Origin of the sequence: Robertmurraya massiliosenegalensis JC6 (assembly GCF_000311725.1) — a bacterium.
In the GTDB taxonomy this organism is placed as follows: Bacteria; Bacillota; Bacilli; order Bacillales; family Cytobacillaceae; genus Robertmurraya; species Robertmurraya massiliosenegalensis.
This window is the reverse complement of sequence record NZ_HE978519.1, coordinates 28,848-110,456: the sequence shown is the minus strand read 5'-3', so window position 1 is coordinate 110,456 and position 81,609 is coordinate 28,848. Positions and strand designations below refer to the sequence as shown.

The following is an 81,609-nucleotide window of genomic DNA, read 5'->3' as shown; positions in this document are numbered from 1 at the left end:
GAGTTAATCCCTTCTTTGTCCTTTTTCTCCCCAAGAATAGGAATCATACCAGGGCAAAGAACGGATATTCTCTTTAACGTCTAAATAACACCTTTCACAGTAGTATTTTATAGACGTTTTTCCTCTCTCAAATAGTGGTGTCATAGTTTCTAGGGAATACCACTTACCACAATACATACACAATTCACGTTCGTTTTTCTTCATATTCTTCAGTTCTTTAAAAATTTCTACTTTAAATATCTCAATATAACCATTTACCCATTATCAGTTTCTTAACTTGGATTTTTATTAGCATTTTTTACGAGTTTGAAAAAAAGTCTCAAAAAATTATATTTACGGATCTTTTGACTCATCAAAACTCTTTGATATGTGAGGGGCTACAATATTAGTTCTTCTTACAACGTAAATAGGAGAGTGGTCAAGATGATTAATGAGAAAATTGGTAAAAATGAGAGTGTTTACGTATTGGTATTGAGGATCAATCCTCTAAAATACCGAGCTGCTGAAGGTATGAGCTTACAACACTTCATTAATTTTTGCAAAAAGAATGACGAGGTGCTGTTCCCCACTAATCTAAATATTAGTGAAAAGACCGTTGAAGAACTACTCGCAAAAGGCAGAGTCTTAGTTTTTTTCTTAGAGAATGAAAAAGTACACTGGTTTGCTGAATTAACGGATTTTCGCAAAGGAGAGGATATTGGTGTAGACTTTATCAATGCCTTAACACCTTCTAGCTATTGTAATGAAAAAAGGAACTATCTGGAGTTAACTAACTTTGATTACAGTGAGAAAGGAATAGCATTTGATGATTATGCTATGCTTTTTACTCAATTTAAGAATTCTAAGAAAGTATATCCATCAGCAGTTGCACAAAACAGACATTTTCCAAGCAAGTTTTATTTAGTAAAGAAATAAACGAACGTTTAAAATCCCCATTTTTTTAAGATGGGGATTTACCTTCATTTTTTATGACCAACAACTCATTAATATCACAGTTTAAGTATAGACAAACTTTTTCGATCACATCGACTGGTAATCGGTCCATCTTATTAGCAGCAAACCTTCGTAAACTCTCACGCTGGATCTCTGTAAGTTCAGACAGCTCCCTTAATGACAAGGGTTTATCCAGCCCATGCTGTTTTTGATGTTCAATCAATAGCTCATTCAATCGAACATATATCATCGGTGTAACACTCCTTAAATAAATAAATTATCAAATGAACTCTTCTCTTACCTTAAGCACATCAATATAGTTCTTCAACATTACCTCCAGGTTCTTCGGAATATTATTTTTCACATTGCCACTTCCAGATAAGTCTTTAATCGCAGATTTTTTTATTTCTTCATTCTCAAAAAACATCTTCAAGTGTTGAGTTTCAATCCATTCAACCAATTCATCATCATTACTAAAATACATAGCCTTAGCAAAAGAACCACCTTGAAAACATTCATGAAGAAAATGTGGCATATAATCATAATATGGGGGTAAACCACGTTTAGAATTTATTGAGCTATTGTGGGGCAAAATCATTACATTTTCTCTTTTCATCCCTCGACAAAATAATTCTGACAGTTTTTCAACTATGGCTTCATTAACTGGGAGAAATTTTTCTATATCGTGCTTAATAAACTCATTTAAAAAAGCCAATTTATCATTCATATTACCTATTTTGTTTAAAATTGAATATCCATTAAGTCTTACTAATGAAAATCTTAATGGTAACCACAAAGAAAAGATTGTGTCTGCTTTTAAATCGCCATCGGTTAATTGACAATCTAAATCATTTTCTTTTCTAAAATTATCATGTAGTTTTTCATTTCCTTTGTACCGAATTTTAGGATTATTACTTTCGTAATATATCCACTGATCTATTTTTTCCTCAATAGGTTTCAATATCCCATTGCGTGTCATTTTCCCCTCAACCTTTCTGCCCCTTAAATAGTCTTAAACGAATCTATTTATCAATTCGCTATATTTGTCTTATGTTGATCATCTACATATCTATTATTTGATTTGCAAATTATAGCAAGATGAATGCATCATAAAGATTAATGAGTACATCAGCTTACTCATTAATCTTTATTTTTCCTAGAGAACAACGGTAAAAAAAATATTATTGCAGAGATCAGTATCATAATTGTTAACGACTTTATTAAAAATGTAACGTCTTGCGAAACTTTATCTTTAAAAGAAGAAGGCGAACCGTCATGTGAATTGCTCCAAAAATCCAAGTTAAAAGGCCTACTTATTGCTTCTAAAGTTTTGGAAATGGAGAAACCATTCGCAAAAGATGCATCATAAGCGAAATAAGCGAATATTACAACTAAACCAATGGCTGCTAATGTTAATCCTATTAATAGTGCAGGAGTAGTATGATGTTTTATCTTTATAACTTTTCTAAATACAAAAAAATAAAAAACGGAAATTAATATGGCAAAATAAAAAATGAATTGAACTGTACTCCACATAATTTTTCCTCCTAATAATTTCTTTAATTATCATTACGATTATGCAGTATATAAGTTTCGTAAAAGGTTAATAGGCTACTTAGCTTATTAGTTTTCTTTTGGTTCTAAGAGTGTTCCTGAATAACTTCCGTCTTCGTCTAAATTAATCAATAAATTATCAGAAAATCGGCATTAACGGATTTTATATTTATCAAAAATGAGATCCATTTGATGCATAACTAACCAAGAAATATCTTTCATAGATTCAGCATGACCAACTTTTGATATAGTTGCTACTTCAATGTTTGTAAATTCCAAACATTTATCATCAACTTTGTTAATTAACTTTGATGTTCTTTTTTTCAAACGTGCAAACTCTTTCTTTTCCTCTTTATCCATTTCTTCACTCCTAATAATCGAATTTCATTTATCAGCCCATCACGAGCTGAAAACATTGTTGTATCAAACCTAGAAGAGATAGGAGACTTCGTTCGTATCCAACCTTTCGGCCAGTGTAATGGATAACCTTCAATCATATTTATCATCCTCTCTTTACATTCTATTTCGTAAGGAAAGAAAGCCTTATGTTAATGCAATTTATTATATAAAGTATAACATGACACATTTTGTAAGTCAAAATTACATAGGTAACTAGATATAGGTTACAATAAAACATAAACCACTACATATAGTTGACACATTATATGTGTCGTGTTATAATAATATAAAGGATAGAAAACCTTTAAAAAAAGGTTGTTTGTATGTTTCTGTCCGTTTAAACTTTATGGTAAAGAAAGGCAGGTGTTAACCATGAACAATAAAGAAATGAACGATTTTGCTACTGGATGGGTTGCGGGGGAGATTATTGAAAAAGCAACTAAAGATGACAAGAATAATGGTGCTGGTTGTGGTGCTGTCTTATTCTATGGATTTGTTGGATTTATTTTATTCTCCATTTATGCAATTTCTGGAGTTGAATTTTCAAAGATTTGGGGATTTCTAAAAGTTGTAACATTCCCTATTACTTGGGACTATCAATATATGGATTTCAAACTATTCGGACCTAATAACTACGCATCAACTTTTGGTTCTCTTGCATGGCTACTAGGGTTTGTAGTTTTATTGAAAATATTGGATAAAGTTATACTACATGAGTTGGAAGGCAACATCCTTAAAAAGAGAATCGGGCAATTTCAACCAGTAAAGACAACAATCGTTTTACTGTCATTTCTTTATGATAAAGTTCTTGGTTACATTATAGCTTTCTTTATGGGCGTGCTTGTGTTTAAGATTATGTGGCATGGGTTCTTGTCCATTTTCACTTTCATTTTCTCTATTTAAACTAATCTTTTATAATTTTAAACGTTGATTTATAACACTCTCTTTTATAAGGGGGTGTTTTTTTATTCTTTAAATTATTGGCACTCTGTAAGACTTGATATTTGCTAATCTGATGTTAAGTAACATATCAATTTTTCGAAAGGGGGGAAGTGATTGCAGCCAAATTCCTACCTACTTCTTAGAGAGCACCTTATTAAAATCGGTATTGATCCGATTATTGTGGAGCAACTAGATGATTTAGATTCAAACATACAAGAAGATATTACAATGTTGTTCGCAGAAGTAGCGAACGATGACTTACTCTTTATCTTATCTTTAAAACTATCTTTAAATGGGGAAGATTTAGCATTTGTAGAGAATTATCTTAACAGGAAAAAGAAAAATAACATGCTCACTCAATAGAAGTGGAGGGGTGAAGTATAAGATTACTTGTCTCAAATTCATCTTTAACAATTCTAATCATCAGCGTATACTTATTCGCATTTGAATCAGCGATTATTTATCATCCTTATATTTCAATAGGGATTTCTATTATCTATTTGCTAATAGGTGCGTATTTATTAGGAAAATATCTACATGGGAACAAAGGAATAATCGGTATTGCACTAATCACAAATGCAGTATTTATCGGCTTGGGTCAATATTTAGAGTTTTATATATCACTCATATCATTTGTCACGAACATAATGGGGGTAATTCTATCCTTTATTGTAATGGTCATTTTCTATTACTGGAAAGAAGGTCAAAAACACTATGAAGTTCGTATCAAAAATGAAAAAGTAGAAGAGGAACTCCCGAAAGTAAGCATAGAGGAGAAGATAAAACTTCTAATCACCTTATTAAAAAAAGCTAGAAAGTACCATAAAGAAAAAGGTTATTCCAAAAAACTAGCCTTTCAATTTGCATTTGTAGAAATCCAAGAAGAAAAAAGTAAAGTTGAGGAGAAAAATGCACTCGATTTTGTACTAGGTAAGGAGGTTATATTGCAACGTAATGAATATGACCAAAACCCACAAAAATAGTCAAAAAAAAGATATATCAAACATAATTCATTGGGGAGGGGACGATCCGTTTACCCATACTCTTGTAGTAGGGCCGACACGATGCGGGAAAACCTCTCAAATTCTAAAGCCATTAATCTATCAAATTCTAAAAGCCAAAAGAAGGGGAATTCCAGTAGGTTTGAGCGTCATTGAGCCTAAAGGTGATGTTGCTCGAATGGTGAAAGAAATGGCTGAAGAAATGGGATTGTCAGACCAATTAGTTTACATTGACCCACTTTATCCAAATGAAACAAATCGTATTAACGTGATGAAAGGCGATACATCTGATGTAGCTGAAGCAACCGTAGCAGTTTTAAAATCATTGTTTGGTAAACAAGAGGCATTCTTTGCTACCGTCCAGGAGCTTTCAAGCAGAAAAGTAACGTTACTCTTAAAAGAGTTATATGGGGACAGTATGGACATTATGGATGTCCTGGCTAACCTTCGAGATGTAACCATCTTACAAACGAATGTTGAAAAGTTAAGAGCTGCAAAAGGAACAAATGACCTTGTACAATTTTTTGATAATGAATTACTTGGAAAAGGAAAAATGTCTGAAAAATATAGACAGTTTATAGTCGGATTAAGAGCTCAACTCGAAAATATAACTTCAAACGAACGTTTAAGAGCAATCGTGACTGGCAAATCAGATATAGACTTGGACGAGCATTTTGAAAAAGGTGGAATTCTTGCAGCAAATACATCATTGGCCAAACTCGGAAAGAGCGGCGATGCATTTGGAATGTTTCTCACAATGCATTTACAACTAGCTTCATTTAGACGGGGTGGCACTGAAAGAACAAGAGTTCCACATTATTTAATTATTGATGAATACTCACGCTATATTAACCCTGATGTAGAAAGATTTTTATCCGTTGCAGCAGAATATCGTGTAGCTCTCATAGCAGCGATCCAGTCATTAGGACAACTTGAGTTAGAAAGTGGAACTCTTTCTGCAAAAGCAATGAAAAGATCAATCCTAACAAGCACAAGAAATAAAATCGTCTTTGGTGGTTTGGAATACGAAGATGCAGAAGAAGTGTCCAAAATCATGGGGAAAAATCTGATTCGTCAACGAGAAAGAATGTTTAGCGGAGGAATACTGGAGAATATTTTACCTAAACATTATAGGGATTCCGAAGAAGAAAAACAGCGATTTTATTCTACTTTTTTAATGGATGGTTTACCACGTTTTCATTACATCCATAAATTGCTCGACAATGGAACTCCTAGAGAACCAGGCATTGCAGTAGGCGAATTTGTCCCTAGAAATTGGAAAGAAGAATTAGAGAAAGAAGAATTAGCGTTAAACAGCTATAAAAAACCTCCTATTTTTGACTGGAAAGGGAGAGCTGAGTACGCAGTAAAGCAAAAGCGACTAGAAGAATCGGAAATTAGAAGAAAACATGCACAAGAGGTTTTCTCTATCAATCCGTTTGAAGATGCTGGAGAAGCAGAAGCACACAATAAACCTAGTGTATCTATCCACACTCCAACTATCGAAAATCAGAATCCAGTCGATAATATCTCAACAGATAAATCAAATAAGAAAGAATCATCAGAGCAACCAAAAGAAGAAAAAGAAGTAAAAATAGATAGCGCACCAGTTTCACCTATCGTGTTCGATATTTCTAAAAAGAAGAAAGATGTAAAAAATAAACCAAAAGAACAAGCAGAACCACCACAAAAACAAGTACAGAAAGGTATCAATCCCCATACCGATAGTCATACTGCGGGAATAGATGATACTTTTTGGTAATAAAAAAAATTAGAGAATGACTAGGAGGAAATGAAATTATGGCAGAACAAGCATTAAGTGTATTAGTAGAAGGATATGATCCGAAAAAAGCTGTTGAAGCAACTCGTAACAATTCTTTGGACACATCCGAAGATTGGCAAGAGATTTATGCAGCACGTCAGAATGGCACCATTTTGCAAGGTGAATTAATCGGTATTGAGTCACCAGAGTCAGATAAAACATACGGAATCGTTCAAGTAGGATTTGTAAATGGTTACTTACCGATGCAAGAAGCTGGAGAAGAAATTAAAAACATCAATCAATTCAGAAGCTTAATAGGCTCAAAAGTTGTATTTAAGGTAACCAATTTACTTAGAGAAGAAGAACAGTTTGTAGCTTCTCGTAAAGAAGCATTAAAACAGATGCAAGAGACTACTTGGAAAAGACTTAAAAAGGGCCAAGATGTTATTGCTGTTGTACGTGATGTTCGAATGAAAACAGTTAAACTCGAAATTGGTGGAGTCACTGTTAAAATGGGTGCTGAAGAATATGATCATAAATTCTTTAACGATCTTCGTGACGAACTAAAAGCAGGAGATCACATGCACGTAAAAATCCTATCTGTGGATGTAGAGAAAAAAGAAGTAAAAGTAAGTGCAAAGGCTTTAAAAGAAAATATGTGGGACGATATCGCAAAGCATTTACGAGTAAAAGGGGAATATTCTGGTATCATTACAGGAATCGCCGAATTTGGTGTGTTCATTAACATTCGTGGAAATGTCGATGCTTTAGCTCCTCATTTGAAGTTCGATAAGTTCAAAAAAGGGGATAAAGTATTAATTCGACTCTTAGAAATTCAACCGAAAACTCAGCATATTCGAGCAAAGATTATTAGAAAATTAGGATAAGAACCTAATGGATGCCCAACTAAGTCCTTTTTCATTAAGACATGAATGGACTATAAAATGGCAAGAAAATGACAGAGTACACGAAAATGCGATGAACTGGAACGGTAAAGTAGAAGATGAATTATTGCCTACTCTTGCAAATGTAGGAGTAATTAGTTCTCTACAACTAAAAAATTTGTTTTTAAATGGTGACAATCGAAAAATTTCAAAGCTATGCTCAACGGGTAAATTAATAAGACATAATCTCATAAGAAACAAGCAGGAAATTCCTATTTTCACACTCGGACCTACTTCAGTCGAAATGATGAAAGATAGGATGCCAATAACAGAATGGAGAGATTTTACCATCTCCGATATTCTTCAGAGATTAATCTTTTTTCAACTAATAACAAAATTCAAAAGAGATGGCCAAAGAGTTTCTATTATTCCTTCAGTAAAACCATTTGTTGCTGCTTTCATAAGGAATAACAAAAAATTTCATGTATTGATCGAAAGAGGAAACGTGCAAGAAATCCTTCACACCCTAAAATTTTATTCTCCTAGAGAACGATTCATTTTTATTAAAGAAAATGCCAACCATGGGCAAGAACTAAATGAATTCCTAGTAAATTGCAAGGTTAGGATGACTACCGATAGCGATTTGGATAAGCCATTTGATGAAATGTTCTATGTTTATAATGGTGGAGAATGGTTACTCGAAAAGAATACAGAAGATAGAATCACAACTATTGAAACATCTAATGCAGTACGTTAAAAAATCCCCCTTTTTATAAGGGGGGTACAATATAATAAAGTCCATTATAAGTTATTATATAAATGGTAAATAGGATATTCTTTGTAAGTTGTTTGAATAGAAATATCGAGTTTACCAAAAAAGAATTCTGCCTCTTTTTTGCTTCCTAACAACACATTTGTACAAAATTGAACCTCCATATCTGCCGAATTGGAAGATTTCATATTAATTAATTCCTCTATTTCTAATTCATCTAGAGTACCATTCAGCCTAAGTTGCACTTGTAATTGATTAATTCTTAAAATCCTATAAGAGTCTTTTTCTAAACCCTTTTTATATTTTCCATAAATATATTCAGCTAATTTTAATAGTTCAATATTTTGATTTTCATCAAAAGCTTCAATACATAATAAACAAAAATAATTTATAGGGCCAAATAATTGTTCATTTATAAAATCATCAAGCTTTAAAAAACTAGATTTTATAATATCTATATTTAAGTTTTGGCTTGATGTAAGGACATCTTTTGATAGCTGGATATAAGGACTACATGGATAAACTTCTTCATTGATTTCAACTCTAGTTTCTTTTTTTAATAAATTCTCTGAAAACCCATTAATTATATGTTGTTCTGACTTGGAATTATAAAATAAGACTAAATAAATCCCACACAAAGTATATGAAATAAATCCAACATTCGGTTGTTCCTTAACGTTAATCCTCCTTAAATCGTTTCTCAAAACTACATCTGTAAATATCTCAATTTCTCTAAGTGTTTTGTTGTTATCATTCTCTACTTTAAATTCAATATTATTTGATAAATTTAACAATGTGAACGCACTTTGTAATTCACAAAATAAATCATATAAATCTTTAATTCTTCCTATCCACTTTTTATCAGTAGGCTTAGCTCCTTCTATAAAAATACTTTCTTTAACAAATGATACTTTTTGACCATCTAGAATTGATTTTAAGATTGGCAAAACTCTAAGTTGAGTACTAATAGATTTAAAACGATAGAATTTAAAATTAAATTTCTTGTTACCCAGAAATTCCAACTCTAAAGAGTCTTCAAGTAGCATAGTTACTTTTTCTTTGTTTCTTTTGACCTCAATGTTTACTTCATTTTTTTCCCCATCTACTATGACTGTTTCCCTATTTTGACTGAATTCAGCTGTAATCCTAACAACGCCTATTGGAACAGACAATTCCAATTCATTATATTTTCCATAGAATATAAAATCATGTTCAAAAATATCACTAGTTTCTTCTTTCGTTGGGTCGAATGTTAGACTCGTAATGTGAAATGAAGTAAAGTCTTCTTTATTATGTAGATTACTTTCTATTAAAATTGGCGCCTGTTTTTTCGACTCTTTCAGAAAACCTAAGCAGATCCTATACAAGTTAGTTTCTGATAAAGGGCGAAATATCAACTTTCTTTTACCTTGCTTTCCATATTCAATAATAAGTAATCTCAATTCTGTCGGGAGTAAATGCTTATAAAATATTTTAGTGTCCATGTTTTGATCTACTTCAACCACAAAATATATAGCTCCATTGCTATCATAAAAATTCCTTAAATCGTCCAACTTCACCGGATAATCTCGATTACCTTTTGTAAAATTATCAACATATTTTCCTTTGATTTGTACGGGCACTCTCCCCAATAGAGAGCTTGTTTTTTCCGATATATCGCTCATCACGGATATATCACCATCAAAGGAAATACCTTTATCACCTACTTGAATATTTGGAATCAGACTATAGTTATTCGCTTCAGTATTTATAGAAGTAACTGCAGCCCTTTCAATTTGACCATTAGATAATGGGATCATTTAAACCACTCCTAGAAAAAGTATGAACGTTCTTTTATTTATAAATCTATTTTATACTTCTCTATTAAATTTTTCCTAAATTTTCTTTTTTCTTCTTTTTGATATGCTAATATATACATATAGCTTTATTAAAATTTTTAACCCTTATACTTTCCCTTGTTCTTAACAAGAGCTGAATGAAACTGGGTAGAAGGATTTTTGCGAAAGCACCTTCATAAAAAACTGTCTTTGACAGTTAGCCTTTATACTCCTCCATTTATTGTGCTGGGAGAAACTAGGTAATTCTAGCGGAAATGCTAGAGCAAAAGACTTTATTCCTGATTTTAAGGGATAGAGAACAATTATATAGTTTTAACGCACAAGACGTATACACTCTAATTATTTTATATGATATGAGATGCTGTAGGTCTTATTTTTATGCGTTGCAAAAAATTAAGCGGGTTTCGGTCTTTTTGACTGAAACCTGCTTTTTTTATTTAAAAAATCTTTTTACAAGGAGAGGGTTTCAATGGAAAAAGCGATTCAATTTACTGAGGAGCAAAAGAGTTTAATTTGGAGAACAAAAGTACAGCCAAAAAAAGGTACAGCCGATGACGCACTAATGTTCATGGAAGTTTGTGAGCAGTATGGATTGAATCCGTTACTTAACGATATTGTTTTCAATCGTTATGAAACGAAGTCAGGTCCAGTAGTGAACTTTATAGTGACTCGTGATGCTTATTTGAAAGTAGCAATGCGTGATCAAAATTACGTAAAAGTCATTGGGAACGTTGTTAAAGAAGGGGATCATTTTCAGATGAACACTGTCGATGGTTCTATTGAACACCGTTTCGGTACTAAAAGAGGGAATATTCTTGGAGCGTGGGCAATTGCCGAACACAAAACAAGAGGTCGATTACCAGTGTTTGTTGACTTTGAAGAAAATTGGAAAGCGAATGCTGCCAGTCAAAACGGAAGAAATGCTGTGTGGGATGATAGACCGTCAGCTATGATTTTAAAAGTAGCTGAAGTTACTGCCCTTCGTAGACAATTTCCATTAGGCGGGGTTGTTGCAGCCGAAGAAATCGGATTAAACGATTTGCCAATTGTTGAAATGGACGAACCATCTACTCAACCTCAAAAAGAGCCTGTGAAAGAGGAAAATAAAACTCCAAAGAAAAACACTCAAAAATCCTCTAGTGAGACACAAGAAAAGAAGGTAAAAACGGAACAACCGAAAAAACAAGAAGAAGAAAAAGAAGTAAAAGAAAAAACTCAATCGAAACCAGTCGATAATAATCCTGTTAAAAAGGAAGAAAAGTCTGAAGCTACTAAGCAAGTAGAACCTGAAAATGAGGAAACTACAGAAACTGAATTAGTAACAGACGAACCTACTACGGAGCAGGAGCCAAACGACTATACTGCATTAAGTGTACTTGATATTAAAATGGCTAAATCGCCAGCTTCTGGACAAATAGTTGCAAAAGTAGCTGTTGAAGCAGAAGATGGATCTCGTTTCATAATACTTACGAATCAAGAAGAAGTCATTTTGAAACTAGATGAAGTCGAAACGAGTATCGAGAACCCACAAACCTATCTATTAAAGTATATAACTGAAAATGGATACAACTATCTATTAGATGTTGGTGGGAAAGCAGTATGATTAGAGCTACTTTTAGTATAGGGACAACATTTTATTTTGTTGTTCCTTCTGATTCTTCTTGTCATGGAAGTGTAGTTGTTGCCATTGAAAAAAATGGATCGGTTTATACAATTAAACATGCTTGTAAACAAAATGAGGACTCTGCAGATAAGCACTGTGAACATACAGTAGCAGCAAATTATCTCATTCAGGAATGGAATACTCATCAAGACTACTCCATTCAATATAAGCGTGAACACATTGTGCTTAAACCCGAAATGATCCAGGTCTAAAAATATCATAGGTAGGTGATTAAAGTGTTACCTTCCATCATTGATGTAGCTAGAGAAAATCAATTAACTTTCAATGAACGCTCGTTGAACAAAAAGGAAGTCATGTGTAAGTGTCCTTTTTGCTTAGCTGATGCTAACAATCCAAAGAAATTTTATCTAAGCCTAAATCCCGATAAAAATGTCTTTAAATGTTGGTATTGCAAAGAATATGGTGGTGTTCTTCAATTTGAAAGTTTAGTAACTGGTAATTCTTATGAAGAAGTGAGACTGAAGTATTTCGGTGATATCAAGAAAAAGTATCACCCCGCAGAACTTCTAAGTCCAAAGCAATTAAAGGCAATAAATTGGGATGAAATCAAACGTAAACATAACGATGAATATAAACGTTCTTTAGAAAATGTTTTCGCTGATTGGAAGGCTCATGTCCATTCTCAACGTATTCTAGCCTTTGCCAAATTGCTTATCGGTATTGAATCAAAGAAATATCAGTTAATTTGCGAGAATATCAAAAAACAAGCTTTAGATTCCCAAGTTCCAAACTTACTAGAAGATGTATTGGAAATGTATTCATCTTCAGAGTGGAAAAGTTGGGCATTGGAAGCGCGTGAGATTGCTGTTTCAGCGTTATTGATTGCAAGAAAAGAAAACAATGAATTAGCCAATGCTCTAGTTTATGTGGTCTTTGCTTTCAGTCAATATAATCAAAAAAATAAGAATGATAATAGAAGGGTTGGATGATTTTAATGATGAATCGTGTAGTTCTCGTTGGACGATTAACGAAAGATCCTGAGTTGAGATATACACCAAACGGTGTGCCTGTTGCTACATTTACTCTTGCTGTAAACAGAAATTTTTCTAATCAGCAGGGGGAACGAGAAGCAGATTTCATTAACTGTGTCATTTGGCGTCGTCCTGCAGAGAATGTAGCCAATTTCTTGAAAAAAGGAAGCCTTGCGGGTGTTGATGGTCGTATACAAACACGCAATTACGAAGGACAAGATGGTAAACGTGTCTTTGTTACCGAAGTAATTTGTGATAGTGTTCAATTTCTAGAACCTAAAAACGCTAATAATAATGGAAATAGTACTAGCAACAGAAATGGAAATCAAGGCTCTTTCCGAATAGATGAAGATCCTTTTGCTGGTGGAGGAAATATTGATATCAGTGATGACGAACTACCGTTCTGACAACCATTATAGTATGTGAATCAAAAATATAAGCAGGCTAAATAAACGAAAAGAGTATTTTAAATTCAACTGAATTGTAAAATGCTCTTTTTTTATTTCTAAAAATTCTCCTCTAAAAGAAAGGAGGAAATAAATGGCTCAGATGGTATATTCCTTCTCTCGTCTAACTCTTTATGAAGAATGTCCATATCGTTTTTATTTACGGTATATTGCGGAGGAGTTTGAACCTACGACTTTACCATTAGCATTCGGAAAGGCTATTCATAAAGCCATTGAGTTAATTCTTACTGGCTCTAATTTAGATGAAGCCTTATTAATAGCTGATATGGAAAGTGAATTAGTTCTAGATCATGCTGAATTAAGAGCGTTGGTTGAGAAAGCTCCTATTCAAAAAGGTGAAGGATTGAAAGAAGGAGTGGAAGTAGAAAAATACTTCAAACTACCTCTTTCTGATGACCCAAACGCACCATTTATACAGGGTTATATTGATTTGGTCAGAGAAATATTTGGTACGGTTGAATTTCTTGATTGGAAGTCCAATCGTGTTAAATATAAACCTGCTGATACAAAACAATTATCTCTATATGCCTGGGCATTATCAGAACTATTCAAAACAGAGAATATTGTCGGGGATCTCTTCTTTTTACGCTACTTCAAAAGAGCGAGAGAAAGACAGACCTTTACGATTTCAGATATGGAAAATGCAAGAGCATGGGCTGAAAAAACAGCAACAGAAATCGAGGATAAATTGGAGTTAATGGATAAAGGGGAACCAATTGAAACACTCTTCCCTTTTAAACCAAATCCTCATTGTAAACACTGTTCTTTTGCAGCGAACTGCTTACTAAAAAATGAAAATTATATCATTGGAGGGATTATTTAATGACCAACGCAACTGAAAATAAAAAGATATCACTTTCTAATCCAAAAGATATGACTTTAGAGGATGCTCAAGCTCTAGCTGAAAAGATTGCTTATCTTGATGCTGGACTTAAAAAAATGAAAGAGCATTTAAAACTATATGTTGAATTGAATGGAGCTGTTGAAGCTGGGGATGTTGTTTGGGACAAATTTCCTTCCCAATCGTACAAATGGGCAACCGAAGCAAAACGTTCATTTGCTGAAATGATTGCAATAGAAGGAAAGAATCCTTGGGAGTATCTTAGTTTTACAGCAAGCGACCAAAAAAAATTGGGTTGGGGTGAAAATGTTATTTCTCAATATGCAGAGGTGAGAATTAATCACTCATTTAAAAGTAAAAAGAAAGATTAATTCATTCTAAACAAACGAAGGGAGGAAGCTCTAGCAACATCAAGGGCTTTGCCCAATGTTACGTTAGAGTGACTAAAAATATGGAGAAGATCAAATCTAGCAACAACAACCTTTCTTATTTAGGACGTAAACTACAAGGTTATTTCAATGCAAAGAAGAGTGAGTTTTTGCAAGCTTTAAAACAGCGTGGAACATTCATGGAATGTTGCGATACTTGCGGTTTTATCTATGCATTAACAATTTCTGCTTTCAGTGAACAAATAACTTTAACCATTGGCTTAAAGAATGGGGAAATTACCATTCATGAAATGGTACGTCAAAATGTTCAAAGTAAAGCAAGCTAAATAGGAGGGTTAACATATGTTGATGCGATTACTACCTAAAAAGAAAGCAAAGGTTTTTACAAATTTACTATTTGACATTCCCGTTCATCATCACTACTACATGAAATATAACAAATTGCGTGTAGGCTCTTGTATACCGCATAAGGACATCGAGGAAATATACGGTAGAACAAACATGTTAAATACAAATTTGCTTTATGGGAGAACAGGACAATTTCTATTTGTTGCTAGAGGCGAAGAAATGATCAATCACATTCTCAAGCATGGGAGTGTACCAGTCTATCGTCACCCTGCGATATTAATTCAATTTCCTTTGAACTCTGATAATCTATTAAAAAAACGTGTTCAGTATTTTAGAAAACACGATGAAAAGTTAATTAGTTTCTAAAAAAATAAAATCTATTTTCCCCTCAAAATCGAGGTGGCACATTCTGACTGCCACTTCGGTAGTCGAGTGTGGAAAGGAGATATATAAATGAGCGTTCAATTATCTATAAATAGTGAGCAAAAGTCATTTTTAGAGATTGCTAGAGAAAAGATTTCATACTACGGCGAGCAACAAACAGGAATTGCAGAAGCATTAGCGTTAATCATCGGGAAATCAGCCGATTCAAAATCCTGTCATAAAATTTCTTCTTTATCAGTAAGAGAAATATTGAACCTTACGGAAGTAGAAATTGTAAATATGGGATTTTCTAAATCAATGGCAGAACGATTATTCGCTAGTATTCTATTTGCTAAAAAACTAAATGGAATGAGCCTTCCAGATGATACAGTCATTAGATCCCCTGAGGATGCTGCCAATGCCTTAATGTATACAAAGTTTTTCGAACAAGAAGTTTTTATTGTCGTAGCTCTTGATACTAAAAATAAGGTAATCGGCAAAAGTGAAGTATTTAAAGGAAGTTTAAATGCAAGCATCGTTCACCCGCGCGAGGTGTATCGCTTTGCTATACAAAAAGGAGCTGCCTCAATTTTGGTTTGTCATAACCATCCTAGTGGGTCTCCGTCTCCGAGTAGAGAAGATATTGATGTCTCAAAAAGATTAGCCGAAGTCGGAAAATACGTAGGCATCGAATTGTTGGATAGTCTTATTATTGGTGATAATCAATTCGTCTCTCTCAAAGAAAAGGGGTATTTATAATGAATACTCCTTGTAGAAAGTTTTATCAGTCTATGCTGTCCAAAGGAGGGAAAAATGCGTATATTGCATTACTTGTTTTGGCAGCCATTGAAAGAAATGAAAAAGAATTACTGAAGAAAGCGAACCTATCTTTTATTCAGTCAAATTTGCAGGATACTAATCAACAAAATCAAGCGAGTTAGTCTAAGACTACTCGCTTGATTTTTTAGGAGGGTTTTGAATGGATTGGGAATCAATTATTGCAGAAGTAAACGAACTCATAAAAAAGATCGACTTTCCATTTTAATGCAAAAAAAATCATTCGTGGGAGTGGGATGGATGCTTGTGAAGATTAAAGGAACATTTATCGAAACAACGGATTCTGAGTTACACCAATATATTGTTTCAGCAACTCATGAAGTAGCAGGAAACTGTATATATGGAATATATGAAGCTCACAAAGATTCCATTGTTTTAGTTGATTTCGAGAGATTCACTAATATCATTTGGATGTATCAAAAAAATGGTGTTGCTCTATTAATGGATCTACCTAAAAAAGAAAATCGAGGGTTTCGTTGTGATTTTTACAATTTCATAGGTCACAAGAGTACTATTTCATGGCCTGGCAAAGAGGAAGGAGCTTTACCGTTTTAAAAATAGGGAGGGATTACATTGGCTTGTCCAGTAGAAAATATACCTTGTTCTTGCTGTTCTGAAAAAGCTTCAAAACATGCTAGAATGGTGGAAAATAGTTTAAATAAGTATGAAACATACTTTGAATCTTTCCAAGATGCTTTTGAAGAAGGGGATGCAGAGGTTTTTATGACCAACCATGAAAGTAAGAGAGAGGTGTATCGAGCTTTTTCTCGTACTAATGTTTTAAACGCAATACAAAATGGTTGGGCAATAGAGTGCTACTTTAAAGGGAATGGAATCATTCAGTTTACAATTCTGTATCATTTACAAGTAGCACCTAAAACATATAGACCGATGCATGTATGCTGTTCATTAGATAGCAAAACAAATAAGCTTTATATCATAACAGTATACGATCCACGTTCTCATGATTGGAAATGGTCAAAAAATCTTGATAAAAGGGTCTGTTTTTGTGATAAGGAGGATTATTCTCATGAATAAAAGAGAGATTGATTTTAAAACAACAGAGACATTACAGTCTGCTGAAATTAAAGCTGCCTTGTATGCTGGAGGAAATCTATCAAAATTGGTTCGTAATGCAGTCGCAACCTATACAGAAGGGTTCCCTTATGAAACGGTTAATAGGGTGCTTGAATTGAACGTAATGGGATACAAAATTTCAGTTCAGAATGTACCTCATTTCCTCATACAAGAGACAGTAAACGAAAATATAGTTCTTTCATCAACACTAGAAAGAATTATAGAACAAAGGATCAAAACAGCAATAGCTGAATCTGAGTTTATACCAAAGGAAATCAGTACAGATTTTGAAGATTTCCTTGTGCCAGATTTTAAGCTTTAACTAAATGCTGTATCAAAAAGCTTTTCTTCGATTAAAAGAAGAAAGGCTTTTTTATTTAAAAATAAATGAACGTTTAAATAACTAAAACTAAGGGAGAGAAGAAATTATGAAAATTTCAGTTCAAAAAGAAACTATGGTAACTGCAATCAATCAAGTGTCTAAGGCAGTTTCAGCAAGGACGACTTTACCAATTCTAACTGGAATCAAATTGACTTCAACTGACAAAGGCATTGAATTGACTGGTAGTGATGGGGACATTTCTATCACTACATTCATTCCTTGTGAAATGAACGGAGATACATTAGTCGAAGTAGAGAAGGATGGTTCGATTGTTCTTCAAGGTAAATTCTTTAGTGACATTATTAAAAAGTTGCCAAAGGACGATCTGCAGATCAATGTGGATAATTTGGTTTCAACCATCAAAAGCGGAAAGTCTAAATTTACCCTTAATGGATTAGACTCTGAGGAATATCCTCGCTTACCTGTCATTGATGATGAAAACACGATTACACTATCTGCTAGAAAGTTAAAAGAACTCATCCATCAGACCGTTTTTGCGGTATCTACAAGCGAATCTCGCCCTGTTCTTACTGGTGTTCAATGGAAAGTAGATTCAGACGTATTGATCGCTACAGCAACCGATAGTCACCGATTATCAAGAAGAGAAGTAGCCATAAAAGGACTAAATGAACCTGTGAGTGTCGTTGTTCCAGGTAAATCTCTTGTTGAGTTAAATAAGGTTCTAGAGGACACTGACGAAGAGGTAGACATTATCCTAGAAGAAACTCAAATTATTTTCCGTTATAGATATTTAACATTCTACACTCGTTTGCTGGAAGGGAATTACCCTGATACATCTAGACTTATTCCTACCCAATCTAAGACAGTATTGATCTTAAATAAAGCGGAATATTCAGAATCTCTAAGTAGAGCTAGCGTTCTACTAGCCAGTTCAAAAAACAAAGTAGTTAAAATGACAATAAATAAGGATAACATGTTTATTGATTTAACTGCTAAAGCACCCGAAATAGGGGAAGTGAAGGATGAATTGCTTGCAATATCACTAGAAGGAGACGATCTCGAACTCTCATATAGTGCTAAGTATATGTTAGATGCACTAAAAACAATGGGGAATGAAATTGAGATTGAATTCAATGGTGCTATGCGGCCATTCGTTATACGCGAAAAAGGGAAATCAGATTTATTGCAAATCGTTTTACCTGTGAGAACTTACTAAAAAGGGGAGAGATACTTTGAAAAATATACTTAATAAGGATAATTTAGAAGCGATTCGACTTTATGCGATTGATAGAATATACGGTATTTCATTTGAGGATAGATACAACAAAGAGGTTAGTATCGTCAAAAATGAAAATACAATAAATCTATTAATTAATCAAAAACAGGAGCTAAATACATGGGGGCAAGGTGATATAAAAGTGTGTTTTAATTCTGCAACGAACCTCGTTTCATTTGAAGTAAAAGAAATTGACGGTGAGAATTGGGGGAAAAGTTGGTATGAATCTTATGGGAAAACTATAACTATCTCAGAACTTTTATCAATCACTGAATCTATAGCCCAAAAGTTGCTTCTATACAACCTTAAAAAAGAAAATGAAAAATTAAAAAAAGAAAACGAAAACCTTAAAAAAGATAACTCTTCTTTAAAGGCAAAAAATCAAGAACTAATAAATCAAATTTCTGAAATTGTATCAAGTTATAGCAACCATATAGAAATAGTCAAAAAAATAACAAAAAAACGCTATTTTATACCGTTATTATCTAAACTCAAGAGTTACTTATATCGTAATCAACGTAACCTTGCCAAACGGCCCTAAAACAATAAAAAATACTAATGGTATGCAAGTTCATCATATAGCTTTATTAACAGTAAAGCTGATTTGTTGCAACTTATTTTACCTGTAAGAACTCACCAAAAAGTTGGAAGCCCTCAGGAGACTTTTTCAGTCATGATGGGCTTCTTTTCAAAAAATAAAGCTAAAGGGAGAGATAATTAAAATGGGAAACAACGCAGGATATAACCTTGTTGGACAAACCTTTGAAAAACTAACGGTTTTAAAGGATACAGGTAAAAGAGATCCTAAAAAAGGGAAAATCTGGTTGTGTTTATGTGAGTGTAGCAATAAAACAGAAGCCTCAACTATACACCTACGATCTGGCAATAAAAAAAGCTGTGGTTGCTTGATTAAGGAGAGAAACAAACAAAAAAAGCTGTCAAAAAGTCCAGAAAGAAAAAAAGAGATTCTCTCATCCCCAAAAATACAGATACCTAAAGAACTTGAAAATATTCCATCCGCAATAGTAGAAAATGGATTATTCCAAGTCTTTAAGAATGGTAGGATATTCAGGATAAATAAAAAAGGAAAAATTGAATGCAAATTTAATAAAATTAATGGATATAAAACAGTTAGCACAACCATTAATGGACAACAACGATACTTTTATGTTCACAAATTATTAGCGAAAGCATTTATTCCTAACCCTGAAAATAAACGTCTGGTTATTTTTAAAGATAGTAATAAAAACAATCTTTCCTTGAAAAATTTACAATGGGCAACGTCTTCAGAAGCATTGAGTCTTTTGTATAAAAAAAATTTGACAGGGCTAGAGGCAAAAGGTGTCAATTGCTTAGAATGCGGTCAAAAAACAATTGCCACTGATCAAATTTGTCCCTCTTGTAAAAAAGAAAAAAAACAAGAAAAAAATCGCCAAAAAACAATCGAAAACAGACAACGTACTGTATCACTTTTAGATGATTATTTACACTTATTGACATCTAAACAAAGAAAGATTGTTAAGTTAAGAAAAACAGGAAAAAGCTTAGGAGAAATAGCTAGTATTCTTAAAGTTTCAAGACAAGCTGTTGATTCTTCTATTAAAAATAGTAAGAGAAAAGTTGAGAAATTAACTAATAAAATAGATTCTACTAAACAATCTATGGATATTAGAACAATTCGTAAAAAACATGGATTAACTCAAAATGATATGGCTGATTTGTTAGGAATAACCATATCTACTTATAGTAGAAAAGAAAAAGAGATTAGTCGTTTCACAATAGAGGAAGGAATAAAGATTGCTTCTCTGTTTGGTGAAACTATAGAAGATTTATTCTCAAAGAAACGTTAAAGGGAAAGATGAAACGACAGAAAGGGTGTTTGATGGTATGAAAGAAAATGTAGTTGTATTTAGTGAGGATGAAAAGGCAGTCTTATTAAAAGCGTTGAAAGATATTCATTTTGCAAACGGACAATTACATGAATGGGTTAAGAAAGAATCTTTAACAGAAGAAATGGCTAAGACTCTCCCTTCGTTAATTGAAAATTATTTTAGTGAAGCAGCAAAAGTATTAAATTATAAATCTCATTTACTAGAAGAAAAAGAAGAACGTTATGTGGAAATCAGGAGAGCAAATCAAAGGATTCGTGAGCTAGAGGAAAAGCTAGGTTCTAGTAGAACGATTGATGGATTAGGTGAGCAACTCGAATTTCTTAGAGATAAAGTAAGCAAGTGGTGGAATACAGAGGGCTTCAATCATGTCAGTGAAGAGAGATTTACTCCTTACGGTAACTTAAGATTGGAATTTTGTTTTATGTTAGATCATTACGGAATGTACAGCAAAACTCCTGTTTCTGATAAAAGAAATCGTGAAGAACATATTCAGCATTTAAGAGATATGGGTTTTGATTTTGCTGATTTCGAAAAGTCTCGTAGCGAAAAACTAGATTTGATTGACAATCAAAACAACCGTACTTTATTAACTAAAATGTTAAAGAATCGATTCCCTTCTTTAGAGATCCATAAGTGGGATAACAGGAGTAGCCATTCTAATCGAGATATTTTTGTTATCTGGCATGTAGATGCAATCATACGCGATTTGGCGGATATTTAATGCACACCACGAACATATTGCGAACAAAGGAGTGATTAAGGTGGAAATCAAAAAAACTAAAGGGAAAATTGAATGTTGTGAATGTGCAAGTGAAAAAGAAGGGTATAAAATTTCCTATTTTTACGGAACGACTTTTGTTTGTAATGAGTGTATTGTGAAGTTATCTAATTCTCTTACTGAAATAGTTAGCAAAATTAGTTTTGAAAAGGATTTGTCGAAAGTTGAATAATGTCGCAATACGATGAAAATGGACATTAATTTTGGAGAGCAGGATAAACAATAGATTTCAACAAATAAAGTATGTAATATAGGAGCTGACTATCTTGTGAGCTCCTATATTTACGTAGTTGAAATGTTTATTAAAAAGGAGGTTAATAGAATGAATACTAATTTAGAACAAAACCAATCAGAGTTAGAATCAGAAGACATTTTAAATATACCAAAATACTCGATAGGGAAATGGATAGGTTGTTATGCTTTATCTCTTACATTAGTCCTGGTAATCATATTTGGACTAACAGAGGGAATTGTTAGAAGTGTTAAAGCTTTAACTAGCATTGAAAATATTTCTGCCATGAAAATCATTACATTCGTTTCAGTGATTTACTTCATTTTTAGGATTACTAAAAACTTGGGGGATCATTGGAGATCTAATGAAAATGTTGAAATCGGAACTTCTGTAACAGGCTTTCCTAATATTTTCTACGATGCAAAATTTCAAAAAGGACCTTTAAGATTACAAAGAGAATATCAAAGACTTTATTCTGAATATAGAAAAGTAAGATTAAATCTTGAATATTCTCGTAATCTTGTTAAAGATCTAAGCGAACATATCAATAATTATGTAACAAAATTAAGAGTATTGCTACGTCATAACGATAATGCAAATAGGCTGATACGTTCATATAATTACTTAAATAAAGAACAGCCCGAGCAACTTTATAAAAAGATGTTAAAAGAAATATTATCTGAGTGCGTTACAATTCTTGAAAAAGACCAAGCTGATAAATCAATCTCTCTTTTTAAAGTTAATGGAGATAAACTAGAAATTGCAGAATCGATTAGAATTAATGCTGAATCTGTAACCAAACGATTTTTCGAAATAAATCAAGGGTTCGCCGGACATATATGGAGTATTAGTGAAGCAGAAATTGTAAATAATGTAGATGTAGAAAATGATGAACGCTTCAACGATTTTCATATTCCAACTACTCCTATTGGCTCTATTCTAGGATTTCCTTTAAAAGTAGATGACCAAATAGTAGGGGTCTTGTGTTTACAATCCGAAGCCGAAGAAGGATTTAGTAATTCAGACCTAAGAACTGTGGAATTCTATGCGAGATTATGTACGATGGTTATTATGTATGATACAATAAATTTAGAAATAGACGCTAATAAAGGGGGCGATCCAAATGGCTATAAAAACAAACGTAAAAGTTAAAAAGACAGGATATGAGGATATCGATAATCTCTTAATTCAAACACATACTCTTTTAGCAGAAGGAGAACGTTTGAACAAAGATATTGATAATACTTTAAAGTATAAACCTGTCAGCCCATTTGCCTCTAGAAAAGCTCGCACTATAGCTAGATTTCGTGCATACTCAAAATAAGATATTAAAAAAGGAGTAACTTTTAGTTACTCCTTTTTTTGATGCCTATTTCTTTTTGTTCAGTTCTTCTAGTTCCTTTTTTAAACGATCGTTTTCACTTAACAATCGTTTTCTTTCTTCGAATAACTGCATATGTTCCCTTGATAATTGACTATTATCCTCACGTAATTTATCAATTCTTTCATATAAGGTACGATTCTCATCTCGATATTCTGACAAGGAATCATTTAGTTCCTTGCGTACTTTGCTCTCTGTGTCCACTATTGCAGTTTTAACCTCCACATCATGCTTGGCAATCAAGTTACTCATTTCAGACTGATGCTTGTCCTTATAGTATTCAAGGCGTTCTTTTAATTTGTCCACGTTATCCTTGTGTCCAGTTACTTCTCTTTCCAATTTTTCCTTTTCTTCCTTGATCGGTTCAAATTGCTTTATATCATTGAGTAAATCAACAATTTGCTTGTTAAGATTATTCTTTTCCTCTTCAAAAGAAGATTTAAGGCTAGAAATATTATTCTCTAAGTCAGTAATTTTTATTTCTTTATCAAAGATCCTTTGGTCCTTTTCTTTAATAATGCTCTCTTTATCAGCAATCTTGTCCCTTAAATCATTTTGTAATTCTGTTAATTCATTTTCCTTAACATGGAGTTCATCACTTAAAGATTGAATAGTATTTTTAGCATTTTTTAGACTACCTTGTAAATTCTTAATATCATCTAAAATTGTATCTTTTTCCCGTAACCAATTATCCTTCTCTACAGTTATGTGTTTCATCTGATTCATAAAGATGAACATAATGCTGTCAGTAGCTTCTCTTAATCGCCTTACATCTGAATCAAAGTTTCTACGCATTTCATTTGATAATCCAGATGAATGTTCAAGTATTTTATTCTTCTGCACATCAGCAGCAATCACATTAAAAAACTCTTTAGGAGATAAATTCATTTCTTTCATGGTGTCTTTAAAGAAGGAAATAACCTTCTTAGACATTCTATAAGAGATCGGTTCCGTTGAATCATCATCACTAAAAATGATTCTATTCATTTCCTCTCGCATTTCCTCATCAGACAAGTGATTTTCTTCCTTGCTATCACTACTTTTTTTCCTTTTAGAACATCATCCTTTTCCTCATTATTCACGACAAAACACACCCTTTTCAATTTTTCATCTTCTCATATATCACCATTATACCCTTTAAAGTCCAAAGTGTATACACATATTTTAATATGTATACGTCTTAATGCATTGTGTATACTATATGTATTTATTAAATACTTAATTATATACTTGAATATCTTGTTTATCGGTGGTAGAATATGGATATAACTTAATTATAAATGGTCATTTAAAAGTACACTCAAAAGAATTTTCAAATAACAGGAGGGAACAAGGATGAAAAGAAATCTAGTTATTGATACTGAAGTTTTTTTTGCTTATAATGTAGATATAGCTTTATTTAAATTTCCTAGTCCTTGTACTTTCCTTTATCCTTTTGGATATATGCTGAATGAAGTTGGACAGAAGGGTTGCGAAAGCTCCTTCGTAAAAAACCATTCTTTGGATGGTGCGTCTTTCATTTTCCCTTGTTTTAAACATGCTGGAAGAAAGACAACTCTAGCCCAAAAGCTAGAAGAAAAGACTGTGCAAGTTTTTAGTGTACAGAAGAAATTAATAGGATTTGGCAATGCAATCGTCAAGGCGTACAATTATGTAGGTCTTTTTTGCGTTGTCCCAAAAGAGCAGATTTGTTCATTTTCATGAACTCATAATCTGTTCTTTTTTTGTGTAAAAAAAAACAAAAAGGGAGAGTGTTCTAAAAAATGACAATGGATTTAGCAAATGTTGCAGCAGTCGAAAACGGTTCTAAGGAGCAAATTATTGGTCATCTTTGTTGGTACTCTATCGGTGAAGATCATTATGATCGAAATGAATTAAGGAAAAAACTTCTACAAAATGGATTTACTGAAGAGGATCTACCTAATGAAATTCGTACAAGTGATGCTTTCCGTAGAGCTACAAAAGATATTGAGACCAAGAGAGTCGAGACGAACCAAGAGGGAGTTTACAAAAATTACATTGTTCGGAATGTTTGTGCGAACGAGCAGTTTATTCAACGAAACATTGTTGAAGAAACTGTGGATTCAAAAGGACAAAAATTATCTTATAAAGAGAATGAAGTCATTTTACTCTTTAATAAGAATAACGAACAAATATCAATGGGTATTGTGAATCCAGGCACTATGGCAGAAGAACTCGGTGAAGAAGCCTGTAAGTTATTCGAAATTTATAAGACTTGTCATAATGGACAAGCAGTTCGATACATGGCTAATGACATTTTAAAAACAATGTCACCTACTCCTGTTCGGCCAAGCGGTGGTGTTTACTTTATTCCTGCTAAGCATGAGAACAAATTGCGTAGATTGGTAAACCTTCTAAACTCTTTATCAAAAGGGGAAGCGTTTTTGATTCCGTTAATTAAAACGGATGAAAACCAAGATATGTTACAACGCAAGGTGCTTGAACACTTGGATAGCACCCTAAAAAGTTGTCAAGAACTTGCTAAACAAGAAAAAGTTCCTGCTGCACAATTCAAGATGTTAGCCAATGATGCTAAACGAGTATTAAAAGATATGGCTGATTATCGTGAAATAGTAGGAGAGGCACTATCTAAAATGGAAAGCTATCAGACATTGATTCAAGGAGCTATTCAATCCTTACTGGATAAAGCTTCAGAACAACCAGATAGAAGAAAAAAGGAATTCAAATAATCTAAAAAAAGAGAGGGATTTCAAATGAATAATTCAATCCAAAAATTAAACGAATGGGTTAAATATTTGTCTTGTAGATATGTAGAGCGTGAGGAAATAATTAAGGCAATCTTTCTAAGCATTATAGCAAAACAACACTGTTTGCTAGTTGGTCCTCCTGGTACTGGTAAGTCGGCTTTAACAATGGATGTAGCCAAGTCTATTAAGGGCATTGATTACTTCCAATGGTTGTTAGGTCGCTTTACAACTCCAGAAGAACTATTCGGTCCCGTATCCCTTTCTGAATTAGAGAAAGGAGTATACAAACGGAATACAGACCACAAAATGCCTATGGCTCACCTCTCGTTCTTAGATGAAATCTTCAAAGCTAACTCGGCTATTCTAAACGCATTACTAACACTCATAAATGAACGTTTATTTTATAACAATGGTGTTCCAATTAACACACCATTGATTAGCGTTATAGGTGCTAGTAACGAATATCCAGAAGAAGGGGAAGGGCTTGAAGCATTATTTGACCGTTTCTTACTTCGATTTGAAGTAGAATATATCGGGGAAGATAACAACTTTGTAGCTATGTTACAAGGTACTCAAGCAAAAGAACCTTCTGAGAAATTAACTTTAGATGATATTGATGATTTGCAAATGTTTGCAGATATGACGAACGTTCCTCCTGTTGTATTTGATACCCTCACAAAAATTCGTCAAGAATTAAAAGATGAAGGTATTCGACCATCAGACAGACGTTTCAGACAATCTTTATCTATTCTAAAAGCAAATGCTTTATTAGCGGGTAGAAGTGACGTTGAGGTAGAAGATATATTAATTCTAAAAGATGGTCTATGGGAAACTGTTGATCAAATGGATAAAGTACATGAAGTTGTAATAAAGCACGCTCAAGATATTGTGAAAACAATGTTAATAGCTATCGAAAATGAAGCAAAAGAAATCTATGAAGAAGTCAAAAAAGACCAATCATCAGATACTGCTTTAGAGGGTACGAAAAAAATGAAATCATTGCTTATGGAGTTAACAAAGCTATCCAATGAAAACCCTAAGAAAGAAAAAGAGATTCAAGCTGTTCGTAAGAAAGTTGAAACCTCTCAAAAACAAATAGCCGATGCACTATTAGGCTTTTAGGGAGGAACTATTATGAAAGCTCAACGTGAATCTGTTATAAACACTGATAGTTTTGATCGTAGACGTTTTGGGCAAATTCTTGATATGTCTCCACGCTTACAAGAAATCAAACATAAAGGGCAAGAGGTATTACCTACCTTTGGCCCTTTAATGAATGATGTGTGGGCATCTCTTTATAAAATGAAACCTTCTCTTCTCGAAGAGGATGAATATGATAAAGAGTTTCAGACTAATCATAATTTCATGAGTAAAGTCATGGCTGATGAATCATTTACTACTGCTAGGAGTGCAACTCGTTTAGATGATTTGACTTCTGCTCTCGGTACTGTTCGGTTCTCCGAAAAGGTATACGATTGGGTAGAGAAACAAAGACAGGAAAATGAGGAACTCCAAAAAGCATTAGAAGAAGCTATGAAAGCTCAGAAAGAATTGAATAAAGCCCAACAACAACAACAGCAGGCTCAAGAGGATATACAAGATTCTCTTAAAAATGGCGATGACAATCAGCAAAAACAAGCTCAAAAAAAGCAAGAGAAAGCGAATATGAAGGCTGAAAAGGCTCAGCAAAGTTTAGAACAAGCTATGCAGCAAGTTCAACAACAAATGCAAAATTCGCTAAATGAAAATGGACAGCAACTTAGCAAAGCTATTAAAGAAGCTACCAGTGAAACGAATAAAGCAAAAGATGACTTAGTAAATCTTTTGGCAGGTGGAGCTGGTAATGGTGAAGGAGAATTGCAAAAAATTCCTTTACGCAATCAAATTAGCCTTGCTGAAATGCTTTCTAAAAACAGAAAACTTCGTGAAATTGCAGAATGGGCAGGAAGATTTAAAGCTATTGCTCGTAAAAAGCAAAAATCAAAGCATGTTGAAACGATTGACCGTAGTGGAGTGACACTTGGTATTGATGTAGAAAGGCTATTACCTTCCGAATTGGCAGCTTATAAGAATCCAGTAACTAAATTGGACTTTTTAAGACGATATGCGGAACATCAAACCATGATGTATGCCCCCGAAGGAAAAGAAACGTTAGGAAAAGGACCAATTATTCTATGTCTGGACCAATCTAGTTCCATGAGAGGTTTGGATGAACAGAGTAAAGGTTTTACCTTAGCACTCATGATGATTGCTAAGAAACAACGACGTGACTTTGCACTTATTGCTTTTTCTTCTGCTACGAAACAAGAAAATCTCTACTTTGAAAAAGGAAAAATACTTCCTGCTGACTTAGTTAATTTAAGTAAAATGTTTATGGGTGGTGGAACTAATTTTCTTCCTCCTTTAAAACAGGCAGTAAGTATTATCGAAAGAAAAAAAAGGTTTAATAAGTCTGATATTGTCTTTGTAACTGATGGTGATCCTTCCGATAGTTATGGTCTTGAACCATATTGTGGTGAGGATGGTGCATTTACAAAGAGAAAAAGAGAGAAAGGTTTTAATGTCGTAACAGTTCTTATTGGTAATGATGTATCAGAACGTTACGTGAAACCTTTTTCAGACAAAATTGTAAGGGCTGGCGACTTCAATAATGAGAATGTTGCAGATACAGTCTTTACAATCTAAAAAATTGAAGGGAGGAAGTCCTCATTTAAAAAGGGGGACTATCCTCCTTTTTTTTATTTGGGCAAGATATATGGATTTGTTTGACTTCATTGAAACTAAACCAAAAAGCGAAACAGACATTCTAGACCATTTTCAAATTCTTAAGCAAACATTCAAAAATAAAAGGAACATTTGGGGAATTCGTAAGTCTGATTTACCAAATGAGGTAATTCCTTATCTTCTTGATTTTGAGGAAAGAAAATGGATTAAATTCTATTCTGGTGATCGATCGGGTGTGAGTTTAAAACATGACTTACGTGATTGGCACACGCCAGATGAAGCGATTGAATCAATTGTCGAAGAAGCTGAAGAAGCATATCTAAATGGGAATTACCAAAAGGCACTAGGCTGTAGATGGCATCCCCATTTTGAATTTGCAACTAGAGATTTACAATTCCAGTTTTGGGAATTAAACAAAAAAGCTTTTGATAGCTTTGCTCAAAGACTGGTTCAAGAACAAAAAGCTCTTGATTACTTTATGAATAATGAAGAGGTAAGAGGTTCAAAGATTTCCCGATTTTCAGAGAAACTTGAAAAAGCTGTTATTAAAGTAGCTTCAGAAGAAATTAGTTTGATTAAAGACTATAACGAAATGAAGAGTTACTTTGAAAAACACGCTTTTTTCTGTGGATTACCCACACATAGCTATCGCCCAGAAATCAAAGTGATTATACCTACCCGATTGGTATTGGCGGCCTTATGTGAAGCTACGGAACTAAAAGATATTAGTCTGATTCTCACTTATACAGGGGGAACTTGGACTAATTTAAACGGAAATTACACGATTGTTTATCCACCAGGATGGGATTTCTTTAGAGTATTTGAAGAAACCAGTACGCCTGAAGCTATGTCAGTCATAGCGTCTGAAATAGAGAGACTGAATAGATTAAATAATCATAAATCGCAATTAGCGATCTAAAAAAGGAGAAGGGAGGGGATTACTCATGTGTACACTTGCGATTATCGGCGGTTCACAGGAATCCTCTATTAAAAAATATGCCAAGAAACAAGACATTGAAATTTTATTCCATAACGGAAAAATGAGTCAAAGGACATCAAAGTACAGAAGTCTAATAAATAGGGCTGACGTTGTGACTGTAATGGTTGATGCTCTTAATCATAACAGTATGAATACTGCTAGAAGTTTAGCAAAGGAGTTAAACAAGCCTATTGTCTATACAAAGGGTAGAGGAATCTCAATGGCTATCTATATGGCTCTAAATGAATATCACAAAATTAAAAATAAATGAACATTTATTTTTATAAAGGAGAGTTATAAGTGAAAATTTTAATCCAAAAACAACAAGAAATTGATATAGATGTAAAAGATTTGGTAGAACTATCCGTAAAAGATTTCGGGGTATTAGTTGGAACTGTCGAAGCAATTACAACTGATTATATATCGCTTAGAAATCTTGTTGTTACGGAACCAGTCGATGACTCTACATTAATTTTCCAGGGTTCTGTACTTTTCTATATCGAGGAAATTATAGCTATTTCCATCATCGGTGGAACTTGCAATGTCAAACCTCTGAAAATAGCAAACTAAAAAGGAGATGGTTTTATATGGCAAGAATCGAAAGTGAAGCAAAAGGCGGTTTTTATCCTACTTCGACAGAGGAAATGGACTTAATATTAAAACGATTATCCTGTAAAAAAGGAGAATCAATTACACTATTAGATCCTTGTTGCGGAAAAGGTTTAGCACTTAAACAATGGAAAGAAGATATGACAGCTAAAGGGGCTAATCCAACAAGTTACGGAATTGAGATTGAAAAATCTCGTGGAGCTCATGCTGAAAGTATTAATGACCATGTAGCAAAGTGTGGATATGAAGAAACTCGTATGTCTCATGATGCCTTTAGTGCTATGTACCTCAACCCTCCTTTTATGCACATGAATGGGGAACGGATGGAACTAACTTTCTTAAGAGATTTGACTAGCGACTATCTTCAATCGGGAGGAGTTTTGATTTTTAACCTTCCTCAGTACATTTTAAAAGATGTTGCTAAAATCCTTGCTAGTAGGTTTGTAGATATAAAAGTCTACCGATTTACTGACGCTAACTATGATTCATATAAACAAGTTATTGTTTATGGAGTTAGGCGTAGAAAGGGTTTAAGGAGTGAAAAAGAAAGACAATACCAAGTGGCAATAGAAAAAGAGTTATATAATTTCTCTTTTCTTGGGAAAGAAGCACTACCTTCCTTAGATATTGCTGATTGGGATATGAATTTCTATACCATTCCAAAGAACGAAAAACCTGTGGCATTGTTTCAATCAATGAAAGTAGAGGAAGATGATATATTACTTTCTCTACAATCTGCTAATAAGTTTTACGAAAAAGTAGCGGATAAAATCAAAGACTTGAATATTACCACTGGAAAGCAGATAAACCCTGCGATGCCTTTAAAAATCACACACATTGCAACTGCAATAGCTTCAGGAACATTGCCCGAAAATATGGGAGATCACTTACTTGTAGGTGTTTCTAAACGTGTTCAAGAGCAAAAAGTGCAGATTAATCCAAAAAGCGGAAAAGAAGAAGAAGTAACGACTTTTAAACCTAAGTCAATTGTGCGTGTCTTCTCGGAAAAAGGAATTTTCAATCTAAAATAAATTGGGATAAGGAGTGAGTAATTCATATGAACCTTGTTGAAGAAGCTCTAAATAAAATCTCTCAATTAGAAGGTCATACCATCAAAAACGGTGAACAGTTCGACTGCTTACCCATAGTAGATAGTTTATTGGATAAGCGATTGATAACATGGGACACTTATCATTTATTTATAAGTGAAGAAAGGAGCTATGGCTCTATTCCAGGCGTTATAAAGGATGGGGTATTTAGTTTCCCTTTCAAACATGATCAAGATGTTTATATTCCAGAAAACGATATGTATAATGTCCTCTGCAATTTGATAAATTTCATTCTAAAAAAATGATTTGCATAGTCAATACATTCTAAAAACAAGAGAGGGGTATAAAAATGAAACAAACTAATTTCCTATTAGTAATAATAAATGTAGTTTCAGTAATTTCACTGGTAACATTGGCATTAATCTATATCACTCAGCCTGTTAATGCTTTAACGGTCAATCTAGTCGTTAAAAAAATGGCAGGAGCACTATTTATTTTCTTTCTGTTTGGTGCTGTGATAATAAATTTTGCAATCACATTGTGGGATCGCTACCGAAACTAGGTTAATAGATTAGCAATAGAAGTAGAAAATATATCCATAAACTAAACGAATAAATAAAGGAGGGAAGCCCTCTCGCATTAAGCTATATCTGATGCAGAGGGTAATCCCTCTACCATCTATATAGTTTAATGTTTTTTAATGGGCGTTTATAGATGGCAAAAAAGATTCGTGTAACAGAAGATGGTAAGCAATTTGAAGCATTCTTAAAAGTAGCGATGACAACTACAAACGATAAGAACGAAAAAACGCTTATTGGGGTTGCTCTCGCAGGTTCTCTAACATCTTGTCGTGCGGTTCATGCAGCCTTATATCAGCCTTACGTTGAAATCTTTGATGATAGAACTGGAAAGGTGGAGAAGATTCGTTCTAGCCAATCTTTCAGGCGTATCGAAGAAGTAAACGGAAAGGTTTGTCATATGTTTGCAATGCCTAGAATGGCAGTTGGTGAGGACTATCAAGATGCCGTATTGCAAAATTCTAAAACAGATAACCAAGCCATGCCAGAAAGAGTAATTATGACGTGGGAACAAGATATATACGAAGTCGCAGGGCATTTCTTAGCTGAAACCTTTGGACTTCCAAGAAATAAAGAGTGGACTAAACATTATTTATCCATTCTTCCTTTAGATAAATTACAAAAAGTTGATGTTGAAACGACTAATATTGCGGGTGAGTTGCAAAACATAAAAGCATTCGTTATCAAGTCTATGAAAGAGGAAGAAATGCTTGCATATGTTCAAGATGGGATTCAGATGGGGTATCTTCCAACAAAACAAAAAGGAATGGCTATTAATGCTACCTTTAAGGAGAATTGGTCTACTGAAGATTATCTTCGTGCTAATGCTAACTTGCTATTCGCAAAAATCGACACATTCATGAAACCTAAATATGATGGTTCTCATTACTCCAAATATATTGCAGAAACAAATCGTATATGTGTTCCTGCACAAGCTCGTTCAGTAATGGGGTTACTTGGGGTTTTAAAAGAGAAAATTGGAGCGTTTCTCGTTGCTGGTATGGGTACTGGGAAAACTCAAATGAGTTTGACAACTGCTTATATAAAAGCTCGACAACGCGAAGAAAGTGGAGCGAAAGATGGTTTCCGCGCTCTTATTGTTGCACCTTCTAACGTTCTACCTAAGTGGGCAACAAGTGAGATTCCAACAGCATTAGGCACAACTTGTATAGTCGATTCTTCTCAACTATCTAAAATTGATGATTTTCAACAATCGAGAAATCGTAAGGAATATAAGTTATGGACTGAATATAAGAAAGCAAAGAACATCATAACTGTTCTAAACAGTAGTGAGGATGCTCTTGCTTATATCCAACTTATAAAATTAGGTTGGAGAATCCCAAAAGGGAAGATGCACTTCATTTTAGTTTCAACGGACCGAATGAAATTACATTCGTTCGGTTTTGTATTAGGAGCAAAATGGAATCCATACCACTTCCATTGGGTAAGTCCAGAGACTGGTAAACCTTTGCAATCACCAAGAGAAAAAATAGAGGATCGCAAAGCAGGTATTTTAGCTGGATGGAGTGATGTAGTTGAAAAACCTTCTAATCCTCCTACAATGGCCGAAATACAAGAAGCTCGCAAAAAAGGCATGTTAGATACACATGGATTACCTATTGGCTATGTGAAAAAGTGGAAACCGGAAGTTCGTTCTTTCCAAGACAATTATGAAAATGAAAAAAGCAACCGTAACCTTGCTAGACCTGCTTTAAAGAAGTTTGGCGAAAGTAAATACGGAAATCGTTGGATGATAGCTCAATTGTTCCAACGTATGTTGCCAAAGCACTTTCATATGGGCATATTTGATGAAATTCACCAAATGAAGGCTCAAGGTTCTGGAAGGGGAATGGCGTTCCACAAAATCCTAAAAGCTTGTCGCAAGAGTTTATTTCTCACAGGTACATTAACTAATGGAGCTTCAAGTTCAATTCAAGCTGTTTTATGGAGAGTATTTCCAAAGGAGTTACTTGATTTAGGGTTTACTCATAAAACAACTGTTGAAACATGGGCTCAACGCTATGGTGTCCTTGAGAAGGTGAAAAAAATCAATGATGATAACTTACGTGTTGGTGTTACAACCAATCAAAAGAAAAACGATGTCATCATTAAAGAAAAGCCTGGTATTTCGCCTGATTTGGTCGCTAACCACTTACTTGATAAATCGGTATTCATGGATGTATCTGAACTTCAAGTGCCCATGATTACACTTGAAGAAAAACCGATTGTTGTAACGTTAGATGATGATCATTTTGATGAATATAGAAAGTTTCATACTTCGATGTATAATGCTTGTCAAGCATTACAAAAGGACTTAGGGACAGCAGCATGGAGTAAATTTACTCCTTCTGTCCTAAATTATGCAGACCAACCGACTTTAGGTATGTCCGTAGAATTTAAGGATAAAGATGGAGCTACTTTGAAACACATTACTGCACCTGCCTTTCCTCCAAGCTATGAAACTGCTAAAGAGCGTAAACTCATTGAATTAGTCTTACAACGAATAGCTCAAAATCGTCGAGTGATCATTTATACAAACTTTACCCAAGAATATAGAACCAACCAAAGACTGCAGAAAGTCTTAAAAAACAACGGTGTAGATTCAGTTATTCTTGATGGAAAAGTAAGTGTAGATGCGAGATTTGAATGGTTAGAACAACAGGAGCAAAAAGGGACTCGTGTCATTATCACAAACCAAAGACTTGTTGAGGTTGGTTTAGATTTGTTGGCGTTTCCGACAATTATTTTCTGGCAAATGAATGACGATATTAACACCGTTAGACAAGCGGCCAAGCGTAGTCACAGACTTGGACAGCACAAACATTGTGAAGTGCTTTTCCTAGTTAATGATAAGACTCAGCAAATGGCTCAATTCCAACGATTAATGTCTCGTCGTGTAAGTGCCTTATTAGTTGAAGGAGCGATTGAACGTTCTGATGCCCTTGCGAAGTATGCAGATGTTTCAGCAGGTGCTCTTACAAATGATTTAAGTAAAATGCTTGAATCTAGTGAGATTGCCAACGCTTGGGAACAAGCAGCACAAAAGGACATTGATAGTAATCTTCAAATGGTTACTGAAGAAGAGTTCCAACAAAAGATAACTGAGGCTTTTACTAATCTCACTCAAGAAACAAAAAATCTCTGCGGTTATGTAGAACCAGTCAAAGATACCCTTAACGATGAACTGGAAGCACTTTTTAATAGTGTGGACGACTTTGAACTTGATAGTGTCTTTGCAAACTTCGATAAGATTACTGATGAAGATCTCGCAGCACTCGAAGCTTTTGAATCTACTCAACCAAAAGAGCAAAAAGATGAAGTACCAAAAGTTGAAATGAAGGACATTCCTTCTAAGAAGAGTAAACGCTCATCTAAAGATGATGCTTACGAAGGACTATCTTTATTCGACTTTGCGGTGTAATCGAAAATAAAGGAGGGATTGCCCTAGTAGCAAAATAGGGGGCAGCCCTCTTTTTGCTGTTTAAGGGGAGTTTATGAAAAAAGCTAAACTCATCAATAAACCCAAAAATAAGTATCCGAACCTTTCAAATGGGGAGTCTTTCTTAGTTAGTCAAACAAGATTAGATAAAGGTACTCACGTTTATTTCTATAACCTAGATGGTACTTTCAAAGGCTGTTTACCTGTTGACTGGTTTGAGATTGAGAAAATAGTTATTAACGACAATTCAAAAAATAACGAAAGTGTAGAGCAAGAATTCAAACAGCTCACATTATTCTAGGAGGGTTTCAAATGGAAAAGAAATATGTGATTGAAATAGCTATTCAAGGTAAGCAAATTACTGAAATGAAAGGAGCTTACCTGTTTTCCTTAGATAAAGATGATTTTAATAAAATGGTTCAACTTTGTGACTTGATATCTTCTTTAATGTTTGAAGCTGACTACTGTGTGAATGACTTAATGGGTCTTGATTCAAATGAAATAACCTTAAAGGTATATTCAGAGGATGAAGTTTTATTTGAATCGAATGAAGCCTTTATGGACTACAAGAACAAATATAGAATTGAATCACGCATTAGGAGTGACTTTTCTTTAGTTACTTATGTGAATGACATTAGATATTATGGTCAAATTTACGAAGGTATGCTTGATGATATTTCCGAAAACAGGAGGGAATATCAATGAATATTAATATTAAAACTATGAATAGTCGAGAATTTGGAGTAATCGAAAATGACTCAGAGTTTATATTAATTATTAACGGTGTATTTTTTGGACCATTTGAAACTAATAAACACAATATCCAAATATTAATTGATTTATTATCTGGAAACAAAGTGGATCATAAGCATAAATTCAAACGCTTTAAAGAGAATCCACGTGATAGATTGTATAACTAAATAAGAGATAGGAGGGAAGCCCTCAAAATGACTAACATTTTGGGGGATATTCCTCCAAATGTAGTCATAGGGGCGACAGTATGACTGCGGAAACAAGCATTAGACAAGGATTCACAATACTTGGTTTTTCAAAGAAAGGTTTTTCTTGTTGTTCACATTGGCACATTTGCAATTATGGAAAAAATGGTTGTGCTATTCTTGAAAATGACCAAGAAGCTGCAGATTATTGTCATTGCTATCAAAGAAATAATCAAAAGAAAAAAGAGAAAAGGGCTGAAATAAACGATCTATTCACTGTTATCGATGATAACGATTTAGATTTAATTTTACAGTCATTTGAAACTCATGAAGAAACAGAAAAAAACATAGATAAAAATGCAGAGATAAAAGAGCGTTCCAGACAAATAAATGAAGATCATATAAAAACTCTATCTTCTATGTCTGATTTAGACATTCTTCTATACACTGCAAAAGATTGGGTACGCATGAGCGGTAACAAAAATATTATACATGCTGCCTTAAACAATGGAGATGCAGGCCGAGCCTTTCGTGCATTTAGGAAAATGATAAATGAGTCTGGTACAGGTGGAGGTATGATTGACTATCTTAAGGTTAATAACATCATTCAAATTAAAACTAGAGATGGTCGATTTTTAACACCAACCGAACAAAAACTATGGGAACTTTATCATGATGCATGGAAAGAGGAAAACCAAATCAGTTTATTTAGTTTTCTATAAAAGGGGAGAGGTTCCTGTGTTAAGATTTAATAAAAAAGCTACTCTTAAATTGGGTGAAAAAGTAGAGTGCTATTACAACAATAGAAAAGGAATGATATCCGTTCGTTCAGTGGATATCGAAAATCCTCATTATAATCGTATTGTGGCACACTGTCAGTACATTCATCTTGAGAACGTAGAGCTGCGAGTTAGAAGTGGTCGAAAAATTATAAGAGGGAACTATGTCTCTAATTTGCCGATAATCCCGAATGGTGAACAAATACTTTACTGCGTGGACAATGAGTTTTATACGACACATAATAAAAAAATCACCAGTGCTAAGTATGCTGTTTGTTTTAGAGATATTATCATGGCCGAACAACCCTATCAAAAAGAGTCTTTACAACTATGTAATTAATAAAAATGACACCGTTCTTATTTGAACGGTGTTTCATTTTTTCGAGTTTCTTCTATTATTATATTTATTATATATAGAAATTTAGAAAGCTTAATAGGGACTAGATATTTTTAATATTTTGTTCATCAGTCAATAAACAGGAGGTCAAAAAAATTGATAAGTCAAAAATCAATGTCGGATAGAGAATTATTGGAATCACATAAAAATAATATCATTAAGGATTTACAATTTAAGCACGAACCCATTGTACTCTATGAGGATGAAGCATTTACATTTTTCAGAGAAAACGTTCCTGTATATCACAATAAATCAGATAAACAGATACTTCAACGTGCAAATGGGTATTTCCATCATGTGAACCTTTCCCAAGATTATGCTAATACAGGGGTTGTTTGTATTTTCAATGGACAAATTGGAACTCTCGCACATGAATTATGTCATGCCAAACAATTTCAGGAAAATAACAAGTGGATGGGATCTAAAAAATGGATGAAATTATTATATAAAACAGGGTATGCATTCTACCCAACTGAAAGAGAAGCATTTAGATATGCTGAAAATTACTTAAAATCATGTAAACTGGATGAGTTAGCTTCTAGTTATAAACTACATACTCGTAAAGTAATTCTAAAAAATGTACTTCAATGGTGTACGATTATATTTTTATGTTTGTTCGTGTTGGCAATGTTTAAATGAAGTCTTATAACATTGCATTTTCAAAAAAAACAGATATAAAACCCAAGAAGCGTATATTGAATCAATACGCTTCTTGGGCCCTTAATACTCCTTAATACAATGAATTTTTATAATTACTGGACAAGAGTTTTTTCATATTCTTTCGCTAATTTATAAAAAGTATTTCGTTTTAAACCCAATCGTTTCATAGCAGCAGTCGCTGTAATTTCTCCCTGTTTCCACTCAGAATAAACTTCTACGAAGTTATTAGGCACCGGAACCTTTGGTCTACCAAACTGAACGCCTTTCTTTAAAGCTGAGTCAATTCCTTCACGTTGACGTGTGCGAATTTTCTCGCGTTCTTCTTCTGCCATCCAGGATAAAATTTGCAGGACAAGATCTGCTATTAATGTACCTAAGCTATCTTTATGAGTAGTGGTATCTAATAAAGGCATATCTAACACTACTATGTCCACACCCATGTCTTTAGTCAATTCTTTCCACTCATTTAATACTTCATCCTTATTTCTCCCGAAACGGTCTAGAGAATGAATATACAAAATATCACCTTGTCGTACCATCCTCTTCATTAGCTGATATTGAGGTCGTTCGAAATTTTTACCTGACAGTTTATCTATAAAAATATCTCTTTCATCAATCCCAATATTTAACAACGAATCAATTTGTCTACTTTCATTTTGATCTTTCGAACTGACACGAATATATCCAAATTTTTTTCCGTTCATTTGTTACTCTCCTTATTCTGAATAACCTAATTTTACCTCATTTCTGTTTAAAAAGGTATATCAAATTAAATAAACATTTAAAAAGTTATTTTAGAGTTTAATAAACAGTAGTTTGCTAGAAATTTTTACGACAATTATATTATTTGAAAAAGTACACTTTATCAAATACTAAATACTGGTAAAAAAATTCTGTTTCAGTTTAACAGAAACAGAATTTTAGATATTATCTAGGGAGATGAAATATCCTCTAAAGCAGGTCTATGTGTCCATACTGAAATTCACTTACTTCTTATTAGCTTACTGTTTTGAACCTCCAGTTACGACTTAATATTATGATAGCACCAATCAATATTAGTATTCGAGGGATTAGAATATGAGATCCTGTCAATAGATCGGATAAGGCTGTTAAACCTCCTAATACAAATGGGCTAAACACAATGAAGAAGAACAACCATAATAACTTTTCGATTTTTGATTTCGAACTTTTCAAAACATTTTTAAATGGAGCAGGAAATGTGCTAATTGAAACAAACAGAAGAGCTATCACTATAGTAACCATCGAACTATATAAATATAGTCCTGCAAGATCTGAAACTAAAATTTGACTCCAATCGAATTTTATTAAAGCAAATATTGCGGCAATTAAACTTACTCCTATCACAGACATAATATAAAGATTTAACACGCTTTTACTATTAAGCGTTTTTAAAATATTGTTAATAATACTCAAACTTTACCACTCTCTTTCATTTATTCACGACGGACACATAGAATCTGATTTAGAAAAAAACAAAAATTACTTTAAATAATGATTTATTGAATGTCTCAATTAAATCATCATAGGAAAAAAATTAGAAGGGAGAGGGGGTCCTTTTCCTTTTACTACGATTGTCCGAAGGGGGCTAATTCCCCTTTACCTAATCTTTGTAATTTTTTCTATATAAATATTAGTTTTTCTTAACCTCTATGGCAACGACAGCTTCTTCCTTACTTGCACCTTCGGACGGGGCATTTATATTTGTCATTAATATATATAAAGGTTCATCTTCTCCATAGCCTCCGTATCCTCCAGTCTGCTGAAACTTTTCTAATGGTGCTTCATACAACAACCTAACCCGATCTGCCTTGCCTTCTAGACCAATATTCTGTTCTAATTCTTCTTTATATAAATCAACAATAAAATCATATTTTTCTGCAACTTTACTTATTACCTCTTTCCCACTACTAGAAAATGAGCTGATATGATTGCCAATTTGGTTTGCATCTGTTTCTTCGCCCCACATATTGTAGTAAGGTTTGTTACTGAGATACAATACATCATCGATCCTAATAGGGACATCACGTTGAATATTAAAATCAAGAATTAGATAAGCAGTGTCTGGGGGATTCTTCGTTGCATCCTGTATAATTGCAATATCTTTCTTGTCAGTTACTTCATACATTCCATTAAGTGTAACTTTAGCTCCATGTATTTCGAACTCTTTTTGGTCTGAGAGAATTTCCAACTCTTTTAAAGAACCTTCATCTGATACATTGGACAGACTATCTCCCATCTTTTCTGCTTGTTCCTCTACTTCAGATTTAGCCACGTCTTTATCTCCACAACCTACTAATAAAAACAATCCAACTATTCCTACTAACAACAAAATCTTTTTCATTTTAACCTCCTATATTAATTTCTTCACTGCTGAAAATTAACAGTAGAAATCCTCAAAAATTTATAAAGCTGTTTTAATTTTATACATGCTTTTCTCTAAATTGGTCATAGCATCTTCCACAGTTAAAATAATATTTTTGTCACGATAAAATTTAACAATTTGTCAGCTTTTATGTTCCATTACTTATTCACCCCCTTTAAAGATAGAATCATAAGTCAGCTTTTAATTATCGAGGCAAAAGCAACATCTCTTCAATCATTTTCTGATAAGGTTGCTCCAACAAAGAATACTCATTTAAAGCAATTTCACGAATTTCATTAGGAGAAAAGTAATTGAATTGCAGATAAAAGCCAAGCTTCAGAATCACCTGGCATTCTTTACTCATTCTCTTAACAACTTGATTTTGAATTGGGTAACCCTCCTTATTTTTTCTAATTCTATAAGAGATAGAAGAGGGGAACCTAAAATGAATCTCATCTGATAATTTGAACTCCATAACCATGTAATCAAATTGCCAAATTAATGGAATAGAATCAAATAGACCTAAAAACTTTTCAGAGTATACTTGCTTATATATATCGTGATTATAAATTTCGGGTACTCCTAAGACATAGGCAATAATGACTGAATAGGAGCTTATTTCAGACCTCGATATAAAACCTTCTAGTACTTTCTCAAAATTTTGTTCATGTTCTTCCGATAAATAGAATGATGGGACAGATATTTCTGATTTATCTCCCCGAACGAGGTAGTCTAAATAGCATATATCACAGTATGGTACCTTTTGATGGTATCGTATAAAGGTTTCTCTGTATTCAAATCCACATGAAACACATTGAATTTTCAGTTCATTCATGTGGCAAATATACTTTCTCCTTGAATAATCATTGGTTCACTTAAGTAGATCCCTCTAGACAAATACCATTCGTATAATCCTTCTATATCATCTGGCCCATACACATGAATAATGTTTCGTAATTCTTCATCAGACAATTCAAATTCAATACCTCTTACAATAGCTTCAACCAAAGTTAAACCTTCCCCAATCAAAATTTGATTTTCATTTAACTCTGTATCAAATACTGCTACTAGGACAACATATACGTCTTTTCGTTTTCTCAATTTGAACACCTCCAGTATTAACTAACTCTTAAAAACGACATTATATCATCTAAAAAAGATTGTTCCTCCAAGTCTAACTCTAATTTACTTTTCAACTTGAATATGATTATTCCTAATTGGCCTTTCGCTTGGGGAGTTATGTCTTTACTATGTATTATTAAACGTTCTAATTCAGATAGACTAAATCCATTTACCTTCATAAGAGAACCTCTTTTCGTTCTTTTGTTATCACAATATCAAAAATTTAGAAAAGTAAAGTGCCAATAATTAGAAAGAGAAAAGTTTTTATTGGCTACATTATAGAACGACACATTTAATGTGTCAATAAATTTAAGATATTCCTACCTTTTATTATTGGCACTTTCATCGAGAGATTTTAATGTATCGTTAAAATTAAGGAAAAAGATACATGGAGAAAGGGGGAAACACTTTGAATTGTCCTATTTGCCGAACTGCTGTATTAGAAGTAGCTGGGGAAATTTGTCTTGACTATATCAAGCCAATAGAGTTGACTCTACTCTTCGGAATATCTCAAAACGAGACGAACTATAAGCTATTTATATATATTTGCTCTGTTGATAAGTGCAATTATACAAAAATAGAAGCAAGTAGAGAATTTTTAACGCACGTTAAAAAGGAAAAAAAGAAATCTTATACAAAAGATATTCAAAAAAGAACAGAGAGCCACTCCAAAAAATATATCGAACTGGCTAATCAAACATAAAAAACTCCAATTAATTTTGGAGTTTTTTTTGAAAATTTCTTGAAAAGTCACAGGATATAATTCGTTGTAATTCTACAATTTTATAAAAATATCTACAATAATAAATTGAATTATGCTAAACTATAAAAAAATCCCTGTCCTTTTTTAAAAAAAGATAGGGTCTTTAAACTACATATAAAATAACAAAAACATATAGTAAAAGCGAAAATCCCTTAAGCTAAAGTTTGGCGACAGCAGCTTAAAGGATTCCTGGGTTAAGGATTTCAAACACTTATTTTTTTGTATTCTTTAATAAAAAGTATAATATAAATATGTTTATTTATCAAGAAAAAATATAGAGTTAACACTATATATTTTTTGGTAACTAAGTCATTTTATAGATACTCAATTTATAGAATCGAATTAAATAATAAGAATAACTAACCCTTCGCCTTTTTTACTATGAAATTCTAAAAGGAGGGTTATTTTTTATGAAAAAATCGGAATTACTAAAACAAGGAAATTATTTAACTGTAATAAAACCTTTAGCTCATAAAATTGGACTAGAAGAAACAATCATACTCATGGAACTAGTTGGAATGGAAGAGTATAAAGAACAAAAACATTTGATGTTCAAAGAATTAATGAGCAACGAAAACAAAAAAATAAATCAAAATAAAGTTTCCTTCTATGAATCTGATAGAGCATTTGAATGTACAGCAACAGAACTTGAATTAGCTACAACCATTAAAAGGAAAAAGCAAATTGTTCTACTAGCTAAAATGATGGATATGAAATTACTCATTACTGAGCAAAGAGGACTTCCAGCCAGACGTTTTATTCTACTAAACCATGAGAACATCGAAAAGTTATTAGAAGAATCGCTAGCTTCTTACCAAGACTTTAAAGACCAATTCTTTGCTGAGAAAAAAGAAATTATTCAAAAACAAATGGAGAAAAGAAAACAAAATAAATACACTCAGTCCTTGTTGTCCCAAAATGACACAACTGATAACACCAATAGTTCCGACAACAAAAAAGAAGAGAATGCCCAATCTAATCAGTTGTCCCAAAATGACACAACAAGCTATCCCGAATCTGGACAACAAGTTGAGTCAAATGAGGACAGTCTTAATAATACTTCTTCTTTAAGAATATCTTCTCCTAATAATATTGAAGATCTATCTATCTACGAAAATAAAATAATAGAATTAGGATTCCCTTTACCAATCCAAGTTATTTTTATGAAAAAGATAGATAGATTGATTTCTGATCAAATTAATTTAAACGAACTTTTTAATATATGGGAAACAGAAAAACATAGTGAAAATGGACTGAATGAATATGAATTTGCTAATATGCTTGATAACGCTTTAAGTTATGCGAAAAGTAATATTGGTAATACGAACAACTTTTTTTCAACAGCATTAATCAATTATAAAAAGAAAAGAGTTGTAGATTCATCATTGTCAAAAGTACATAAACCCATTCGTGTAGAAAAAATACCTTTATACATGGAGGAAGAAAATGAAAATGTGGCAGCACCTACAATACAAGAATTAGAGGAAAAATTAGAAAAGCTTTATTCACTTTTAACTAGAGAACGATTCAAAGAGAACAAAGATTTAACAGTGGAAATTAGTAAGACAGAGGAAGCCCTAAAGAAAATGAAAAGCGATAAAGAGGAAATCGATGAATTGCTTAAACAATTTAGAAAAAGCGTATAAGGTCTTACTTTTACAGTAAAGAACCTTATCTAGTATAGAAATCTAGATAAGGTTCTAATTATTGTTTAATCTTTCTGAAAGAAAATTAATTAAAGCCTTTCTTTCATTATCGGGCAGCTTTGTTATTAGCCCTATCATTTCTTTTATGTCGTTTGAAATATAGTCTATCAAGTATAGTTGTTCTTCTACATCTGCTTCAGGGAAGACACTAAAAAACATAGCGGGCGAAATATCTAGGCTATTACAAATTGCAAATAAAGTGTCTAGCGATGGCTTTGTATGATTATTTTCTATATCTGATAAAAAAGATTGTGATATGTACGATTTCTGAGCTAATTCTGTTAACTTAAGTTTCTTGATTTTTCGTAATTCTCTTATGCGACCACCAATATTCATAATATCACCTAAAAATATTATAACGATTAATCATGCGCAAAATTATCGCAAATAACGATAATTATTTCGTATATATCTTGTAACGAATTGTATTTTATAGGAAAATATCAAGTATAAGTGAATATAGACCTATATGAATATAATAATATATGAGTGCATTATATTACTTGTACAATTACATCGTTCTAGGTTTATTTTTCAATATAAATATAAAAGTTCGTTGATTTTTGTTATATGTTACAATTTAATGTCGAAATTTTAGGACTTTAGAACCTATTTTCTCGCATATCGATAGAACTAGAATTTTTTATTGATAAAATAAACTGATAAAGATATATTTTGTTTAGATAATAGAATTCATATACTGGAAACTTTGAAACTGTACTCAAAAAAATAATATAGACAGCAAAATGGGGGAGGAAAAAGTGAAACAGACTACGCATGAAATGTTATCAGAAATCTATGATGATAATAGAAAACTGATAAAGCAACTAACCAAAGAAGTTAGTAACGTAGTTCCAGCGAAAAACGCTTCTAGTAACAAACTGTCCGACTTTTTCGCTAACCTTCACAATCATACTGGAAATATGACAACTAAAGAATTATTGGCAACTGACCAAAAAGCAAGCGTTGCCAGTTTGCAATCACAAGTTGAAGTTTTAAAAAGGTATAGAGATTAAAAGAAATTGGAGATTTTAAGGAGGGAGAGAAATGCCATACTTTGCAATTCACGTGAAGACTGGATGTGAACGCATAGTCGCTAAGCATATAAGTATTATTTGCAAAAAACAAAATCGTGATGAAATTGAAAATGTTATAGTTCCAACAAAGACGATTATAGATATGACGACTAAAAGTAAAGTAAAACAATCAGTCAAAGCAAAGCTAGATTCGTACATTTTTGTATCAGTTAAAAAAGAATCACTGGCCAACTATCATGAATTAAGTGGAACTGTATTTCACTTCTTAAAAAATGCATCTCCACATATCCGTAAAATCCTACCTCACAGCTTATTACAACAAGAATATGAAGCTTTTCTTGAAACATCTAATATTTCAGAAGTTGAAGTAATAGTACCGAAACCCCAAGAAAATACAACTCAAAACCCATCTATAAAACTGTATAAAGAAAAATTTATCAAGAATAGATTCATGAAACAAAAAATTTCTTTTACTCGATACATTCAAGAAATTTTTAGAGCAAAGGGGAAGAAAATTTCAATTCAACTTGACGAAAAAACACTAACTATTTCCTCTAATTCAAAAACTTTAATGGACATATTCTCAGACTCGGATAAGTCCATACATGATCTTATGTTTAAACCAATCCGAACACTCCTAGAAATTGCGGGAAGTTATGATAGAAAAACTGTCAATACCTGTTAAACTATCGAAAACAATTTTCACCAACGAACAGTATCAAGTTGTTGTAGTTAAACCTATCTCATCCAACATAACCCAAAAATCCTTTGTTGCAGCAGGGATACTCCCTAAGTTGACGAAGCACGAAGAAATTATAATTGAAGGTTTTTTTACTATTTCTAATAAAAACGGTAAGCAACAGTTCACCGTAGAAAATTGGCAACGCCCGACACCAAAAACAAAAGACCAAATAATTACCTTCTTCAGCTCAACATTATTTAAAGGGATCGGAAAGAAAACAGCCAAGAATATTTATGATGCATTAGGTGATAATGCGATAATCAAAATAAATAAGTATGGGCAGTCAGCACTTGATAAGGTAGCAAATTTGCCCAAAGATAAAGCAGTAGAAATCGCATTAATAACACAACAAACCTTTTTACTGAATGGGATAATAGAGCAATATCAAAAATACGGAGTAAATTCGGAAACGGTTTTAAAAGCTCATTCAAAATTAGGAAATAGAGTCTTGGAATTAAAAGAAAACCCTTATTTATTTGCATATTATAATTTAATGCACTTTCAAACAAGTGATGAAATAGGTAGAAAAATGGGGATTCTTCCACATTCTCGATATAGGCTTGAAACAGTCTTATGCCTATATTTAAAAGAAATAAATCGAATGATGGGTCATTGTTACATCGAGGAAAAAGAATTATTGAATAAATGCCTTAATGTACTGAATCAAGAAGCTAAGGATGAATATGATAAAGTACACGAAATGTCATTTATAGCTTTAATGGAAGAGTCCAAATATTGCTACATTGAAGGTAAAAAAGTGTATCCATCTCATCTTTATTACGCTGAAAAAGAAGTGGCTGAAAAAGTACATCAACTAACTTTTGATGCAAATAACTATGAGCCTTTTAATATAGATAAAGCAATTCACCTTATTGAGAAAAATGAGACAAGATTAACGAGTGAACAGAAACAAGCCATCCATGCATTAATGAGGGAAAACCTATTATTCTTGACTGGTGGACCAGGAACAGGCAAAACATATACAGTCAATGCCATTTTAAAAGTATATAGAAATCTATTTCCGAACCATAAGATTGCTTTAGCTGCTCCCACTGGAAGAGCTGCAAAGCGATTGGGAGAAGTCTCGGAAATGGGAAGTCATGCCCAAACGATCCACAGACTTTTAGGTATTGGATATAATGGTATGGAACGTCCTCAATATAATAAAGAAAACCCTTTAGAATGTGACTTTATCATTGTTGACGAATTTTCAATGGTTGACATTGAATTGGCAAAACATTTATTTAGCGCCATTAAACAAGGGGCAAAAGTGCTTATAGTGGGCGATCCCGATCAGTTACCTTCAGTCAATGCTGGTAATGTACTAAAAGACTGCCTAGAAGCAGGTTTACCACAGATACATTTAACTAGGATTTTCAGACAGGCCCAAGACTCAACGATTGTAAAAAATGCACATAAAATTAATCAAGGGCAAATGATTGAGTTAGAAAATAAAAAAGATAGCTACTTCATAGAGAGCAATCATCCTCAAAGGACAGCAAACTTAATAGCACATTCAGTCAAAAAACTCTTATCACAAGGTGAAACCATTAATGACATTATGGTATTATCTCCAATGAAACAAGGAGAATTGGGAATACATAATCTTAATACAAAAATACAGGAACTAATTAACCCTCACAGTGCTAAGAAAAAAGAGTTAGTTATCAAGGGAGTGACATATCGAACAGGTGATAAAGTCATGTACCTTGTTAATAATAAAAATATAGATATATATAATGGAGATATTGGCATTGTCACAAATATCAATAAAAGCAATGCTACAATTACGATTGATTTTGAAGGTCGCAAAGTAGATTTAGAAAAAGACCAATGGAAGAATATTCAAATAGCTTACTGCTCAACAATCCACAAAAGCCAGGGGGGACAGTCTAAAATCAATATTATGTGCTTAAGTGATGAACATAATATTATGTTAACTCGAAATTTATTCTACACAGGAATCACAAGAACAGAAAAACTCTATATTTTATTTGGTACAAGAACAGCAGTACAGAAAGCAATTAATACGAATAGAGTACATGCTAGAAAAACTACTTTGAAGGATAAAATTTTAGAGAAAAGAAAGTATATTAACCAACAGCATAGTACAAAAATCAAAATAGTTTAAAACTAAATAAAAGAAGGTTGCTAAAAAATAGCAACCTTCTTTTTATTGTTTTAAAAAGGTATCACGCAACAAATCTCTTTTTTCTTTTGAATAAGTAGAAAATAAGTTCAATGCAGTTTCAAAAAAATCATCTTCTTCTGCTAGTTCAGTGACAGATTCAGGGCAGATTCGATGCACTTCCGAAATAATCGCAAATAAGGGTAGCTGGTCATAAAAAATCAAATGTTCTTCATCTTCTAATGAAGAGAGAAACTCTAAACAATCTAATTTTGATTGTTTTAAAAGATTTTTGTAATCAGTCTTACTGGTTGCAAGGTTATAGCTACGCCAAAAAGTTTTAATTATTTCTTTACTTGAAAAATTCATCATACTACAACCTTCCTAAAAAGGGAATCTAAAACTTATTATACAAGATGGCATTAGAAAGTTCGATAATTTTTAAATTCGATAATTTTTAAAATAGGAGGAAAAAAATGTTATCTAATAAACAGAAATTGGATTTTATAAACGAAACTTGTCTTATTGAAAGAGCTAGAATGATAAAAAATATAAAAGATTCAACTGAATATAGCTACGACTATTTATCTCTTCATCTCTATGAAGCTGTTAGAAACTTAAAAAGACTCTATAAATTAAATAATCTCATCGTTGAGTTCAAAGACCTTCTAAGAGTAGGCCAATTAAAGAAAGTTATAGCTTATGAGTTATCTATGTTACCACATGAGGAACAAAAAAAGCTGTTCTTAATGTTCAAAGAGAAATTTAATAGAAAATGGGCTGTTCAAGATGCTTTACAAAAAATAGAAGAATATCAAAATCAAAAAGAGCAATACATGGATGAAATTTACTTTAGTAACAGCATTATCATTGAAAAATTAAGGATAACTGATCAGAAAGCTGATTACTCCTATCACCAGTCAAAAAAGTCCAATTCGTAATTTATTGGCACTCTACTATAAGGAAAAATTGCTACTCTATAAAAAAAGGAGTGTTTCTCCTAATGAAAGGGGGGAGTAATTTTGAAAGAAATTTCTTTACAGCCAAATAAACAAGAGGGAGATATGAATATGGAGCTTGTTGAAAATAAAGGAAGTTTAATTAAAAAAATTCTAATTGTACTACTTGCGGTTTTAGTCTTGTCTTTAGGAATCGGACAGGTAATTTCACATCAATTTAATTTAGAACTAACAAATGTTGCTGAAGCTTCTTTAAAGAGCAAGGTGTCTGGAAGTAATCTGAACCAATTAGAGAAAACTGTTGATTCAGCAGGTAATACCTTAGTCAAATTCGCTCGTGATATTGCAATAGTAGTAGCGATAATCTTAATTATGTTAATGGCTTATTCACTATTTATTAAAAAATCAGCAGAAGGTCTCGCAGATATGAAAGGTCGTATGGGAGGTCTAATTTTAGCGATAGCGCTAATCTTCTTTACAGAGCAAATTCTTGGAGCAATATTAGGTATTTTCGGAGTAAAAATTTAATTTGAACACTAAATAGAAGTAAAGAAAGGACGAGGATATTCTGTGTACGGACAATACCATGAAGTCCCTTATAACAGTAATGTTGAAGAAGCAATCATAGGTCCTTTCTCTTGGAGTCAACTGTTATGGTTGGCTCCTGGAATTATGGGGACCTATCAAGTAGCTCAAATTTTCCCGAAATTACCATTGGGTTCACTGATATTTGATAGAGTACATTGGTTTATTCCAATTATTATTTCATTAGTTTTTGCGTTTTTTAAAGACCCAAAAACCAACTTATCATTGTTCCAACTAATTTTAACAAAAATAAAACTAAAGGCTAGAAACCGAACCTTCTATTATCGTAGAAAAAACATGCCTTCTGTAAACGAGGTGGAAAGTAGATGAACATGCAAGTAGTGGGATTAATCATACTCGTCGTAGTCGGCGGGTATTTCCTTTACTCACTATTCACATCAAAGAAAGACAACAAGAAAAATAAAAAAGGGGATAAATCATCAAAAGCTAAGAAAGCCAAGAAGGAAACAGTACAAGAATTGTTTGAGTACAAGGAGATTTCTGATAAAGGAATTACTCAGTTAAATGATGGGACATTTACAGCAATTCTTGAATTATCAGAAATAAATCAACGTTTAAATAATGCAAATGAAAATACCTCTATTTGGCGGAAATTTAGAAGCTTGATTAACGCTTTAAGCATTCGAAATACATTGTTAGTCCAGTCTCAATACTTGGATATGACTGATTTTATAAATAACTATGAAGAAGAATCAGAAAAACTCGATAATCTAACCAAAGAATTTAGTGAAGCTAGAGAGGAAGTTCTTGACAATTATCGGGAGTTTGCAGAGGTAAAAACAAGAGAAGTAAGGTGCTATGCGATATTCCGATTTAATCCTTATAAGGAAGGATTAGAAAAAGGGTTAGATACAGGTAACTCGGTTCTTAATTCATTAATAAACAAAACTAGGCAAAAAGCTACAAGTATGAGTGAAGAAGAAGCCCAAGATTTAGCTAATTCAATATTAGAAGAAGTGACAGATCTAGCATATCAATTATTTCATGGAATGGGAATTAGAGCCACTCGTCTAAATCGTACAGGAGTATTAAATATGGTCTATATGACGTTAAATCGAGACTTAACTCTAGCACAAAGGTTAGATGATGCAGCAAGAGCTAGTTCATTTAGTGAATTCAAATTTTCTGAAACACCGTTTCTTGTTGAAGAATTGGCTGAATATGAGTCTCTTAAAATGCAAGGATTTAATGTTATTCATATGACCACTGAAAACCCTGAGACAATTATAAACGACGATTTAAACTTTAATGATTTTGAACATGTAAAACAAAATCCTTTGGAACAAGAAAAGGAATTAGCGGAAGTAACTAATTAGTAGGGGAGGGAAACAAATGGGGATTTTCACAAAGAAAAAAGGTAAATTATCAACAAAAAAACAGGAACAAACAAAAGAAACTCGTAGGTCGTCAACTGAAGATAAAACAAATATTGATATAACCAAAGAAAATCATGAGGAAGAAAAATTGCCAAACTTTGTTCGCTCTGAAGAAACAAAAGCAGAAGGAATTGACTTTGTTGCTCCTTCTATGATTAAAGAAACAATTCCAACTGATATAACATTCGATGGAACGCAAGTAAATGATTATTATGTGGAAATAGGCGGTACGAATGAATTTGCTAGGTATTTCCGTTCATATTATGCGGAGATTACTAGTGGTTCAACTATCGCAGGGATGTTAAACCCCTTATTAGTTGGGGAGTTCGGACAAGGAGATATAGACCTAGCAATTCACATTGATCCTGTTGAAACAACAGATGAATTAGAAGAAGTAGGGAAGCGTATTCGAGGGATAAAATCAGATCTCTATCGTGATATGCCAGATGAAAAAAGAGATAAATTGTTAGACGAATTACACGATTTACAGTCAAGACAAAGACGTTTGCGTCAGAACATAGAGAAACCATTTAGAGTTAGTTTACAGATTGTTTCATCTGCAACGGAATTAAAGGCTTTAAAAAAATTCTCTAATAATATGATCCGAAGATTCAGTGGGAATGATATTATCTTACGTTCCCCAGATGGTAAACAGTTAGATGCTCTATTGAACATCACTCCTTTAGCTGATAATCCATTTTATAAAGAACATACTTTTAGTTATGAAACATCAAATATAGCAGATTTTTTCCCATTTGGAAACGGAAAAATATCGCATAACAGTGGGATTATTTGGGGGCGAGATCATCTAAATAGACCAATTTTTTACGATGCTTGGGATCGGTCTTTGATGAATCGGAACGGTGTTATTACTGGTGGTTCGGGAGCGGGTAAAACATTTTCAACGCTTCGTTTGGTACATCATGACACTTTACGTGGAATTAAGCATTGTATAATTTGTCCCAAAGGTGACTATGCCACATATGTTAAAGCGATGAATTGCCCATATATTGACCTCGGTCCAGAAAGTCCGTTTAAAATTAACTTTTTTGATGTAGATGTTGAAGAACAGGTTATTAATGGTGAGACAGTAAGACGCGTGAACTTAGAAGATACAATTATTGCTGCTCGTGCAATCGTTTATCGTATGATTAAAATTCTTGATGAAGATAGTTTGACAGGGATTGTAAAAGTAAGAATTGATAACAAAATTCGAGAACTTTATCGAAATAAAGGAATTACACAGTCCCCCGAATCATTATATAAGGCCGAAAGAGTAACGAATACTGATGAAAATGGGAATGCTCATTTTTCATTAGAGAAAGAATTGAAAGACATGCCGACAATTGGAGAGTTATACCAATTATTAAAGGAAGATCAAGAGACAAAAATTGTTGCAGAATTACTTAAGAACTTTACCAAATACGGTGATTCTCCTACACAGGCTATTTTTGATACTCAATCAAATGTAAAAATTCAAGATACTCCTTTGTTTGCTTTTGGTCTTTCAAATTTAGATGCAGATATTATGAAACCTTTAGGCTTATTCATAGCTACCAAATGGCTATCTACTAAATTTAGTCATAAAGATAGACATATTCGTAAGCGATTAGTAGTTGATGAAGCACAAATTCCAATGGAAGACCCAGAAACTGCACAATGGCTAGAAGCAGAATATAGGATTGTTCGATTTTTTAATACTTCTATGTTAGCAATAACACAAGGTTTCGAAGTATTTACTCGTTCTGAATTTGGATTAGGAATTTTAAAAAATGCACCTACAAAGCTATTCTTGAAACAAGACTCAATAGATATTGGTGATATTCAAGGTAAATTCAATCTAACGGAATATGAAGCTGATTTTTTAGTACATGAAGCTGGTGAGGGATTAGGAATTTTACGAATTAACGAAGAACGCAGTATTATTCAAGTTTCTTCATCTCTCCATGAAGCCATGTTGTTTGAAACGAATCCAGATAGATTACAAGAAGTGAGTGATGCTTATTATGCGTATAAGTCACGAAAACGAAAATAAACGGTCATTCATCAAAAAAGTTCTAATAGGGTTGTTTTTAATGACAATTCTAATGCAGCCTATTAGTGCTTTGGCTGACTATACCCCTGTACTTGATCCAGAGAATGAGGAAGATAGAAAACCTGCCTTAGTGGAAAAACATTTATCAAAGTTCTTCTTAAATGTAGCGAATAGTCTTATCGCTATTATGCAAGCACAAGATGTATCGGTTCTTGTCTTTCAAAGAGAAGACGTCATAAATGAAGATGATTCTCTTCTTGAGAACAAAGCAAATGCATTTAGAGACGACTTAACGTTAGGTGTTTTTCCACAAGGTCTATTTAACGGTATAGCAAGGATCTATGATATTTTTATATTTTTATTGCCTATTCCAGTTGTGGTACTAATAGCATTAGGTGGTTTGGTGTTATTACTAGATTTGCTTAAAAATCCCGAATCAATGTCCAAAGCGAAAGAGATATTATTCGGAATCGTTATAACTACTTTATTACTTCGATTCGGGCATATCGCTTGGGACTGGATAATCAGAATAAATTACTTTATTGTGGACACTGTTTATGTAGCCTTAAAAGGACAAAGCATAGAGGTAACATCATTCCTCTCGACAGTATGGAATCCTACGGAAACGGAAGATGTAATGAGTTCGGGTTCATTTACAACTGCAATATTAGTTGTTTGTGCTTTGTTTATGACCTTCATTTTAAATTATCAGTACATGATGAGAATGATTACACTTGGAATGCTTGTAGCTTTATTCCCACTAGTCATTCTTAGTGCGATTATCCCATCTCGAAGAAATGTGTTGAATACATGGTTTACAAATTTCACTAGCCAAATATTTATGCAAAGTGCTCATGCAATTGCTCTTGGTCTATTTTTCTTTGCAATATCTAATGCAGAAGATTTGAATTTTTGGTTTGTATTTACAATGTTCTTTGCTTTACCTGCAATGTCTGATCTAGTACAAAGAATTGTCAGTGGTTTCACTGGTGAAGGAGATGGCGGCGGAGGATTAGGTCGAAGTATAGCTAATGGTAGTGGAATGGCTGGATTAATGGGCGTAGGAATGATGGCAAAAGGTATATTCTCAGAAAAAGGTGGTTCTTCTAAAGACGTATTGGAGAATAAAACTAAAACTGCTGAAGGAGTTAGAGGTCAAACCGATAGAGACCTAAATGGGTATTCCGTTGGACAATCTAATACTATGGCAGGAGGGGAATCCACAGACTCCAAAGCTATGGCTAATCAAGGTGTCGGTTCTGCACCAGTGGGTAATGGTTTAACTAAATCACGCCCTAGAGGAATGGCCGCAGTAGGGAGTAATTTAGCCAAGACTGGAAAGAAAATGGCTAAAAATCCAAATTTAGGAAGAATAGGAAGGGTGACTGCTGTTGGAGGAATGGCAGCATTAGGAGCAATGGCAGGAACAATGGTTTCAGGTAAAGGTGCTAATGGAACAGTTATAGGTGGAGCAGTAGGGTTAGGTGGCGCTTATGTAGCTGGTTCTATGAAAGGGAAAACAGGTAAAGGTATACAAGTTCTAGGTGAAGGAATACAAAGTAATGCACAAGGTTTAGGAGTAATGGATCTTACAAAAGAACGATTAGGTTTCCATGATAAATCTCAATTAAGTAATCCTCAAGAAATGAAAAGAATGGGAGAAGAATTAATAGGAGGATGGACAGGATCTACACTTGGTAGTGTAATAGGAAACGCAAACTATACTAACGACGCACTATTGAAAGACCATTATGAACCTTCTAAAGAAAATTATGATTTAGTCAATCAACAACGAGATTTAGATTGGGAAATAGGACAAAAAGAGGAAGGCTTAATCCCTTTAAAATATCAACAAATGTCTGCAAAGAAAGACTTAGAAGTTGCTGTTGCCCAACATGGTGAAGGTAGTGTTGAAGCAAAAGCGAAAAAAGAAGATTACCATAAGCAGAACGTAAATTACCTCACATCAGAGCAAGAAGTAAGAAAAATGAAAGAAAAAAGAGCTAGATTTTACGCTGAACAACAACAAAGGAGACAAAAAAACCTTGAAGCTATTAATAATCATGCAAATGCAACTCGAGGGATGCAAAATCGAACTCGTTCGAGTGGTCAGCCATGAGTTACTCACATCAACAAAATGATCCAACAAAAAATCTAGCTAAAAAAGGTTTGTCAAAAGCGGGTAACGCTCTTAAAAATGTAACGAAAAAGTTTGCAATGAAGGCAACTAAAAAAGTCATCGGAGGTATTTTATTAAAAACTTCACCGATATGGGGGGGATTCCTAGCAATCCTCCTTATAGTAGTTGTGATAATCGCTATCCTAACACCCGATTTCTCTAAGGATGAAGTAAAAGAAAAAAGGAAATTGATGATGCGATAGAAGTAAAATTAAATGATTATATGACTTTTGGGGAAAAATTCAAAATAAATCCTGTATGGCTTGTCGCATTAGAAATGGTTTTATATGAAAATGAGAACTTACTTGACTATGAACTCAATGACATAGTCTATCACTTTCTAACTATTACTTACGAAAAGTATAAACCTGCTGAATCTAGTTGTGTAGAAATTGATATAGATGGTTATTGTTTAAGCTTTGTACAGATTCCCGAAGAAATTCTTGAAAGAAATACATACAAGGGTAAAGAACAACTAAAAGAATTTTTCAAATCTCATAAAGAGTCGAATAGTGATATTATCACAGCCATTGCAAATATTGATAAAAAAGAGAACGTGCGTTTAACAGTAACAACCCTTTCACCCGAAATGGCAATAGAAGATTTAGGCTTAACAGAAGAGGAAAAAGAGTATTATCAAGATATTATAGACTCAGAGTTGATCGAAGAAGAATATCCTCAATTAGCAAATTTCTATTTTGGTGGTATTGGTGGCGGTGCATATTGCTCACCTACCAAAGAAATTGAAAAGTCACATTGGGATACAGCTTTTGTTAGTGCAGGAAAGTTAAGTTCCTATGGACAGACTATTATAGATTTATCAGAGAAACAAGGTATTGATCCAGTGCTTTTTGCAGCGATCGCCTTTCATGAAACAGGGAATGGTACATCTCCTGCAATTATGAATAAAAATAATCCAGGTGGATTAATGGGAAGCTCGGGACTTTACGAATTTTCTACTTTAGAAGAAGGACTAGAAAGTATGTCTAGAACTTTACACAATCGCATTATTAAGGATGGATTAACAACAATTGAACAATTAGGCTCAAAGTATGCTCCAGTAGGTGCAGCAAACGATCCAAGTGGACTAAATAATCATTGGGTTCCAAATGTAACAAAGATTGTTACACAACTTGGTGGGCTTACGATGAACTGTGAAGCCTATGCAAATGGCCTAGATATAGCTTTTGATGGTGATGTAAGTGAAGCTGCTAAAATCGTTGCAAGCGTAGGTTCAAAATATATAGGTAGATCAGAATATGTATTTGGTGGTGGTCGTAACCAATTTGACATCCTTAATGGGCGTTTTGATTGTTCATCTTTTGTGCATTGGGCATATGCACAAGCAGGGATCGATTTAGGACCGTTAACCGGAACTTCAACAGAAACTTTGAACAAAATGGGTAGAAAAGTATCTATTAGCGAGATTAAAGTTGGTGATCTAATATTCTGGAATACTTATAAAAGAGATGGACACGTAGGAATATATATTGGTAATGGTAAATGGATTGGTTCTCAATCTTCAACGGGAGTTGCTATTGAAAACTTAAGTAAAAAATATTATTCTGATCGATTTGAAGGTCATGTGAGAAGAATACTGCCTGATGCTTAGAAATGAGGAATAGTTATGAATAGTAAAATGGCATCTTTAATAGGGATTGGTATCGTAGTATTATTGCTAATTGAAATAGTCGGAAGTATGATTACAGCACGAATAGATGAAGAAAAGAAAAATCCGATAGACAAAAATGGAATGTTGAAGGATGGTTATTCCATAAGTAGCGAGGAAGAAGCTGAAATGTCCAAAAATTCATATCCAACGGTTTCTGACACAGAATATCATGAACAACTAATGTATGCGATTTGCCAATGTATTTTAACTGCAAAAGCATTAGAATCCTATGAATGTATAGGAAACAATATAGTTGATTCCTATTTTGATAGAGAAGATTTAACTGAAAATGAGAAAGGTGAAATAATTTACAAAATGTTTATGAAAGGTTACACCCCAACAGGTGTTGAAGCAAAATTAATTAATGGTGAGGGTGACGAAAATGAACAGACATATGAAATAACTATTGCAACTTTAGAAAATAAAACACCATTTATTTATACTTCAGTCGTAAAAGAAAGAAAAATTCAATCTATAACCGAATTTGAAGAAAATCTAATTAGCATTGAAAGTGAGGGAGAAGAAAAATGAGTATACATTTAAAATATGTTTTTGCAATGGCAATCGGATTAATTTGTTGGGGTTTTTTTGCCCAACCGGAATTGGCAAGTGCTAGTACGGTAAATATTGATGTAGATTCAGTTAAAGCAACATCTGAGAATGTAAGTTTGGATGGGATGATGTCTTTAGCAAAAGAATATTCTATACCTATCCTAATTGTTTTAGTTGTATTGTCGGGTTTTTCAGCGTTAATTGGACTAGCCTTTAAACCTGCCAAAATACTAGCTGGTTCCTTACTAGGAATGGGGTTATTATTTTTCCTATTAGTCAATTTTGCACCACAAATTGTTGGTATCATGATGGCAGCAGTAGACTCAGTAATGTCTAGAGTAACAGGTAGTTAATATGGAAAATAGAATTCATGTAATCTTACCGAAAGAATATATGGAAAAAATAGCAGATTTACTAGCAAAAGAAGGATACAAAATTGAGAATAGAGATTATTCATTAGAAACTTTTTATCATTACGCCACTGGTGTTGGGAATAAAAGTCCAATAGCCTTGTTCATTGATGCTTTTGATGATGAAGTGCCAGTTGAAGTAAAGGCAGAAGAATATACCGAGTATCTAAGTGAAATACGTTTCAATAATCCTAATATGCGATTAATCATTAATCTTCCTTCGCAATTCAAACATATGAAGCAAATGCAGAGAAATTTAATGAGCTTGAGTATTTATGATTTTCATTTTGAGGACAATTTTTCAATCCAGTCCATTTTAGGCTGGATTGAAACTCCCAAGACCTTAGCTGATGTAAAAGATTTAGTGAAGGATTTAATTGTCCATGAAAATAGTAAAGAAAAGGTCAATGACAATTTAAAGTATAAGGTTATAGAACCTAACGAAAAACAAAGCTCACCCGATTTAGAATTATCTGAGATAGAAATAGAAGAGGAAGAAGATGGCAAGTCAAATCAAAAAGAAGAAAAATTTCCTGGTATTAAAAGACTGGCTGACTCATTTTCTTTCAGTGTCCATCTACCAAAAACAAAAGTAATTGAGAAATATGTTACTTTAAATCAACAAAGTGTTGCTTTTATCTCCTTGTCAAAAGGAGCTGGATCAACTTTTCATTCTTTAAATTTTGCTAGTTTCCTAAGTGATAAAGGAAGAGATGTTGGAGTTTATGAATATCCGATTCATAGTGAAGGTAGAACGTATCTTTCCGATGTATTTGATTTCTTTGACTATAATGGGGATACCTTAAAAAAACAGCAAATTAGTGTTCCTCATTTAATTTGTGATCGGAAACCGATATTTTTAGAACAAGCACCAATATATGAAAACATTCATATATATGCTACTGATTATGAAAGTAAGTGTATTACAGATTTCACAAACGAACAGTTATTAAGATACATAAATACAGGGAAACATTCTATAAAGATTATGGACTTTGGATATATTCCTTCTGCCAATCTTAATTATGAATCTTCGTTTATAGATTTACTGTCGGTTTTTCACCATGTAGTAGTAGTAACGGATTTAATGCCGACAATGATTAATCCGAATATAGAAAGGTTAGCATTTTTCCAAGAATATAAGGAAGATGAAAGGTACCAGACAGAAGTAACTTTTTTGCTTAATCGTTACGAATCGTATTTGCCAAAGAAAGAAATAAAGCAACTAAACCTTGCTAATTCACATCAGTGTATCTCATTACCGTATGAACATATTTTTAAGGCATATTATGATAAAAAAATTCCATATGACATTAGCAGAGACGTAGAAGAAGAACTTATTATTGTCTACGATGGATTATTAAAAGAAATGGGACTGGAAGAAGAAATAAAGTACAGAAAAAAGAAAAAAAGAGGATTTTTCAGTAGAGTGTAGGAACGAGCCGAATAAAGGTTCGTTCCTTTTTTTGTTTTTTCGCTAATGGAAAATTTACTAGAGAAAAATTATTGGCACTCTGCCTTTGAAAAATTTATCTATACTTTAATTTAGAAACAAACATTAAATAATTTTCTATCAATAGAAAGGGGAAGATAAATGAAAAAGGTAGCAAAAATTCTTGTTCCATTGTTGTTTTTAGGGATAGGAATAGGATCGCTAATATCGTATGAATTTTACTTTAGCGAAAAGATTAACACCGTTGATGTTTTAGTAGCTAAAGAGGATATTAGCTTCAAAGAATTACTGACAGAGGAAAATACAGAACTTGTGACCATTAGAAAGGACAATATGATTAAGGACGCTATTATCCCAACAGACACAGGATTAGTCCTTAATAAGAACGCAGCGATTTCGATAAAAAAAGGTACACAAATATATTCTGAACTAATTGATGAATATAATTTGATTCCTAATGAAAAAGAAGGAGAGTTTATAGCTCCTGTACCCGAAAGTTGGTTGTTTGCTGTCCCTGGTTCATTAAGGAGGACTTTCATTGCTGATTTTTATGCAATACCAGATCAAGAACAAGATGTAATTCGCTCGTTATTGGTTGATGCACAAAAACAAAATGAAAATAATGTAACAGCAGAAGCATCAGATACCTCAGAGAACAATGAAGAAGTTACAAACAAAAAGCCAATTAATAATAGTGAACTGTCAGACATGAAAATAATAGGTGATTATAAACCAATACTTGCTGATGTTCGAGTTTCTGCGGTGAAAGATAAATCAAACACCGAAGTAAGCGAAATTGAGGAAAATACTAATGCAACAACTGGTTCGGTTGCAAACATTGAGATAATCGCTAATGAAGAAAAGTTAAAAACACTAAGAGAATATACAGAAAAAGGGTACAAATTATATGTTGTTTATAAATATGAAAGATAATTTATAAACAGGAAAGGAGAAAAAGGTGAAATTACAAGTTTTATCAGCAGACGAAATTTTGATTTCTAAAATCAAAGAAAAAAACCTCTTTGAACAAGTGGTAACTATACACTCATTAGATAAGGTTACGGAAGATTATCTTTTAATCTCAGATACCTTATTATCCTATGACGAGTTATCGAATCTGGATTTGCAGAAAACAAAAAAGACCTTCTATATGCTCCAAAATCATTACGAGCCTAATTTAGAAAGAATAGTGAAAGCGTTTTGTGAAAGTCGTGATATTGTTCTCGTACCATCAAGGTTAGTAGCGGATCAAATTATTGAAGTAATAGAAAAAACTATCAATCCCTTGAAATATAATAGTTCAAATGTATTTTGTTTCCTTTCGTCTATTGGAAACGTCGGAACAACGACTACCTGTTTAAGTGTTGCTAAACACTTAGCGAGTCATTCAAAGGACAAGATAGGAGTGCTCTTATTAAATGCTTGGGATGATGGAACGGATCAATTAGATTATCGAGGAAGTTATTTGCATGAAATTAAAACAAGATTGGCAAGTCAACTACTTAGTAATCAAGACGAATTTTTATCCCTATTCCATATGGTTGAAAAAGATTCTTTATATGTTCTTGGTGGGAATAAGAACACTCGTATGGAAAGGCTTTTTAAAAAAGAAGAGGTTAACTATCTTATTGAGCTGTCAAAAGAGTATTTTGACATTGTTCTCATAGACTGTGGTTGTCACTTCGATAATGCCTTAATGGTTCAATCGTTAACAGAAAGTGATTTAAGATTCTTGATAGTAAATCAGCAAAACAAGGCAATAAAAAAATTCAATCAATTTTATGATGATGTGTTATATCCGATCGGCTACAAAAAATCTGATTTTTTAATGGTCATTAATAATTATCATGATGATTTTGGATTGATGAATAGCAAAGAAATTAACAAAGAGATTGGCGTTCCGATGTTAACTACGATTGAAGAAAGTAACTATGGTCGTATTGCAGAGAAAGAGCAAACTCTTTTATATAATTATGAAATGAATGAGTATAGCACATACCAGGACTCTATTAATATCATTGCCAAGTCTATATCTTCAGCCACAGGAATTGAACTTACACAACCAAATGGTAAGAAGAAAAAAAGACTCTTTAGTAGAGGGTAGGAGAGAGGCGAATGACAATAAATTCACCAGTAATATTTGATATTAATGATTTTATTGATACAAACAGAGTTTTTGAAGAAGAAAAAGAAGAAAAGAAAGTCAGAAAAAACGATTTCCAAGAAGCTGTTATTTTAGTTAAGGAGTATTTTGAGGAACTTTATACAAGTGATCGCTTGACGGATGAAGAAAAGAGAATACGCCAAGAGATTGAACACAACGCCATATTAGGAGATGAAAAAGCACAAAGTATATTAGTACCCGAAATTAAAGAATTCCTTCAACAAAACAATTTACAAGGTATCACGCATTATGATTTCTTTGATTCTCTTGCTAGTGCAATTTTTCATGAAATATATGGTTTTGGAGTTTTTTATAAATGGGAAAAATTAGCAGATTCACCATCTGCGAAAATCATAGGAAAAGAAATATGGTTTAAAGTGGATGGTCAATTTGTAAAGCAGCAAGAAACATTAAGAAATGATGAACATGTTTATGAAATCCTTAGAGCTTTGGAAGTTGCAAATAAAGGATTCAAAATTAATGAATCAAACCCACGAGCAGAAATTGAGATGAAGAATGGAACAAGGGTAACTATCTCCATTCCTCCTGCATCTTTTAAACCAGTAATCGTGTTTAGAAGGTTTATTGTCAAGAGTTTTTCATTTTTGGAACAAGCAAAAAGAAAAACCATTGCATTAGAGGATGTTGAATTCTTCAACGATCTTTCAAAACTCTATTTAAACACAATCATTGCAGGGCATGTTGAATCGGGGAAATCGACAATGTTAAAAACATTTTACGGTGCGAGAGATTCTCAAAAAGTAGCTGTTAATATAGAACCTTCTCCCGAATCGTACTTTAAGCGAGACTTCCCAGAAAGGTTAGTACATGACCTTTATACGTTAGATGATATCGAAGGAACTATACGCTTAGCTTTAAGAATTGACCATGACTTTATCATGTTTCAAGAAGTTAGGGGAATTGAGGCTGAGGGAGCAATGAAAGCAACAGAGAGAGGTTCCACAGGTTTGCTAATGACTTACCATATTACCGACCCAGCTAATACTCCAGAACAAATTGCGGGCCACATCGTAGATGAATTTCCTAACAGACGACTATCTAATGAAATTAGAAGGGTATCAAGACAGTTGGATATCGGTATCACAATGGAAACATTTGAGGGAAACCAAAAGAAAATAACCACTGTTTATGAAGTCTGCTACAACAGAATGACAGATAAAGCATGGATTAATTATCTAATAAAATATAACGAAAAAAGTGATTGTTGGGAATACAATAGCAATATTTCTTATGAATTGAAAAAGAAAATTTTTAAATTTGACGAAAAAAGAGCCGAAAAAGTTATTTCTCATCTACTGAAAATGAGTAAATTACATCCTATTACAGAGGAAACAGTAGAAGAAATAATTTTCAAAGACTAGAGGTGAAGCGATGTTTGAGGTATTAGAAATTCTCTTAAAAATAGTTTCGTATTCACTTGCTATTTACGGATTATGGCTATTAATCGGAAGTCCTTTTTTACAAAATGAGCTTGAAAAAGGTTTTAAGAAATGGAAAAGAAATCGACGTTTAAAAAGGCTCAATGAATTAAATAAAACGGAGGACTCGAAAAAATCGAATACACAAAATCCAATTTTTCAACACTTAGAACTGCTTTTAAACGCAATTTCAAAGAAAGAAGAAAAGGCGAATGTGTTTAATTTCTTATTTTTGATAGGGGTAATTTTTTCAGTCAGTATAACTGCGTTAATGTTATCAATTAGCGATATACTTTTCTCTTTGTTCACTAGCATTGTATTTACAAGTATTCCCTATATCGTGATAAGGCTACGGTTAACAACATTACGACTAAGAACACAGCTTGCTTTTTTAAATGAATACCATGCATTACTTCAAAATTATCAAAGTACAGGTAGAGATATTTACTACACGATCATGAATGTAATTAAAGATACAGAAGATAGAGACCTCAAAAAGATATATCAAAAATTGCTATCTTCTATGCAAAAAGAAAGAAGTGAAGAAGCTTTTGTAAAGGCGATTACTGTTCTTTCATATTCAATCAACTCAACTCACGCTAAACGATTTGCAAAATTACTAATCAAAGCACAGATAGATCGAGCAGACATTTCCTTACCCTTAAATGACCTAAATAACGACATAAAGAAAAGACAAAAGGATATGCAAGTATCTAAAACCGATAAACTTGAAACAATCATGATGGGATACTTGCCTATAGCGCTATTACCTTTAATTGTTTTTTTAGCCTATCGTATTACCGGAATTCGTGATTTTTGGCATTTCTTTTTTGAAAAGACTTCATTCTCGATTTTCATTGTGGCTGTAAGCATGAGCGTTATATCTGTACTAACAGCTTACATCACTAGTAAACCAAGAGCAGATATTTAGAATGTCTTAGCTTAAATATGGTTGAAAGGAGGGAAGGCACATAGTAAGTTCATTAATTGTAAAAATAATTCTCTACACATTTTATTTAACTCTTATCATTTTAGGAACAATACACATATATAAAAACATCACTACGTTGTCTGAAAGACGAATTTATAGATTAAGAGCATTAAAAGGTGTTAAAGAAAAGAAAGAAAAATTTGTTAAAGAGAGCCAAGAGTCGCTATTACAAAAAAGATTAAAGGCAACTGGAATATCATATTTTAATGCTGTTAGATTCTATGTATTGAGATGGTGCTTAATTTTAGTTGTAATAGTGGCTTATGTAGTAGCACCACTATTGAGCGATGATTTCAGTTTATATAACATTTTTTATCCACTTGGATTATATTTTCTGACTGAACCAAAATTAAAATATTCGCTTGTTTCTATCATTTTAAATAGCTTAGTAGCCAATAGACAAAAGAAAAGGGTAATTGAGGTTTTTACGCTTTTTGATTTATTAAAAGCTGATTTATATACTTTGAAGTCATCCCAACAGGTGAATGTTTATAGTATTTTGAGAGAATCTTTACCCATGTTTGAACATATACAGGGCAGTATCTCTAGAATATTATCTCTTTGGAAAGTGTCACCTGAAAAAGCGAAAAACGTTTTATATGAAGAAATTGGAGGTGAAACAGCAAAAATACTAGGTGATATTCTCATTAAATTAGATAAGTCAACTAAAGATGAAGCTTTAAAAATTATTGAAGCAGAATCGAACGTATTTTCATTTACCTATTATGAAAATGAACTAAGATATACTGGCAAACAAAAAACAGTTATCTTTACCTTCTTCACATTCACCAGTGTAGTAATCATTGGTTGGCTTGTATTTTTTGTATTCAATATGTTCAGTGGTTATATGTCAAACGGTCTTTTATAAAAATTAGGAAACATAAAAGGAGAGATTTTTAGATGGAAAGTATTATTGTAAAAACGTTATTAATTGTAGCTGCAATCGCGTTGTTCTTATTGGTAGTTATTAATCAACTTACACCTGCAATCACTGGAAAAGGTACAGAAGTTCAGAATACAATTACGAATACAAATGTAAGTTCCTTCAACTACGAGCAAGAAGATACTAACTCTTTACCAATCATTTTAACCTAATTGCCAGGAAAACAAATTGTTTATAAAAGCCATTGAGAATAGTCAATGGCTTGATTTTTTAATATAGGAGGGATATTTGATTTGGAACAAGTAGTAACTTTTATTCTTCTGCTACCTTTGATTGTTTGGTCTATTTTCCAACAACCCCTTTACAATAATGCAGTGATGATTGAAGAATCATTACAACTAGCAATATATGAAGGACAGAAAGAAGCTAGTTTAAAAGGGAGATATGACGAAGAAATATACAAAGAAATGAGAGATTATCTTGTAGAGACCCATAATTATAGACCAGAACTGATCGAAATTAATGGGACTGAAACACTCACGCCTAGAGGAGAGAAACTAGCTATTAAAATAACTGTTCCGAAACCACTAATGACAGTAATAGACCTATTTAAAATTGATACGTCAGAACCCTTCACTGTTCAAAAAACAATTCTTAGCGAGTATAAGGATTAAGGTGGAAATAGCATGAATCTGATCGTAAAAATATTAGCTGTTGTCGTTATGGCAATTATGGGGCTTGTGACAAATATGGATTTATCTACACATGCAAGAGCAACTAAATATTTAAAAGAAGATTTAGAAATAGCAGTTCATGACGCAGCCTTACACCTGGATCAACTTTCATTAGCTCAAGGAAAATTTGCTTTTGATTATGCGAAAGCTAAGGAAGCTTTTAAAGAAAGTTTTAATGAAAATACAGGTCTTACAGAGAGTGATTACGAGATTATAGAATTTGAGGTTTTGGATGAATCAAATTCAGTTTTTCCAGTCACTTATAATGCAACTTCTTTAAATTTTCAAGATACTTTCACAAGCCCCACTATTGTAGCCATTATTGAAACGAACGTTGATAAATACTTCAATAGAAATTCAGAACACACAGTTAGGAGGGTAGCATCCTATACCTATAAGGTGAATTTAGATAGAAAGGCAAGTCCACCAACTACGGTCATCGAAGGAATAGTAGCAAACGAAAACGGATTATTTTGGGTTGTTCCTTTTACTCGAAATATTACATCACCTTTCGATCCAAATCGTTTTCATCCAATTAAAAATGTGTATCAACCACATAATGGAGTAGATATAGCAATCGAAGGGATATTGAATAAACCTGTTGTTTCAGCCACAAATGGGAAGGTGATTTTTGCGGGAACAATAACAGGATATGGAAATATAGTCATTGTTGATCATGGGGGTGGTTTTGAAACAAGATATGCACATTTAAACTCTATGAATGTAACAAAAGGTCAAGAGGTAGTAGGTGGTCAAGTAATCGGTCTTGTTGGGTCAACTGGATATTCAACTGGTCCTCATTTGCATTTTGAAACTAGAATAAATGGTGTTCCATATGATCCTATGATTTTCTATCCATAATAAAAATGTATTATTTTAAAACAAATTAATGTTGAAATATAACACAAATATAGTATAATAGAGTTAAGAGATAAATAATTTATTAGACAAGAGAGGTAGTATACTATGAAAAAACATTTTTTAAGGATCTTGATAGCTAGTTTACTATTGTTACTATTTCAACCATTTACTAATGTTTTTGCTAGTTCTGATTGTACTATGACTATTGATGGAAACAAACATACTTTTAATTCTCCTGCTTATCCTAGCGGAGTCTGTAATGGTCATGTGTATGGGTATTATGTAGATGAAAGTAATACTTATAATTTAGGTGGTTCTTTATTTGCCACTGTATCATCAAATGGTGAACAGTTTACAGTTCCGGTTTTAGGAGTTAACCCTAAACCTATATTAACCGTTACTATTATCCCTAAAGCGATACCAAAGCCAGAACCAAAGCCAGAACCAAAGCCAGAACCAAAGCCAGAACCAAAGCCAGAACCAAAGCCAGAACCGAAGCCAGAGCCGAAGCCAGAGCCAACAAAACCTTCTCAGCCTAAGCAAGAGGAACCAAAATCAAACACAAGTACGACTCAACCAAAACAGGAACCTACAAAGCCGAATACTAACACCAGTACGAACAAAACGAGTACAAGTAGCGCGACTTCAAAACCATCTTCATCTCAAAGTAGTAGTAATACAACAAGCACAGAAAAAGAACAAACTAAGGTAGAAGAAAAAACTGCTACAGAAACAGTTGAAAATAAGGAAGAAACGAAAGAAGAAGCAATTGAAGCATTTGAAACAGTTGAAAAGAAGGAAGAAGATGAAACGGTTGCTGAAGTCGAAGAAGAAACGGAAGAGTTAGTTGCAAGTCTTGATGTTGATGTAGACGATAAAAACAGCAAAAAAGGTAATGGAGTATGGATTGTCAGTGGTCTTATTATCATAATTGCTTTAAGCGGAGTAGGGTATTGGAGGTTTAGAAAAAGAAAGGTGAATTAAATGAAATTATTAAATAAGTTCAGTTTCATTTTCATCTTATTGGTTGGTTTTATATTAATAGATGAAATAAAAGTTTTAGGTGCATCACACCCCTATGACGTGCCAAGTAGTTTAAGAACTAATTGGGGAGCAGTAGGAGGTAAAGAAACAAATCGTGTAAATAACGGTACTCGTCTGATGTACGATGTGTATTATAATAAGTATATTTCGGGTGGATATTCTATCACAAATAGGAATTTTAACAATACTGGTAATCAACCCTATGTACGCTTCACTGGATGGGCAGTTCTATCTGGACATGCACATCATACATCATCTAACAACGAAACATATATCGGTCTTGAAAATGTAAAGACTGGAGCATTAAAAGTGTATAGCACTTTAAAGCTTAATTTAAGTGCTACAGATGATTTAGCTTATAACAAACAAGCTGATGGTAGTTTGTGGAATGCTTGTCCAAGTGGAGCAATCAATAGATTTAGTGATGATTGTAATATGAGATATGATAATGTAGGTTTCGATGCTTATTTACCTCTCAATGAATTATTCCCCGATATAGGCACAGCATCACAATGGAAAATGTATTTAATAAAAAAAGTGAATAATCATGTTGTTTATGTACCTTTAATTGTACCTTTTGAATTTAGTAATCTCTCTTATCAACATGGACAGGTTTCATTAAGTAGTGGGATGAATACAAATACTCTTATTATGATGACAACTAACGCATTAAGAAGAACATATAAAAATCAACCTGCTAGTGAAATTGTCAATTCTTTAGGAGCAGATCGCTATTTTACATTGGGGCAACCGTATACAAGAGTAAATAGTAATGAAACAGGAACAGCCATTTGGTATGGGGTAAGAAGTCCGAAAGATGGGAACTCTACAAGGTATGCTCAATCGGGTTATTGGGGTTTTGGTGGTACTCAAGCACTGCTCTCTTTTGTTCCTGAAAATTTGCCACCTACACACATTTCACATAGTATGACCTCGACGTATCAAAATGGGAATAATTATTGGGTACAGCCAAATACAAATGTAACAATTAATTTAAGACAACGAGATCAAGAATCGGGGAACCTATATCAACATTTACGTTTAGTAGGTAGCAGTCAAGATGTTCGAAGCTATCACAATTTCACATTAGCCAGTGCAACAAATATAACTCGGCTTAATAATTATACGAGTTCACACGTATCTATTGATGCAGCCAGTCGAACTGAGAATACTCAATATGGTAGAGTGAATTGGACAGTTAAACCCAAAACTCATGGACATAATTATGACGTTCACTATTACTACACTGACATTGCTCAAAATACAGTAGGTTATAACAGTACAGGGATGAAATTAAGAGTCGATGGTGTAGCTCCTACTGTGCAATTTCGAAATAGTGGTGATACAGCAAATTTCCATAGTCGAGATTGGAACAGCACGAATATAGTCGTAAGATTGAAATTTAGTGATGCTGATTCTGGATACAAGCGTTCTCGTTATGCATGGACAACTTCAACTGCGACACCGTCATCGTGGTCTAGTTGGTCAACAAGCACAAACTATACCACTACACAGAATAAACAAGGTCAATGGTATCTACATGTACAAGCAGAAGATAATGTGGGAAATGTAGTTACGACAAGACAAGGATTATATAAACTTAACAATCCACCTGTCGCAGACTTTAGTTTTTCTCCAACAACTATTTATAACGATACCACTGTTCAATTTACAAACACTTCAAGTGATGCTGATGGAGATACATTGAGTTACGTCTGGGAATACAAAGCTCCTAACTCAAATTCATGGGTAAGGTTTTCAACAGCCAAAAATCCATCAAGAGTATTAAATATGAAAAAGACTTGGAGTATTCGATTAACGGTTAACGACGATGTTGGGGCAAGCAATTCCACTCATTCTGTATCTAAGAATATTGTCGTTCAAAATAGAGCGCCCGTACCAAATTTTACTTTTGACAAAACCAAGTATTATGAGGGTGATAATTTAAAAATCACTAGCACAGCAACAGATCCAGATAAAGACCCAATTACTATTGTCTATAAATTAACTACACCGAGAGGGCAAGTTCATAATTTTAATACAGTAAATTTTGAATTTAAAACAGAAGAAGCTGGCATATTTAAAATTGAACAAACAGTAACAGATGATGATAATGTCAGCAGAGCTATAACAAAAGAAATTCATGTTTTACCTTTAGAGATAGTAGGATATGTATTTCATACTCCCGAATGGGAAGAATATCATGCACAAGTAGGCCATCCGTCTAATGTGTTTCTTTCGGGGGAGAAATTTCTAGTATCTGCAGCCGTTACAGATTACCCTACTAAAAAGGTATCAGTTACATTCAAAGGAATGCAGGTTGATAATGAAGAAATAGTAATCGGACAGGATCTTATATCTCAACATCCTCTTTATACAGGTGAAATATATGATATAAAAATGTCTCAGCTAAATACAAAACTAGCAAAAGGAAATGTTCATTTTCTATTTACAGCCGAGTGGACAAATGGAACTGTTAAACATGATTTGGTAACTATAAATATCGTCGATGATGTTTATGGGGCTTATGATATTTATAGAAGTAATTAGTAAAAAAAGGAAAGATAGCTAAATGTTATCTTTCCTTCTTTAATAAAAATCTGAAGAGGAACACTTCTGTTGCGATTATATTTAGTTTTAAATGAACGTTTGTTTATATAGAGTATCTAAATAGAAAGGAGAATCATAAATGAAAAAATCATTAGAAAAGGTATATACAAATTATCCAAATGTAAAAAGACGAATGAATGGGGAGGATGTCCCTTTAACAAATACGGAGGAAGTATTTCATCAGTTAGCATTATTTATCTCTGAACCCGATAAATATAGCTTTAATACAGGATTATTCTATAAATACCTAAAAGATGATGACTTAATATTAGGGATTCGTATTATGATTGATTTCTTTCAAAAAGATACTTTATTAATTAAAAATAAAAGGAATGCTTTTCTTACTGCTAGAGAACTAGATGAAGAAACATTATATAACCAAACAACCTTTGCTAAATATTTGGATGATAAAGGTTTAAATTTTACTCCTAACAAATTAGGAACGTATTATCGTAGAGAGAAGAAAAAACCCACAGGGAGATTTCCTCTGGAAGATATTTCAGTCAATGGAACTCCATTTTGGGTAGAATCAACAGTCCAGGCATTCACTAAAGAATTACTTGCAAAAAAAGAAAATGAATAAAAGGAGAGAAGCATTATGCCTTCAGAAGATTCTTTTTGGGACGAATCCGAAACGATAAAAGATAATAAAAAAAATAAATCACATAATCGGAAACATGAAATATTACTTGTTCCAAAAACCATAGAACAACTTGAAAGAACATCAATAAAAGCATTAGAGCAATTGGAGTATATTGAAATTCTTAGAGCGGAACAATATAAGATTTTACAAAATGTAGAGGAAGAATATTCCCGATATAACGATCCTACTCTTCACCCAGAATACAAAAACATGATGAAAGAAACAGGGATGATTACTTATGAAATTAGTACAGAACTTAAAGATAAAGTACTCAAGATAAAGACAAACTTTCTCTTACCAGTTTATAAAAAAACCAAAAATATAAAACTAGCTTACTACAATACACTGCAAGATATTTACCAAATGCCATTAATAAAACTATTAGTTCAAAATAGAAAAGATTTACCCAATTTTTCAAATTCAGATAAAGTATTTATATTAATAGTTCAACATTTTGGAAACAATATAATAACAGATTTAGATAATCGATTTCACTCATTTATTTTTAATGCACTAAGAGCTTCATTAATTATTCCCGATGACAACTGGAAAAATTTATCTTACATGGAGGATGGTAAAAAAACATCTGGAAAACCTTATACGGAAATCTTCGTTGGTAACAATGAGAATATGATAGATATTATAAACTTAAGTAACAAGGATAAAAAATAGAATTAGATGGTTAAAATGAGTCTTGATTATAGGTATAATCTAAGACTTTTTATTTGCCAATTTTCACTTGTTTTTATGGTATAATCTAACTATCAAATTAAAATTATCTTTATACGTATAATAGGTACATAATAATATAGATTTAAACCATTGATATAATAAGGAATTTTAGCACTTTTCAAGTAAACGTTCTTTTAAAAATAGTTTATACCATAAAAATGCTTATTTTATATGGGGTTAATAGTCAATTTTAGAGGTAATACATAAAAGTAGGAGAGGGTTGGTTAGAGGATGACCAATCGAATTATGAGAAAAATGGTTAAAGTAAGATTTTTGAAAAATAGAGGTAAGGAGAAATAGAGTTATAAACTAAACAGGGCTTGATTGAGAGGTAGGAGAGCTCGCTCGACGGACTCGATTGAAAGCGCGTCAGCCAAAGCAGGAAAGATACGTGAAGAAACGTGAGGGGCTTCGTGTGAAATGGAAAAATCAAGATAGGCAGAATTACTAAGGAGTTGAGGAAGAAGTATGAGAGCTATGCTCGAAGGATTCGACTGAAACGACTGGATAGATGGCAGCTAAATATAAAATGAGAGGGGTTAAGGGAAAAAATGAAAGGCGAACATAAAAAAATCTATGAAGAAAGTAAAATATTGTACGAAATCTACCGTATGAGAGGGTTAACGATATCACAGTTGGTAGAAGTAATGTTTAAAAGTAAAGTATATGCTTACAGATACTTGAAAAAATTAGAAAGAGAGGAATGGTTATCATCTGGATATGATTCCAGTGGAAAAAAAAGGTTAGCTAAAGTCTATTTTGTAACGGATCAAGCCATAGAAAGACTTAAAAATGAGGGATATATCGAAAATGGAATACTAGCAAAATTCAATAGACCTCCTAAAATCAAGTTAAAGTACACAATTCAAACAAATGAAGTATATGCAGCGCTTACACCCTATGGTATACACATGTATGATTCTAGAGAATGGAAACTACGGAATAAAATGGACAGGAACAACCTGGTGCGTGGTGGATTAAAAATGCGTGATGGCCGAGAAATTGGGTTGTATTTATTCTTTTCAAAGGAACAAATAGAAGGAGCCGGTTTAGCAGAGGAAACACTAAATAGATTCATTACTGAAATTCAAAAATTCCCTCAAAAAAATCGTTTAGCAATCTTATGTTACAACCCAAACATATACGAAAGGATAGTCGATGCAGTAAGTAAAGATGAGAAGATTCTAGCGAGAAAAGAACTAATGATTATTCCAATGGGTAAAGAAAATTTCGGATTTAATCTATTGCGTATAAGTCGAGATGAAAAAGAACGAAAAGCAACCCTTGAACAAATTTTAAACGCTCGTTTATATAATGAACATATCATGTTAAAGGGGAATAAAGAGCTTTTTACCCAATATGTAGCTGATTATGGAAATAAAGAAACATATGTAGTGGATTATTTAAGCCTAAATCTTCCTGTTTTAAAGAAATTAGAATTAAATTATCATGAATCCATCTATAAACAAGATGGAAGAGAGGTAGATTTAGTGTGCTGGTCAGCAAATAGAAGTGAATTAGAGGAACGTTTTAAGAATTATCCTCACATAAATATAGTCCCTGTACCGATAAAAAACATAAAAGAGACTTATATCTCTCAAATAGAAAAATCCAAGCTAATATGAGCCAAAATGAAGGTCTCAGAGGGAAAGATAAAGTAAGCCTAAATAATTTAGGGAGAGAGGACACATAAACTTCTCTCCCTTCCTTTTATCGTCACTTGTCAGAGGTCTGACATCATATATTTAACTTTCATTTTTGTTAGATACACCATTCAACAAAGGATGGGATTCGTAAATAGCCATTTTTCGTAAGATTTCTATATTTAACTTTGCACTTCAAGACAGGATCTAAGTAGATATACTTGTCGGTTTCTTTAATAATGAGCTGTTTATGGAGAGAATAGAATATTTTTCTATGCTCTTTAGGCATGAATTCCATTGTGCCAGCTACTGAACCATCTGGGAACTGAAGCAACAGCTCAAATTTATCTTTTCTCACTCCTACTATATGGATATTGTCAGCAAATGAATAGTTAATTACCTTCAACCAATCGTAGGACCGTTCATCAATTTTATAAGTTGAGTTCGCAACCTTCTGAACGATACCTTCCAGTCCTAATTGTTTAGTTAAATCAAAATAATTAGTAGCGTTACCGTTCGTCCATTGAACGCTAACCAACATTGCTGAATCTTTAGGAATCACCTTTTCTAAGATAGATTTCCTTTCAATTAAGGGCAGATGTGTTACTTTTTTACGGTCATAATACACAATATCGAAAGCAGCATACTGGATTTTATGTGTTGAACGATTACTATGAAATCTTTCCATAACCGATTCAAAGTCTGGTTTACCATGTTGGTCAGTGACGATTAATTCACCGTCTAGCACAATATTGTCAGGTAACGGTAAGTCGAGGAGTTCCTTAAATCGTGAAGTCACTTCGTTATGATGCCTGGTATATAGTTTAGTAATTCCATTAAATTTACTTAAAATCAAGCGAATTCCGTCTAGCTTGAGCTCAGTAATCATCCTATCATCATCAAAAGGAAGATTATTAGGAGATTTTTGCAATAACATAGGAGAAATATACATATTAATCACCCCTTGACTATTGTAATACAAGAACCTTCCGAAAAGGGTATGTAAATATAGGAAATTCTATAAGGAAATAGCGTGAAATAAAGGTTTAGTATACAATGTACCTGTTTAATGGTACAATTACATAAAATTGGATTTATAGAGTATCGAAAGGAGAAAAGAGAATGGCCACATCACAACCAGATAAGTTAAATAAACGATACAATCATGAATTAGAGGAAAATTTCACATATACCAGCGAGACACTGGAATACCTTCAGTCAAAATTAGATGAATTTGACATTAATTGTTTAAAAGGTGTCCAAGAAAAAAGCAATACAAGAGGATTACGAAAAACAGACTTTGAGAACTACTCTTCAAAAAGAAAACTAATTGATGGTTCATTAAATCGATTAGAAGCACAGGGGCTTATTCGTATTATTCCAGATGGAACATTTAGACCGTATTTCATAACGATACGAGGGCAACAAATGTTAGCAGTTATCGATAAACAAAAATAAACGTTCGTTTATAATAATTAATTTGATTATGTACCATAATTGTGTTCCTTAAAGAAACCAAAAAACAAAGTATTTTCGTTAAAAGAGTATCAAAGATAGATAAATAAAGGATTTTTATTTGTGGTACACAATTGAGGTACATAAAGACTCGGTTTTAATTGATTTTTTCAATTTTTACTGAGTTTTTTATATTTATAGCAGATTTATAGTCACTTAGAATTGCACAATAATAGGCTTTTTACTATAATGTTCCTTAAGAGGACATAATTGTGAATCTTTAAGGTTCATAATTAGATAGAGAAAAAGGTGGTGTTTGTGGTAGTGAGTAACGAAAAATCTGTTTCTGAAAAATATATAGATTTGGATGAAATAGAGTACAACGAAAATACTCTAAAGTTTTTGCGGAAAAAGCTTGATGATTTTTCAATCAATATCTTTCGACAGGTCGTAAGCGAAAATAGAAATCATCGAGGCTTAGTCAAAACTCGATTAGAAGATTATCACAACATGCGAAAGAAATATGACTCTGCTTTCCTTATGTTAGAAGCCCAAGGCTTCATTGAAAAAAAAGAAGATGGAACAGCAACTCCGTATTACATAACGATTCGCGGAAGACAACTAGGTACACTTTTAAGTGAAGAGAGAAGAAAACTAGAGGAGGAACAATAAAATGAGACCTTTTGAAAAAAATGAACAGCTGGGGGCATTAAAAGCATTGCTTTCACCTCATGTATTCTCTAATGAGGTAACTGCAGAAATAGATAGATTTCCAAAACAAACCATCATTGGGCTAGGGCAAGGTGGTGGCCGAATGGCAGCAGAATTGTCTAGATTCGGTTTTCCAACATTTTTATTAAATTCTTCAAAATCTGATATGGACGAGCATAAGAGACTTATTCCAGACGACCGAAGAATTGTTACTAAAAGTGAAGAATATCCTGAATTAGAAGGAACAGACAAAAATGCACAGTTGGGCCATCAAATTGCAGTTGAAAATAAAGAACTATACAAAAAAGTAGCGTTAAGAGAAGAAGTACAAAATGCTGAATTTGTATGGGTGACTGTATCTCTTGGTGGTGGTACAGGTAACGGTGCATTAAATGTGGCTCTTACCTATTTATCGCAAGTTCGTAAGGCTCGTGCGTTATATGGTGGAAAGGTTCCTTTAGGGGTAATTTGCTCTTTTCCTTCAACTGATGAAAAGGGTTCTGCCTTCAGGAAAAATGCTCTTGCAGGTGTAGCATTAATCCAAAAATTTATGAATGAAGGAAAAATTGGTAATGCCCTTGCTATAGATAATGAGAAAATGAATGACTACTATGCGAATGGTCCATTAAAAACATATGCAGGAACAGAAATTGATGCGAAGTCCTACAGTAATATGGTCGTTGCAACAGCTTTAACTGAAATTTCAACAATTCCGTTATTAGATGGTAGAGCTGTATTTGATAAAACAGAGTTATTAACAACTTGGTCGACTCCAGGGTGGTTATCCATTTCTAAAGTTACAGACTTAAGCACAGATGATAACTTAGAAGAGAAAATAACCAGTCTTTACAAGGATAATGAAGTATTGGCTGATTATGAAATGAAGAATGTTGTAGCTGGGGCCATTTCGGTTCTTTATCCAAATGCTAAGAACATTTCGCCTAAAATTGCAGATGATGTTTACAAATATTCTTCAGATCTGTTAAGTACTAAAGTGAACCTATCAATCAGTAAGAACAGCAAGTTAGAAAATCTAACGCTATATGGGCTTTCAGTCCTTCCTACTCCATCTTCACGTGTCCAACAACTACAGGAAGAAAAGGCACAATGGGAGAAAATTGAGAAAGAACAGGAAGATGCTAAAAAGCAAGCTGCTTCTAGCCTAGGCTTAGATGAATTTGCGGATTTCTTCTCAACCGGTACTGCACCAACTAGAAAAACGAGCCTTCTTGACGATTTAGATGATGACTTCGGCACAAACAAATCAGAAACTATGGTTAAGGCTTCAGACTTAGATGATATTGATTTCTAAAGTTGGTGAATTCTAAATGAGTGGATGGAGAGCACAACCTAGGGGTACTAACGCTGGATGTGGAGCTTTATTTGTTTGCTTTGTTGTTATTTATTTTCTAACCTTTATGGTAATAACAGAATTCTTTGATATGTTTATGTATCGCAGCAATGCTGAGGAGATAGCATTTTTTATATCATTGGTGCCTGCTGTTATATTAAGCTTTTTATTTATAGCATGGTATAACCATATGCACCATAAATATATGCAAGAAGAAATAAGAAAAAGAAAATATTAATACATTTCTTTAAAGAAACTGGTTTCATTCATAAATTGAAGAAGCCAGTTTCTCTTGTTTTAGCTACTCTTTTTAACAATCTTAACAGTTTTACTTTTCTTCCCTAACTTTGCAAATTCTTTATACAGTTCTTTATCCTCTTTTGTCGTTTTTCTTTTATTGGATTTCATAATAAAACCCCTTTCTACTTTAGAACGTTCGTTTATTCATACATTAGTAGCATTATAGCCAATTCTTCCAAAGTTTATACAAAAGGCTTGTTCTAACCTCCCTCCTACTCTCATAAACTTTAACCATATGACCACTTAACCACATGACCCTGATCTAATCTTTGAAAATAGGAAAATATGAACCTGGGGGAATATCAATATGAAATCACTAAATCCAATGTTTAATCGAAGAACCTCTCAAAAGAAACCACCTCAGAACCCACAAAAACCAAATATTACATCTACTCCAAGAAAGAAACGTTCAGATGCGAAAAACGACATAAAAATACCCCTGTCTCTCGAACAGAGGCAAATTTTGAAAAAACTAGCGAAAACTCGTGGATTATCCATGACGACGTATTGTTCAGAAGTCCTAGCTTTGTATTTAAGGAGAAAAACAGAGTATCGGCGAGTTGAATACTCCCCTACCGATAAAAAGAGCGTACATGCGAAATTACACCAGCCAGACTACGATGTTTTATTCGAATATTCGGTTAAGTGGGATTGTAGCCTAAGACAAGCAGCGCACCGAATAATAACGACTGTTCTTAAAGTTGAATCAGGAGGATTGGAAAATGAGAAGTTTTAGTAGGCATAACCTTATTCAGTCCGAACTTCAGAGTCTTTCCTTAAAAAATCCAAATAATTGGTTTGAACGCCTATTTTACAAGCTTTATAAGAACACAGATGTAGATTACATCTTGTCTGTCCCTACCTCTACTTATTTACGAGCTGAAGCTTTTTGTGAAGATGTACGTGAATTAAGTGAAATTTATTTTGACCAAAGTGATCTACTCTCCCTTTTATATGATGGTTTTTTACATGATGTAAGGCAAATGGATGATGTTCAAAAAACATACTCGTTTCTTATGATGACTTATGACATGTACTCTCAAAAGGTTCCGGTTAAAATTCTTGCTAATAGTGATGAACGCTTCCATAGTTACTTCATGGCTGCAGAAGAAAATAATCTTGCATCGGTTCAACTGGAAGTATCTTTTACTCGAAAAAAAGCATTACGTGGAGAAATATTATTAGCAGATATGGATGAATCGTTTCCAGAACATCCTTTTACTCTAGAAAAAATATTAGAGATGCTTCTCTATGATTTCATTGAAGAATACAAAAAAGGAAATCATAAAATGGCGATGAGGAAAATTATTGATAATTTAAGCGATAAATAAATGACCATTTAAAAATCAACATAAATCAATAAAAATCACAAGCATTAAAATAGCGAAAGTCTTGATATATCAAACGCTATTGAGCGTTGGACGATATACAGCGGTAAAGTTATGAATAAATAGAATAAAAGTATGAATAAATCAAATGGGTAAATGAATCATAATTACGAATATGAATGATTCGATTACGAGGGTGATTCATAAAGATTCAAAACGCTAGGTATCGTCTGTCTGCGTGTAGCGGAAATTACCAATCTCCTAAAAACCTTTAAACCATTGAAACAATGGGGTTTTAAGTGTACTATTAATGGTATGAATATTAATGAGATTCGGAGATTGAAGGTGTTGAGTGATGGAAATAGAGCAAATTGATATGAGGGAAGCGCTTGAAAGGGAATTTAGGGACGATCCTATTTATAAAATGTGTCTCATCAATAAATTGGATGATGAAGAATTGTTTCCAGAGTCGATCCTTTCCATGCACCATGAAACTTCATATGGAACAGTCGAAGCTGGGAAAATATTAAATAGGCCCGATTCTACAATTCGCAATCATTTTAGAACGGATTTAATTGATTATATTGCTCCAGAGCGTTTTGGAAAGTATTATCGAATGGATTTTAAGAGTGTCTTTAGACTTCATCTTGTTTTTCTTTTGATCGAAAAGAGAGGGAAGAGTACCGTAGATCTTTTAGTTGAATTAGGTTATGAACCTGCTGTTGTTGTCGGCAAAGGAAGAAAAGGAGTCATAAATAAATCAACTGATTTAGAAGCTGGCTATCAGCAAGAACAAGAGCAATCAGAAGCACAGGAACTACGTCGTAAGGTAGAACAATTAACTGAATTTGTTGAAGGGATTATGTATACTGGTCTTTTTCAAGTGATCGACGTGGATGGGAAAGGCACTAAACAAATTGCCTTAAAAGATGAATTTGCGCAGAAGCTCCTTGAAAGTTCCGATAGAGCTGCGGATATTGAAAAAATACTCGAAGAAAATGAAAAATTAAAGAAGCAAATGGAAGCATTAGAGGAAAGCAATCACGATATAGCAATTAAAATTAGAAAAGACAGACTGGAAAAAAAGGTGAAGGAACAACTTGAAATAGATGCTTTGAATAAATGGACTGAAACAAGCAAAGCAACGATCTTAGCAAGAATTTTTCAGTCGGAGAAGATCGAATTAGAAAAAATAAAGTTTGTTAATGAATATGTCGAGAAGCATATAAACGAGCGTTTAAATAATGAAATTAAAGAAAAAATTTTATTTGATGATTAATTAAAAGCCCTTTCTCAATGTGTAAGGGCTTATGAGGGTTTAATTGACAGAAAAATTCATCTATGTTAATCTATATCTAGTTAAAAGTCGTCCAACTGGGGCGTGGATTGTAATAAACTTAATTTTATTTTTATAAAAGAACGGTGTTGATACCGTTCTTTTTATTTTTATTTAAGCATTAGATTTTTTGTACCTTTTACGAAAGTACGTCTGACATTTAGTGCAGTAGACATGCTTAGGGTTGTCCATTTGCCCGCCACATTGAGAACATAGTCCTTTTGATTTTCTTTTTTCATAAATCCTTCTTTTGTGTTCTCTTGATCTACACTTAGACGAGCAATATTTTGAATGTGGAACTTTAGGCAGAAACTCTTTATCACAACCATCGGCAGCGCAAATCTTTTTAATCATTTTAATCGCCCCCGCCATTTTATTTTAAAGAATCCTTATAATCTTCTATTTGCTTATAAGTCCAGATAGGACCACTCGCTAATTTTCGAATTGGCTCTGGAAATGTTCCTCTGGATACGTAAGTGTTAACTCTTCTCTTATCCCATCCTAACATTTCTGCTGCTTCTGCTAGCCCAACTATTGGCGGCATGATCTTGTCTCTGTTCTCTTCAATGATTTGACCTGCATTGTCAAAAAAGTTTTGAAGAAATCCAACATCCTGATATGCAAATTCTTCCTTGGCTATTCGGCAAGCAAATTGCTCATCATCAGTCACAATAAGGCCATTTGTATCGTAGGACTTATAATACATGTTTTCCCCTAATTGGGGTTCCGTCAGGAAAATGCGGATTTACAACGTTAAACTATTTTTTTGGAAACAAAAACCTTGCTTCCCCAACGCTAAGCAGAAGAAGCAAGGTGAGTTAATAATTTCACTTGCCAGAATCACGAGGTGGATTCACCATGTTCATGTAATTTATATCTTCCAGGGTAAACAATATTCACCTCAACCTTTACATGGCGCAGGGAATCTTGGTTTAAAACGAGTTGCTGTTTTCCTGTGGCAATGCTCTTCCATTGATGTGGATGTTTGCGATACAAAGATTCGCCCAAATTGTAAATATCTATACCCTCTTTAAAAGCAGTTTGATACGTTTTGCGGATTTGCTCCTCTATTTTTTCCTGAGCCATTTGTGTGAGTTCCTTTTCGGTAAGGTCCGTATGCAATTCATTGATCCCCGCCTTCACTTTTACTGAAATATCGAAATACGCCTTGTTCAATTTCACAATAGGAGTCACTTCATATTTGGGTTTTTCTGCGATAAGAACAGCCGCAAGCTTCTCTTCGGTAAACAAATCAAGAGGTACTCGGATCGTGTGAGTACTTAGCCAGGGCATTCCCGACAAATCCTTAAGATCCATTCGTCCATAATAATTGTTTAGATCATATACTTGTACGCCTGAATATCTAAGCAGCTCTTTTGGTTTATTACTTTCCTGCCATTGACCTTTGCGAAGCGATAATTCCGGTATATAACTGGTTCTAGCCTTTTCGTTTGAGTCCAGTACAAATTGTTGCAGGCGGACCGGAGCAAGGATAGAGAACTGTCTGAAACTTTGCTCGGGATTGTGAAGAATGGATGCCTTTGGCGATAATCTAAAAAATGGAGTTGCCAGCAAGATTTCTTCAAGAGGCTCTCTTGTACTAAACAGCCAGGCCAAGTATCTTATTTCACGATAACGGTTGATCAATTCCAGCACTTCTCCGACTTTGTTTTCCTTCATCAATCTCTCGCTGAACAAGATGGCAGAGATTTGTCCCCAGTTTAAGCGCTGTTGTGATGTACTGTACAAATCATTTGCCGCCTCTGTAAACGAGGAACCTTCGCCTTTGGCCACCCAAACCGGGGGCTGCTCCGCTTTTTGCTGTCCCTCCAGCTTGGCCACTGTCGAGAAATCAAGCAATTGCACATATAAGGTGTATTGGCCATCGACATAGTCTATTCCAACAGCCGTAGCATAGTTCATGTTTTGCACTTCATATCTGCTCCAGCAACCGGTTAGGGTGAGGAGAAGGAAAAGTGCAACCATACTTTTATATCTCCTCATTTTTGCTTATCCCCTTGTCTTGTAGAATCTCGTGTCTTCAACATGTCCGGTCGAGTGTTTCGCCATGGCCAAGGTAATCGGAACAAAGCGTTGGCCAAGTCTTTAAATGGAGGTGATATTGGGGCCAAGTAAGGCAAGCTGCATGAACGCAAAGAGGCTAAATGGCTGAGCACAATAAATATTCCAAGAAAGAAGCCATAAATGCCAAGCATGGCAGACAGAATGAAAAGAAAAAAGCGTAAGATACTAATTGTTCCAGCCAATGATAAGCTCGATAAAGTTGAACCAAAGATTTGTGTAATTGCTCCGATGACAACGATACCTGGGGATAAGAATCCAGCACGAATGGCTGCATCCCCCAGGATAAGTCCTCCTACAACTGTTACCGTGGCCCCGACCGCAGAAGGGAGTC

General features: G+C 33.4%; 97 protein-coding genes. 80 read left to right on the top strand and 17 right to left on the bottom strand.

Annotated features, from left to right (window positions below; all coding sequences use genetic code 11):
* The first annotated feature begins 423 nt into the window (after positions 1-423).
* Positions 424-915 (top strand): hypothetical protein, encoded by a 492-nt coding sequence (locus tag BMSHG_RS23680; RefSeq protein ID WP_019156947.1) that lies wholly within the window; start codon positions 424-426, stop codon positions 913-915.
* A 25-nt stretch (positions 916-940) separates the two neighbouring features.
* Here BMSHG_RS23680 and BMSHG_RS23675 read toward each other — a convergent pair whose 3' ends face one another.
* From BMSHG_RS23675 to BMSHG_RS23660, 4 genes are all read right to left on the bottom strand, one after another.
* Positions 941-1,183 (bottom strand): helix-turn-helix domain-containing protein, encoded by a 243-nt coding sequence (locus BMSHG_RS23675; RefSeq protein ID WP_019156946.1) that lies wholly within the window; start codon positions 1,181-1,183, stop codon positions 941-943.
* Positions 1,184-1,213: 30 nt separating this feature from the next.
* Positions 1,214-1,912 carry a hypothetical protein gene (locus BMSHG_RS23670; protein WP_019156945.1) on the bottom strand — a complete coding sequence of 233 codons (699 nt, stop codon included), beginning with the start codon at positions 1,910-1,912 and terminating at the stop codon, positions 1,214-1,216.
* A gap of 161 nt (positions 1,913-2,073) precedes the next feature.
* Positions 2,074-2,469, bottom strand: coding sequence for a hypothetical protein (locus BMSHG_RS23665; RefSeq protein ID WP_019156944.1), 396 nt, complete (start codon positions 2,467-2,469; stop codon positions 2,074-2,076).
* 171 nt (positions 2,470-2,640) lie between these two features.
* Entirely contained in the window at positions 2,641-2,847 is a 207-nt protein-coding gene (locus BMSHG_RS23660) for a hypothetical protein (RefSeq protein WP_019156943.1), read from the bottom strand.
* Positions 2,848-3,258: 411 nt separating this feature from the next.
* Here BMSHG_RS23660 and BMSHG_RS23655 point away from each other — a divergent pair, with 411 nt between their 5' ends.
* From BMSHG_RS23655 to BMSHG_RS23630, 6 genes are all read left to right on the top strand, one after another.
* Positions 3,259-3,789 carry a hypothetical protein gene (locus BMSHG_RS23655; protein WP_019156942.1) on the top strand — a complete coding sequence of 177 codons (531 nt, stop codon included), beginning with the start codon at positions 3,259-3,261 and terminating at the stop codon, positions 3,787-3,789.
* 153 nt (positions 3,790-3,942) lie between these two features.
* The gene (locus BMSHG_RS23650; protein ID WP_019156941.1) at positions 3,943-4,191 is read left to right on the top strand and encodes a hypothetical protein; all 249 of its coding nucleotides are present in this window, start codon (positions 3,943-3,945) and stop codon (positions 4,189-4,191) included.
* A 137-nt stretch (positions 4,192-4,328) separates the two neighbouring features.
* Entirely contained in the window at positions 4,329-4,811 is a 483-nt protein-coding gene (locus BMSHG_RS23645) for a hypothetical protein (RefSeq protein ID WP_019156940.1), read from the top strand.
* A complete protein-coding gene (locus BMSHG_RS26875; RefSeq protein WP_019156939.1) occupies positions 4,783-6,591 on the top strand; it encodes a type IV secretory system conjugative DNA transfer family protein in 1,809 nt (602 codons plus the stop codon). Before BMSHG_RS23645 ends, BMSHG_RS26875 begins: the two co-directional genes overlap by 29 nt.
* Positions 6,592-6,629: 38 nt before the next feature.
* On the top strand, positions 6,630-7,478 hold the full coding sequence (locus BMSHG_RS26870) for a hypothetical protein (protein WP_019156938.1): 849 nt from the start codon (positions 6,630-6,632) through the stop codon (positions 7,476-7,478).
* Between the two features lie 7 nt (positions 7,479-7,485).
* Positions 7,486-8,232 (top strand): hypothetical protein, encoded by a 747-nt coding sequence (locus tag BMSHG_RS23630; RefSeq protein WP_019156937.1) that lies wholly within the window; start codon positions 7,486-7,488, stop codon positions 8,230-8,232.
* A 44-nt stretch (positions 8,233-8,276) separates the two neighbouring features.
* Here BMSHG_RS23630 and BMSHG_RS23625 read toward each other — a convergent pair whose 3' ends face one another.
* Positions 8,277-10,046: a hypothetical protein gene (locus BMSHG_RS23625; RefSeq protein WP_019156936.1), complete on the bottom strand. Its 1,770-nt coding sequence runs from the start codon at positions 10,044-10,046 to the stop codon at positions 8,277-8,279.
* A gap of 508 nt (positions 10,047-10,554) precedes the next feature.
* Between BMSHG_RS23625 and BMSHG_RS28345 the strand changes: the two genes are divergently transcribed.
* The 20 genes from BMSHG_RS28345 to BMSHG_RS23520 all read left to right on the top strand — a co-directional run bounded on the left by BMSHG_RS28345 (position 10,555) and on the right by BMSHG_RS23520 (position 22,907).
* Positions 10,555-11,688, top strand: coding sequence for a RecT family recombinase (locus BMSHG_RS28345; protein ID WP_019156935.1), 1,134 nt, complete (start codon positions 10,555-10,557; stop codon positions 11,686-11,688).
* The gene (locus tag BMSHG_RS23615) at positions 11,685-11,960 is read left to right on the top strand and encodes a hypothetical protein (RefSeq protein WP_019156934.1); all 276 of its coding nucleotides are present in this window, start codon (positions 11,685-11,687) and stop codon (positions 11,958-11,960) included. Before BMSHG_RS28345 ends, BMSHG_RS23615 begins: the two co-directional genes overlap by 4 nt.
* A gap of 24 nt (positions 11,961-11,984) precedes the next feature.
* A complete protein-coding gene (locus BMSHG_RS23610; RefSeq protein WP_019156933.1) occupies positions 11,985-12,698 on the top strand; it encodes a hypothetical protein in 714 nt (237 codons plus the stop codon).
* 5 nt (positions 12,699-12,703) lie between these two features.
* Positions 12,704-13,147 (top strand): single-stranded DNA-binding protein, encoded by a 444-nt coding sequence (gene ssb / locus BMSHG_RS23605; protein ID WP_026073600.1) that lies wholly within the window; start codon positions 12,704-12,706, stop codon positions 13,145-13,147.
* A gap of 133 nt (positions 13,148-13,280) precedes the next feature.
* The gene (locus BMSHG_RS23600) at positions 13,281-14,030 is read left to right on the top strand and encodes a PD-(D/E)XK nuclease family protein (RefSeq protein WP_019156931.1); all 750 of its coding nucleotides are present in this window, start codon (positions 13,281-13,283) and stop codon (positions 14,028-14,030) included.
* The gene (locus tag BMSHG_RS23595) at positions 14,030-14,419 is read left to right on the top strand and encodes a hypothetical protein (RefSeq protein ID WP_019156930.1); all 390 of its coding nucleotides are present in this window, start codon (positions 14,030-14,032) and stop codon (positions 14,417-14,419) included. Before BMSHG_RS23600 ends, BMSHG_RS23595 begins: the two co-directional genes overlap by 1 nt.
* 80 nt (positions 14,420-14,499) lie before the next feature.
* A complete protein-coding gene (locus tag BMSHG_RS23590) occupies positions 14,500-14,763 on the top strand; it encodes a hypothetical protein (protein WP_019156929.1) in 264 nt (87 codons plus the stop codon).
* Between the two features lie 16 nt (positions 14,764-14,779).
* A complete protein-coding gene (locus BMSHG_RS23585; protein WP_019156928.1) occupies positions 14,780-15,151 on the top strand; it encodes a hypothetical protein in 372 nt (123 codons plus the stop codon).
* 87 nt (positions 15,152-15,238) lie between these two features.
* A complete protein-coding gene (gene radC, locus BMSHG_RS23580; protein ID WP_019156927.1) occupies positions 15,239-15,907 on the top strand; it encodes a RadC family protein in 669 nt (222 codons plus the stop codon).
* Positions 15,907-16,089, top strand: a complete 183-nt coding sequence (locus BMSHG_RS23575) for a hypothetical protein (RefSeq protein ID WP_019156926.1) — start codon at positions 15,907-15,909, stop codon at positions 16,087-16,089. Before radC ends, BMSHG_RS23575 begins: the two co-directional genes overlap by 1 nt.
* 136 nt (positions 16,090-16,225) lie before the next feature.
* The gene (locus BMSHG_RS23570) at positions 16,226-16,540 is read left to right on the top strand and encodes a hypothetical protein (RefSeq protein WP_148347033.1); all 315 of its coding nucleotides are present in this window, start codon (positions 16,226-16,228) and stop codon (positions 16,538-16,540) included.
* Positions 16,541-16,558: 18 nt separating this feature from the next.
* Positions 16,559-17,023 (top strand): DUF4258 domain-containing protein, encoded by a 465-nt coding sequence (locus tag BMSHG_RS23565; RefSeq protein WP_019156924.1) that lies wholly within the window; start codon positions 16,559-16,561, stop codon positions 17,021-17,023.
* The gene (locus tag BMSHG_RS23560) at positions 17,016-17,384 is read left to right on the top strand and encodes a hypothetical protein (protein ID WP_019156923.1); all 369 of its coding nucleotides are present in this window, start codon (positions 17,016-17,018) and stop codon (positions 17,382-17,384) included. Before BMSHG_RS23565 ends, BMSHG_RS23560 begins: the two co-directional genes overlap by 8 nt.
* A 106-nt stretch (positions 17,385-17,490) precedes the next feature.
* Positions 17,491-18,621, top strand: a complete 1,131-nt coding sequence (dnaN, locus tag BMSHG_RS23555; protein ID WP_019156922.1) for a DNA polymerase III subunit beta — start codon at positions 17,491-17,493, stop codon at positions 18,619-18,621.
* A gap of 16 nt (positions 18,622-18,637) precedes the next feature.
* Complete coding sequence (locus BMSHG_RS26865; RefSeq protein ID WP_019156921.1) at positions 18,638-19,222, top strand: hypothetical protein; 585 nt, start codon at positions 18,638-18,640, stop codon at positions 19,220-19,222.
* A gap of 181 nt (positions 19,223-19,403) precedes the next feature.
* Entirely contained in the window at positions 19,404-20,531 is a 1,128-nt protein-coding gene (locus tag BMSHG_RS27275; protein WP_019156920.1) for a helix-turn-helix domain-containing protein, read from the top strand.
* Positions 20,532-20,568: 37 nt separating this feature from the next.
* Entirely contained in the window at positions 20,569-21,294 is a 726-nt protein-coding gene (locus tag BMSHG_RS23535; RefSeq protein ID WP_019156919.1) for a hypothetical protein, read from the top strand.
* Between the two features lie 40 nt (positions 21,295-21,334).
* On the top strand, positions 21,335-21,523 hold the full coding sequence (locus BMSHG_RS23530; protein ID WP_019156918.1) for a hypothetical protein: 189 nt from the start codon (positions 21,335-21,337) through the stop codon (positions 21,521-21,523).
* A gap of 150 nt (positions 21,524-21,673) precedes the next feature.
* Positions 21,674-22,735: a GAF domain-containing protein gene (locus BMSHG_RS23525; RefSeq protein WP_019156917.1), complete on the top strand. Its 1,062-nt coding sequence runs from the start codon at positions 21,674-21,676 to the stop codon at positions 22,733-22,735.
* Positions 22,707-22,907 (top strand): hypothetical protein, encoded by a 201-nt coding sequence (locus tag BMSHG_RS23520; protein WP_019156916.1) that lies wholly within the window; start codon positions 22,707-22,709, stop codon positions 22,905-22,907. The genes BMSHG_RS23525 and BMSHG_RS23520 overlap by 29 nt, the downstream gene beginning before the upstream one ends.
* A 45-nt stretch (positions 22,908-22,952) precedes the next feature.
* On the opposite strand, the gene BMSHG_RS23515 is transcribed toward BMSHG_RS23520, so the two are convergent.
* Positions 22,953-23,978 (bottom strand): coiled-coil domain-containing protein, encoded by a 1,026-nt coding sequence (locus BMSHG_RS23515; protein ID WP_019156915.1) that lies wholly within the window; start codon positions 23,976-23,978, stop codon positions 22,953-22,955.
* A 321-nt stretch (positions 23,979-24,299) separates the two neighbouring features.
* Here BMSHG_RS23515 and BMSHG_RS23510 point away from each other — a divergent pair, with 321 nt between their 5' ends.
* The 17 genes from BMSHG_RS23510 (at position 24,300) to BMSHG_RS23430 (ending at position 37,824) form a co-directional block, all read left to right on the top strand.
* Complete coding sequence (locus BMSHG_RS23510) at positions 24,300-24,668, top strand: hypothetical protein (RefSeq protein WP_019156914.1); 369 nt, start codon at positions 24,300-24,302, stop codon at positions 24,666-24,668.
* A gap of 59 nt (positions 24,669-24,727) precedes the next feature.
* Positions 24,728-25,675: a DUF6744 family protein gene (locus tag BMSHG_RS23505; RefSeq protein WP_019156913.1), complete on the top strand. Its 948-nt coding sequence runs from the start codon at positions 24,728-24,730 to the stop codon at positions 25,673-25,675.
* 24 nt (positions 25,676-25,699) lie between these two features.
* Positions 25,700-26,815 carry an AAA family ATPase gene (locus BMSHG_RS23500; protein WP_019156912.1) on the top strand — a complete coding sequence of 372 codons (1,116 nt, stop codon included), beginning with the start codon at positions 25,700-25,702 and terminating at the stop codon, positions 26,813-26,815.
* Between the two features lie 12 nt (positions 26,816-26,827).
* On the top strand, positions 26,828-28,378 hold the full coding sequence (locus BMSHG_RS23495; RefSeq protein WP_019156911.1) for a vWA domain-containing protein: 1,551 nt from the start codon (positions 26,828-26,830) through the stop codon (positions 28,376-28,378).
* 70 nt (positions 28,379-28,448) lie between these two features.
* Positions 28,449-29,336 (top strand): hypothetical protein, encoded by an 888-nt coding sequence (locus BMSHG_RS23490; protein ID WP_019156910.1) that lies wholly within the window; start codon positions 28,449-28,451, stop codon positions 29,334-29,336.
* Positions 29,337-29,361: 25 nt separating this feature from the next.
* On the top strand, positions 29,362-29,667 hold the full coding sequence (locus tag BMSHG_RS23485) for a DUF2325 domain-containing protein (RefSeq protein ID WP_019156909.1): 306 nt from the start codon (positions 29,362-29,364) through the stop codon (positions 29,665-29,667).
* 29 nt (positions 29,668-29,696) lie between these two features.
* A complete protein-coding gene (locus BMSHG_RS23480) occupies positions 29,697-29,966 on the top strand; it encodes a hypothetical protein (RefSeq protein WP_019156908.1) in 270 nt (89 codons plus the stop codon).
* Positions 29,967-29,983: 17 nt separating this feature from the next.
* Positions 29,984-31,036 carry a DUF6094 domain-containing protein gene (locus BMSHG_RS23475; RefSeq protein ID WP_019156907.1) on the top strand — a complete coding sequence of 351 codons (1,053 nt, stop codon included), beginning with the start codon at positions 29,984-29,986 and terminating at the stop codon, positions 31,034-31,036.
* A 26-nt stretch (positions 31,037-31,062) separates the two neighbouring features.
* Positions 31,063-31,359: a hypothetical protein gene (locus BMSHG_RS23470; RefSeq protein ID WP_019156906.1), complete on the top strand. Its 297-nt coding sequence runs from the start codon at positions 31,063-31,065 to the stop codon at positions 31,357-31,359.
* Positions 31,360-31,403: 44 nt separating this feature from the next.
* Positions 31,404-31,616: a hypothetical protein gene (locus BMSHG_RS23465; protein WP_019156905.1), complete on the top strand. Its 213-nt coding sequence runs from the start codon at positions 31,404-31,406 to the stop codon at positions 31,614-31,616.
* Between the two features lie 152 nt (positions 31,617-31,768).
* On the top strand, positions 31,769-35,053 hold the full coding sequence (locus BMSHG_RS23460; RefSeq protein ID WP_019156904.1) for a helicase-related protein: 3,285 nt from the start codon (positions 31,769-31,771) through the stop codon (positions 35,051-35,053).
* A 73-nt stretch (positions 35,054-35,126) separates the two neighbouring features.
* Positions 35,127-35,372 (top strand): hypothetical protein, encoded by a 246-nt coding sequence (locus BMSHG_RS23455; RefSeq protein ID WP_019156903.1) that lies wholly within the window; start codon positions 35,127-35,129, stop codon positions 35,370-35,372.
* An 11-nt stretch (positions 35,373-35,383) separates the two neighbouring features.
* Positions 35,384-35,776: a hypothetical protein gene (locus BMSHG_RS23450; protein ID WP_019156902.1), complete on the top strand. Its 393-nt coding sequence runs from the start codon at positions 35,384-35,386 to the stop codon at positions 35,774-35,776.
* Complete coding sequence (locus tag BMSHG_RS23445; protein ID WP_019156901.1) at positions 35,773-35,991, top strand: hypothetical protein; 219 nt, start codon at positions 35,773-35,775, stop codon at positions 35,989-35,991. The genes BMSHG_RS23450 and BMSHG_RS23445 overlap by 4 nt, the downstream gene beginning before the upstream one ends.
* Before the next feature lie 80 nt (positions 35,992-36,071).
* Positions 36,072-36,731 carry a hypothetical protein gene (locus tag BMSHG_RS26855; protein WP_019156900.1) on the top strand — a complete coding sequence of 220 codons (660 nt, stop codon included), beginning with the start codon at positions 36,072-36,074 and terminating at the stop codon, positions 36,729-36,731.
* Positions 36,732-36,747: 16 nt separating this feature from the next.
* Positions 36,748-37,128 carry a hypothetical protein gene (locus tag BMSHG_RS23435; protein ID WP_019156899.1) on the top strand — a complete coding sequence of 127 codons (381 nt, stop codon included), beginning with the start codon at positions 36,748-36,750 and terminating at the stop codon, positions 37,126-37,128.
* 153 nt (positions 37,129-37,281) lie between these two features.
* Positions 37,282-37,824 (top strand): hypothetical protein, encoded by a 543-nt coding sequence (locus tag BMSHG_RS23430; protein WP_019156898.1) that lies wholly within the window; start codon positions 37,282-37,284, stop codon positions 37,822-37,824.
* Positions 37,825-37,937: 113 nt separating this feature from the next.
* On the opposite strand, the gene BMSHG_RS23425 is transcribed toward BMSHG_RS23430, so the two are convergent.
* The 5 genes from BMSHG_RS23425 to BMSHG_RS23400 form a co-directional block, all read right to left on the bottom strand.
* Positions 37,938-38,549, bottom strand: a complete 612-nt coding sequence (locus tag BMSHG_RS23425) for a recombinase family protein (protein WP_019156897.1) — start codon at positions 38,547-38,549, stop codon at positions 37,938-37,940.
* 947 nt (positions 38,550-39,496) lie between these two features.
* Positions 39,497-40,207 carry a hypothetical protein gene (locus BMSHG_RS23415; protein WP_019156895.1) on the bottom strand — a complete coding sequence of 237 codons (711 nt, stop codon included), beginning with the start codon at positions 40,205-40,207 and terminating at the stop codon, positions 39,497-39,499.
* Positions 40,208-40,433: 226 nt separating this feature from the next.
* The gene (locus BMSHG_RS23410; protein ID WP_019156894.1) at positions 40,434-41,063 is read right to left on the bottom strand and encodes a hypothetical protein; all 630 of its coding nucleotides are present in this window, start codon (positions 41,061-41,063) and stop codon (positions 40,434-40,436) included.
* A complete protein-coding gene (locus tag BMSHG_RS23405; protein WP_019156893.1) occupies positions 41,060-41,329 on the bottom strand; it encodes a hypothetical protein in 270 nt (89 codons plus the stop codon). The genes BMSHG_RS23410 and BMSHG_RS23405 overlap by 4 nt, the downstream gene beginning before the upstream one ends.
* A gap of 17 nt (positions 41,330-41,346) precedes the next feature.
* Entirely contained in the window at positions 41,347-41,529 is a 183-nt protein-coding gene (locus BMSHG_RS23400; RefSeq protein WP_019156892.1) for a hypothetical protein, read from the bottom strand.
* 230 nt (positions 41,530-41,759) lie between these two features.
* Between BMSHG_RS23400 and BMSHG_RS23395 the strand changes: the two genes are divergently transcribed.
* Both BMSHG_RS23395 and BMSHG_RS23390 read left to right on the top strand, forming a co-directional pair.
* Complete coding sequence (locus BMSHG_RS23395) at positions 41,760-42,053, top strand: hypothetical protein (RefSeq protein ID WP_019156891.1); 294 nt, start codon at positions 41,760-41,762, stop codon at positions 42,051-42,053.
* Between the two features lie 470 nt (positions 42,054-42,523).
* Positions 42,524-43,759, top strand: coding sequence for a hypothetical protein (locus tag BMSHG_RS23390; RefSeq protein WP_019156890.1), 1,236 nt, complete (start codon positions 42,524-42,526; stop codon positions 43,757-43,759).
* Between the two features lie 54 nt (positions 43,760-43,813).
* On the opposite strand, the gene BMSHG_RS27270 is transcribed toward BMSHG_RS23390, so the two are convergent.
* Complete coding sequence (locus BMSHG_RS27270; RefSeq protein ID WP_019156889.1) at positions 43,814-44,155, bottom strand: helix-turn-helix domain-containing protein; 342 nt, start codon at positions 44,153-44,155, stop codon at positions 43,814-43,816.
* Positions 44,156-44,580: 425 nt separating this feature from the next.
* Here BMSHG_RS27270 and BMSHG_RS23380 point away from each other — a divergent pair, with 425 nt between their 5' ends.
* The 3 genes from BMSHG_RS23380 to recD2 are packed head-to-tail and all read left to right on the top strand — an operon-like array spanning position 44,581 to position 47,729.
* Entirely contained in the window at positions 44,581-44,835 is a 255-nt protein-coding gene (locus BMSHG_RS23380) for a hypothetical protein (RefSeq protein ID WP_019156888.1), read from the top strand.
* 31 nt (positions 44,836-44,866) lie between these two features.
* Complete coding sequence (locus BMSHG_RS23375; protein WP_019156887.1) at positions 44,867-45,541, top strand: transcription termination/antitermination NusG family protein; 675 nt, start codon at positions 44,867-44,869, stop codon at positions 45,539-45,541.
* Positions 45,513-47,729, top strand: coding sequence for an SF1B family DNA helicase RecD2 (recD2, locus tag BMSHG_RS23370; protein WP_019156886.1), 2,217 nt, complete (start codon positions 45,513-45,515; stop codon positions 47,727-47,729). The genes BMSHG_RS23375 and recD2 overlap by 29 nt, the downstream gene beginning before the upstream one ends.
* 42 nt (positions 47,730-47,771) lie before the next feature.
* Here recD2 and BMSHG_RS23365 read toward each other — a convergent pair whose 3' ends face one another.
* Positions 47,772-48,098 carry a hypothetical protein gene (locus tag BMSHG_RS23365; protein WP_019156885.1) on the bottom strand — a complete coding sequence of 109 codons (327 nt, stop codon included), beginning with the start codon at positions 48,096-48,098 and terminating at the stop codon, positions 47,772-47,774.
* A gap of 104 nt (positions 48,099-48,202) precedes the next feature.
* Here BMSHG_RS23365 and BMSHG_RS23360 point away from each other — a divergent pair, with 104 nt between their 5' ends.
* The 24 genes from BMSHG_RS23360 (at position 48,203) to BMSHG_RS23245 (ending at position 72,694) form a co-directional block, all read left to right on the top strand.
* Positions 48,203-48,667: a hypothetical protein gene (locus BMSHG_RS23360; protein ID WP_019156884.1), complete on the top strand. Its 465-nt coding sequence runs from the start codon at positions 48,203-48,205 to the stop codon at positions 48,665-48,667.
* An 81-nt stretch (positions 48,668-48,748) separates the two neighbouring features.
* On the top strand, positions 48,749-49,213 hold the full coding sequence (locus tag BMSHG_RS23355; RefSeq protein WP_019156883.1) for a hypothetical protein: 465 nt from the start codon (positions 48,749-48,751) through the stop codon (positions 49,211-49,213).
* A 42-nt stretch (positions 49,214-49,255) separates the two neighbouring features.
* Positions 49,256-49,600, top strand: a complete 345-nt coding sequence (locus tag BMSHG_RS23350) for a hypothetical protein (protein ID WP_019156882.1) — start codon at positions 49,256-49,258, stop codon at positions 49,598-49,600.
* Positions 49,597-50,607 carry a hypothetical protein gene (locus tag BMSHG_RS23345; RefSeq protein ID WP_019156881.1) on the top strand — a complete coding sequence of 337 codons (1,011 nt, stop codon included), beginning with the start codon at positions 49,597-49,599 and terminating at the stop codon, positions 50,605-50,607. Before BMSHG_RS23350 ends, BMSHG_RS23345 begins: the two co-directional genes overlap by 4 nt.
* Before the next feature lie 16 nt (positions 50,608-50,623).
* On the top strand, positions 50,624-52,702 hold the full coding sequence (locus tag BMSHG_RS26845; protein WP_019156880.1) for a VirB4 family type IV secretion system protein: 2,079 nt from the start codon (positions 50,624-50,626) through the stop codon (positions 52,700-52,702).
* A 40-nt stretch (positions 52,703-52,742) separates the two neighbouring features.
* The gene (locus tag BMSHG_RS23335; RefSeq protein ID WP_148347032.1) at positions 52,743-54,821 is read left to right on the top strand and encodes a hypothetical protein; all 2,079 of its coding nucleotides are present in this window, start codon (positions 52,743-52,745) and stop codon (positions 54,819-54,821) included.
* Positions 54,818-55,084 (top strand): hypothetical protein, encoded by a 267-nt coding sequence (locus BMSHG_RS23330; protein ID WP_019156878.1) that lies wholly within the window; start codon positions 54,818-54,820, stop codon positions 55,082-55,084. The genes BMSHG_RS23335 and BMSHG_RS23330 overlap by 4 nt, the downstream gene beginning before the upstream one ends.
* A 20-nt stretch (positions 55,085-55,104) precedes the next feature.
* On the top strand, positions 55,105-56,493 hold the full coding sequence (locus tag BMSHG_RS29205) for a C40 family peptidase (protein WP_019156877.1): 1,389 nt from the start codon (positions 55,105-55,107) through the stop codon (positions 56,491-56,493).
* Between the two features lie 15 nt (positions 56,494-56,508).
* Entirely contained in the window at positions 56,509-57,084 is a 576-nt protein-coding gene (locus BMSHG_RS23320; protein ID WP_019156876.1) for a hypothetical protein, read from the top strand.
* The gene (locus tag BMSHG_RS23315; protein WP_019156875.1) at positions 57,081-57,458 is read left to right on the top strand and encodes a hypothetical protein; all 378 of its coding nucleotides are present in this window, start codon (positions 57,081-57,083) and stop codon (positions 57,456-57,458) included. The genes BMSHG_RS23320 and BMSHG_RS23315 overlap by 4 nt, the downstream gene beginning before the upstream one ends.
* 1 nt (position 57,459) lies before the next feature.
* Positions 57,460-58,950: a hypothetical protein gene (locus tag BMSHG_RS23310; RefSeq protein WP_019156874.1), complete on the top strand. Its 1,491-nt coding sequence runs from the start codon at positions 57,460-57,462 to the stop codon at positions 58,948-58,950.
* A gap of 159 nt (positions 58,951-59,109) precedes the next feature.
* Positions 59,110-59,901: a CpaB family protein gene (locus tag BMSHG_RS23305; protein WP_019156873.1), complete on the top strand. Its 792-nt coding sequence runs from the start codon at positions 59,110-59,112 to the stop codon at positions 59,899-59,901.
* 25 nt (positions 59,902-59,926) lie between these two features.
* Positions 59,927-61,072, top strand: coding sequence for a P-loop NTPase family protein (locus BMSHG_RS23300; RefSeq protein WP_019156872.1), 1,146 nt, complete (start codon positions 59,927-59,929; stop codon positions 61,070-61,072).
* An 11-nt stretch (positions 61,073-61,083) separates the two neighbouring features.
* Positions 61,084-62,514, top strand: coding sequence for an ATPase, T2SS/T4P/T4SS family (locus BMSHG_RS23295; RefSeq protein ID WP_019156871.1), 1,431 nt, complete (start codon positions 61,084-61,086; stop codon positions 62,512-62,514).
* A gap of 10 nt (positions 62,515-62,524) precedes the next feature.
* Positions 62,525-63,502, top strand: a complete 978-nt coding sequence (locus BMSHG_RS23290) for a hypothetical protein (protein WP_019156870.1) — start codon at positions 62,525-62,527, stop codon at positions 63,500-63,502.
* A gap of 136 nt (positions 63,503-63,638) precedes the next feature.
* Positions 63,639-64,430, top strand: a complete 792-nt coding sequence (locus BMSHG_RS23285; RefSeq protein ID WP_019156869.1) for a hypothetical protein — start codon at positions 63,639-63,641, stop codon at positions 64,428-64,430.
* Positions 64,431-64,462: 32 nt separating this feature from the next.
* Positions 64,463-64,657 carry a hypothetical protein gene (locus BMSHG_RS23280; RefSeq protein WP_019156868.1) on the top strand — a complete coding sequence of 65 codons (195 nt, stop codon included), beginning with the start codon at positions 64,463-64,465 and terminating at the stop codon, positions 64,655-64,657.
* 81 nt (positions 64,658-64,738) lie between these two features.
* Positions 64,739-65,119: a hypothetical protein gene (locus tag BMSHG_RS23275; protein WP_019156867.1), complete on the top strand. Its 381-nt coding sequence runs from the start codon at positions 64,739-64,741 to the stop codon at positions 65,117-65,119.
* Positions 65,120-65,131: 12 nt separating this feature from the next.
* Positions 65,132-66,040, top strand: coding sequence for a M23 family metallopeptidase (locus BMSHG_RS23270; protein ID WP_019156866.1), 909 nt, complete (start codon positions 65,132-65,134; stop codon positions 66,038-66,040).
* 105 nt (positions 66,041-66,145) lie between these two features.
* On the top strand, positions 66,146-67,024 hold the full coding sequence (locus BMSHG_RS28840) for a hypothetical protein (RefSeq protein WP_019156865.1): 879 nt from the start codon (positions 66,146-66,148) through the stop codon (positions 67,022-67,024).
* Entirely contained in the window at positions 67,025-69,634 is a 2,610-nt protein-coding gene (locus tag BMSHG_RS23260; protein WP_019156864.1) for a PKD domain-containing protein, read from the top strand.
* A gap of 139 nt (positions 69,635-69,773) precedes the next feature.
* Positions 69,774-70,277 carry a hypothetical protein gene (locus tag BMSHG_RS23255; protein ID WP_019156863.1) on the top strand — a complete coding sequence of 168 codons (504 nt, stop codon included), beginning with the start codon at positions 69,774-69,776 and terminating at the stop codon, positions 70,275-70,277.
* Between the two features lie 15 nt (positions 70,278-70,292).
* Positions 70,293-71,009 carry a hypothetical protein gene (locus tag BMSHG_RS23250; protein WP_019156862.1) on the top strand — a complete coding sequence of 239 codons (717 nt, stop codon included), beginning with the start codon at positions 70,293-70,295 and terminating at the stop codon, positions 71,007-71,009.
* A gap of 611 nt (positions 71,010-71,620) precedes the next feature.
* The gene (locus tag BMSHG_RS23245) at positions 71,621-72,694 is read left to right on the top strand and encodes a helix-turn-helix domain-containing protein (RefSeq protein ID WP_019156861.1); all 1,074 of its coding nucleotides are present in this window, start codon (positions 71,621-71,623) and stop codon (positions 72,692-72,694) included.
* A gap of 136 nt (positions 72,695-72,830) precedes the next feature.
* Here the strand turns inward: BMSHG_RS23245 and BMSHG_RS23240 are convergent, their stop codons facing one another.
* On the bottom strand, positions 72,831-73,664 hold the full coding sequence (locus BMSHG_RS23240; protein ID WP_019156860.1) for an ATP-dependent DNA ligase: 834 nt from the start codon (positions 73,662-73,664) through the stop codon (positions 72,831-72,833).
* Between the two features lie 170 nt (positions 73,665-73,834).
* Here BMSHG_RS23240 and BMSHG_RS23235 point away from each other — a divergent pair, with 170 nt between their 5' ends.
* The 7 genes from BMSHG_RS23235 to BMSHG_RS23200 all read left to right on the top strand — a co-directional run bounded on the left by BMSHG_RS23235 (position 73,835) and on the right by BMSHG_RS23200 (position 79,136).
* Complete coding sequence (locus tag BMSHG_RS23235; RefSeq protein WP_019156859.1) at positions 73,835-74,170, top strand: hypothetical protein; 336 nt, start codon at positions 73,835-73,837, stop codon at positions 74,168-74,170.
* A 321-nt stretch (positions 74,171-74,491) separates the two neighbouring features.
* Entirely contained in the window at positions 74,492-74,839 is a 348-nt protein-coding gene (locus BMSHG_RS23230; protein WP_034659314.1) for a hypothetical protein, read from the top strand.
* A 1-nt stretch (position 74,840) separates the two neighbouring features.
* Positions 74,841-76,190 (top strand): FtsZ/tubulin family protein, encoded by a 1,350-nt coding sequence (locus BMSHG_RS23225; RefSeq protein WP_019156857.1) that lies wholly within the window; start codon positions 74,841-74,843, stop codon positions 76,188-76,190.
* 16 nt (positions 76,191-76,206) lie between these two features.
* On the top strand, positions 76,207-76,467 hold the full coding sequence (locus tag BMSHG_RS23220; protein ID WP_019156856.1) for a hypothetical protein: 261 nt from the start codon (positions 76,207-76,209) through the stop codon (positions 76,465-76,467).
* Positions 76,468-76,836: 369 nt separating this feature from the next.
* Entirely contained in the window at positions 76,837-77,265 is a 429-nt protein-coding gene (locus BMSHG_RS23210; RefSeq protein WP_019156854.1) for a hypothetical protein, read from the top strand.
* Entirely contained in the window at positions 77,252-77,860 is a 609-nt protein-coding gene (locus tag BMSHG_RS23205) for a hypothetical protein (RefSeq protein ID WP_019156853.1), read from the top strand. The genes BMSHG_RS23210 and BMSHG_RS23205 overlap by 14 nt, the downstream gene beginning before the upstream one ends.
* Before the next feature lie 352 nt (positions 77,861-78,212).
* Positions 78,213-79,136, top strand: coding sequence for a hypothetical protein (locus BMSHG_RS23200; protein WP_019156852.1), 924 nt, complete (start codon positions 78,213-78,215; stop codon positions 79,134-79,136).
* Positions 79,137-79,566: 430 nt separating this feature from the next.
* Here BMSHG_RS23200 and BMSHG_RS23190 read toward each other — a convergent pair whose 3' ends face one another.
* From BMSHG_RS23190 to BMSHG_RS26825, 3 genes are all read right to left on the bottom strand, one after another.
* Positions 79,567-79,899: a hypothetical protein gene (locus BMSHG_RS23190; protein ID WP_019156850.1), complete on the bottom strand. Its 333-nt coding sequence runs from the start codon at positions 79,897-79,899 to the stop codon at positions 79,567-79,569.
* Positions 79,900-80,033: 134 nt separating this feature from the next.
* On the bottom strand, positions 80,034-81,179 hold the full coding sequence (locus tag BMSHG_RS23185) for a Ger(x)C family spore germination protein (protein WP_026073598.1): 1,146 nt from the start codon (positions 81,177-81,179) through the stop codon (positions 80,034-80,036).
* 14 nt (positions 81,180-81,193) lie between these two features.
* On the bottom strand, positions 81,194-81,559 hold the full coding sequence (locus BMSHG_RS26825; RefSeq protein WP_235776441.1) for a spore germination protein: 366 nt from the start codon (positions 81,557-81,559) through the stop codon (positions 81,194-81,196).
* Positions 81,560-81,609 lie beyond the last annotated feature (50 nt).

Coding starts and splice junctions, on each gene's coding strand:
- BMSHG_RS23335 (WP_148347032.1), top strand. CDS start 52,743: ATGACAATTCTAATGCAGCCTATTAGTGCTTTGGCTGACTATACCCCT.
- dnaN (WP_019156922.1), top strand. CDS start 17,491: ATGAAAATTTCAGTTCAAAAAGAAACTATGGTAACTGCAATCAATCAA.
- BMSHG_RS23225 (WP_019156857.1), top strand. CDS start 74,841: ATGAGACCTTTTGAAAAAAATGAACAGCTGGGGGCATTAAAAGCATTG.
- BMSHG_RS23600 (WP_019156931.1), top strand. CDS start 13,281: ATGGCTCAGATGGTATATTCCTTCTCTCGTCTAACTCTTTATGAAGAA.
- BMSHG_RS23575 (WP_019156926.1), top strand. CDS start 15,907: ATGAATACTCCTTGTAGAAAGTTTTATCAGTCTATGCTGTCCAAAGGA.
- BMSHG_RS28345 (WP_019156935.1), top strand. CDS start 10,555: ATGGAAAAAGCGATTCAATTTACTGAGGAGCAAAAGAGTTTAATTTGG.
- BMSHG_RS27270 (WP_019156889.1), bottom strand. CDS start 44,155: ATGAATATTGGTGGTCGCATAAGAGAATTACGAAAAATCAAGAAACTT.
- BMSHG_RS29205 (WP_019156877.1), top strand. CDS start 55,105: ATGACTTTTGGGGAAAAATTCAAAATAAATCCTGTATGGCTTGTCGCA.
- BMSHG_RS23290 (WP_019156870.1), top strand. CDS start 62,525: ATGTTTGAGGTATTAGAAATTCTCTTAAAAATAGTTTCGTATTCACTT.
- BMSHG_RS23460 (WP_019156904.1), top strand. CDS start 31,769: ATGGCAAAAAAGATTCGTGTAACAGAAGATGGTAAGCAATTTGAAGCA.
- radC (WP_019156927.1), top strand. CDS start 15,239: ATGAGCGTTCAATTATCTATAAATAGTGAGCAAAAGTCATTTTTAGAG.
- BMSHG_RS23250 (WP_019156862.1), top strand. CDS start 70,293: ATGCCTTCAGAAGATTCTTTTTGGGACGAATCCGAAACGATAAAAGAT.
- BMSHG_RS23200 (WP_019156852.1), top strand. CDS start 78,213: ATGGAAATAGAGCAAATTGATATGAGGGAAGCGCTTGAAAGGGAATTT.
- BMSHG_RS23525 (WP_019156917.1), top strand. CDS start 21,674: ATGAATACTAATTTAGAACAAAACCAATCAGAGTTAGAATCAGAAGAC.
- BMSHG_RS23260 (WP_019156864.1), top strand. CDS start 67,025: ATGAAATTATTAAATAAGTTCAGTTTCATTTTCATCTTATTGGTTGGT.
- BMSHG_RS23450 (WP_019156902.1), top strand. CDS start 35,384: ATGGAAAAGAAATATGTGATTGAAATAGCTATTCAAGGTAAGCAAATT.
- BMSHG_RS23425 (WP_019156897.1), bottom strand. CDS start 38,549: ATGAACGGAAAAAAATTTGGATATATTCGTGTCAGTTCGAAAGATCAA.
- BMSHG_RS23190 (WP_019156850.1), bottom strand. CDS start 79,899: ATGTATTATAAGTCCTACGATACAAATGGCCTTATTGTGACTGATGAT.
- BMSHG_RS23585 (WP_019156928.1), top strand. CDS start 14,780: ATGTTGATGCGATTACTACCTAAAAAGAAAGCAAAGGTTTTTACAAAT.
- BMSHG_RS23465 (WP_019156905.1), top strand. CDS start 31,404: ATGAAACAAACTAATTTCCTATTAGTAATAATAAATGTAGTTTCAGTA.
- BMSHG_RS26870 (WP_019156938.1), top strand. CDS start 6,630: ATGGCAGAACAAGCATTAAGTGTATTAGTAGAAGGATATGATCCGAAA.
- BMSHG_RS23360 (WP_019156884.1), top strand. CDS start 48,203: ATGTTATCTAATAAACAGAAATTGGATTTTATAAACGAAACTTGTCTT.
- BMSHG_RS26845 (WP_019156880.1), top strand. CDS start 50,624: ATGGGGATTTTCACAAAGAAAAAAGGTAAATTATCAACAAAAAAACAG.
- BMSHG_RS23655 (WP_019156942.1), top strand. CDS start 3,259: ATGAACAATAAAGAAATGAACGATTTTGCTACTGGATGGGTTGCGGGG.
- BMSHG_RS26855 (WP_019156900.1), top strand. CDS start 36,072: ATGACTGCGGAAACAAGCATTAGACAAGGATTCACAATACTTGGTTTT.
- BMSHG_RS23400 (WP_019156892.1), bottom strand. CDS start 41,529: ATGAAGGTAAATGGATTTAGTCTATCTGAATTAGAACGTTTAATAATA.
- BMSHG_RS23660 (WP_019156943.1), bottom strand. CDS start 2,847: ATGGATAAAGAGGAAAAGAAAGAGTTTGCACGTTTGAAAAAAAGAACA.
- BMSHG_RS23570 (WP_148347033.1), top strand. CDS start 16,226: ATGCTTGTGAAGATTAAAGGAACATTTATCGAAACAACGGATTCTGAG.
- BMSHG_RS23535 (WP_019156919.1), top strand. CDS start 20,569: ATGAAAGAAAATGTAGTTGTATTTAGTGAGGATGAAAAGGCAGTCTTA.
- BMSHG_RS23455 (WP_019156903.1), top strand. CDS start 35,127: ATGAAAAAAGCTAAACTCATCAATAAACCCAAAAATAAGTATCCGAAC.
- ssb (WP_026073600.1), top strand. CDS start 12,704: ATGATGAATCGTGTAGTTCTCGTTGGACGATTAACGAAAGATCCTGAG.
- BMSHG_RS23210 (WP_019156854.1), top strand. CDS start 76,837: ATGAAATCACTAAATCCAATGTTTAATCGAAGAACCTCTCAAAAGAAA.
- BMSHG_RS23445 (WP_019156901.1), top strand. CDS start 35,773: ATGAATATTAATATTAAAACTATGAATAGTCGAGAATTTGGAGTAATC.
- BMSHG_RS23470 (WP_019156906.1), top strand. CDS start 31,063: ATGAACCTTGTTGAAGAAGCTCTAAATAAAATCTCTCAATTAGAAGGT.
- BMSHG_RS23475 (WP_019156907.1), top strand. CDS start 29,984: ATGGCAAGAATCGAAAGTGAAGCAAAAGGCGGTTTTTATCCTACTTCG.
- BMSHG_RS23490 (WP_019156910.1), top strand. CDS start 28,449: ATGGATTTGTTTGACTTCATTGAAACTAAACCAAAAAGCGAAACAGAC.
- BMSHG_RS23615 (WP_019156934.1), top strand. CDS start 11,685: ATGATTAGAGCTACTTTTAGTATAGGGACAACATTTTATTTTGTTGTT.
- BMSHG_RS23345 (WP_019156881.1), top strand. CDS start 49,597: ATGAACATGCAAGTAGTGGGATTAATCATACTCGTCGTAGTCGGCGGG.
- BMSHG_RS23595 (WP_019156930.1), top strand. CDS start 14,030: ATGACCAACGCAACTGAAAATAAAAAGATATCACTTTCTAATCCAAAA.
- BMSHG_RS23675 (WP_019156946.1), bottom strand. CDS start 1,183: ATGATATATGTTCGATTGAATGAGCTATTGATTGAACATCAAAAACAG.
- BMSHG_RS23375 (WP_019156887.1), top strand. CDS start 44,867: ATGCCATACTTTGCAATTCACGTGAAGACTGGATGTGAACGCATAGTC.
- recD2 (WP_019156886.1), top strand. CDS start 45,513: ATGATAGAAAAACTGTCAATACCTGTTAAACTATCGAAAACAATTTTC.
- BMSHG_RS23235 (WP_019156859.1), top strand. CDS start 73,835: ATGGCCACATCACAACCAGATAAGTTAAATAAACGATACAATCATGAA.
- BMSHG_RS23520 (WP_019156916.1), top strand. CDS start 22,707: ATGGCTATAAAAACAAACGTAAAAGTTAAAAAGACAGGATATGAGGAT.
- BMSHG_RS23185 (WP_026073598.1), bottom strand. CDS start 81,179: ATGGTTGCACTTTTCCTTCTCCTCACCCTAACCGGTTGCTGGAGCAGA.
- BMSHG_RS23505 (WP_019156913.1), top strand. CDS start 24,728: ATGACAATGGATTTAGCAAATGTTGCAGCAGTCGAAAACGGTTCTAAG.
- BMSHG_RS27275 (WP_019156920.1), top strand. CDS start 19,404: ATGGGAAACAACGCAGGATATAACCTTGTTGGACAAACCTTTGAAAAA.
- BMSHG_RS23415 (WP_019156895.1), bottom strand. CDS start 40,207: ATGAAAAAGATTTTGTTGTTAGTAGGAATAGTTGGATTGTTTTTATTA.
- BMSHG_RS23330 (WP_019156878.1), top strand. CDS start 54,818: ATGAGTTACTCACATCAACAAAATGATCCAACAAAAAATCTAGCTAAA.
- BMSHG_RS23270 (WP_019156866.1), top strand. CDS start 65,132: ATGAATCTGATCGTAAAAATATTAGCTGTTGTCGTTATGGCAATTATG.
- BMSHG_RS23510 (WP_019156914.1), top strand. CDS start 24,300: ATGAAAAGAAATCTAGTTATTGATACTGAAGTTTTTTTTGCTTATAAT.
- BMSHG_RS23390 (WP_019156890.1), top strand. CDS start 42,524: ATGAAAAAATCGGAATTACTAAAACAAGGAAATTATTTAACTGTAATA.
- BMSHG_RS23625 (WP_019156936.1), bottom strand. CDS start 10,046: ATGATCCCATTATCTAATGGTCAAATTGAAAGGGCTGCAGTTACTTCT.
- BMSHG_RS26875 (WP_019156939.1), top strand. CDS start 4,783: ATGAATATGACCAAAACCCACAAAAATAGTCAAAAAAAAGATATATCA.
- BMSHG_RS23310 (WP_019156874.1), top strand. CDS start 57,460: ATGGAAAATAGAATTCATGTAATCTTACCGAAAGAATATATGGAAAAA.
- BMSHG_RS23280 (WP_019156868.1), top strand. CDS start 64,463: ATGGAAAGTATTATTGTAAAAACGTTATTAATTGTAGCTGCAATCGCG.
- BMSHG_RS23680 (WP_019156947.1), top strand. CDS start 424: ATGATTAATGAGAAAATTGGTAAAAATGAGAGTGTTTACGTATTGGTA.
- BMSHG_RS23495 (WP_019156911.1), top strand. CDS start 26,828: ATGAAAGCTCAACGTGAATCTGTTATAAACACTGATAGTTTTGATCGT.
- BMSHG_RS23320 (WP_019156876.1), top strand. CDS start 56,509: ATGAATAGTAAAATGGCATCTTTAATAGGGATTGGTATCGTAGTATTA.
- BMSHG_RS23665 (WP_019156944.1), bottom strand. CDS start 2,469: ATGTGGAGTACAGTTCAATTCATTTTTTATTTTGCCATATTAATTTCC.
- BMSHG_RS23245 (WP_019156861.1), top strand. CDS start 71,621: ATGAAAGGCGAACATAAAAAAATCTATGAAGAAAGTAAAATATTGTAC.
- BMSHG_RS28840 (WP_019156865.1), top strand. CDS start 66,146: ATGAAAAAACATTTTTTAAGGATCTTGATAGCTAGTTTACTATTGTTA.
- BMSHG_RS23560 (WP_019156923.1), top strand. CDS start 17,016: ATGAATAAAAGAGAGATTGATTTTAAAACAACAGAGACATTACAGTCT.
- BMSHG_RS23255 (WP_019156863.1), top strand. CDS start 69,774: ATGAAAAAATCATTAGAAAAGGTATATACAAATTATCCAAATGTAAAA.
- BMSHG_RS23315 (WP_019156875.1), top strand. CDS start 57,081: ATGAGTATACATTTAAAATATGTTTTTGCAATGGCAATCGGATTAATT.
- BMSHG_RS23630 (WP_019156937.1), top strand. CDS start 7,486: ATGGATGCCCAACTAAGTCCTTTTTCATTAAGACATGAATGGACTATA.
- BMSHG_RS23410 (WP_019156894.1), bottom strand. CDS start 41,063: ATGAATGAACTGAAAATTCAATGTGTTTCATGTGGATTTGAATACAGA.
- BMSHG_RS23590 (WP_019156929.1), top strand. CDS start 14,500: ATGGAGAAGATCAAATCTAGCAACAACAACCTTTCTTATTTAGGACGT.
- BMSHG_RS23240 (WP_019156860.1), bottom strand. CDS start 73,664: ATGTATATTTCTCCTATGTTATTGCAAAAATCTCCTAATAATCTTCCT.
- BMSHG_RS23365 (WP_019156885.1), bottom strand. CDS start 48,098: ATGATGAATTTTTCAAGTAAAGAAATAATTAAAACTTTTTGGCGTAGC.
- BMSHG_RS23205 (WP_019156853.1), top strand. CDS start 77,252: ATGAGAAGTTTTAGTAGGCATAACCTTATTCAGTCCGAACTTCAGAGT.
- BMSHG_RS23305 (WP_019156873.1), top strand. CDS start 59,110: ATGAAAAAGGTAGCAAAAATTCTTGTTCCATTGTTGTTTTTAGGGATA.
- BMSHG_RS23670 (WP_019156945.1), bottom strand. CDS start 1,912: ATGACACGCAATGGGATATTGAAACCTATTGAGGAAAAAATAGATCAG.
- BMSHG_RS23295 (WP_019156871.1), top strand. CDS start 61,084: ATGACAATAAATTCACCAGTAATATTTGATATTAATGATTTTATTGAT.
- BMSHG_RS23485 (WP_019156909.1), top strand. CDS start 29,362: ATGTGTACACTTGCGATTATCGGCGGTTCACAGGAATCCTCTATTAAA.
- BMSHG_RS23500 (WP_019156912.1), top strand. CDS start 25,700: ATGAATAATTCAATCCAAAAATTAAACGAATGGGTTAAATATTTGTCT.
- BMSHG_RS23220 (WP_019156856.1), top strand. CDS start 76,207: ATGAGTGGATGGAGAGCACAACCTAGGGGTACTAACGCTGGATGTGGA.